General features: G+C 44.5%; 111 protein-coding genes, 4 pseudogenes and 13 riboswitches (1 of these 128 running past the window's edge). Of the genes and pseudogenes, 85 read left to right on the forward strand and 30 right to left on the reverse strand.

Translation table 11 applies throughout. The features are described 5' to 3' along the window. On the reverse strand, positions 1-837 hold the 5' portion of the coding sequence (nhaB, locus tag DESMER_RS02265) for a sodium/proton antiporter NhaB (protein ID WP_014901445.1). It extends 693 nt beyond the left edge of the window; the window shows 837 of its 1,530 coding nt (coding positions 1-837); it begins with the start codon at positions 835-837; its stop codon lies off the left edge, out of view. Between the two features lie 199 nt (positions 838-1,036). Next, a riboswitch (cyclic di-GMP riboswitch) is annotated at positions 1,037-1,141 on the reverse strand. 39 nt (positions 1,142-1,180) lie between these two features. Next, entirely contained in the window at positions 1,181-2,710 is a 1,530-nt protein-coding gene (gene nhaB, locus DESMER_RS02270; protein WP_014901446.1) for a sodium/proton antiporter NhaB, read from the reverse strand. Positions 2,711-3,107: 397 nt separating this feature from the next. Then, positions 3,108-3,218, reverse strand: a riboswitch (cyclic di-GMP riboswitch). A gap of 1,201 nt (positions 3,219-4,419) precedes the next feature. Here nhaB (DESMER_RS02270) and DESMER_RS02280 point away from each other — a divergent pair. The 3 genes from DESMER_RS02280 to DESMER_RS02285 all read left to right on the forward strand — a co-directional run bounded on the left by DESMER_RS02280 (position 4,420) and on the right by DESMER_RS02285 (position 5,946). Continuing rightward, the gene (locus DESMER_RS02280) at positions 4,420-4,644 is read left to right on the forward strand and encodes a helix-turn-helix transcriptional regulator (RefSeq protein WP_242831033.1); all 225 of its coding nucleotides are present in this window, start codon (positions 4,420-4,422) and stop codon (positions 4,642-4,644) included. A 2-nt stretch (positions 4,645-4,646) separates the two neighbouring features. After that, entirely contained in the window at positions 4,647-4,724 is a 78-nt protein-coding gene (locus DESMER_RS24885; RefSeq protein WP_427854278.1) for a helix-turn-helix domain-containing protein, read from the forward strand. 418 nt (positions 4,725-5,142) lie between these two features. Beyond that, positions 5,143-5,946 carry a manganese catalase family protein gene (locus DESMER_RS02285; protein WP_014901450.1) on the forward strand — a complete coding sequence of 268 codons (804 nt, stop codon included), beginning with the start codon at positions 5,143-5,145 and terminating at the stop codon, positions 5,944-5,946. 233 nt (positions 5,947-6,179) lie between these two features. Here DESMER_RS02285 and tsaA read toward each other — a convergent pair whose 3' ends face one another. The 3 genes from tsaA to DESMER_RS02300 all read right to left on the reverse strand — a co-directional run bounded on the left by tsaA (position 6,180) and on the right by DESMER_RS02300 (position 7,600). Next, positions 6,180-6,743 (reverse strand): tRNA (N6-threonylcarbamoyladenosine(37)-N6)-methyltransferase TrmO, encoded by a 564-nt coding sequence (tsaA, locus tag DESMER_RS02290; protein WP_014901451.1) that lies wholly within the window; start codon positions 6,741-6,743, stop codon positions 6,180-6,182. 15 nt (positions 6,744-6,758) lie between these two features. After that, complete coding sequence (locus DESMER_RS02295) at positions 6,759-6,959, reverse strand: CooT family nickel-binding protein (RefSeq protein WP_014901452.1); 201 nt, start codon at positions 6,957-6,959, stop codon at positions 6,759-6,761. 179 nt (positions 6,960-7,138) lie between these two features. Beyond that, positions 7,139-7,600, reverse strand: a complete 462-nt coding sequence (locus tag DESMER_RS02300) for a Fur family transcriptional regulator (protein WP_085931651.1) — start codon at positions 7,598-7,600, stop codon at positions 7,139-7,141. A gap of 243 nt (positions 7,601-7,843) precedes the next feature. Between DESMER_RS02300 and DESMER_RS02305 the strand changes: the two genes are divergently transcribed. The 8 genes from DESMER_RS02305 to DESMER_RS02335 all read left to right on the forward strand — a co-directional run bounded on the left by DESMER_RS02305 (position 7,844) and on the right by DESMER_RS02335 (position 17,019). Then, complete coding sequence (locus DESMER_RS02305) at positions 7,844-8,773, forward strand: metal ABC transporter substrate-binding protein (RefSeq protein ID WP_174278159.1); 930 nt, start codon at positions 7,844-7,846, stop codon at positions 8,771-8,773. Beyond that, on the forward strand, positions 8,770-9,585 hold the full coding sequence (locus DESMER_RS02310) for a metal ABC transporter ATP-binding protein (protein WP_014901455.1): 816 nt from the start codon (positions 8,770-8,772) through the stop codon (positions 9,583-9,585). Before DESMER_RS02305 ends, DESMER_RS02310 begins: the two co-directional genes overlap by 4 nt. Then, the gene (locus tag DESMER_RS02315; RefSeq protein WP_014901456.1) at positions 9,569-10,426 is read left to right on the forward strand and encodes a metal ABC transporter permease; all 858 of its coding nucleotides are present in this window, start codon (positions 9,569-9,571) and stop codon (positions 10,424-10,426) included. Before DESMER_RS02310 ends, DESMER_RS02315 begins: the two co-directional genes overlap by 17 nt. 115 nt (positions 10,427-10,541) lie before the next feature. Continuing rightward, positions 10,542-10,727: riboswitch (cobalamin riboswitch) on the forward strand. Positions 10,728-10,842: 115 nt separating this feature from the next. Beyond that, complete coding sequence (gene nrdD / locus DESMER_RS23855) at positions 10,843-11,001, forward strand: anaerobic ribonucleoside-triphosphate reductase (RefSeq protein WP_162471111.1); 159 nt, start codon at positions 10,843-10,845, stop codon at positions 10,999-11,001. A 37-nt stretch (positions 11,002-11,038) separates the two neighbouring features. After that, a complete protein-coding gene (locus tag DESMER_RS02320; protein WP_014901457.1) occupies positions 11,039-11,722 on the forward strand; it encodes an anaerobic ribonucleoside-triphosphate reductase activating protein in 684 nt (227 codons plus the stop codon). 496 nt (positions 11,723-12,218) lie between these two features. Next, positions 12,219-12,399: riboswitch (cobalamin riboswitch) on the reverse strand. 141 nt (positions 12,400-12,540) lie between these two features. Then, a riboswitch (cobalamin riboswitch) is annotated at positions 12,541-12,722 on the forward strand. Positions 12,723-12,904: 182 nt separating this feature from the next. Next, complete coding sequence (locus DESMER_RS02325) at positions 12,905-13,648, forward strand: class I SAM-dependent methyltransferase (RefSeq protein WP_014901458.1); 744 nt, start codon at positions 12,905-12,907, stop codon at positions 13,646-13,648. 243 nt (positions 13,649-13,891) lie between these two features. Further along, positions 13,892-14,075: riboswitch (cobalamin riboswitch) on the forward strand. A gap of 368 nt (positions 14,076-14,443) precedes the next feature. Then, a complete protein-coding gene (locus DESMER_RS02330) occupies positions 14,444-15,322 on the forward strand; it encodes an energy-coupling factor transporter transmembrane component T (protein WP_014901459.1) in 879 nt (292 codons plus the stop codon). Next, positions 15,304-17,019, forward strand: a complete 1,716-nt coding sequence (locus DESMER_RS02335) for an ABC transporter ATP-binding protein (protein WP_014901460.1) — start codon at positions 15,304-15,306, stop codon at positions 17,017-17,019. Before DESMER_RS02330 ends, DESMER_RS02335 begins: the two co-directional genes overlap by 19 nt. Before the next feature lie 27 nt (positions 17,020-17,046). Here the strand turns inward: DESMER_RS02335 and DESMER_RS02340 are convergent, their stop codons facing one another. Next, positions 17,047-17,838, reverse strand: a complete 792-nt coding sequence (locus DESMER_RS02340; protein ID WP_014901461.1) for a lipid II flippase Amj family protein — start codon at positions 17,836-17,838, stop codon at positions 17,047-17,049. 328 nt (positions 17,839-18,166) lie between these two features. Here DESMER_RS02340 and DESMER_RS02345 point away from each other — a divergent pair, with 328 nt between their 5' ends. Further along, positions 18,167-18,352, forward strand: a complete 186-nt coding sequence (locus DESMER_RS02345) for a hypothetical protein (protein WP_014901462.1) — start codon at positions 18,167-18,169, stop codon at positions 18,350-18,352. On the opposite strand, the gene DESMER_RS02350 is transcribed toward DESMER_RS02345, so the two are convergent. Next, positions 18,349-18,540: a CooT family nickel-binding protein gene (locus DESMER_RS02350; protein ID WP_014901463.1), complete on the reverse strand. Its 192-nt coding sequence runs from the start codon at positions 18,538-18,540 to the stop codon at positions 18,349-18,351. The two genes, DESMER_RS02345 and DESMER_RS02350, sit on opposite strands and share 4 nt — an antisense overlap. A 432-nt stretch (positions 18,541-18,972) precedes the next feature. On the opposite strand from DESMER_RS02350, the gene DESMER_RS02355 reads away from it, so the two are divergent. From DESMER_RS02355 to DESMER_RS02370, 4 genes are all read left to right on the forward strand, one after another. Further along, positions 18,973-20,133: an iron ABC transporter substrate-binding protein gene (locus DESMER_RS02355; protein WP_014901464.1), complete on the forward strand. Its 1,161-nt coding sequence runs from the start codon at positions 18,973-18,975 to the stop codon at positions 20,131-20,133. A 94-nt stretch (positions 20,134-20,227) separates the two neighbouring features. Beyond that, a complete protein-coding gene (locus DESMER_RS02360; protein WP_014901465.1) occupies positions 20,228-20,824 on the forward strand; it encodes a class I SAM-dependent methyltransferase in 597 nt (198 codons plus the stop codon). A gap of 260 nt (positions 20,825-21,084) precedes the next feature. Next, the gene (locus tag DESMER_RS02365; RefSeq protein WP_052314826.1) at positions 21,085-21,714 is read left to right on the forward strand and encodes an alkaline phosphatase; all 630 of its coding nucleotides are present in this window, start codon (positions 21,085-21,087) and stop codon (positions 21,712-21,714) included. A 166-nt stretch (positions 21,715-21,880) separates the two neighbouring features. Continuing rightward, positions 21,881-22,059: riboswitch (cobalamin riboswitch) on the forward strand. Positions 22,060-22,282: 223 nt separating this feature from the next. Continuing rightward, positions 22,283-23,329: a DMT family transporter gene (locus DESMER_RS02370; protein ID WP_014901466.1), complete on the forward strand. Its 1,047-nt coding sequence runs from the start codon at positions 22,283-22,285 to the stop codon at positions 23,327-23,329. 457 nt (positions 23,330-23,786) lie between these two features. Here the strand turns inward: DESMER_RS02370 and DESMER_RS02380 are convergent, their stop codons facing one another. Both DESMER_RS02380 and DESMER_RS02385 read right to left on the reverse strand, forming a co-directional pair. Next, the gene (locus DESMER_RS02380; RefSeq protein WP_014901467.1) at positions 23,787-24,746 is read right to left on the reverse strand and encodes a biotin synthase BioB; all 960 of its coding nucleotides are present in this window, start codon (positions 24,744-24,746) and stop codon (positions 23,787-23,789) included. A 77-nt stretch (positions 24,747-24,823) separates the two neighbouring features. Continuing rightward, positions 24,824-25,213 (reverse strand): PadR family transcriptional regulator, encoded by a 390-nt coding sequence (locus tag DESMER_RS02385; protein ID WP_014901468.1) that lies wholly within the window; start codon positions 25,211-25,213, stop codon positions 24,824-24,826. A 487-nt stretch (positions 25,214-25,700) separates the two neighbouring features. On the opposite strand from DESMER_RS02385, the gene DESMER_RS02390 reads away from it, so the two are divergent. The 9 genes from DESMER_RS02390 (at position 25,701) to nrdG (ending at position 35,672) form a co-directional block, all read left to right on the forward strand. Then, the gene (locus DESMER_RS02390; protein ID WP_014901469.1) at positions 25,701-26,969 is read left to right on the forward strand and encodes a multiheme c-type cytochrome; all 1,269 of its coding nucleotides are present in this window, start codon (positions 25,701-25,703) and stop codon (positions 26,967-26,969) included. 12 nt (positions 26,970-26,981) lie between these two features. Next, entirely contained in the window at positions 26,982-27,800 is an 819-nt protein-coding gene (locus DESMER_RS02395) for a hypothetical protein (RefSeq protein ID WP_014901470.1), read from the forward strand. A 205-nt stretch (positions 27,801-28,005) separates the two neighbouring features. Then, a riboswitch (cobalamin riboswitch) is annotated at positions 28,006-28,197 on the forward strand. A gap of 207 nt (positions 28,198-28,404) precedes the next feature. Next, entirely contained in the window at positions 28,405-29,271 is an 867-nt protein-coding gene (cbiQ, locus tag DESMER_RS02400; protein WP_014901471.1) for a cobalt ECF transporter T component CbiQ, read from the forward strand. A gap of 12 nt (positions 29,272-29,283) precedes the next feature. Then, positions 29,284-30,114 carry an energy-coupling factor ABC transporter ATP-binding protein gene (locus DESMER_RS02405; protein WP_014901472.1) on the forward strand — a complete coding sequence of 277 codons (831 nt, stop codon included), beginning with the start codon at positions 29,284-29,286 and terminating at the stop codon, positions 30,112-30,114. A 143-nt stretch (positions 30,115-30,257) separates the two neighbouring features. Continuing rightward, the gene (locus tag DESMER_RS02410) at positions 30,258-31,010 is read left to right on the forward strand and encodes an energy-coupling factor ABC transporter permease (RefSeq protein WP_014901473.1); all 753 of its coding nucleotides are present in this window, start codon (positions 30,258-30,260) and stop codon (positions 31,008-31,010) included. Further along, on the forward strand, positions 31,010-31,324 hold the full coding sequence (locus tag DESMER_RS02415) for an energy-coupling factor ABC transporter substrate-binding protein (protein ID WP_014901474.1): 315 nt from the start codon (positions 31,010-31,012) through the stop codon (positions 31,322-31,324). The genes DESMER_RS02410 and DESMER_RS02415 overlap by 1 nt, the downstream gene beginning before the upstream one ends. Positions 31,325-31,407: 83 nt before the next feature. Next, on the forward strand, positions 31,408-32,136 hold the full coding sequence (locus tag DESMER_RS02420; RefSeq protein ID WP_014901475.1) for a precorrin-6A/cobalt-precorrin-6A reductase: 729 nt from the start codon (positions 31,408-31,410) through the stop codon (positions 32,134-32,136). A gap of 284 nt (positions 32,137-32,420) precedes the next feature. Continuing rightward, positions 32,421-32,617: riboswitch (cobalamin riboswitch) on the forward strand. A 141-nt stretch (positions 32,618-32,758) separates the two neighbouring features. Then, on the forward strand, positions 32,759-35,113 hold the full coding sequence (locus tag DESMER_RS02425) for an anaerobic ribonucleoside triphosphate reductase (protein WP_014901476.1): 2,355 nt from the start codon (positions 32,759-32,761) through the stop codon (positions 35,111-35,113). Between the two features lie 49 nt (positions 35,114-35,162). Next, entirely contained in the window at positions 35,163-35,672 is a 510-nt protein-coding gene (gene nrdG, locus DESMER_RS02430) for an anaerobic ribonucleoside-triphosphate reductase activating protein (protein ID WP_014901477.1), read from the forward strand. A gap of 119 nt (positions 35,673-35,791) precedes the next feature. Here the strand turns inward: nrdG and DESMER_RS02435 are convergent, their stop codons facing one another. Next, positions 35,792-36,340: an epoxyqueuosine reductase QueH gene (locus tag DESMER_RS02435; protein WP_014901478.1), complete on the reverse strand. Its 549-nt coding sequence runs from the start codon at positions 36,338-36,340 to the stop codon at positions 35,792-35,794. Between the two features lie 36 nt (positions 36,341-36,376). After that, the gene (locus DESMER_RS02440; protein ID WP_014901479.1) at positions 36,377-37,807 is read right to left on the reverse strand and encodes a DUF512 domain-containing protein; all 1,431 of its coding nucleotides are present in this window, start codon (positions 37,805-37,807) and stop codon (positions 36,377-36,379) included. A gap of 178 nt (positions 37,808-37,985) precedes the next feature. Between DESMER_RS02440 and DESMER_RS02445 the strand changes: the two genes are divergently transcribed. The 10 genes from DESMER_RS02445 to DESMER_RS02485 all read left to right on the forward strand — a co-directional run bounded on the left by DESMER_RS02445 (position 37,986) and on the right by DESMER_RS02485 (position 50,216). Next, the gene (locus tag DESMER_RS02445) at positions 37,986-38,753 is read left to right on the forward strand and encodes an aromatic amino acid ammonia-lyase (protein ID WP_282433075.1); all 768 of its coding nucleotides are present in this window, start codon (positions 37,986-37,988) and stop codon (positions 38,751-38,753) included. After that, positions 38,710-38,982, forward strand: coding sequence for an aromatic amino acid lyase (locus tag DESMER_RS24615; protein WP_282433049.1), 273 nt, complete (start codon positions 38,710-38,712; stop codon positions 38,980-38,982). The genes DESMER_RS02445 and DESMER_RS24615 overlap by 44 nt, the downstream gene beginning before the upstream one ends. A 79-nt stretch (positions 38,983-39,061) precedes the next feature. Then, positions 39,062-42,703 (forward strand): methionine synthase, encoded by a 3,642-nt coding sequence (gene metH / locus DESMER_RS02450; protein ID WP_014901480.1) that lies wholly within the window; start codon positions 39,062-39,064, stop codon positions 42,701-42,703. 243 nt (positions 42,704-42,946) lie between these two features. Then, positions 42,947-43,141: riboswitch (cobalamin riboswitch) on the forward strand. A 234-nt stretch (positions 43,142-43,375) separates the two neighbouring features. Further along, positions 43,376-44,971 (forward strand): ABC transporter substrate-binding protein, encoded by a 1,596-nt coding sequence (locus DESMER_RS02455; RefSeq protein WP_014901481.1) that lies wholly within the window; start codon positions 43,376-43,378, stop codon positions 44,969-44,971. Positions 44,972-45,039: 68 nt separating this feature from the next. Continuing rightward, positions 45,040-46,041, forward strand: coding sequence for an ABC transporter permease (locus DESMER_RS02460; RefSeq protein ID WP_014901482.1), 1,002 nt, complete (start codon positions 45,040-45,042; stop codon positions 46,039-46,041). Then, entirely contained in the window at positions 46,034-46,903 is an 870-nt protein-coding gene (locus DESMER_RS02465; protein WP_014901483.1) for an ABC transporter permease, read from the forward strand. Before DESMER_RS02460 ends, DESMER_RS02465 begins: the two co-directional genes overlap by 8 nt. An 11-nt stretch (positions 46,904-46,914) precedes the next feature. Then, positions 46,915-47,847 carry an ATP-binding cassette domain-containing protein gene (locus tag DESMER_RS02470; RefSeq protein WP_014901484.1) on the forward strand — a complete coding sequence of 311 codons (933 nt, stop codon included), beginning with the start codon at positions 46,915-46,917 and terminating at the stop codon, positions 47,845-47,847. Between the two features lie 14 nt (positions 47,848-47,861). Next, a complete protein-coding gene (locus DESMER_RS02475) occupies positions 47,862-48,512 on the forward strand; it encodes an ABC transporter ATP-binding protein (protein ID WP_014901485.1) in 651 nt (216 codons plus the stop codon). 480 nt (positions 48,513-48,992) lie between these two features. Continuing rightward, entirely contained in the window at positions 48,993-49,184 is a 192-nt protein-coding gene (locus DESMER_RS02480) for a hypothetical protein (RefSeq protein ID WP_014901486.1), read from the forward strand. A gap of 216 nt (positions 49,185-49,400) precedes the next feature. After that, a complete protein-coding gene (locus DESMER_RS02485; protein ID WP_014901487.1) occupies positions 49,401-50,216 on the forward strand; it encodes a CsxC family protein in 816 nt (271 codons plus the stop codon). A gap of 370 nt (positions 50,217-50,586) precedes the next feature. On the opposite strand, the gene DESMER_RS24890 is transcribed toward DESMER_RS02485, so the two are convergent. Continuing rightward, the gene (locus tag DESMER_RS24890; RefSeq protein ID WP_158405955.1) at positions 50,587-50,847 is read right to left on the reverse strand and encodes a helix-turn-helix domain-containing protein; all 261 of its coding nucleotides are present in this window, start codon (positions 50,845-50,847) and stop codon (positions 50,587-50,589) included. Positions 50,848-50,895: 48 nt separating this feature from the next. Between DESMER_RS24890 and DESMER_RS23860 the strand changes: the two genes are divergently transcribed. The 5 genes and pseudogenes from DESMER_RS23860 to DESMER_RS02510 all read left to right on the forward strand — a co-directional run bounded on the left by DESMER_RS23860 (position 50,896) and on the right by DESMER_RS02510 (position 54,849). After that, positions 50,896-51,078 carry a hypothetical protein gene (locus DESMER_RS23860; RefSeq protein WP_042333298.1) on the forward strand — a complete coding sequence of 61 codons (183 nt, stop codon included), beginning with the start codon at positions 50,896-50,898 and terminating at the stop codon, positions 51,076-51,078. Beyond that, a pseudogene (locus tag DESMER_RS23455) lies at positions 51,047-51,200 on the forward strand (FAD-dependent oxidoreductase); the annotation flags it as partial. The gene DESMER_RS23860 and the pseudogene DESMER_RS23455, both read left to right, overlap by 32 nt. Before the next feature lie 191 nt (positions 51,201-51,391). Further along, positions 51,392-52,393, forward strand: a complete 1,002-nt coding sequence (locus tag DESMER_RS02500) for a CobW family GTP-binding protein (protein WP_014901488.1) — start codon at positions 51,392-51,394, stop codon at positions 52,391-52,393. Between the two features lie 4 nt (positions 52,394-52,397). Next, complete coding sequence (locus DESMER_RS02505; protein ID WP_014901489.1) at positions 52,398-53,972, forward strand: permease; 1,575 nt, start codon at positions 52,398-52,400, stop codon at positions 53,970-53,972. 1 nt (position 53,973) lies between these two features. After that, the gene (locus tag DESMER_RS02510) at positions 53,974-54,849 is read left to right on the forward strand and encodes a TIGR03943 family putative permease subunit (protein ID WP_014901490.1); all 876 of its coding nucleotides are present in this window, start codon (positions 53,974-53,976) and stop codon (positions 54,847-54,849) included. A 97-nt stretch (positions 54,850-54,946) separates the two neighbouring features. On the opposite strand, the gene DESMER_RS02515 is transcribed toward DESMER_RS02510, so the two are convergent. The 4 genes from DESMER_RS02515 to DESMER_RS02530 are packed head-to-tail and all read right to left on the reverse strand — an operon-like array spanning position 54,947 to position 58,712. Beyond that, positions 54,947-56,062: a metal ABC transporter permease gene (locus DESMER_RS02515; RefSeq protein ID WP_014901491.1), complete on the reverse strand. Its 1,116-nt coding sequence runs from the start codon at positions 56,060-56,062 to the stop codon at positions 54,947-54,949. A 6-nt stretch (positions 56,063-56,068) separates the two neighbouring features. Continuing rightward, positions 56,069-56,971, reverse strand: coding sequence for a metal ABC transporter permease (locus DESMER_RS02520; protein ID WP_014901492.1), 903 nt, complete (start codon positions 56,969-56,971; stop codon positions 56,069-56,071). A gap of 3 nt (positions 56,972-56,974) precedes the next feature. After that, a complete protein-coding gene (locus DESMER_RS02525) occupies positions 56,975-57,736 on the reverse strand; it encodes a metal ABC transporter ATP-binding protein (RefSeq protein WP_014901493.1) in 762 nt (253 codons plus the stop codon). Positions 57,737-57,749: 13 nt separating this feature from the next. Next, positions 57,750-58,712 (reverse strand): metal ABC transporter solute-binding protein, Zn/Mn family, encoded by a 963-nt coding sequence (locus DESMER_RS02530; RefSeq protein ID WP_014901494.1) that lies wholly within the window; start codon positions 58,710-58,712, stop codon positions 57,750-57,752. Positions 58,713-59,088: 376 nt separating this feature from the next. On the opposite strand from DESMER_RS02530, the gene DESMER_RS02535 reads away from it, so the two are divergent. Next, positions 59,089-59,562, forward strand: a complete 474-nt coding sequence (locus DESMER_RS02535) for a metal-dependent transcriptional regulator (RefSeq protein ID WP_014901495.1) — start codon at positions 59,089-59,091, stop codon at positions 59,560-59,562. A gap of 181 nt (positions 59,563-59,743) precedes the next feature. On the opposite strand, the gene DESMER_RS02540 is transcribed toward DESMER_RS02535, so the two are convergent. Beyond that, positions 59,744-59,983 (reverse strand): DUF2922 domain-containing protein, encoded by a 240-nt coding sequence (locus tag DESMER_RS02540; RefSeq protein ID WP_042334205.1) that lies wholly within the window; start codon positions 59,981-59,983, stop codon positions 59,744-59,746. Between the two features lie 36 nt (positions 59,984-60,019). Next, positions 60,020-60,244: a DUF1659 domain-containing protein gene (locus DESMER_RS02545; protein WP_014901497.1), complete on the reverse strand. Its 225-nt coding sequence runs from the start codon at positions 60,242-60,244 to the stop codon at positions 60,020-60,022. A 265-nt stretch (positions 60,245-60,509) separates the two neighbouring features. Between DESMER_RS02545 and DESMER_RS02550 the strand changes: the two genes are divergently transcribed. The 5 genes and pseudogenes from DESMER_RS02550 to DESMER_RS24815 all read left to right on the forward strand — a co-directional run. After that, positions 60,510-61,301 carry a DUF3102 domain-containing protein gene (locus tag DESMER_RS02550; RefSeq protein ID WP_014901498.1) on the forward strand — a complete coding sequence of 264 codons (792 nt, stop codon included), beginning with the start codon at positions 60,510-60,512 and terminating at the stop codon, positions 61,299-61,301. 405 nt (positions 61,302-61,706) lie between these two features. Beyond that, positions 61,707-62,153, forward strand: coding sequence for a hypothetical protein (locus tag DESMER_RS02555; protein WP_014901499.1), 447 nt, complete (start codon positions 61,707-61,709; stop codon positions 62,151-62,153). Between the two features lie 349 nt (positions 62,154-62,502). Beyond that, a complete protein-coding gene (locus tag DESMER_RS02560) occupies positions 62,503-62,832 on the forward strand; it encodes a DnaJ family domain-containing protein (protein WP_014901500.1) in 330 nt (109 codons plus the stop codon). Positions 62,833-62,948: 116 nt separating this feature from the next. Beyond that, a complete protein-coding gene (locus DESMER_RS02565; RefSeq protein ID WP_014901501.1) occupies positions 62,949-64,097 on the forward strand; it encodes an MFS transporter in 1,149 nt (382 codons plus the stop codon). A gap of 112 nt (positions 64,098-64,209) precedes the next feature. Then, a pseudogene (locus DESMER_RS24815) lies at positions 64,210-64,320 on the forward strand (dihydrofolate reductase family protein); the annotation flags it as partial. Between the two features lie 66 nt (positions 64,321-64,386). Here the strand turns inward: DESMER_RS24815 and DESMER_RS02570 are convergent. After that, the gene (locus tag DESMER_RS02570) at positions 64,387-65,214 is read right to left on the reverse strand and encodes a TrmH family RNA methyltransferase (protein WP_014901502.1); all 828 of its coding nucleotides are present in this window, start codon (positions 65,212-65,214) and stop codon (positions 64,387-64,389) included. Between the two features lie 508 nt (positions 65,215-65,722). On the opposite strand from DESMER_RS02570, the pseudogene DESMER_RS22805 reads away from it, so the two are divergent. From DESMER_RS22805 to DESMER_RS02610, 8 genes and pseudogenes are all read left to right on the forward strand, one after another. Then, positions 65,723-66,386 (forward strand): annotated as a pseudogene (locus DESMER_RS22805) (metallophosphoesterase); the annotation flags it as partial. A gap of 526 nt (positions 66,387-66,912) precedes the next feature. Next, positions 66,913-67,659: a class I SAM-dependent methyltransferase gene (locus DESMER_RS02580; RefSeq protein ID WP_014901503.1), complete on the forward strand. Its 747-nt coding sequence runs from the start codon at positions 66,913-66,915 to the stop codon at positions 67,657-67,659. A 7-nt stretch (positions 67,660-67,666) separates the two neighbouring features. Beyond that, positions 67,667-68,602, forward strand: coding sequence for an ABC transporter permease (locus DESMER_RS02585; protein WP_014901504.1), 936 nt, complete (start codon positions 67,667-67,669; stop codon positions 68,600-68,602). Between the two features lie 69 nt (positions 68,603-68,671). Further along, entirely contained in the window at positions 68,672-69,517 is an 846-nt protein-coding gene (locus DESMER_RS02590) for an ABC transporter permease (protein WP_242831034.1), read from the forward strand. Between the two features lies 1 nt (position 69,518). Further along, positions 69,519-70,304 (forward strand): ABC transporter ATP-binding protein, encoded by a 786-nt coding sequence (locus DESMER_RS02595; protein WP_014901506.1) that lies wholly within the window; start codon positions 69,519-69,521, stop codon positions 70,302-70,304. 18 nt (positions 70,305-70,322) lie between these two features. Further along, positions 70,323-71,267, forward strand: coding sequence for an oligopeptide/dipeptide ABC transporter ATP-binding protein (locus tag DESMER_RS02600; RefSeq protein WP_014901507.1), 945 nt, complete (start codon positions 70,323-70,325; stop codon positions 71,265-71,267). A gap of 17 nt (positions 71,268-71,284) precedes the next feature. Next, the gene (locus DESMER_RS02605) at positions 71,285-72,904 is read left to right on the forward strand and encodes an ABC transporter substrate-binding protein (RefSeq protein WP_014901508.1); all 1,620 of its coding nucleotides are present in this window, start codon (positions 71,285-71,287) and stop codon (positions 72,902-72,904) included. A 140-nt stretch (positions 72,905-73,044) separates the two neighbouring features. Next, a complete protein-coding gene (locus DESMER_RS02610) occupies positions 73,045-73,788 on the forward strand; it encodes a class I SAM-dependent methyltransferase (RefSeq protein ID WP_014901509.1) in 744 nt (247 codons plus the stop codon). Positions 73,789-73,940: 152 nt separating this feature from the next. On the opposite strand, the gene DESMER_RS02615 is transcribed toward DESMER_RS02610, so the two are convergent. From DESMER_RS02615 to DESMER_RS02645, 7 genes are all read right to left on the reverse strand, one after another. Continuing rightward, complete coding sequence (locus DESMER_RS02615; RefSeq protein ID WP_014901510.1) at positions 73,941-74,612, reverse strand: RloB family protein; 672 nt, start codon at positions 74,610-74,612, stop codon at positions 73,941-73,943. Then, the gene (locus tag DESMER_RS02620) at positions 74,609-75,871 is read right to left on the reverse strand and encodes an AAA family ATPase (RefSeq protein ID WP_014901511.1); all 1,263 of its coding nucleotides are present in this window, start codon (positions 75,869-75,871) and stop codon (positions 74,609-74,611) included. Before DESMER_RS02620 ends, DESMER_RS02615 begins: the two co-directional genes overlap by 4 nt. A gap of 285 nt (positions 75,872-76,156) precedes the next feature. After that, positions 76,157-76,786 carry an ABC transporter ATP-binding protein gene (locus DESMER_RS02625; protein ID WP_014901512.1) on the reverse strand — a complete coding sequence of 210 codons (630 nt, stop codon included), beginning with the start codon at positions 76,784-76,786 and terminating at the stop codon, positions 76,157-76,159. Next, positions 76,776-77,729: an ABC transporter ATP-binding protein gene (locus DESMER_RS02630; RefSeq protein ID WP_014901513.1), complete on the reverse strand. Its 954-nt coding sequence runs from the start codon at positions 77,727-77,729 to the stop codon at positions 76,776-76,778. The genes DESMER_RS02625 and DESMER_RS02630 overlap by 11 nt, the downstream gene beginning before the upstream one ends. Positions 77,730-77,745: 16 nt before the next feature. Next, positions 77,746-78,618, reverse strand: coding sequence for an ABC transporter permease (locus DESMER_RS02635; RefSeq protein ID WP_014901514.1), 873 nt, complete (start codon positions 78,616-78,618; stop codon positions 77,746-77,748). After that, on the reverse strand, positions 78,615-79,610 hold the full coding sequence (locus DESMER_RS02640) for an ABC transporter permease (protein WP_014901515.1): 996 nt from the start codon (positions 79,608-79,610) through the stop codon (positions 78,615-78,617). The genes DESMER_RS02635 and DESMER_RS02640 overlap by 4 nt, the downstream gene beginning before the upstream one ends. A 21-nt stretch (positions 79,611-79,631) precedes the next feature. Continuing rightward, entirely contained in the window at positions 79,632-81,233 is a 1,602-nt protein-coding gene (locus tag DESMER_RS02645) for an ABC transporter substrate-binding protein (RefSeq protein WP_014901516.1), read from the reverse strand. Between the two features lie 603 nt (positions 81,234-81,836). Between DESMER_RS02645 and DESMER_RS02650 the strand changes: the two genes are divergently transcribed. The 17 genes from DESMER_RS02650 to DESMER_RS02735 all read left to right on the forward strand — a co-directional run bounded on the left by DESMER_RS02650 (position 81,837) and on the right by DESMER_RS02735 (position 99,595). Then, positions 81,837-82,922 carry a FecCD family ABC transporter permease gene (locus DESMER_RS02650; RefSeq protein WP_014901517.1) on the forward strand — a complete coding sequence of 362 codons (1,086 nt, stop codon included), beginning with the start codon at positions 81,837-81,839 and terminating at the stop codon, positions 82,920-82,922. Between the two features lie 9 nt (positions 82,923-82,931). Beyond that, a complete protein-coding gene (locus tag DESMER_RS02655; RefSeq protein WP_014901518.1) occupies positions 82,932-83,738 on the forward strand; it encodes an ABC transporter ATP-binding protein in 807 nt (268 codons plus the stop codon). After that, the gene (locus DESMER_RS02660; RefSeq protein WP_014901519.1) at positions 83,735-84,712 is read left to right on the forward strand and encodes an ABC transporter substrate-binding protein; all 978 of its coding nucleotides are present in this window, start codon (positions 83,735-83,737) and stop codon (positions 84,710-84,712) included. Before DESMER_RS02655 ends, DESMER_RS02660 begins: the two co-directional genes overlap by 4 nt. A 230-nt stretch (positions 84,713-84,942) precedes the next feature. Next, positions 84,943-85,698 carry a class I SAM-dependent methyltransferase gene (locus DESMER_RS02665; protein ID WP_014901520.1) on the forward strand — a complete coding sequence of 252 codons (756 nt, stop codon included), beginning with the start codon at positions 84,943-84,945 and terminating at the stop codon, positions 85,696-85,698. 70 nt (positions 85,699-85,768) lie between these two features. Further along, a complete protein-coding gene (locus tag DESMER_RS02670) occupies positions 85,769-86,563 on the forward strand; it encodes a class I SAM-dependent methyltransferase (RefSeq protein WP_014901521.1) in 795 nt (264 codons plus the stop codon). A gap of 53 nt (positions 86,564-86,616) precedes the next feature. Continuing rightward, a complete protein-coding gene (nikA, locus tag DESMER_RS02675; protein ID WP_042334209.1) occupies positions 86,617-88,224 on the forward strand; it encodes a nickel ABC transporter substrate-binding protein in 1,608 nt (535 codons plus the stop codon). 24 nt (positions 88,225-88,248) lie between these two features. After that, positions 88,249-89,196: a nickel ABC transporter permease gene (gene nikB / locus DESMER_RS02680; protein WP_014901523.1), complete on the forward strand. Its 948-nt coding sequence runs from the start codon at positions 88,249-88,251 to the stop codon at positions 89,194-89,196. After that, a complete protein-coding gene (gene nikC / locus DESMER_RS02685; RefSeq protein ID WP_014901524.1) occupies positions 89,193-90,041 on the forward strand; it encodes a nickel transporter permease in 849 nt (282 codons plus the stop codon). Before nikB ends, nikC begins: the two co-directional genes overlap by 4 nt. Continuing rightward, the gene (locus DESMER_RS02690; protein ID WP_014901525.1) at positions 90,038-91,075 is read left to right on the forward strand and encodes an ABC transporter ATP-binding protein; all 1,038 of its coding nucleotides are present in this window, start codon (positions 90,038-90,040) and stop codon (positions 91,073-91,075) included. Before nikC ends, DESMER_RS02690 begins: the two co-directional genes overlap by 4 nt. Beyond that, positions 91,072-92,049, forward strand: coding sequence for an ABC transporter ATP-binding protein (locus DESMER_RS02695; RefSeq protein WP_014901526.1), 978 nt, complete (start codon positions 91,072-91,074; stop codon positions 92,047-92,049). The genes DESMER_RS02690 and DESMER_RS02695 overlap by 4 nt, the downstream gene beginning before the upstream one ends. A 149-nt stretch (positions 92,050-92,198) precedes the next feature. Continuing rightward, positions 92,199-93,941, forward strand: a complete 1,743-nt coding sequence (locus tag DESMER_RS02700; protein ID WP_014901527.1) for an ABC transporter ATP-binding protein — start codon at positions 92,199-92,201, stop codon at positions 93,939-93,941. Further along, positions 93,934-95,691, forward strand: a complete 1,758-nt coding sequence (locus tag DESMER_RS02705; protein WP_014901528.1) for an ABC transporter ATP-binding protein — start codon at positions 93,934-93,936, stop codon at positions 95,689-95,691. Before DESMER_RS02700 ends, DESMER_RS02705 begins: the two co-directional genes overlap by 8 nt. A gap of 433 nt (positions 95,692-96,124) precedes the next feature. Next, the gene (ymfI, locus tag DESMER_RS02715) at positions 96,125-96,862 is read left to right on the forward strand and encodes an elongation factor P 5-aminopentanone reductase (RefSeq protein WP_014901529.1); all 738 of its coding nucleotides are present in this window, start codon (positions 96,125-96,127) and stop codon (positions 96,860-96,862) included. 51 nt (positions 96,863-96,913) lie between these two features. Next, a complete protein-coding gene (locus DESMER_RS02720; protein ID WP_014901530.1) occupies positions 96,914-97,666 on the forward strand; it encodes an FRG domain-containing protein in 753 nt (250 codons plus the stop codon). Positions 97,667-97,771: 105 nt separating this feature from the next. Next, positions 97,772-98,161 carry a CGGC domain-containing protein gene (locus tag DESMER_RS02725; RefSeq protein ID WP_014901531.1) on the forward strand — a complete coding sequence of 130 codons (390 nt, stop codon included), beginning with the start codon at positions 97,772-97,774 and terminating at the stop codon, positions 98,159-98,161. Between the two features lie 377 nt (positions 98,162-98,538). After that, positions 98,539-98,841, forward strand: a complete 303-nt coding sequence (locus DESMER_RS23465; protein ID WP_052314830.1) for an ATP-binding cassette domain-containing protein — start codon at positions 98,539-98,541, stop codon at positions 98,839-98,841. 307 nt (positions 98,842-99,148) lie between these two features. After that, a complete protein-coding gene (locus tag DESMER_RS02735; RefSeq protein WP_242831035.1) occupies positions 99,149-99,595 on the forward strand; it encodes a hypothetical protein in 447 nt (148 codons plus the stop codon). Between the two features lie 667 nt (positions 99,596-100,262). Here DESMER_RS02735 and DESMER_RS23890 read toward each other — a convergent pair. Continuing rightward, entirely contained in the window at positions 100,263-100,433 is a 171-nt protein-coding gene (locus tag DESMER_RS23890) for a hypothetical protein (protein WP_169315532.1), read from the reverse strand. 104 nt (positions 100,434-100,537) lie between these two features. Between DESMER_RS23890 and DESMER_RS02740 the strand changes: the two genes are divergently transcribed. The 6 genes and pseudogenes from DESMER_RS02740 (at position 100,538) to DESMER_RS24235 (ending at position 103,641) form a co-directional block, all read left to right on the forward strand. Then, positions 100,538-100,771, forward strand: a complete 234-nt coding sequence (locus tag DESMER_RS02740; RefSeq protein WP_042333305.1) for a helix-turn-helix domain-containing protein — start codon at positions 100,538-100,540, stop codon at positions 100,769-100,771. Between the two features lie 208 nt (positions 100,772-100,979). Further along, positions 100,980-101,447, forward strand: a pseudogene (locus DESMER_RS02745) (sce7725 family protein); the annotation flags it as partial. Between the two features lies 1 nt (position 101,448). Further along, on the forward strand, positions 101,449-101,811 hold the full coding sequence (locus DESMER_RS02750; RefSeq protein ID WP_014901536.1) for a hypothetical protein: 363 nt from the start codon (positions 101,449-101,451) through the stop codon (positions 101,809-101,811). 147 nt (positions 101,812-101,958) lie between these two features. Further along, entirely contained in the window at positions 101,959-102,198 is a 240-nt protein-coding gene (locus DESMER_RS24225; RefSeq protein ID WP_242831036.1) for a hypothetical protein, read from the forward strand. Beyond that, positions 102,155-102,868, forward strand: a complete 714-nt coding sequence (locus DESMER_RS24230; RefSeq protein WP_242831037.1) for an ABC transporter transmembrane domain-containing protein — start codon at positions 102,155-102,157, stop codon at positions 102,866-102,868. Before DESMER_RS24225 ends, DESMER_RS24230 begins: the two co-directional genes overlap by 44 nt. Then, positions 102,862-103,641: an ABC transporter ATP-binding protein gene (locus tag DESMER_RS24235; RefSeq protein WP_242831038.1), complete on the forward strand. Its 780-nt coding sequence runs from the start codon at positions 102,862-102,864 to the stop codon at positions 103,639-103,641. The genes DESMER_RS24230 and DESMER_RS24235 overlap by 7 nt, the downstream gene beginning before the upstream one ends. Before the next feature lie 190 nt (positions 103,642-103,831). Here DESMER_RS24235 and DESMER_RS02760 read toward each other — a convergent pair whose 3' ends face one another. Continuing rightward, entirely contained in the window at positions 103,832-104,428 is a 597-nt protein-coding gene (locus DESMER_RS02760) for a Uma2 family endonuclease (protein ID WP_014901537.1), read from the reverse strand. Positions 104,429-104,881: 453 nt separating this feature from the next. Between DESMER_RS02760 and DESMER_RS02765 the strand changes: the two genes are divergently transcribed. Beyond that, positions 104,882-105,088, forward strand: coding sequence for a response regulator (locus DESMER_RS02765; protein WP_014901538.1), 207 nt, complete (start codon positions 104,882-104,884; stop codon positions 105,086-105,088). An 83-nt stretch (positions 105,089-105,171) separates the two neighbouring features. Here the strand turns inward: DESMER_RS02765 and DESMER_RS02770 are convergent, their stop codons facing one another. Continuing rightward, positions 105,172-105,993: a class I SAM-dependent methyltransferase gene (locus DESMER_RS02770; RefSeq protein ID WP_014901539.1), complete on the reverse strand. Its 822-nt coding sequence runs from the start codon at positions 105,991-105,993 to the stop codon at positions 105,172-105,174. Between the two features lie 4 nt (positions 105,994-105,997). Next, positions 105,998-106,528, reverse strand: a complete 531-nt coding sequence (locus DESMER_RS02775; protein WP_014901540.1) for an FmdE family protein — start codon at positions 106,526-106,528, stop codon at positions 105,998-106,000. Between the two features lie 472 nt (positions 106,529-107,000). Here DESMER_RS02775 and DESMER_RS02780 point away from each other — a divergent pair, with 472 nt between their 5' ends. From DESMER_RS02780 to DESMER_RS02810, 7 genes are all read left to right on the forward strand, one after another. Beyond that, positions 107,001-107,414: a DUF3842 family protein gene (locus DESMER_RS02780; protein ID WP_014901541.1), complete on the forward strand. Its 414-nt coding sequence runs from the start codon at positions 107,001-107,003 to the stop codon at positions 107,412-107,414. A 57-nt stretch (positions 107,415-107,471) separates the two neighbouring features. Beyond that, positions 107,472-107,660: riboswitch (cobalamin riboswitch) on the forward strand. 219 nt (positions 107,661-107,879) lie between these two features. Beyond that, positions 107,880-108,626 (forward strand): class I SAM-dependent methyltransferase, encoded by a 747-nt coding sequence (locus DESMER_RS02785; RefSeq protein WP_014901542.1) that lies wholly within the window; start codon positions 107,880-107,882, stop codon positions 108,624-108,626. A gap of 309 nt (positions 108,627-108,935) precedes the next feature. Continuing rightward, positions 108,936-109,814, forward strand: coding sequence for an AraC family transcriptional regulator (locus DESMER_RS02790; RefSeq protein WP_014901543.1), 879 nt, complete (start codon positions 108,936-108,938; stop codon positions 109,812-109,814). Positions 109,815-110,147: 333 nt separating this feature from the next. Next, a complete protein-coding gene (locus tag DESMER_RS02795; RefSeq protein ID WP_014901544.1) occupies positions 110,148-111,071 on the forward strand; it encodes a LysR family transcriptional regulator in 924 nt (307 codons plus the stop codon). A gap of 105 nt (positions 111,072-111,176) precedes the next feature. After that, on the forward strand, positions 111,177-112,316 hold the full coding sequence (locus tag DESMER_RS02800; protein ID WP_014901545.1) for a 5-methyltetrahydropteroyltriglutamate--homocysteine S-methyltransferase: 1,140 nt from the start codon (positions 111,177-111,179) through the stop codon (positions 112,314-112,316). 580 nt (positions 112,317-112,896) lie between these two features. After that, positions 112,897-113,076: riboswitch (cobalamin riboswitch) on the forward strand. Between the two features lie 193 nt (positions 113,077-113,269). Next, positions 113,270-113,448: riboswitch (cobalamin riboswitch) on the forward strand. A 192-nt stretch (positions 113,449-113,640) separates the two neighbouring features. Beyond that, positions 113,641-114,447, forward strand: a complete 807-nt coding sequence (locus tag DESMER_RS02805) for a DUF4430 domain-containing protein (RefSeq protein ID WP_014901546.1) — start codon at positions 113,641-113,643, stop codon at positions 114,445-114,447. Between the two features lie 59 nt (positions 114,448-114,506). Continuing rightward, positions 114,507-115,310 carry a hypothetical protein gene (locus DESMER_RS02810; protein ID WP_014901547.1) on the forward strand — a complete coding sequence of 268 codons (804 nt, stop codon included), beginning with the start codon at positions 114,507-114,509 and terminating at the stop codon, positions 115,308-115,310. The last annotated feature ends 33 nt before the right edge of the window (positions 115,311-115,343 follow it).

Consider the following 115,343-nt stretch of genomic DNA (forward strand, 5'->3'; position numbering starts at 1 on the left):
CCCCCAAAACTTGGTGACTTCAAGGGTGATGGCGGTCAGAACACCAACGATCAGTACCGGGATAGACACAGGTGCGCTGTTTAAAAAGAAATCAGCGAAGTCCCATTTCATAATGGAGGCGATGAGCAGATTTTGCGGTTCCCCAACCAGTGTTGTTGCTCCGCCCAGGGCAGTACCCACAGCACCATGCATCATTAAATTGCGCAGAAAACCACGGAATTGGTTCAAATCCTCCTGATATTTCTCATCAACAATATGATCGTGATTGATATCATAGGTGTCGAATACTTTTTCGCTGGAAGCAAACTTGTGAAAGATGTTGTAGAATCCATAGGCTACGGCGATAATCACCGCCGTTACGGTTAGGGCATCCAGGAAAGCGGAAAGAATTGCACCCAGTATAGAGAACAGGAAGGCCAGGGCGACTTTAGAGCGTACTTTGGTAAGGATCTTGGTAAACAGGTACACAAGACCTTCTTTCATAAAATAGATCCCGGCAACCATGAACATCAGAAGCAGAATGACCGGCAGGTTCAGTTCAACCTCGTGATAGATGGAATGGGGGTTAGTCAGCCCAATCACAACGGCTTCGATGGCCAGAAGTCCGCCCGCAGGGAGTGGATAACATTTTAGTGCCATTGCCAGAGTAAAAATAAATTCGACAATCAAGACCCACCCGGTAATGTACTTACCGGCGGTAAACATCAAAATAGGGTTTAACACCAGAAAAGCAAGAATTATTGTTTTGTACCAGCTCGGAGCGTGACCGAGAAAATTAGCTCTGAAGGCTTCTCCGATACCCATCTGTTTCACCTGTCTGTTACCCGTTTGTTTCATAAGCCCCTCCTCAAAAAATGTAAATTCTATATACGTTACGATGATAAAATAATTTCACAGGTCAGAAAAAACTATATTAATTAAGTCGATGTGCATTTACCTCACAATAAGCATTTAACGCCCTCCATCCGATTTTTTTAACATTCCCAAAATAAAAAGAGAGTAGTCCTAAGATGACTACTCTCCCTGAGAAGTTCCTGCTTGTAATCTGGCGATCCTAGCCTAATTTCCATGTGTGAAATTAGCAGCCTTAGACCCATGATTTTAGCGTCCTTCGCTTTCGCGAAGTTTACCCCAACCGTTTTCACAAAGTATTTAGTTGTACAATACTATACCTTTAAGTTTACAACAGATACATAGTTGCCAGTACACCTGTAACTGACATGACGACGGTGTAAGGCAGTGCTAGTTTCACCATTTCCATATAAGACAGGCGAATTAGCGGAGCAAGGGCAGAAGTCAACAGGAACAGGAACGCCGCCTGACCGTTTGGTGTAGCAACGGAAGGGATGTTTGTCCCCATGTTGATGGAAACTGCCATCTTGTTGTAATGATCCAAGGCAATGCCGCCGGCTTCAAAGGCTTTCTGTGCTTCAGTCATATAGACAGTAGCCACAAATACATTGTCACTGATTGCCGAAAGGACACCGTTGGCCGCAAAGAAAGCGACAAGCTGATCCTGTCCTTCCAGGTGCAGTACCCACTGAATGATCGGTGTAAACAGATGCTGGTCATGAATAACGGCAACGATGGAGAAAAATACGATCAGCAGCGCAGTAAAGGGCATTGCTTCTTCAAAGGCATGACCGATGCGCCCTTCTTCAATAACCCCGTTGAAAGCGGTAAGCAAAATGATAATCATCAGACCAATAATACCGACTTCTGCCAGGTGCAAGGCTAAGGAGAAGATCAGTAAGATGCCGCATACAGCCATAGCAATCAAACGGATACGTCCGCGAGTATCCATGGCAGCATCTTTGGCTTTGGCATCATCTTCCATAACCTTTCGAACAGACGCAGGAAGCTGATAACCGTATCCCCAAAACTTGGTGACTTCAAGGGTAATGGCGGTCAGGAGACCAGCGATCAGTACCGGGATAGAGACAGGTGCGCTGTTTAAAAAGAAATCAACGAAGTCCCATTTCATAATGGAGCCGATGAGTAAATTTTGTGGTTCACCAACCAGTGTTGTTGCTCCGCCCAGGGCAGTACCCACAGCGCCATGCATCATCAGATTGCGCAGAAAACCCCGGAACTGGTTTAGGTCTTCTTGGTATATGTCATCAATGATATGGTCGTGATTGATATCATAGGTGTCGAATACTTTTTCGCTGGAAGCAAACTTGTGGAAGATGTTGTAGAATCCATAGGCTACGGCTATAATTACTGCCGTTACGGTTAGGGCATCGAGAAAAGCGGAAAGAACTGCACCCATTATAGAGAACAGGAAGGCCAGGGCTACTTTAGAGCGTACTTTAGTAAGGATCTTGGTGAATAGATACACAAGACCTTCTTTCATAAAATAGATCCCGGCAACCATGAACATCAGAAGCAGAATGACCGGCAGGTTCAGTTCTACTTCGTGATAGATGGAATGGGGGTTGGTCAGCCCAATCACAACGGCTTCGATGGCCAGAAGTCCGCCCGCAGGGAGGGGATAACATTTTAGCGCCATTGCCAAGGTAAAAATAAATTCGACAATCAAGACCCACCCAGTAATGTACTTACCGGCGGTAAACATTAAAATAGGGTTTAATACCAGAAAAGCAAGAATTGTTGTTTTGTACCAGCTCGGAGCATGACCGAGAAAATTTGCGCTAAATGCCCGTCCGATACCCATCTGTTTTACCTGTCCGTTACCCGTTTGTTTCATATGCCCCTCCTCAAAAATGAAAAATTCTATATCAGCTAATAACATTATGAATGTGAATATTTACGGGTTAGTGACTTTTGTAGCATTCTATCGAATTACCACTTTTTGCATTAATAACACTGCTGAACTTGCGTATCGCTCCACAGTTCGCAAGACTAAATACTACACGATGTAAGAATTAGTCCATAGGTCAGAATAAAAATTCTACTACAATTAAGTCAATGTTCAATTACCTCCTTAACAAACACTAAATAACTACTTCGATTATTACTATTAGGCCTCGGTATAAGAATAATGCTCAATAGTAAATCAATCTACAATGCAGCAGTAGGGATGATTCTTCCTAAAACAAGAAGAGAGCAATCTAAAAAGACCGCTCTCCCCAGAGAAGTTCTGTGCTTGTAGTCTGGCGATCATAGCCCTCAAAGGTATTAGCAGCCCTTTGAATTTAGCCTTAGACCCATGACTTTAGCGTCCTTCGCTTTCGCGAAGTTTACCCCAACCGAACTTGGACTATTCAACTTTTACGGATTACAAAATCATCCGTAGTATACCAAATGTTTCTTTTAATCGTCAAGTATAATAATTGGTATTTGCTTAAGTTATTACCAAAGCAAAAGGATCATAATTACAAATTCTTATATACTACGGATAAAAGTTAAATGTAAATCAGATACTATCTTTTATTTTTGGTTTATTGATTTGATTTTCAGAGAGAACGAGAATTGAGCCGGTTCTTTTTTTATGCCCCGTTTGCAGGAAGAATTATTTTTCTTTTGTTGAAAGGGTTATGTTGTCCGGAATGTCGAATGAATGTTAATAACCAGGACGAAGTTGGCCAATGGGTCCAAAGCCTAATCGATGCGGACAACCTTCATGCTTTGGAGGCTTTTTTGTGTTAGTTGGAAAATGTAAATAGGAGAGAGCTGCCCAAAACTCTCCCCTTTTAAATAGATGTCTTATTATTGCCCCTAAAATATACTATGCTAGATCGTCCTATAAGGTTACAAGCTTGGTCTGGTTGCCTCAAGAAACTGATAATACTTGGACATAAGAGATAGGAAGACAAAGCTTCCTATAAACCAGATCCACGGGCCACCATTAATAAACACCAATAGTCCAATTTGTTTCAAAATGACCGCGACAGAACAGATAAATGAACTCCAAATTATTACATAAACCCAATAAATATATCTTTCCCTTCGTTGGGGTAGAAAGTAAATAAACAGCATTACTGCCGGTGCCCACGCTAAAATCGTCCATAGAGGGAGAATGCCGACATTAAAGGGTTCCGCATGCTGGTACCTAGTTAAATTAACAAAATGGTAGAGATGTTCAACAATAAAGTCTAAACCCGATCCCCACAATATTCCAAACCAAAATAGTTTCCTAAGTTCTTGCTTTGGAATGAAAACTAGAATTAAAAACAATAATCCAAATGCAAACGTTAAATAATAATATAGATAGGGGAGATTAAGTTTCATTATATGTAGAAGCCTCCCAAAACATGATTAGCATCTGTTGGCATTATGGTTAACAAAGGTGGGCAGGAATATACACCTCGACAGAAATCCCTTCTCTATACTTGGTCTTCACCGGGAACGGTGGGGGCTTTTTTTAAAAGATAGGACCTTTTTCCTATTTTTGATCTGTATAGAGGATAAAGACTAAGCATTGCAGAAAAAGCCAATATAAGAGCGTGTGAGAAGGTGAATTATTATTTGATCATAATTAATGAAACCGTCTGTAGGCGGATAGTCCACTACAGAAATAAATGTAATTTAACCAGAGAAGATTTAGCCTCTAATGTTGGGGTCAACTTGAAACACCTTATCAGCATAGAGGCTGGATCAAGGATTCCTCGTATAAGTGAGCTTGTACAATTGGCTGCAGGACTAGGTGTCTCAATTAATGACCTAGTTAATAACGAATAGATATCCTAGATAAACTCTGTACCTACCTTAATGTGGGAGTAGAGGAGCTGTTGGAGCATAAAAAAGACGCCGGTAATTAGTAATTAGCCGGCGCTTTGTATAGTAAATTTATCGATACCATCTAAAAGGATAAAATGTATAGAAATACGTGGAAGGGTAATAACGTGGTCGATCTCTCGAAGCAATAATTGATGGATCATAGGAAAGTAAGTCAAGTAGCATATGAACAGCTCCCCTTTTATGATATAACATAATATGGAATTTTTAGAATGTTGTGCAGGAACCCTTTTAAGATATACGAAAGGAGAGCTCATTTGCTCTCCTTTTTGGTTATCTGTATATTTAGTTCAATGACAGACCTCTCGATTAATATTTTTCAAACAAGTATATTATCGTTGAATATGTTACATCCTAACAATGGGTTAAAAGTCTTGGAATGCGCACCACAAGCCACTTTGCGCAACTATTGATAAACATATTACAAAGGAGGTTTTATAGGTGTTTAAACATGTCAAAGATATGGAATATACCGTACATGTGGATAAACCGGATCCTCGGTTTGCCGTATTATTACTTGAACAATTTGGTGGCGGCAATGGTGAACTAAAAGCAGCCATGCAGTATTTTTCCCAGAGTTTAGGGTGTAATGATCCAAAGATACGAGATTTGCTCCAAGACATTGCTGCAGAAGAATTAAGCCATCTAGAGATGGTGGGTGAGTGCCTGGCGATGCTGATTGGCCCCGTCGACAATATTCCTAAAGACTTTTCGGCAAATCATATGGCCTTACTTGGAGGCGGCCCCCTTCTGGTAAACTCTGCCGGAGTACCTTGGACGGCAAACTTTGTAAATTCCACCGGGGATCTCTATACAGATCTTTCTTCCAATGCCGGAGCGGAACTCAGAGCTAAGTTAGTTTATGAGCGTCTTCTTCAGCAAACCGATGATGCCGGTGTGAAAGATATGATTCGATTCCTATTAAGTCGTGAGGAATCCCATAATTTTTCCTTCATGCAAGCCCTGGAGACCATAAAAGGAACTGGAGTAAATAAAGACTTCCGGGATTCCGATTTCTCAAAGAAATACATGAATATGTCAACAGGTCAAGGGGACAGCAGAGGGCCTTGGAACCAAGGTAATGAGTTTTCTTATGAAGAAAACCCTAATGAGAAATATGGTGGACCTGCTCAGTATGGTAAAGACCCTCAACAAGCGGGAGCTAGGGAAGTTCAGCCTGGGTATAATGACAATACGCGGAATAACCCACAATACTCTCAACCACAGCCTAATCCAAAACATTAAATATGTCCCCAAATAGACTTTTGATAGTCAAAGAGGCTAAATGTGCAATAAAATGCCATTTAGCCTCTCGCTTTTCTGCTGGTTCGCTTCCTATTAATTTAATCTGGACTAAGGTTATGCTTTAATAAACTCGTTTTACTAACAGTCAACATGGAATGTTGAGATAAAAAAATTCAATGCCCCTAGACTGAGGATTAGTTTAATAAGTGCGACATTTAATAAGTTTGATGAACCTAGTCGTTATGACTATGGGGGTTTTTTGTATGACTAAGGGGTTCCTGTTCATGATGATGGTCATGATTGTGGCTATGGCTATGGGCAAGGCCCAGAGCATGAGCCATAGTATGTTTTCTATCAGGAAGAGCATCAAGCCAACCATTATTAGCATCCTCTTTGCTGTCTAAGAAGCCGATATAAGGCTTGATATCAAGCACGGGAGTTCCGTCATAGGCATCAATTCCGGAAATTATTAGCTCGTTGCCGTGTATTTCTTTTAGCTTAACAATACTTAAACCCAAAGGGTTGGGCCTTTTCGCAGAACGGCTGGCAAAAAGTCCAATTTCAATTTCTGGGGCCCAAGGGGGTCGGGTAAGCATTTCGATGGGTGGAGTTACTTCATTAAAGTGATAGAGCACATAGATATAGTTAAAGGTTTGTAAGGTCTCAAGAGCGCGAGTATAGTCTGGATTTAATGTAATCCAGAAATCACCGGGAGCATTGGGTATAGGCTGTTGAGGAGCATTTAGTGCGAAATATGGTGTGTGAATTGTACCAATGGATTGGAATGTAACGGTCATATTCGACTCTCCTCTCTATAGTGGATTATCGATTTTCTCTAAAACAATCCGGTGGTTAAGCAGGGTCATATCTTTTATTTTGGCTTGAATAAATTTTTGCATTCCAAAGATGTCGATAAGCTTTAAGCCGTTTTCGTAAGGTTCAATGACATCGACTGACTCCATGAACATCACTTCAGTTTCGCCTTCTTTAAGATAGGCATTAGCTTCACACATTATCGTTACTCCTTTATTTTTAAAGTATTAAATAAACAATCAAGGGTTTAGCTTACTCTAAATTAATTAGTTTGTCTCTGAAACTTAAGCTAATCTATCTATTCGACACCCAAAAATTATATCCTGCAAAAAACTGCCCAATGGCTCAATCTAAAAACAATTCAATTTATTATACGGCCTCATGTGTCAGAAGAGAGGGTGTGGTTATATTTTTTACAATCATGACAATAGCCGTAAATCTCTAGTTTATGTCCGGTAATATCAAAATCTATCTTATTCTTCAAGGTTTTCATTAGTTCTCCTATGGGACAGTCATCAATAGAAATTAATTTGTGGCAGCCCACGCATAAAAGATGATGTTTATGCTCATTGTGATTGAGTTCATAGAGAGCTTTACCATCATCTGCTCGGTTGGATTTAATAATTAAGTTCTTTGAGGCAAAGGTATCAAGGGTCCTGTAGACTGTTGATAGATCAATGGAGGCTGTCTTATCCCGTAAAGTTATAAATAGTTGTTCTGCAGTCAAAGGAAATTCGGATTCTTCCAGGAGTTCAAGGATAGCATTTCTATGGCGTGTGCTTTTAATACCCTCCCGATTAAGTAATTCCTTATATTTTGAGTTTTCGTCCAACAAGATCATTCCTTATTCTTCAATTGCTTTATTATGTTCATTTTAATCCTTTTTAATATTTTAGCAATATTTACTCGATTAATTGTTTGGCGGGGGTTCATATTGAGATATTCGCCGATAAATTGGTTTATTACTGCCATTCACCGCGATTAAGAAGTAAAATAATGGTTTACAATTATAGATAATAGAGTATAATTTATTTTAAGAAATGCAAATGCAAGGCAGTTGCAAGTAGTGGAAGGGGTATTTTTTATGTGTGTGAAGAAGCCGATGTTTCTATGGATGGTCTTGTTAAGTATGCTGGTTTTAGTGTTAAGTGGGTGTGGGTCAAATAACGAAGCTAAGCCTACTGTCAGTCAAACCACAGATACTAAGAACGAAAAAGCTATAACCATAGCTGCGTCATTCTACCCAATGTATGTATTTACGTTAAATGTGGCTAAGGATATCCCTAATGTAAATGTAGTAAGTTTAACAAAACCTACCACGGGATGCTTGCATGATTATGCCATAACCCCTGACGATATGAGAAATTTAGAAGGTGCCCAAATCTTAGTCATCAATGGAGCAGGAATGGAGTCCTTTATGGATAAAATAACAAGTCAACTTCCGGATCTGAAAATCATTGAAGCTAGCGAGGGGATTTCCTTAATCGAAGGTGAAGGGGATGAAGGGGCGAATCCCCATGTTTGGCTAAGTGTTACGGATGCCATAACCCAGGTTCAAACTATCGGGAATCAATTAGCCGCCCTGGATTCTAGTAATGCTGCAAAATATCAGGAAAATACTAAAGCTTATGTCGGGAAGCTTGAAGCATTAAGAACTAAAATGCATCAAGCACTGGATGGAGTAAAGCAACGAAATATTGTTACCTTTCACGAGGCCTTCCCTTATTTTGCCAAAGAGTTCAACTTGAAGACTGTTGGAGTAATTGAACGAGAGCCGGGTTCGGCGCCGAGTGCCAAAGAATTGAGTGAAACCATTGAGCAAATTAAGGGTTTAGAAATAAAGGCCTTATTTGCTGAACCGCAATATGATCCTAAAGCCGCCGAAGCTATTGCCAATGAGACCGGTGCTAAAGTTTATACTCTTGATCCCATCGTAACCGGGCCAATGGAAGCCGATGCTTATATTAATCTTATGGAAACAAATCTTATTACATTACAAGAGGCGCTGAAATGAAACATCCAATCTGTGTGAATTCCGATTGCAAAATTTGCGAATCAAGTTTATGCTGTACAAAAATAAATAATTTCGGGGTTAAGCGCAGCGGAATAGAAATACTGAAGAACGTAAATCTCCACATTCATTGTGGAGATTTAACCGCTGTCATAGGTCCTAATGGTGCAGGGAAAAGTACTCTCTTGAAAGCTATCTTAGGAGAAATTTCTCATACGGGAGAACTTCAATTTCTTGATGCCAACAACGGAACCACAAAGCCCTCTATGGGCTATGTTCCCCAAAAGCTGGATTTAGATTCTACGTCCCCCACCAGCGTGCTTGATTTGTTTGCCGCTGCCCATACGAATCTCCCTATCTGGTTTACTTATCCTAAAAAGATTCGTGAACGTGTCAGAGAAAGCTTAGCTCTAACTCATGGAGAGCACCTTATCAACAAACGTCTGGGAGAGCTATCAGGCGGCGAGCTGCAAAGAGTCTTATTAGCCCTGGCCCTTGATCCTGTTCCTCATCTCTTGCTGCTGGATGAACCAGTGTCTGGGATTGATCAAAAGGGCTTAGAATTATTCTATCAAACTGTTTCGACACTAAGAAAGAATTATGATTTATCCATCATTCTAGTGTCCCATGATCTGAATTTGGTAGCCGAATATGCGAATCGTGTGGCCTTCGTCAATAATAGGACCATAGAATGCTGTGGGACTCCCCAGGAAGTCTTTACTAATGAAAAAGTAATTCAAACCTTTGGTTTAGATTGGTCAAATCGTTTCCAAAGGGTGGAGAAGGATTGGGTGGCTAATGCACTTCTGGTATAGCTTAGTAGATTTATTACTTCCTTTTGACTGGATGCAGTATGGATTCATGAAGAATGCCCTGCTGGGTGTTTTATTGGTAACTCCCATCTTTGGCTTATTGGGAACTATGATCGTTAACAATAAGATGGCCTTTTTCTCAGATTCCTTGGGGCATTCTGCCTTAACAGGGATTGCCATTGGGGTGATCCTGGGCAATGCCTTTCCTCTCTTGAATATAAAACCTATTTGGTCAATGATGGTCTTTTCAGTGCTGATAACTGTTGCTATCCTTGTGGTTAAAGAAGCCAATACAGCTTCTACCGACACCATTATCGGAGTTTTTTCATCTTCGGCTGTTGCCCTGGGCCTAGTGATCCTTACTCGTAATGGGGGGTTCAATAAATATTCAGGCTATCTGATCGGGGATTTCTTGAGTATCAGCCCCGCGGATTTATTGCTGCTTGGAATCGTTTTTGTACTGGTTATCTTATTGTGGGTTCTTATATTTAATAAGCTTCTCCTAGCGAGTATGAATCCATCCTTAGCCCGCAGCAGGGGAATTAAGGTTAAACAGTACGAGTACTTATTTGCTGTTATGATGGCGGTTATCGTAACTATTTCTATCCAGTGGGTAGGAATTCTGATTATAAGCTCCCTCCTAGTTATTCCGGCGGCCTCATCCAGAAATATTGCTAAAAATATTAGACAGTATCATATCTATTCCGTGCTGATTGCCCTTGTTTCCGGACTCTCTGGGTTAATCCTATCTTACTTCTGGGGAACAGCTACGGGAGCGACCATCGTTCTGATTACATCAGGATTTTTTGCTCTTACCTTTGGTTTGAAATTAAGGCTGGGTTAGACCTCTGCCATTGTCGAAGGCACCAATAGATAATGAAAATGATCACTTGGCTCAGGCAGGCTTCTCCAAATTATTATTGACACATTGGGCTGATGTACTATAACATAATAGTAATTGAATAATGGAAGATAAAGGTGCTAGTACTGTAAGTACAGCTTAAAAGGGAAGCAGGTTAAAATCCTGCACGGTCCCGCCACTGTAATGGGAAGATGTTTCACACGAGGCCACTGGGTTTATTTCGGGAAGGCGTGAAGCATTGATGATCCAAAGTCAGAAGACCTGCCTTTGTTGACGAACCAATAACTCTACGAGCGATAGGGGGGTTCCAGTAGTAAATGTGTATTTGGGAATATACGCAGCCTCTTGCCGCTCAGCGGCAAGAGGCTTTTTAGATTTACTGGGGGAGGGTTAAAAAGATGATTGAGCAAATTATTAAAAGAGATGGCAGACACGGTTACATCAGCAGGGATCATTTTAATTGTCCTGAATGTGGGGCTAAAGCTGAAGTTTGGTCGATAGTGACAGGATATCTTAGCGGCAAAAAACTACAATTTGGGCAAGAAGGAAGAATATAACCTGAGGAAAAAATTCGTAAATTGCGGAGGCGGTTTGATGAAGATTGCAGGATTTATGAAGACATCATTTGTTGACTTTCCCGGCAAGATAGCATCTGTAGTTTTTACCCAGGGTTGTAATCTAAGCTGTAGTTATTGCCACAATGCCGATCTTATAGAAGCTAAGGAGGATTTCAGGGGTATCTTTCCTGAAGAGATTTTTCAGTGGCTTTCCAGAAGAAAAGGGCTGATTGATGGAGTGGTTATTAGCGGAGGCGAGCCGACTCTGCAAAGTAATCTTAAGGTTTTTATCGAAGAATTAAAGGCCATGAAGCTCCTTGTAAAGCTAGATACCAACGGAACAAATCCGGATATTTTGAGAACTTTGATTAGCGAGGAGTTGCTGGACTTTATTGCCATGGACTTGAAGGCTCCTCTTAACAAATATGAAGCAATTACAGGGGTGAGTGGGTTGGAGCTATGGCCAATTCGAGAAAGTGTGGAAATTATTAAAAATAGCGGGCTTGCGCATGAGTTTAGAACCACATTTTGCCCTAATCTTGATGCTGATGATATACCCTGTATTATCTTGGATTTTGAGATCACTTCAAATTATATAGTTCAGAACTGTAAGGACACTGGTTTTCAAAAAGCAACTAAGAAAAAACAAGATTTAAGAAATTTGATTATGTACAATAACAAGAGCTTTGCCTTAGCCCTGCGAGGTTTTGGAGTTAGCTGAAAGTTGAAGGACTGTTCAAAGCTATACCGTATGTTTCATCTGCGTCGATAATCCCCTTGCTATGAAAGAAGGTTAGCTTAAAGGATTTTCCTGTTTATCCCTGCCTATCCTTTGAACATGGAGAATATAGTTCTTTCCATTTTTTCGAGTGTTCAATTTAATGAAGGAAATAGAAATGGCCTGTATAGTCTTATGCTATAACAGGCCATAGTTTTGAGTTGCCTTATCTCCTTTTCTGCAGGCTATGGAAAAGAATATCAGCCCCAACAAAATTGTGACGGTCAGATCACAAAATCATTGAGGCTGAAGTAGATATATATTCCAGAAGGATCTAACTTTCCTTGGCGAGTATGAGTTATCATTGTCGCACGTAAGATGCAGGAAGGTTTTGAAAGCTTCGTGGAAAGCTCGCAAAAGAATAAAATAACCTCCGAACAGCCAAAGGCAGGAGGTTATAAATATATTACAATATCTAACCTGCCCATCCTTCGTGGGGGTTAAAGGTTCGAAACAAGCAGGTTCCTGGCTTTAGGAGTATCCTAGGCGGCTGTGTTGCGCACAGTGCAAGGCATTTTCCTACTACAGTGGCGGGACCGCGTCAGAATCAAACTGACTTCCCTATTAAACACTTTCTCTAGGCATATTTCGAGAAGTGTACTTGTTGAACATAATATTAAGCTATATAAAAGGGTAGCACAGGTTAATTTTGCTGTCAATGAATCTTACAAAGACTAAATATTTTTAGAATTATAATAAGCAGGACGAATTTTTGGTATTAAAGATTGACAAATCTAACATCTAGTGCTAGGCTGAAAAAAACTTCATACCAATAAACGAGTATACTTTTTTAAGTGAAAGTATTAATAGGGAAGTCAGTCAATCTGACGCGGTCCCGCCACTGTGATAGTGAGCGGCCTTACATGATGTCACTGGGATACTGGGAAGACGTAAGGCAGCGATGAACTTAAGCCAGGAGACCTGCTCGTTTAGATTAATCAGAACCTACGGAAGATAGGGGAGGTGTTCTTTATGTCGGGTTGTCAGCAACTTAATCCGATTAATAGAGTCAGTCATAACCCTTTACAGGTATCTGTAAAGGGTTTTTTTAGCTCTCTGAGGTGCTATCTTGTTCTTGTCTGAAGAAGTCGAACTATTAAATTACAGGGATGGGGAGAGAAACGTATGTTAGAACATGGCATTGAAGGCTATTGGGATAGGCAGGAAACCGGCAAGAGCAAATCCGTTCAAGATGATCGAGCCTGCCCTAAAAAAGAAGCTTGGAAGTCATTGTTGATTAAATATGTCGGGCGCGGAGAAAACCAGCAGGTGTTAGATGTAGGAACCGGAGATGGCTTTTTGGCAATATTATTAGCCGGGCTGGATTATTCAGTTACAGCAATATATGGGCATTCAGATAGATTGGAACAAGCTCAGAAAAACGCTCAGGCCTCAGGAAAGAACATACGCTTTTTGAAAGCCGAGGCTCATGCTATTGACCTGCCCAATGAAAGTGTTGATTTGATTGTTGCAAGAAATGCCCTGGGACTTTCCCTTCACCCGCAGGAAGTGTATCAGGAATGGTTTAGACTTTTAAAACCGTACGGTAAGGTATTGGTGTTTGACGCTAATTGGTATTTACGCCTTAACAATCCGGACTTGCAACGACAATGTAATAAGTATCGGCACCTGGCTATCAAGAAAGGTTATCAAGACAACAGCATCTTCGAGCAGCAAGTAAGCGAGGCAATTGCTCGGGGAATGCCCTTATCCTATGAAAGACGGCCACTTTGGGATCATGGTGCATTTCGGCGCTGCGGCTTTCAACAAATTGAAGTTGAGGAAAATATTAGCCCCTGGGTTTTTAGTGAACTCGAACAGATCTTGTACTATCCAACTCCAATGTTCGCTATTTGTGCGACAAAATAATGTCCGGAAGCTAATTTAAGTAAAAGTCCCAAATCTGAAGATTTGCATCAGAATTGGGGCTTTTCATTTTTGGAAGAGCTAAGCCATAACGGCACAATCTGCTTAAATTCTCTTTGTTCCTGTCTTAGTAAATAATAACTAATTGTAAGAGAAAGAAAACAGCAGGGATTCCACAATTTTTGTTGAATAAAAACTTGTAGAATGAAAAGCTAGAATATTATAAAATTGCTGAAATCCGGGAAAACTTAATAATGAGCAATGAGTATACTTTCTTGAGAGAAAGTATTGAAAAGGAAAGTCAGTTAATCTGACGCGGTCCCGCCACTGTGATAGTGAGCGGTCTTACAAAGATGTCACTGGGCCACCGGGAAGACGTAAGGCAGCGATGAACTTAAGCCAGGAGACCTGCTCATTGCAACCACGCAGAACCTACGGAAGATAGGGGAGGTGTTAAAAATGCTGACCGCACAGTGTCAATATTTATTAGTGTTTTTTGCTTCTCAACAACGTTGAGGAGCTTTTTTAGTGATCAGATTTAAGCAAACGGATTTAGGTGAAGTAAAGAGATGTGGATTAGACAAACTGGGATGTAAGTGAAAGTAGTCTATAGGTGAATACTTTAGGAATGCTAGCCAAGGGTGAAAATTTCGCAAAGAATTTAACAGGACAGGACGATTTGGGGGTTCCGGGGGTGCTTCTTCAGGTGATCAAGTTTGAGGAATGGCAGTTCAGGACACTATAAAAGCGAACCACAAACAGGAAGATAAAGTGACTTTGGGGAAGGGGGAGAGATGATTGAACAGAGCATTCACTACATTTCATCCAGCAGTAAGCTTTATATTTTTTGCAGTCATGCTAATTTTCACCATGCTTTTTTTGCATCCGGTTTTTCTGGGGTTAACCTTAATTCCCGCCCTGATTTTATCAATAATTCTTAATGGGCGTAAGGGTGTCAAGTTTAGTCTTTTATTTTACCTGCCAATGTTTTTGTTCATCAGTATCGCTAACCCCTTATTAAATCATCGCGGAAGAACCGTATTATTTTACTTGATGGACAATCCTATTACTTTAGAAGCGGTGCTTTATGGGATATGTTCAGCGGTATCCTTGATTGCAATTTTGGCCTGGTTCTCTTGTTACAATAAAGTAATTACAGCGGATAAATTTTTATATCTATTTGCTAAGATTTCTCCGGCAGTTGCCCTGCTGATTACTATGAGTATGAGAATGACTTCTAAACTAAAATATCAACTCAAGACTATTAGTAATGCTCAACATACCATAGGCTTGGATCAGAGTACTGGAAATGTTAGGGAGAGAGTCAAGAAAGGTATGAGAGTCATTTCCATACTGTTGAGCTGGTCCATGGAGGATGCCATTGAAACCGCTGATTCTATGAAGGCCAGAGGGTATGGGTTAAAAAACAGAACGACCTTTTCACTTTTTAAGTTTGATAAGCGGGATGGTTTGGTTTTGGCTGTGATCAGTGTCTTAGGGGCAATATGCTTGGCAGGGTATTTTTTAGGGTACGGTACCTTGCAGTTTTATCCCTCAATTAAGCCTGTAAATCTATCAATTCAGGCTATTGTGCTGTATTTTGTCTTTGCCGCATTGGCATTATTGCCGATTATTATTGAGGTAAAGGAGAGTTACAAATGGCGTTCTTACAAATAAAAGACTTGAGTTTTTCCTATCCCAAGACCCTGGAAAAGGCCCTCTCCAATGTGAACTTAAGTATTAACCAAGGAGAGTTTATTCTGGTCTGCGGTGTGTCCGGCTGCGGAAAGAGTACACTTTTAAGGCAGATAAAACGTGAAATCGCTCCCCATGGCACGCGGACAGGGAAGGTGTATTATCAGGGCAAAGATGTTGAGCAATTAGATCAGAAAATCTCAGCTGCTGAAATTGGCTTTGTCATGCAAAACCCTGAGACTCAACTAGTAACCGATACTGTATGGCATGAGTTGGCCTTTGGCTTGGAAAATCTGGGACTGAGTACACCTGAAATTCGCCGCAAGGTTGCAGAAATGGCCAGCTTTTTCGGCATCAATGGCTGGTTTAGAAAATCCGTGGATGAATTGTCGGGCGGCCAAAAGCAACTCCTGAATTTAGCATCAGTGATGGTCATGCAGCCTAAGATACTGATCCTGGATGAACCAACGGCTCAGTTAGATCCCATTGCAGCCCAAGATTTTCTGGCAACCATTGCTAAGATCAATCGAGAGTTAGAAGTGACCGTAATCATAACAGAACATAGACTCGAGGAAGTATTCCTGATGGCGGATAGGATTGCAGTTATGAACAAAGGAGAAGTTATCTGCTTGGAGACACCGGAGCAAACAGCTAAACTCTTAGCGAAGAGGGAGGATATATCTGGGATTTTTAAGGGGCTGCCTTCCGCGATTCGAATTTATAGGGAGTTAAGGGTGGGTGAATATTGCCCTTTGAGTGTGAGAGATGGGAGGAAATGGTTGGCAAGCTTCATGCTTCCGGAAAAGGGAGGATTAGCGAACCTTACCTTGCACCTCTTGGCAGAGGAAGTTCAGTTCCGTAAACCTGTGATTAAAGCGGAAGAAATCTGGTTTAAGTATACCAGAGAGGGTGACGATATTTTGCGTGGGTTTTCCCTTAGGGCCTACTCCGGAGAAATCCTCAGTGTGTTGGGGGGCAACGGAAGCGGTAAAACGACAATGCTGAGAGTGATTTCCGGATTACTAAAGCCCAATCGCGGGAAGATCATCATTAATGATCAGAAAATAGAGACCTATAAAACAAAAGAGCTTTATCAAAACAATCTGGTGCTTCTGCCGCAAAACCCCAAAGCCTTATTTGTTTGTGATACGGTTTTAGAGGATCTTCAAGAGGCGGGTGCTGTTCTGAGGTTGGATGTGGCTGCCCTCAGGAGTGAAATTGAGAAAATTGGCCAAGAGTTGAGGATCACAGCTTTATTTGAGCGTCATCCCTATGATCTAAGTGGTGGAGAGCAACAGAAGGTGGCTCTGGCCAAACTTTTATTATTGAATCCCAAAATAGTGTTATTAGATGAGCCGACTAAAGGCCTTGATCCCGAATCCAAGGAAGAATTAGGGGGAATCTTACAAAGGCTTTGTCATAACGATGTTGCCATAGTTTTAGTGACTCATGACATCGAATTTGCGGCTGAGTATGCTGACAAATGCGCTATGATGTTCGACGGGGATATTGTATCTGAAGGATACCCCAAGGAATTTTTTGCAGGAAACAATTTTTATACGACAGCGGCAAACCGAATGGCCAGAGGAATTTGCCCAACGGCGGTGACCTGTGAGGATGTGGTTGAATTATGCAGGGCATACTCAGCCTTCAGCCCGGATGCAGGAGTTCAGGCCTAGAAGCGAGTCTCAGCTCAACTCCGGTTCTTACATGTATAGGCCGGCAATGGCCTTAGCCACAGGGATTAGGAGCAATTGTCCCATAAGAGTCCCCAGTAGTTTTGAGCTCATTAAAATAACGACGAGGGCCTTGACATCCGCATAGGGACGATTTCCCTTCAAAGCCTGATCGGTAATAATTGCTGATTTAGGGTCAATAAAAAGCATGAAAATAATATTTGCGGCTGTGTTAAGTACTCCTGCTGAGGCTGAAGCAGCCAGGCGGTGCTGAGGGTCGACAAGTAATGTGGCATAATAAGCCGACATTACTCCAATAGTATAAATCCCTGTTACCAGGATATTGAGGACTATCAAGTTAATCGGTATTTTACGATAAGGCAGATGATTGACCATTGCTCTGGAAGGCAGGGTAATACTGTTAATAAATCTCCGCATACTGCCCCATCTTAAAGCATCGATAACTATTGATGGCACAGAGGCTAAGTGTTCAAGCTTGGCTACAGCTTGAGAGAAGTTTTTCAGAAAAGTAGGAGTAAGAATTATACCGAAAAGGGTGCCGGCAGTTGCTAGAAAAATGACCCTGCGGATAATTGGAAGAGGATCGATACTGTGACTTATTGAGCTATCCATCAAAGCTCCGATTAAAGGAACTTGCAGGGTATGAGCAACGAGAGATATTAAATAAAATAAGTTAAAGAGTGAGGTAGAGAGGGAGAATTGTCCGCTTTTGATAAAATTAAGCCGCACAGAGTAAGCAAATGTATCGATGATGTGAATTATTAAGGTTAAGAAATACAATTGATATAGGTTGCCCTGCACTTGCCCACCCCCACCTTAATATGACTATGTGAGATAGAGGCTGGAAATACTCTTGGCAGCGCATAGGGCGGGCAACAACCGAATCATTCTGATGCGTAAATGTAGCTTTGCATACAATATTTTAAAAATTATAATAAAAATTAAAAAATTTTGTAAAATCAGAAAGGTATTTTAAAGTTTTTGTAGAATATAGAATTATAGATTATAGAATATAGAAATAGAGTATTAAGAAAGTAATGAAAATATTGGGACCATGGAGGTCTGGCACTGGGATATAGTCAGCTCCATGGTTCTTTTAACCTAAAATTATATGAAAAGAGGTTAGGCTATGGGACAAAGAACACGAACACAGGAGACAGAAGATCGCAAACAATCGTTGTACGCTAAAAAATCAGAGATTTTAGGGAAATATATGTCGGATAGAGAAAGACGCTCTCGCTGGCTAGTCCAGCTTATGGATATTGAAGATGAGCTGGAGGAATTATCCCCATCGTCAAGAAAAAGAGACTTTTAAGATATTTTTTCAATGATAATTCGGTGGTTGAGCAAAGTCATAGCTTTGATTCTGGCAGGAACAAACATCTGTCTGCCAAGGATGTCCATTAGATTCACGCCGTTCTCACAGGGTTGAATGCTATCTACCGACTCCATGATCAGGACTTCCTTTTCCCCATCTTGGAGATAAACGTTAGATTCACACATTACAATCATCCTCCTTCAAGCTATAAAAAGACCATGGAGGTCTTGACTCGACTTAATGTCAAGTCAAGACCTCCATGGTTCTTTTTTATTGTATATTTGTGATTATTCTATTCCACAAAAAGTGGATAATTCCTTCTCGCAATTGTTGGATTTTTGAAGAAGTGTTATTTGGCTATTCAAGTATCTTTTAAGGAAAATTTTCCAAAACAAGCAGGGGTTTCAAAGCTAATGACGAATACTACTAAGGAAATTATAAGGAAATTAACTAGTGTATTTAAGACCATGGAGGTCATTAGGCGGCATAAGGCGCCTATGATTTCTATGGTCTTTTTAGGTATTTAAGAAATAGAGGTGATGCCGATATCTTAGCAGAGGAGACATAAAGGCATGTGCAGAATGTAGGTGCTGGCAAATCAGGAAGGGGATTATAAAATGAGTAAAAAAATCATAAAAGATTGCGCTCGGTTGCTATGTTTACTGTTGGTCGGGATGGCTTTGTTGGGTTGCTCAGCAGGGCCGGGCAGCAATAAGGCGGAGACAGATCAGCCCGCAGTAAGCGCACAGGGAACAGTCAATTCGGAAATGCAAACTGTGACAGATCTAGTGGGGCGTGAGGTCCATGTAAAAATTCCGGCTCAAAGGATTGTGGCAGTTGGGCCGGGGTCCTTAAGGCTGGTTGCTTATGCGGAGGGAACCAAGGGGGTGGTTGGGATCGAGGATATGGAAAAGAAAGTCCCCACGGGCAGGCCTTATATGTTTGCTTATCCGGAACTAAAGTCCTTGCCTACCATTGGGCAGGGCGGGATAGATACGGTGCCGGATGAAGAAGCGTTGCTGAGCGTTAAGCCGGATGTCATATTTATCGCCTATCTGGTGGACAAAGCTAAGGCAGATAATCTGCAGAAAAAGACTGGGATTCCTGTCGTGGTTTTGAGTTATGGGCCCTTGGCAACCTTCAATGAGAAAGAAATCTACCAGTCCTTGGATCTGGTCGGCCAGATTATCGGAACACAACAACGGACTGCAGAAGTCATTAATTATGTTAAGAAGAGTCAGCTGGATCTGGCAGAGCGCACTAAGGGTATAGCAGACGCTGATAAACCCAAGGTCTATGTAGGTGGGTTAGGAGTGAAAGGAACCCAGGGCATTGAAAGTACTCAAGCCAAGTATCCTCCGTTTATGAACATTGGAGCTCGGAGCGTCGTCGATGAAACGGGAAAAAGCGGCAGTTTGATGATTGAACGGGAAAAGCTGGTGAGCTGGGATCCTGACATTCTCTTTATTGATGAAGGCGGGTACAGTAAAGTGCTTGCCGACGCTCAGAAAAACCCGACATTTTATCAATCTCTAAGGGCTGTCAAGAACGGGCAGGTCTACGGTCAGATCCCCTATAATTTTTATACTACTAATATTGATACAGCCCTGGCAGATGCCTATTATGCCGGGAAGGTGATTTTTCCGGAGAAGTTTCAGGACATTGACCCGGTTAAAAAGAGTGAGGAAATCTACACCTTTCTCTTAGGTAAACCTGTTTATGAAGAGATGGCCAAAGATTATGGCGGCTTTAAGAAACTCGATTTAACTCAACCCTAAGAGAAGTTAAATCTGCTCAGGTCAAAAAATGATGTTAGACAAGAGATTGAGTTTTAACTATTAGTGGACTAAAAGGACAAAAGGAGAGAGCAGGATGAGTCATAAAAAAGCCTATTTTGATGAGAAGGCAGCCAAGTGGGATACTCTAATTGAAGATGAGGTAATACTCAGGTTAAAAAATATGGTAGAAGAGCTGGCCTTGCCCCCGGGCTGTAAGGTGCTGGATCTGGGGACAGGCACGGGAGTACTGGTTCCTCTGCTGATCGAAGCCGTGGGTTCAGCCGGAAATGTGGTGGGGCTAGATTTTGCTCCCCAGATGCTGGCAGAAGCTAGAAAAAAATATCAGTACCCTAACTTAGAGTTCATAGAGGGAGCTGCGGAGGAGATTCCCTTGACAGATCAGGCAGTCGACGAAGTGGTGTGCAACTCAGCTTTTCCCCACTTTGATGATCTGAGGCGCTCTGCTCAGGAAATGGCTCGCGTTCTGAGACCCGGAGGGCGAGTTACTGTCATGCATCCCCACAGCAGAGAGTATATTAATAATCTCCATGTGTCGCTGGGTGGTGCAGTCCAAAACTGTCTGCTGCCGGAGGAGAAGGAGATGAAGTCCATCTTTGCTGAGGCGGGGTTTGCAGAGATCACCTTGGAGGATGCTCCTCAGGGTTATTGCTTATCGGGAAGGAAAGCATGAGCTGGTTAAGGGAAAAGACTGGGACAAAATCAATGAAAGGGTTTGCGAAGGTTTAGGGACGGCAAACAAGGGATTTACTTCCGGAGGGAATTGAATGTAGATGGGATTAATGCGTTGGTGAGAGAATGGAGATTCTCTTGACTGGCGCATTTTCTCTTTGGCAAAAATAGAAAAAAATAACAGCAAGCTTACAAAAACGTAATCAGCGCTTAATACTAGTGTTATACAATTAAGAAAAATTTTCGGAGGTGTAAATAGGAATGTTCAAAAGAAGCCATTCCAAAGGTCTCGCGTTTATCGTTGTTATCGGCACATTACTTATATCCCTTTTAGCTGCTCAGCCGAATCTGGGGATAGCCAAGTCAGCCAAGGAGGAGGTCTATCAAGGAAAAACCCCAAAATATGTTTTTATGTTTATCGGAGATGGCATGAGCTATGCCCAAGTCAGCAGCGCGGAAATGTATCTGGGGGAAAAATCTCTGCCCGGAAAGCTTTCTCCTGAGCAATTGAGCTTTACTAAGTATCCTGTTCACGGGGCCCTTATGACTCAGGATTCTTCTTCCTTTATTCCCGATTCTGCTTCAACGGCTACTTCTCTCGCTTCAGGTCAGAAAACTTTGTCCGGCGTCATAAATATGGATGAGAGTAAAACCAAGACTTACACACCCATCACGGAAGATTTAAAGGCTAAAGGCTATAAGATTGGGATTGTAACCAGTGTTCCCATCACCCACGCTACTCCCGCGGCTTACTATGCTAAGGTCAGCAATCGAAATGATGCCTATGAAATTGGCAAACAACTGGCAGCCAGTGGCTTTGATTATTTTGGCGGCGGCGATTTTGATCAAAAAAAGGTCCTAAGGGCACCGATCAATCTATCTATGAAATAGTCGAGAAAGCCGGCTATACCATAGCCAATACTAACGAAGAAATCTTGGCTTTAAATAACCGTTCAGGCAAAGTTGTGGCTATTGATCCAGATGATTATGGCTTAGTCTCCATTGAGGGCTCTTTGTTGACCCTTGACCAAATATTGGGTATGTGATACATTTGATTTGATAATTCAATATGGGCTTGAGATCTCTCTTAGGGGAGAATCATCACAGGGAAGTCGGTGCAAATCCGGCGCGGTCCCGCCACTGTAAGGGGGAGTTTGCGTCATCCACTGAGGAAACTTGGTCGGGAGGCAGTAACATGAACCTAAGTCAGGAACCTGATGCCTAATAAGCTTTACTCACGACGGATGGGTGAAGGGACTTTGTCTATTCAGCCCTTCATTAGTTTGAAAGGCTTTTATTATTGAGTGTACATAAAGGTTTCCAGAGGGAGGCCATGACTCTGCATTAGAAAAGGAGAATTGATGGCGTTGACTAAGGAAGATCTAGTAATTCGGACGATTACTTCGGAAGACATTGATGCTGTGCAAAGATTTTTGTGTTGGCAATTGAAAGAACTATTATGAAAAATAAAACAGCAATATCTATAGCAATATTGGCGGCGGCACTTTTTGGGATAAGCTCACCAGTATCTAAGCTATTGCTTGAGGAAATACCTCCTACGTTAATGGCTGCACTCCTTTATCTCGGGGCGGGCTTCGGAATGTTAACCATTAATATAGTAAAAGCACTTAGCAAAAGCGAACAAATTGAAGCTAAGATGACAAAAAAAGAAATGCCGTATATTTTGGGTATGATTATCCTTGATGTGGCTGCACCTGTTTGCTTGATGATTGGACTTACGATGACAACATCTGCAAACGTCTCCCTACTCAGCAACTTTGAAATTGTGGCGACATCACTTATTGCTTTATTGATATTTAAAGAGGCAATTGGCAAGAGAATGTGGATCGCTATTTCACTGATAACCTTAGCAAGCATTATTTTATCCGTTGAGGATTTAACGGGCTTTTCCTTCTCAAACGGCTCAATATTTGTTATCCTCGCTTGCATTTGCTGGGGTTTGGAAAATAACTGTACTCGTATATTGTCCCTGAAAGACCCTCTGCAAATTGTTGTTGTCAAGGGTTTCGGCTCTGGAGTAGGGTCACTCATAATCGCACTTGCCCTAAAGCAGTACAGCACCAAGGTGTTATACCTATTAGTGGCCTTAGTGCTAGGATTTGTGTCCTATGGTCTTAGTATCTACTTTTATATTATCGCGCAAAGAGAACTCGGCGCAGCAAGAACAAGCGCTTATTACGCAGTCGCTCCTTTTACTGGGGTGTTATTCTCGATAGTACTTTTCGGTCAGCACATTACCCTATCCTTTATTGTCGCCTTAATTATTATGATAATCGGTGCTTATTTTGGAGGAGTGGAACACCATAAACATCCCCATACTCATGAAGAAGGCACTCACGAACATAGGCATAATCACGAGGATTATCACCATACTCACCTCCATGACTGCATAGGTGAAGGCGAACACAGCCATGTTCATACCCATGAAAAAATAGTGCATGTACACGCGCACACACCAGATATGCATCATGTTCATTCCCATTAGAGTTAAGGAGGAACATGCTTTGCTTTTATTGTGCTGAATATATTTGAACGGTTTGAGGAAGGCCACAGGTCAGAAATGCTGAGCAGACTTGATCCGGCGGTGATCAAGTCTATCTCAATCTTTTATTCTTATGAAGATGGGCGAGAGAACTTAAGAAATTTGAGGCATGACAATCATCATGTAGGCTGGTCTCGTGATAGTGGAAAAGAGCCGTAAAAAGGCTCTTTTTTAGTTTGTCACAGATGAGGGTTTGAACACATATGCTTTGAGTAAGGTTGTTCAACTACATCTGCATTTTTGACTGAGGCTGCATAAGAAAATAGAGGGGTTCGAACCGTCCCCTTGTGTAGGTCTTGTGTAGGCTTCGCTGACGGCCCGGGGGAAGGCAGGTCAAATTCGCCGACGTCGGCGAATTTGCTGCTTGAGGTTAGGGGCATGGAGAATAGTGGGATGAAAATTACTTATAACCGGCTTCCCACAACATGTTCCGAGCTTGCGTAACCGAGAAACCTCTATTCTTTTCAGTTTGAGATTCAGTATCTCTTGGATTGGCTCCATATTCTGCATAAAGCTGATTAACGCCAGCTAACAGTGACATTTGAGTAACCTCATGAGCATTCATAGCTCTCTTCGGACGAGTAACTAATCGGGCGACTGCGGCAATTTTGGTCAGCTCTATGGCAGAAATTTGCCCTTTTTCATATAAAGGGGTTCCTTTGACTGGGGTTCGGCGCATAACTGCCATAACTTTAACATCATAATCCCTTGCTCTAATCATTTCAGCGGCTAATTCATCATAGGAGTGCTCAGGTCCGATAGGCTCGACACAATAGTACAATTCTAAACCGGCATCGCGAACTGCATTAAGAGTATTTATCCTAGTCTCAGGTTTTAAGGTAGTATCAATACCTTCTCTTAAGCGGTTGATGTGATAAACTCCTGTGAAACCAATATCTTTAAGCCTTTTTGCTGTTTCATGAACAAAATCTCCGATATTGGCAACAAATCTAATATTGTCAGGCAAGTTTTTTCTTGCGATTTTCGCAATATCCATAAAATCGTTGATTGGATAATCAGCCGTTGTCATTAAGAAAAAATCATCTATACCACTGGTAAGCAATAAATCCAGCTCTGATAATATTTCCGCTATGTTTTTCCTTTGTGTAACTGGTAGGGAATAGTGGTTTTGTCCCATTGAACAAAATTTACAGTTTACTGAACAAGGCTCTGCATTTATGCCTATTTGAGCAAAAATCAAACCTTTATTATCGTATTCAGTACGAGACAAGTAATTTGCAGTAGATAGCAGCTTGTAAAAATCTTCAGAATGGTAATCAACATTCAATAGTGTAATAGCATCTTTTTGGTCTAAAAGCTTTCCCTCTTGAGCAGATAATAATAGATTGGAAATGGACACATTAATCCCTCCTATTTTTTACTTTAGAATTACCTTTCTACATCATTGATGTTTTAATAGGTAATCTTTTGTTAAATTTACGTTGTTTTTGCTGCCTTAATTTTAGCGCATACATTGTGTACTTCCTCTAACATCATGCCAATGATTTGACGGTATTCTTCCAAGGTATTAATCCAGTGAGAAAGGCACTCTTCTCCCTCCTTCGTAATATGGTAAAAAATTTTTGCTGGTCCTGTATCCGTCAAAGACCAGGATGAGATTACTAAACCCCGCTGCTCCATGGCTTTAAGTGTGCGATAAACACCTGTTCCATCTGGTTTATGCCCTTTAAACATTGGGGATTCCGCAATTCGTTGGACAATTTTATAGCCGTAAAGGTCTTCCTGAGCAAGAATCGTTAAAATCGTTGGCTGAACTAATTTGTCAAGGTTACTACCCGAACAGGGGCATTTGTTAAAATCAAGCATAAGACATTCTCCTATAGTAGATATAGTCTACTATAGAATATAATATTGGTAATGTTTGTCAAGATGTTTTGTGGTAAAAACAATTACGAGATCATTGCCTCTGCCAAGCAAATCCGGAATGAGCTGAATCGAAAGTGTTAAATAATAGCATTTATGAGTGAAAGTCTTAGGTATCAGTGCAAGTGCGCAAGAGAGGGCTAAGCTGGTAGAAAAAATGCAGCTACCTTCCTAAAGGAAAGTAGTCTGCATTTATTGTTAAATATTTTAGATATACGGAATCAATAGTGATTTCAATCACAGTAAAGTTTTTCAAGTAATACTAAACTAGAAATGATAAGCTAAAAAAATTTTAAGGAAGGTATTCGATTGGTTAAGGCAGTAAAAAATTTTGAGTTTTCTAAAGACTTACTTACATAATTGGACGACATCGGGAAACTTATGGGTTACTGCCCAGAAATCAAAAACAAGGAGGAGATTAAATCAAAAGATGAAGTCAACAACAAAAATGATTGCTCTTTTGGGAATGGGTGCGGTCCTGGCAGGTGTCCTATTATTTATGACTTATCAATATGTTGTTGGACCACAAGGACTAAGTATGAGTATGCCGGCTTTGAGCGTAGTATCCGCCGGCGAGAACAAAGCCTGTGTTGAGTGCCATCAAAAAGACAATCCCGGAATTATCCAGCAATATCATGATAGCGAACACTCCGGCCGGGGAGTTCAATGTCTGGACTGCCATAAAGCGGTGAAAGGTCAAGAATCTTTGACAGAGGAGCATTACGATGTAGCCCTTATCGTCAAACCAACGCCTAATAATTGTGCTCAATGTCATGAGACAGAGGTCAAGGAGTTTGAGGACAGTAATCATTCGGCAAAATCATGGTATGCTGTTCAAGGGTCAGAAAATTTCACTCCAGAGGAACTGGCTAACTATCATTTGCTGGATGCCAATGGCAACCCCCTCAATGGGGGCAAAACTAACCCGGTATTCAATCTGATTGGACAGGATGCTAGTGCACAGTCCTGTGAGGTTTGCCATGGTATTGGTGAAAAGAACAGTGATGGCAGTTTTGGAGATTGCACAAAATGTCACTTAAGACATACTTTTGATGAAGCACAAGCGCGTAAGCCGGAAACCTGTGGTCAATGTCACTTGGGTCCGGATCATCCTCAGATTGAAATCTATAATGAGTCGGCTCATGGAACTTACTACCAAACAAACCAGTCCAAATACAACATGGATGCTCCGTCAGGAACCTTAACTGTCGCTGATTTTCCAGCCCCGACCTGTGCCACCTGTCATATGTCGGCTTTCGGGAGTGTTGAAGGAACCCACGATGTAGGCAAACGTCTCAAATGGTCCCTGGCACCTGAGATTGCTTCCGTTCGTAAAGACGGAGAGGTTCAACAGCAGACCATGAATGGGATCTGTCTGAATTGCCATGCTCAGCCGTTTATTGATGACGTAACCAGTAAAGCAGAAAAAACGATTGCTCTAACCAATCAAAATGTCAAGAAAGGAAAGTCCATTGTCCAAGATCTGCGGGATGCCGGTTTGCTGGGTACAAAATCCTTTGCTGATCCCATGGATTTTGTATATTTTGAGTTATGGCATCACGAAGGCCGTAGAGCGCGGTTTGGAGCAGTTATGGGCGGAGCAGACTACGTAAACTGGCACGGTATTTATGAACAGGAAAAAGCCCTCGTAGAACTCCAATCTGCTGCCGATGACTTAAAAGCGAAAGCAAAGCCCTAGGAGGATTTGAATATGTTTGATCGGTTGATCCGAATAGCTTCTCTTAATAAAACTCCTCTTTTGCTTGGGATGATGGGGATTAACTTTCTGCTGACGGGTGTGGATGTCTTGATTGCCCACTCACAGAACAATTTTTTTCGTTGGGAACTCATTCCCTTAATTTACACCCCACTGGCAGTTCTGGCTATTTTGGTTCTGCTTATTTTTAAATCCAATATCCGGGTTAAGCGAGTCTTTCAACTTGTCATGTGGTTGGGTGTCTTTGTCGGCGTGATAGGGACCGTCTTTCACCTATTTGGAAATGCCACCTTTAGTCGGGAAACTCTGCATCGTCTTTTGGTTGAAGGCTCACCTGTGGCTGCTCCAATTGCCTTTGCCGGAATTTCCTGTTATGCGTTGGTGAGCGAGGGATATCGAGGAACCTCTCGACGTTCAAAACTACTGATTTTGGTGGGCCTTGGCTTTTGGGGTTCCGTAGCAGCAGCATTTTTAGACCATGCTCGTTTAGCTTTTATACCTGGTTACACCTTGATTCCATTAGTAACGGGTTCCCTGGCTGCCATTGCTTGTTTCTATTTAGCCTATTACCAGGCTAACACTACAGAAATATATATATTTTTCTGGATTATGCTTCTTAATCTGTTCGTAGGGATATTGGGCTTGGGATTTCACCTTTTAGGTGATTTGGCGGGAACTCAGGGTATTGTCTGGGCAAGAATGATGTATCGCAACCCTTTACTGGGACCGCTTCTTTTCTCTAATCTTGCCTTCTTAGGCGGCCTTAGCTTGCTGCCGGAACAGACCGTTGCCCATGAAGACAATAGCCTTTAAAGGAAAAGTACTGCTTCTGGTCAACACTGCCAGCAAGTGCGGTTTTACTCTCCAGGTATGAGGGCTTGGAGAGGGTCAAACCGGCTTGGCTGGCAGTTTGATTGTTATTGGGGTTGCGCCAGAGTGGAAAGCCAGAGGACGGAGGCCTTGAAGACTTACCCAATGGTACTATACAAACCTAGTGGTTCGTGTTAGAATATGCACAATTAAATATGTAGGAATGAGTGATTCTTTCCTGAGGGGAAAGAATTGAAAAGGGAAGTCAGTTATGCTGACGCGGCGCCCGCCACTGTGAAAGGGAGTCTACTTACAAATTGTCACTGGGTATTTAATCCTGGGAAGACGTGAGTTGATGAGGATCTTAAGTCAGGAGACCTGCTTGTTCTGAAGTAAAAACTACCTACGGGAGTGTTAGGGGTTGAATTTGCGTTCGTAATTAATACGGGCTGAACCTTTTACCCTTTTATGTGGTAAAGGGCTTTTGTTTTTGTAAGGACATTTTTTCTCTTAGTTTGGTGCCGCTTGTTATTGAATACTAATTTGTTTTGCCACTCATGACAGTTTTGTTAAGACCACTGGTAATAAAAAACGAAGGGGGATATGGATGAACACAATCGTTCTCAAAAGTGAACATTGTAATGGACATACCCATGAGGATGAAATAAAGCATCGTCACCATAAAATCAGGCATAAGCACGGCGAAGGATCTTCCATCGATTTTTATGCTCATGCATCCAAAATCAGACATTGGAATGCTGCTTTTAAAGTATCTCTTTCCTTGCTGACCCTGGTTCTTGCTATTGTATTGAACAATCCCTATGTTTCTCTTGCGGTTATTTTGGCAATGTCCTATTTGACCATCATAGAAGGGGGGCTTTCGCTACAGGCCTATTTGTCTATCTTGATGATTCCAATCTCCTTTATTCTGCTTGGCACTATTACCATTGGCCTTGACTTTTCGACACAACCGCTTGGACAGTATAATCTGTATCTTGGTTTCTTCTATGTCTTTACTTCCCAGGCGAGTCTTAAGATCATGCTGTTTTTGATGCTGAAGGTTTTTGCGGCGATTAGTGCTATGGAAATGATGACCTTATCGACTCCATCCTCCGAGATTATCAGTGTCCTGCAAAGGGCACGTGCGCCGAAGCTTATTGTAGAACTGATGAGTCTTATTTACCGTTACATTTTCATTCTCATCGATGTCAATATCAAAATGAGAAATTCTGCGCATTCTCGTCTTGGCTTCTGTGATATTAAAACTTCCTGGTATACCTTTGGCAAAATTGCCAGTAATATGCTGATTGTTTCATTTAAAAAGGCTGATGCTTATTATGACGCCATGGAAGCCAGATGCTATGATGGAGATCTTATATTTTTGGAAGAGGTTAAAAAAGTAAAAGTATCACAAATGGCCAAGGCAGCAGTATTCATCATTTTTCTAATTCTGCTCTGGAACTTTACACGATAGGAAGGAAAGATAATGGGAGAACCAATCTTAAAAATCAAGGACCTGCATTATACATACGGAAATGGGACTCCCGCATTGAATCGTATTAATGCGGATATCTATGAAGGTGAGAAAATCGCAGTCATTGGCTCCAATGGTGCCGGTAAATCCACATTTTTTCTTAATGCCAACGGAGTCCTTACTCCGGATCGGGGAGAAATTAGCTACCGAGGGGTTATCATTAATAAAAAAAACTTGAAAGAGCTCCGTAAAAATATTGGCATCGTATTTCAGGATGCCGACAATCAGATCATCGCCTCCACAGTGATGGCAGAAGTGGGATTTGGACCGATGAACTTAAAGCTTCCCAAAGAGGAAGTCCTGAGGCGGGTTGAGGAAGCACTGACCTATATGAACATTCAGGATTTTAGGGATCGCCCGCCTCACTATTTGAGCGGCGGAGAAAAGAAGCGTGTCAGCATAGCCGATATCATCGCCATGAAATCAGAGATTATTATTTTTGATGAACCTACGGCGGGACTGGATCCCTTAAATACTCAAATATTGGAAGCGGTTTTGGACAAGATTGGTTCAGAGGGCAAGACAATACTTGTTTCCACCCATGATGTAGATTTTGTCTACAGATGGGCTGAAAGAGCCATTGTCTTCTCTCAAGGGAAAATTATCGCAGACGGGCCACCCTTGAAAATTTTCCAAAACGAAGAGATTTTAAAACAGGCAAATCTTAAACGGCCGACGCTAATGGAAGTCTATGAGCTGCTTGTTGAAAAACATCTGCTTGAAGATACAAAAGCCTATCCCGTAAGTACTCAGGCATTCAAGGAAATGCTTAGAAACATGTAATACCTAAGCATATACAGTTGCCAACGAAGGTGGGATGCTGTCAGCAAGAGCATTTCCTATTACAATTACAAAGGAGGCGAATTAACTCTTTTATTGTAATCAAATTATTTAAAAAAAACACGAAGAAAAACGGAGGAAGCAAAATGAACATCAAAGAAAAGGGATTTTTTATTGGTTTAATAGCTATTTCTTTACTTTTCGGAACACTTCCCACAGCAAACGCTATGCACATCATGGAAGGTTATCTTCCGGTGGGATTTAGTATTGCGTGGGGCGCAATCTGCATCCCATTTTTGGTGATAGGTTATCTGTCAATCAAGAAAACAATCGCTGAGGATCGCAGATCGATTACTTTGCTGGCCATGGCAGGTGCGTTCATTTTCGTACTTTCATCTTTAAAGATTCCGTCAGTAACAGGAAGTTGTTCACATATGACCGGTACCGGCCTTGGGGCAATTTTATTCGGTCCTGCCGCAGTCAGCATCCTAGGTATCATTGTACTACTTTTTCAGGCGATTATGCTGGCGCATGGCGGACTGACCACTCTGGGTGCTAATACGTTTTCTATGGGGATTGCCGGTCCCTTCGTTACTTATGGAATCTACAAATTATGTCAGGCGCTGAAAATCAACAAATATGTTGGCATTTTTCTGGCGGCATCAATCGGCGACTTATTTACCTATTGCGTAACCAGTGCTCAGCTTGCACTTGCCTATCCCTCGGCGACGGGTGGTGTCCTGGCATCCGCACTCAAATTCCTTGCAGTGTTTGCCCCGACACAACTGCCACTGGCCATTATCGAGGGTATTTTAAGTGTTGTTATTATTATGGGTCTTGAAACCTATGCAAAACCGGAATTAAGAAAGATTGGGTTTTTAATCGGAGGTAGTAAGTGATGGAAAAGACTAAAAATAAAGTTGTCATTTTATTAGTTTTAGCTGTATTGATTGCCCTTGTGCCATTTTTTGCCTTAAAGGGTGCCGAATTCGGTGGCTCCGACGATGCAGGAAGTCAGGTGGTTTCCGAAATAACTGGTACCGATTATCAGCCTTGGTTTACACCTGTTATGGAAACCTGGATTGGTGGAGAAATACCGGGAGAAATTGAGAGTTTACTCTTCTGTGTTCAGACCGGTATTGGAGTCGGTGTTCTTTTCTTTTTCTTGGGAAGATTCGTAGAGAGGACTAAGCTGGAGAATCAAAAAAAGTAAAAGAAAGATCATTGACTATTGGAAAGGTCAAGAAGCTTTAAACAAAATAATTTTTCGTCACGGTCAGGGAGGTACTCGCAAAAATGATCATACTTTTGGGAGAAACGGCTGAGGCAGGTGAAATTGCTGTATATCTTAAAACCAGGGGGCTTGAGTTTGAACGCATACGAAGCTGGACGGAAAAGGGATGCCCTCAGACGCCTTCCGTCATTCTTGACGCCAGCCATCCATCAAGCAGCAAGTTCGCGACCTTATGCCAATGGTGTGAACAGAGGGGAATTTCCTATCTTAGGCTTGAAAGACCTGAAACGAAGATCCCTGCCAGCCCTTTAATATTTCCGGTCTATGGTTGGGAAAAAGCATTGCTCCAACTAAAACAATGTGTCGAAAATTTGTCTGAAAAAAAAGGAAGAAAGGTAACAATTTTTGTTACAACCGGCAGCCATCAGTTGGAAAGTGTCGTGTTCAGTACTTTTGCCAATCTAACTCGTGTGGTTATAAGAATTCTTCCCCAAGGGCATTTAGTACAAAAATGTCGGGATATGGGAATTAGTCCCAGGGATATTGTCGCGATACAAGGTCCTTTTTCCAAAGATATCAATAAAACATTATTTAAGTTCTATCGAGCAGATATTCTTTTGACTTTGGACAGTGGTCTCGCCGGGGGAACGGATACGAAAATATCAGCGGCCTTAGAACTTGGTATGGAAATTGTGCTTGTTAAAAAGAAAAAAATTAGCACCGACTTGACCGTAAGTACCGTTGTCGAATTACAGAATTGGGTAGATAATAATATTCCTGACATTAGGTAATAAACACTTTCCCTTTCCCTTGTATTTTTCTGTCCCGCCAAATTGATGCACTTACCAATGTTCATATTTCTGGGCGTGTAAGGAGGAAGGAATGTCTCTAACCCTTGATATGACTGCTGTAGTAAAATAACAGAAGACGGCGACTGGCAGATGCCAGAAGCCGTCTATGTCGTTATATGAATGGCAGCTACTCAAGTCGCAAGCGGGAGTAAGCCTGTCTGTCAATCGACACAATTTGTTCGATTGACACGCTATCGGGGATGCGCTATCATTTTAGTATAATTGCATATTTATTCTGCTCAGGTGACTGCAGTTTGTGCTCAAATGCAGTTTAAAAGGGAAGCAGGTGTAAATCCTGCACGGTCCCGCCGCTGTATGGGAAGATATGTTTCCTTAATTTTTGCCACTGGTTTGTTTCGGGAAGGCAGGGAAATATGAATGAAGCCCAAGTCAGAAGACCTGCCTGGGTCAGATGTGCTGACTCTACGAGTGATAGAGGTATGCCGGATGCTGAATAAAAAATGAGTGTTTAGTTTAGCTTCTTGATATTTCTGTCAAGAAGTTTTTTGTTTCTTTAGCTTGAGAGATGTTTAAAAACTCAGAGGAAGGGGAATCACTGACGATGATTACAAAGATCAAAAAAAGAGATGGCAGAGAAGCTCCATTTAACATCGAAAAGATCGCCAATGCTATTTTCAAAGCAGCCAGTGCCACAGGAGGCAAAGATTATGATTCGGCCATGCTGCTTGCAGAAAAGGTAGTGGAATATATAGAGCAAAGCCTCAGGAAAAAAGTTCCTGAGGTGGAAGAAATTCAGGACGCCGTGGAAAAAGTCCTGATCGAGACCGGCCATGCCCGTACTTCCAAGGAATTCATCCTCTACCGGGCGGAACGGACCCGGATCAGGGAAATGAATACCCGCCTGATGAAAGTTTATGAAGATCTGACCTTCCAGGAAGCCAAAGATAATGATATGAAGCGGGAAAATGCCAATATCGATGGGGACACCGCTATGGGCAACATGCTTCGTTACGGTTCGGAAGGGGCCAAGCAGTTCAATGAGATGTTTGTCTTGAAGCCTGAGCATTCCAAAGCTCATCGGGACGGAGATATCCATATTCACGACATGGATTTTCTCATGCTGACCACCACTTGCTGCCAGATCGATATCGAAAAGCTGTTCAAGGACGGATTTAGCACCGGCCACGGTTTCCTTCGGGAACCAAACGATATTAACAGTTACAGCGCATTGGCCTGCATTGCCATTCAATCCAACCAGAATGATCAGCACGGCGGCCAGAGTATCCCTAACTTTGATTATGGCATGGCGCCCGGAGTCGCCAAGACCTACACCCGCCTCTACCGGCAAAATTTCCTGAAAGCAATGGAGCTGCTGGGTGGAAACGGAATTGCCGGTTCAGACACAGACCTGGAAACCCGGCTGAATGTGGTCTTTCAAATGCTCGAGAAGGAACGGGGTATCGTGCCGGTTCTGAACTCGGACAATGAATATCTTGAGCTGGAAGCCCATTTTCTTTGGGATTATTATCGGATGGACTCTGTCACAATCCTCAAGGCTCAGGAATTTGCCGTCAAAAAAGCCGTTGCCGAAACCGACCGCCGCACCTATCAGGCCATGGAAGCCCTGGTTCATAATCTGAATACCATGCATAGCCGGGCCGGAGCGCAAATCCCCTTTAGCTCGATTAACTACGGTATGGATACTACCCCCGAAGGCCGCATGGTGGTCAAAAACCTCTTGCTGGCCACAGAAGCCGGCTTGGGCAATGGGGAAACCCCCATCTTCCCAATCCATATTTTCAAAGTCAAGGAAGGCGTTAACTATAATCCCGGAGAGCCCAACTATGATCTCTTCCAGCTGGCCTGCCGGGTCAGTGCCAAGCGCCTTTTTCCCAATTTCTCGTTTATAGATGCCCCCTTCAATCTCCAATACTATGTTCCGGGCCGTCCGGAAACCGAGATTGCTTACATGGGCTGCCGCACCCGGGTGGTGGGCAATGTACACGACCCTTCTCGTGAAACCCTTTTCGGGCGCGGCAATCTCAGTTTTACCACGATCAACCTGCCCCGGCTTGCCCTGAAAAACAACCGCGATATCCCCGCTTTCTTCGCTGAGCTGAACGAGAAAATCGACATGGTCATCAATCAGCTCCTGGAGCGCTTTGAGATTCAAGCCCGCAAAAAGGTGAAGAATTTCCCTTTCCTGATGGGCCAGGGGATTTGGATGGATTCCGACCAACTGGGCTGGGATGACGAAATCCGTGAGGTACTCAAGCATGGGACTCTGTCCATGGGCTTTATCGGCCTGGCGGAATCCCTGAAAGTCCTGACCGGACAGCATCACGGGGAATCCGAGGAATCCCGTCAATTGGGACTGAAGATCGTCACCCAGATGAGAAAGCGCATGGATGAAGCGAGCGAAAAGTACAAACTGAACTTCTCCCTGCTGGCGACGCCAGCGGAAGGACTTTCTGGCCGTTTCATCAAACTGGACAAGAAAATATTTGGCACTATTGATGAGATCACCAATAAGGAATACTATACGAACAGCTTTCATATCCCGGTCAGTTTCCCGATCAGTGCTTATGAAAAAGTACGCATCGAAGCTCCTTACCATGCGCTGACCAACGCCGGCCATATTACTTATGTGGAGCTGGACGGGGACCCGACTCAGAATCTCCAGGCCTTTGAAAAAGTGGTTCGCTGCATGAAAGAGGCCGGCATCGGCTTCGGGGCAGTCAACCATCCTGTGGACCGGGATCCCCTTTGCGGCTATACTGGCATCATTGGCAACGAATGCCCGAGATGCGGACGCTATGAGGACAAAGTGAAGTTCGAGCGAATCCGCCGTATCACCGGCTATTTGGTGGGTACCCTGGACCGCTTCAATGATGCCAAGAAGGCGGAAGTGCGGGACCGGGTTAAGCATTTAAAAACGGATATCCCTGCTGAGTAGGCATTGAAGCAGAGTTTGTCCTTAAATCAGAATCTACGGAGGCATAACTATGAGTCCTGATCTGAGGATTGCCGGAATTATAGAAGAATCGATTGTTGATGGTCCGGGTATCCGCTTTGTGGTTTTTGCCCAGGGGTGCAATCACCATTGTCCGGGTTGCCATAATCCTGAAACTCAGCCCTTTGACCGTGGAACTGTGGTTCAGATTGAAACTCTGCTCAGGCAGATGTCGAAGAACCCGCTGCTGGACGGGGTAAGCATAAGCGGTGGAGAACCTTTTGAACAAGCGGAGGTTTTGGCGGAGCTGGCGGCTCAGGTGCAGAAAAAAGGGCTGAATGTGGTAACCTATACCGGTTATATTTATGAAGAGATTCTCGCTAATGCCTCTGAGCAGCCAGGTTGGTCCCGCCTGCTTAAGCATACCGACATTCTGGTAGACGGGCGTTTCGAGCTGGCACAGCGCAATCTGCTCTTAAAGTTCAGAGGATCAGAGAATCAGCGGCTCATCGATGTGAAGAAAAGTCTGGAGTCCGGAGAAATCCAAGAGGCCATTCTCTAAATGCCAAAAGAGCATTGCCATTATATACTGAAGCCCCCTAGCTTAGGAAACCGACTACGCTAGGGGGCTTCAGTATATAATGGATGAATATTGCGGCAGGGGGGTAGGGCCCGTCACGATCAACCCCGGTCTGCCGCTTTACGTTTCTGATAGCGTTCCTCTTCGCTGAAAACGCAGCCGCAGTATTTCTGCATATACAGCGAAAGTTCACGGGCCCTTTGCTGGCCTTCGCGGAAAAAGGGCCGGAAATCCCGGTATAAAAATTCTATCCCATAGGTTTGGGCTGCTTTCTCAGCGGCCTGGCTAATCAACTCATGATTCTGATAGGGGCTGATAAGCAGGGATGTGGTAAAGCTGTCGAATCCATTTTCGGCAGCGTATTTTGCCGTGGCGTTCAGCCGGATGTCATAGCAAAAGGCGCAGCGGTAATCAAAATCCGGCCTAATACCCTTGATAAATTCCCGAAGACCGTATTCATCCTTCATCACAAGCTGCAGGTCGACAGCCTTGGCATATTGGAGTAAAGCATCTCTCCGGCTTCTGTATTCGGTAAACGGGTGAATATTGGGATTGTTCCAATATCCGACAGGCTCTATGCCTTCGGCCCTGAGCTGATCCACGCATTTTAGGGAACAAGGAGCGCAGCAGGTATGCAGCAAGATTTTCATTGAGGTTCCTCCAGAGCATAAAATTTTAATGGCTTTTTAGCTTTTACCTGTTCGCTGATATGCTTGGATGTAGCTGAAATTCTCATTGTTCCGCTCCATCAGATAATCATCGGCTAGGACAGCATCGAGAAATTCTTTGCCCCCGGATTCTACGACAACCACGTTCATGCCCAGCTTTTGCTCTACATCACTTACGGTAATATCATCCAAAAACAGCTGTTCTCTCGACCTCAGTATATTAGAGGGTATCTGCAGAACATCTCCCAGGTATTCACCCTGATCTTTTCTTTCCTGCAGCTGCTTGATGAGATCCTGGCCGGTAATCAGCCCGGAGACGGTTATGGTCTCTCCGAAGAAATCATTGCGGATGCAGCAGACATTAATTTTGATCAGCGGAAACACGTCCATAATTTGCGCTGCAAAACCTTTGATGGTTGGATAGGTTAGCTTCCCGGTTACCATGGTGAGTGTCCTTGACAGATTATGATTAAATTTCCTGCGTTTGATTTTTTTCTTAACCTGCACCAGAGCCTCATTAAACTCGTCTATCAGCAGTCTCATCATACCGACGCCATTTTCCAGCTGGATATAACCATCGTAGCGTTCTTCTTCCGGAAACTCTCTTTCGGCAGTGATATACCATTCATCACTGGCATGGATAAAGTGAAGCCCGTACTTTTCATAAAATTCACTCTGCCTGCTCTCGATCAAATCAATAACGGCTTCGCAGTCCTGTTTATTAAATACGTCAAGGGGATACAAACCTTTTCGGTACTTGGTGATTCCCGCCGGAACCACTGAAACGCTCCGCATAAAAGGAAGATATTTGGACAGATCTGCGATGGATCGCTCCAGCTCACGGCCATCATTTACATCTTTGCAAAGGACGATCTGCCCATTCATTTCAATGCGGCCTGCATACAGCAGATCCAGATATTTAAGCTTATCCCCGGCAAAGCGGTTATGGAGCATTTTACAACGAAGTTCCGGATTGGTCGTCTGCACCGATACGTTGATCGGAGCAAGATGCAGCCGGATGATTCTGTCTATATCCTTTTGCTGCATATTAGTCAACGTGATGTAGTTTCCTTGCAAAAAAGACAGTCTGGAATCGTCATCCTTGAAGTAAAGGGTTTCCCTCATGCCGGGGGGCATCTGGTCAATAAAGCAAAATATACATTTATTGCAGCAGGAACGATAATTGCTCATCAAGCTGTTATCGAACTCGATGCCTAAGTCGTCATCATAATCCTTTTCAATCTCCAGCAGCCATTCTTCGCCGTTTTGCTTTCTTATGACCACTTCAATAAATTCATCCTTGATTAAATACCTGTAATCAAATACGTCTTCTATTTCTTCATTGTTAATCGTCAGCAGAATATCACCTGCTTCAATTTTCATTTCTTCGCCAATAGAATCCGGATACACCTCTTTAATCAGATGACCTTGATTCCTTTTATTCTTCAAAGGTGACTTTCCTCTCAACGAATATTTTTAAGGTGGCTTTGTTTCATTGCAACTGCCGCAAACTGCCACGGGGCTCAGTTAGGTGCTGCGCATATACTCCAGTTCATTGTAAACCAAAGCCTACGTCCGTTCAACAGCTTACGAATATAATCGTAACTTTACAAATGAAAACAGAATTATTTATGGTGTCACAACCGGATTGGGAGAAAATTGGAATAAAGCAGTATGTCCTGCAGATTCAGCGCTTTTACAAAGAAACACGCTCCTGTCCCATGCCGCCTCGGTAGGAGAACCTTTGGACAAAGAAGTAGTGCGGGGAATACTTTTGATGATGCTTTTAAACCTGGGACAAGCTTATGCCGGAGTTCGGATGGAAACTCTGGAGCAAATAGCAGGACTTCTCAATCATGGCATTATCCCATTTGCTCCAAAAGATGGTTCCGTAGGCTATCTGGGGCCGGAAGCTCACGTTGGCCTCGTTCTAATTGGGCTAGGTAAGGCTTGGTTTAACGATAATTTACTGCCCGGAGATAAGGCTCTTGCAAAGGCGGATATGAAACCAATCGTTTTAGCAAGCAAAGAGGGCTTATCCCTCGTTTCCGGAACGACATCAATTACAGCACTAACTGCTTTAACGTTATATGATGCAATTAATTATTCCAAAACAGCAGACATCTCTGCAGCCATGTCTTTAGAAGTATTAAAAGGAACCCTGGAAGCTTATGACCCAAGGATTCAAGCTGTAAGACCACATGAAGACCAAATAAATACTGCTGAAAACATTAGAAATATCTTAAAAGATAGTGAGATAATTGCCCAATACAAATCCTACAGAGTACAGGATGCTACGTCATTAAGAAATGTTCCTCAAGTACACGGGGCAGTTAAGAAGACAATCAAAGATGCCTATAACGGTTCTTACGGAAATGAACTCCTGTTGCGATAATCCGTTAATATTTTCTGACGAGGATGACGGACAGGTATTGATGGGCTGTAATGCTGATGGCTCATTTGTGGGAATTGAAGCTGATTCTTTATGCATGGCAATGACCATGATGGCAAAAATGTCAGAAAGAAGGACCCATAGACTGGTTAACCTATTTAACATTTATAAATGGATGTCCAAGTATTGTGATGATGCACCAACTATGGTTGGTTATAGCTTGATACTATAACTAACCATAGTTTTTTTTGACTTATCCTATATCAAGTTTATCATGCTATAGTCAAGATATTAGTTTAGGGGGTTAGCTCATGAGATACAATATTGAAGCTTATTTAAAGGAACGAATTCTTGTTTTAGATGGTGCAATGGGAACCTGTATTCAGGGCTATGACTTAAATGAACAAGAGTTCATAGGAAGTTGTCATTGTCATAAAGGTCAAAAGGGGAATAATGACCTTTTGAATATTTCTCATCCAGAGATTATTGAAGCAATCCATAAACGTTATCTGGAAGCTGGAGCGGATATTATTGAGACTAATACCTTTAATGCCACTAGAATCTCTCAAAAGGATTATGGTATGGAGGATAAGGTCTACGAACTTAATCTCCAGGGGGCAAAGCTCGCAAGAGAAGCGGCAGATCTTTTTACGAAGGCCGAGCCCAGTAAACCGCGTTTTGTAGCCGGTTCAGTGGGGCCTACCAATCGAACGGCCTCGCTTTCACCGGATGTCGAAAATCCAGGTATCAGAAATATTAGTTTTGACGAACTCGTACTTGCCTATGGTGAACAGATTCAGGGGCTGGTCGAGGGAGGAGTCGATCTGATAATGATTGAAACCATCTTTGATTCCTTAAATGCTAGGGCAGCGATATTTGCAGCGGAAGATGTCTTTAAGGAAAAAGGCTTGACCCTGCCCATCATTATCTCCGGGACTGTAGCGGATAAGAGTGGTCGAATCTTATCCGGGCAAACCCTTGAAGCGTTTGTCTATACTATGAAGGGAGAAGAAATCCTTGGGATCGGATTAAACTGTTCCTTTGGAGCCCGGGATTTAATTCCCTTCATTAAATATCTTTCCAAAACACAAGATCGTTATGTAACCTTTCACCCCAATGCGGGTCTGCCAAACTCCCTAGGGGAGTATGAGGAACGACCGGAAGAAACGGCAGCGCTGGTCAAGGAATTAGCAGAGCAAGGACATTTAAATATTGTCGGAGCCTGCTGTGGTTCAACACCAGCCCACATTAAAGCGATTGCTGAAGCCGTCGAGGGTATTAAACCAAGAAAAATTCCTCAACTGGAGAAAGAGACGGTTTACTGTGGTCTCGAAGCCATTGTTATTAAGAACGAAAATAACTTTGTCAATATTGGGGAACGAACGAATGTTTCCGGATCGGCTAAGTTTGCCAGACTGATTCGAGAGAAAAACTATGAAGCAGCCTTATTTGTGGCCAAAGAACAGGTGGAAAATGGAGCGCAAATTATTGATATAAACTTTGACGATGGTCTGCTTGATGCCGTAAATGAAATGGACATATTTCTGAAACTTCTTGCTGGCGAGCCAGATATTGCCAGAGTTCCGGTGATGATTGATTCGTCAAAATTTGAGGTTTTAGAAGTAGGGTTAAAGGCCATCCAAGGAAAAGCCGTCGTCAATTCTATCAGCCTAAAAGTTGGGGAAGCGGAATTCCTTCGGCAAGCAACGTTAATTAAACGCTATGGTGCAGGCGTTGTGGTGATGGCTTTTGATGAGCAAGGTCAGGCCGATACGTTTGAGAGGAGAATCGCAGTTTGCCAAAGAGCGTATGAGTTATTAGTCACTAAGGTGAAGTTTCCCCCAACGGATATCATTTTCGACCCTAATATTTTGGCGATTGCCACAGGGATTGAAGAGCATAATAATTACGCGGTGGATTTTATCAACACGGTAAAATGGATCAAGGCAAATCTCCCTTATGCCAAGGTTAGTGGTGGAGTAAGCAATTTATCTTTCTCCTTTAGAGGGAACAATGCCATCAGGGAAGCGATGCACTCTGTGTTTTTGTATCACGCTATTGCAGCAGGGATGGATATGGCCATAGTCAACCCCAGTATGATTCAGATTTATGATGAGATCGATAAGGACCTCCTGGAAAAGGTCGAAGCTGTCGTGCTGAATAAGACGTCGGATTCTGCCGAAAAACTCTTAGAGTTTGCAGAAAACTACCAAGCGTCGGGTGGAGATCAAGTTGAGAATAAACTGGCTTGGAGAGAAAAAGGGCCCAAGGAGCGGTTAATTCAGGCGTTAGTCAAAGGGATCGCTGAATTTATCGAAGAAGACGTTGAAGAGGTCAGAGGGCAATATGCCAGGGCAGAAATGGTGATCGAGGGCCCGCTAATGGATGGAATGAAGGTGGTGGGAGAATTATTCGGAGATGGCAAGATGTTTCTCCCTCAAGTTGTAAAAAGCGCCAGAGTTATGAAAAAGGCGGTAAGCTTATTATTACCGTACATTGAAGCAGAGAAGAAGGGAAGTGAAAGCAGCAGTGCAGGAAAAGTGGTCGCCGCAACTGTAAAGGGGGATGTCCATGATATCGGCAAAAACATTGTTTCAGTCATTCTGTCTTGCAATAATTTCGAAGTGATTGATCTAGGAGTCATGGCCTCTTGCGAAGTAATACTTCAGGCAGCTAAAAGAGAAAAGGCTGATATCATAGCTCTGAGTGGGCTGATTACGCCGTCACTAGATGAGATGTCGAATGTGGCAGAGGAAATGGAGCGGCAAGGGTTTAATATTCCCCTGATGATTGGCGGAGCAACAACTTCTAAGACTCACACAGCCTTAAAGATTGCACCCAAGTATTCAAAGGGAGTCGTGTATAGCGTCGACGCTTCAAAGGCTGTAGAAGTTGCCAAAAAGCTGGTGGATAGGAATCAGCGAGATGGCTATTTGACCCAATTAGGGGAAGAATACCAAGCTATACGAGAAAACTATGGGAAAATTGAACGCAAGATGGTACCCCTGGAAGAAGCTCGAGCAAAGAAATTTAAACTGGATTGGACTAAGGAGCATATAACGATTCCTAACTTGATTGGAATCAAACATTTAGAGAATTTCCCGATCAGGGAGCTAAGAAACTATATTGATTGGTCGTATTTCTTTGTTGCCTGGAATATGGGAATGGCGTATCCGAAAATTATGAAGGATCCTAAATACGGCGAGGAAGCTAAAAAACTTTTTGAGGATGCTAATCAAATGTTAGATTTAGTAGAGCAGGAAGGCATACTGACAGCCAATGCCGTTTTGGGTATTTTTCCAGCAAACTCTCTAGGTGATGACCTTGAACTTTACCATAATGGCAGGGTCACAACCTTCAATATGTTAAGGCAACAAGCGGTTTCCAAGGAGAATGTCTATCGATCCCTTGCCGATTATATAGCTCCTAAGGAGAGCGGGATAACGGATTATTTAGGTGGATTTATTGTGACGACAGGAATAGGCGCTAAGCAGTATGCAGAGAAACTCAAAGAACAAGGGGACGACTACGGAGCCATCATGGTCAAACTTCTGGCCGATCGGTTAGCAGAAGCTTTCGCAGAGTTATTACATCTTCAAGTGCGAAAGGATTATTGGGGATACTCTCCTGATGAAAGTACAAAATCTATAGCAGCGTTAACAGAATCATTTAGGGGGATCAGGCCGGCCTTTGGATATCCTTGTCTCAGGGATCATGCTGAGAAAACAAAGCTTTTCCAACTTTTAGAGGGAGAACGGCATACGGGTGTCACGTTAACAGAACATTATATGATGGACCCGGTTGCTAGTGTGTGTGGGTTGTATTTCGCTTCTGAGGAGGCCGACTATTTTGATATCAACAGGGTCGATAAGGAGCAATTGGATGATTATGCAAGGCGTAATCAGAAAGGTCTTAAAGAGATCGAGAAGATGTTAGGTACTATTTTGAGATAAAATAAAGAATAAGGAAGAGAAGGTCTGTATCAAAATTTAGTTTATAGTTTGATACAGACCTTTACGCTACAGGTAATCATCTTCGATATAAAAAAGTGTGCTCCTCTATCATATGCTTGTTTGGTGTGCATTGATCAAAAAAGAAAATAATGCTAAAATTCCGAAAAGGCTATTGAAAAAGAAAAAAGGTTATGCTAACCTGTAAAAAACGCAAGTACAAGTAATTTTCTATATATCAAAGTAATTGAATAATTAGGAATAAGTGATTTTTTCTCTGAGGGGAAGAAATTGAAAAGGGAAGTCAGTGGAAGCTGACGCGGTGCCCGCCACTGTAAGAGGGAGTCAACTTACATAATGTCACTGGGGAACTATCTCTTGGGAAGACGTAAGCTGATGATGAACTTAAGCCAGGAAACCTGCTTATTTCCAGGTCAGAACTGCCTACGGGAATGTTAGGGGGTGTTTGAGTGTATTTGGGAGTACTTTTATTGTCAGATACCAGCTAAACCTTTTACCTTAGATGGGGTAAAGGGTTTTTGTTTTTTATCATTAGCCAAGATAGCTCTAGTTGCACTTTGCTGGTCGCAGTTTTAAGGATATCACATAGATGGATCTACTATACGAGGGGAGTAGCCATCTTGTGCATTCAAATAAAAATTTGGGGGTAAATGAATGAAAAGAAAAATATTTCGATTTTTCATTACCGTGGTCACCATGACCACAATGTTAGTCGGTTGTGCAGCCAGCCCAACCGCAACGGTTCCAGCAAATAAACCAAGCAGCGTCATCATCGCAATTCAGCAAGATGCCGAACCTGCAGCAGGTTTTGACCCGATCACAGGTTGGGGATCAAGTCAGAACGATCCATTAATTCAAAGTATCCTGGTAAATGTCCAAGATGACGTTTCTATTGCGTGCGACCTTGCTACAGAATATTCCGTCTCTGATGATGGATTGGTCTGGACATTTAAGATACGTCCCGATGTGAAATTCACTGACGGCGTCGCACTCACAGCAAAGGACGTTGCCTTTACTTTTAATACCGCTAAGAAAACCGTATCCTCGCGAGACCTTTCTATGTTTGAAAAGGCTGAGGCTATTGATGACACTACGGTGAAATTAACCCTAAATAAACCCTATTCACCATTCATATATATTGTGGCGTGTCTGGGTATTGTGCCTGAACACGCATACAATTCTGCCTACGGAACAAATCCTATCGGCTCCGGACCTTTTATGCTCAAACAGTGGGATAAAGGCGAGCAGGTAATTTTTGAAGCTAACCCTGACTATTATGGCAAAGTATCAAAAATGAAGCAGTTGACAGTTGTGTTTATGACCGAGGAAGCGGCGTACGCAGCAGCTAAGGCTGGACAGGTAGACATTGCTTATTCCAGTGCTTCTTTCACGAAAACTCCGATTCCGGGATATGAAATCGTAGATTTCACAACCACTGATCACAGAGAGTTGAATTTGCCGGTGATACCTGCGGGAAATATGGTTAAAACAATAAACGGTGACAAAGAAGTTAAAGGGGGTAACGATGTTACCAGCAATCTGGCGGTGCGCCAAGCTATGTCCTATGCCATAGACAGACAAAAAATAGCAGATATTGTTTTTAATGGCTACGCAACTCCGGCGTACAGCGCCAGCCCGGGCCTGCCCTGGGAGAATGAGGCTGTTAAAGTAGAGTATAATCCTGAAAAGGCAAAATCTATCATGGAGGCCGATGGCTGGGTCAAGAATAAGGACGGCATATATGAAAAGAATGGTCTTGTTGCCGAAGTCACAGTAACCTGCATGGCTGAAGCCACTCGCCAAAGTATTCTAATGGCTGTTAAAGAAATGTTGGATAAGTTTGGAATCAGAATTAATATTAAAGGTGGCATGCCATGGGAAGAAATCGATCCATTGACCTATTCCGCCCCTAATTTGATTGGCGGAGGAGCATATTCACCTATAAGCGACATCGGCAGATTTTATACCGGCAAGAACCGTGCTGTCTATTCAAACAAAGCTGTAGATAAGCACATGAACGACGGTCTGGCGGCTAAAACCGTTGAAGAAACTTATAAGAATTTTAAGCTTGCAGCCTGGGATGGCACCACTGGCTATGCTACTATCGGCGATTGCCCCTTCGTCTTTATAGTTACAGTAGATGCAATCTATTTTGCTAAAGAAGGATTAAATGTCGTAAAAGAACAAATTATCCCTCATGATACCGGCTGGTTTATTTGCGACAACGTTAACAGATGGTCCTGGGATTAATTTAACGGAACAATATGAGCAAGCCCGCCCGATAGGTCGGGCTTGTATCATGAAAAAGAGGTGATTTTATGAGCGGTACATTGGGCAATCCCATTGTCAGGAGTCTCAATACTCTCTGGAAACTGGTGCTGGTGCTTTTAGCCGTAAGCTTCATTTCCTTTGCCTTAATTGATGCATCCCCGATTGATCCCGTGGCAGCTTATGTGGGACATCAAGGCAAAGACAATCTGGATCTGGTCGAATTGCAACGCCTTCAGGATTATTTTGGCATGAACGAACCATTCTTCCCACGTTATTTAAATTGGGTGGGAGGATTATTGCACGGCGATTTGGGTGTATCCTTAATATACCATCAACCAGTTGAACAAGTTATTGGTGCTAAGATAGCCAGTTCTCTTATGCTGATGTTGACAGCATGGGCTTTATCCGGCGTACTGGGTTTTTTTCTCGGAGTCTTAGCAGGCGTGTTTCGAGACAGGGTTTTGGACAAATTGATCAAAGGATATTCGCTTTTGCTTGCCAGTGCGCCAACCTTTTGGCTGGCCATGCTGATGTTGATCATTTTTTCAGTTTGGTTAAAGATATTTCCCATTGGACTGAGTGTTCCTATCGGGGTATTAGCTGAGAATGTTACCTTTGCTGATTCAATCCGACACTTGATTTTACCTGCAGTAACCCTGAGCGTCATTGGCATAGCGAACATTACTTTGCATACAAGAGAAAAAATGATTGAAATAATGGGACAGGACTATATTTTATATGCAAGATCCCGCGGAGAGAATCTTCCAGCGATTGTAAAGAACCACGGCTTGCGTAATGTCCTTCTGCCCGCGATTACACTGCAATTTGCTTCTTTCAGTGAGATTATCGGCGGTTCGGTGCTTGTAGAACAAGTGTTTTCATATCCGGGCCTGGGACAGTCGGCAGTATCAGCCGGACTGCGCGGCGACGCCCCACTGTTGTTAGGTATAGTAATGGTTACGGCGATTATGGTGTTTGCCGGAAACATGACAGCCAACGTATTATACGGAATTGTGGATCCGAGAATCAGGAGGGGTGTGCATGGATAACCCAATAATGGTTAAGCCGGTTTTGTCTAGCGCTAAGAAAAGTCGTATCAACCAACGACAGAAGACTATTATCTTGTTGGTATTATCCATAGGGATTTTTGTTGCTATCCTCGTAGCCGGTTATCTATGCACTGATAAAGCAGTAAATGGCTCTTTTATGGAGAGTAATATTACGCCGTGCATCGAACACCCTTTCGGTACGGATTGGCTAGGCAGAGATATGCTTGCCAGAACATTGAAAGGGCTGTCTATTAGTATCATAATAGGCTTGGTGGCTTCCACGCTGAGTGCAATTATTGCACTGATGCTGGGTTTTATGACGGCTACATTTGGTAAACGTATGGATTCGTTAATAAATTTTCTGGTAAATACATCCATGGGGCTGCCGCATATTCTATTGCTCATACTGATCTGTGTTGCTGTGGGGAAAGGTGCGGCCGGAGTAATGTTTGCCGTAATAGTAACACACTGGCCATCCCTCACACGAGTAATCAGAGGGGAAGTAATGCAGCTAAAAGAAGAAAACTATATTAAAATCAGCGAAAAGCTAGGGCATAGCAAAGTAAAAGTGGCGGTGAAGGAAATGCTGCCGCACATCCTTCCTCAGGTTCTGGTGGGGCTGGTCTTGCTGTTTCCACATGCTATCCTGCATGAGGCAAGCGTTACTTTTCTGGGCTTTGGTCTGACGCCGGAGCAGCCTGGCATCGGAGTCATATTATCGGAAAGCATGAAATATGTCACGATGGGTATGTGGTGGCTGGCTGTGTTTCCCGGTATTGCACTCCTGTTTACGGTCATTCTTTTTGATCTGATGGGTGATTGTGTTAAGAAAATGATAGATCCACACAGTGCACAAGAATAGGGGTAGTGATTATGCAAAAAAATGTTCAGCCCATTTTAGATATCAAGGATTTAACAATTTCTTTCATGCAGTATGAAAAGGCTTTTCAAAGAAGCGAGCTTGAAGTTATACATAACCTTAACGTTAGGATAGATCCCGGAGAAGTGGTGGCAGTTGTCGGATCAAGCGGGTCAGGCAAAAGCCTGCTTGCTCATGCTGTTTTGGGACTGCTGCCGTCTAACTGCAACGCATTCGGGTTTATATATTTTAAAGGGGAGCTTATGGATGGGAAGCGCCTAGAAGAGGTAAGAGGGAAAGATATCGTGCTTGTGCCGCAAAGTGTAACCTATTTGGATCCTTTGGAAAAGGTAGGAAGACAGGTGCGCAGAGAGCGTGAGGAAAAGAGCGTTTTCAGTCGGCAGAAAGAACTATTTAAATATTATGGTTTAGAGGAAAAGACAGAACAACTATATCCTTTTGAACTTTCCGGCGGCATGGCTAGGCGTGTATTATTAGCGGCATCGCTGATAGATAGCCCGACGCTGATAATAGCAGATGAGCCTACTCCGGGCCTGCATTTGGACGCTGCCAAGAAAGCGATGCAGCATTTTCGTAATTTTGCCAACGAAGGACATGGCGTATTACTGATAACCCATGATATAGAGCTATCCTTGGAGGTAGCTGACAGGATTGCCGTATTCTATGCGGGGACAACCCTGGAGGAGGCGCTGGTAAGCGACTTTACAAGTATGGAAAAGCTGCGTCATCCATATACGCAGGCCTTGTGGCGCGCCCTTCCTCAGAACGGTTTCAAGCCATCACCTGGTACGCAGCCTTATGCAAAAGAAAGGATCAAGGGCTGTCCTTATAGCCCTAGATGCGGTGAATTTTCCAAGGAGTGCGACAGCGACATGCCAATGAAGATGGTAAGAAATGGCAGGGTGCGTTGCATTAAGGCAACATAAAGGAGATAATTGATATGGCTTTAGAAATAAAAAATATAAGTTTTGGCTATAAACAGGATGTAACAATAATCAACAATTTGAACATGAAGATTGGCATTGATGAACGAGTGGGGATTACTGCGCCCAGTGGTTTTGGTAAAACTACATTATGCAAGATCATTGCTGGATATATCAAGCCCCATAGCGGTAAAGTGCTGTTGGACGGCAAGGATGTCCACCAAATAAAGGGTTACAACCCTATACAAATGATTTGGCAGCATCCGGAGAAATCAGTTAACCCACGATTGCGTATGAAGAGCGTTATTGAAGCCGGGGACAAGGTAGAAGACAGAGTGCTTGACGGTTTGGGTATAGAACGGGATTGGTACAACCGCTATCCTGCGGAGTTGTCGGGCGGTGAGATGCAGCGTTTTTGCATCGCCAGAGCGTTGGGGAAGAAGACCGAGTTTATTGTTGCAGATGAAATTAGCACTATGCTCGATCTTATTACACAAAGTCAAATCTGGACTTTTTTGTTGGAGGAGGTTCAGCAAAGGGGTATTGGTCTGATAGTGGTCACTCATAGCAATGCCTTGATGGATCGTATTGCAACTCGGTGCCTTGACATAGAAAATATGAGAGATGGCGAAATGGCTAACAGTGCTATCCAGTCCGGTGGCGCTTAACATAAAATCATTATGGCCGGCCATTTTATCAGATAATAGAAAACGAACCAGTTGATCCGCGACTATAGATGGTACTCGTAGCACTAACATTTCGAAAAGGAGCGAACGCTGGAATAAGAAAAGACCCCCCAAATCGAAGGTCTTAACGAAGGATAAAGGGAGCCCACTCGTGACTCCCATTTTTGAATAAAGTACTTCGGGTAACTTCTAGAGATTCGTGAGGTTTCTAGATAGAGAAAAAGCCACAAACCATTGGGAAAGACACGGAGAACCGTCCCTCGTGTCTTTGTTAAATAATATTTGTTTAAAGGCGAGCTATATTGGTTTTTATAAATTGGAAGGTATATACAGACTGGATGTGGAATTTTGATATGGACGCTGAAGTATTAAACCCACAAAGGGATATTGATGAGGAAAAGTTCTTGGAATGAGGCTGGGACACATTCGCAGATAAAAAGCAGGGTAGAGGAGGAGAGATTTGTGGCGGAAGAGGATGTCATAAAGAGGGCAGAGGCTGCTGTACAAGTCCGGCAAATGGGAAAAATGATGGCTTCGTTATTTTGCCATATGACGAAAGAGGTCCTTCGTGAACTGGGTGAGGTGCGGGGCACGGAACTGGTCGGGAGAGCGATAAAAGCTTATGGCAGCGAGCGAGGAGGTTGCCTCCATTGAAAATAGAATTTTGTCACAATCTTATATGAAATATATAAAAAAGAGCCTCATCAGGCTCTTTTTTATGGTTTATATTTTAAATGACCTTTGCTTCAAACCTACTTCCTAATTTATGTAGTTCCAAATTTGTATGTCCTCACCAAAATTGCTAGTTGTACATAGAATGTTATGTGATCACATGGAAAATATATGCAAATATGAAAGGAAGATGTAAAATTGAGTAATGTTTATCAATGTTCACAGTGCTGTCCAACATCAACATTTGTCCCCGGTTGGGCGATTCAAACTCCAACTCCGGTATGTCCTCAACCACCCGTGCCGGTTACCCCCAATCCGGTTATCCCAAGCACTTCAAGCCTTCCGACGTGCACCCCTCTGCAAGTGGTTCAACCAACGCCTACTACGGTCTTAGTAACTGCATCAATCGCTTCCGAAGCAATTATTACCTTACCGGTAAGAGCACTAGAAATAAAAAATATTAAAAAGCGCCTTAAAATAACTCAAAGCCGTTTCTTCAATTCTCCACCTCCAGTAGCTGGTGTGCCACGAGATACTCCCAAATTGTTTTTAGCCGGCTTTGTGCGCAAAGACATTCAATTTTGCCAAGCAACCGCTCAAACTGCAACAACGGTTCAAGGTACCATTAATGATTTTGTCGTTGATGTGCCCTGGTCGTGTGTTCTTAACCTCGGTCCTACAATTATAGTACCGCCGACTCATTTTGGGCAACAGCTAGAATATGAGTTTTTAAGCACCACAACGCTTCCTACAGGGTTTGCCCCCAAAGATAAGCTAATCTGTGGTGATTTAACTGAGTTTAACCAAATCAGCACTGAGTTCCTGAACACATTACCGACAGTTTCACTTTTATTCAGTCAAATCAATGAAATGGATGAAGCACTCGACCGGGTGGCATTACAGGGAGGACCCTTTGAAGAAGGGCAATTCACAAAAATTCAAGAAAAAATGACTATTTTGGTTCAAGTGCTGTTAACCTTCCCAGCAGCAATTCCTACACCGATATGCGATTAGCTAATCACAGCAGGTTTTAAAACTCTAATAATGGGGCTGTTGCAAAACGAACAGAGTTCGTAAGCATCAGCCCCTATTTATTTAAAAAACCGCGGGTCCACAAGAACCCGCAGTCCGGTGTCAACGACGCGCCTGCGCTTAAAATTGCCAATGTAGGCGTGGCAATGTGCGGTATGGGAAGCGAACAAATTCAACATCGTCCTGTCCATGGCAATCAACTTTGTAGCGATCTTACTGTCGGTATCGTTGGTGGCGCAACAATGTCTGAGTATAATTATAGGGCTAGAGCAAACCACCCGTTGAGCGGGTGGGAGTGATTTTCGAGAAAGGAGCTGGAAGAGTATCTCAGGCAATAACATGCAATTTCTTGTCAATTATTATCCAGCAAATTTTTGATATAACCTGTAGGCGTTAAACCCGAAAGGTTCATAAATTCTTTGATAAAATGGGACTGATTATAATATCCGGCGTCCAAGGCTGTATCCGTGCAATTAATGATGTGGATGGAATTAATCAGATTGCTGACTGATTTCTGGCGGATTAAGCAAATAAGGTTTTTTGGGTTCATCCCAAATCCTTCGTGGGTTTTCTGATTCAGGTATCTCTCCGAATATCCGGTGAAAGCACTCAAATCCGCTAATTTCAGGTTGCCGCCTGAGGTTAAGCCGCATTAAGCAGAATGAAGCCAACCAGCGCACCGAAGCTTATCAGTGTGGAAATGAATCCCAGAGAGCAGAAGAGGGCAATGGGGGCAGAAACCGCCAATCCCATGCTGGCAACCCTGGTTTATTATCGCAAAGCCAGGGAATTGGGTGTCAGGTTCATATCCGGTGCCCGGGCTTATTTTGGCCTGTACTTTTAGTGGGCATGGCTTTGGGATCGCTCCCTACCGTCGGGACTCTGCTGGCTCAGATGGCTGTGGGAGAAGCGCCCGTTCTGGATGTCAGTGACTTTCGCTATGATCGATTTAAAGCTAAACTATAAGGGGCCAGAATTGCACTGCCCTGTTCTTATCCTAAAGATTCCGGATAAGAGGAATTTACCTCAGGTTTTAATGTATATACTTTTCTAGGCACTTTATATGAAAAAAATGGCGCTCCCCTATCATATGCTTGTTGGGTGTGCATAAACATACTTAGTGTACAAACCTATTTGCTTATTAAAGGGGGATGCCAATGGCTGCAGAAATATACGTCATCTCAGGTTTCTTAGGAGCGGGAAAAACCACCCTGATCCAGAAACTGCTCAAAGAGGCTTTCCGAAATGAGAAGGTCGTCCTCATCGAAAATGATTTCGGTGAGATCAGTGTTGATGCCGCACTGCTCAAATCCAGTGGGGTTGAAGTAAAAGAAATCAATGCCGGGTGCATTTGCTGCAGCCTTTCAGGGGATTTTGTAAAAGCCCTTAAAGAGCTTTTGGATCGCTTCCGCCCTGACAAAATCATGATTGAACCATCCGGCGTCGGTAAACTGTCGGACATTATAAAGGCATGCTCGGATCCCCGCATAAAGCCCTTGGCAACGGTTAAGGGCAAAATTACAGTGGCCGATGTGAAGCGCTGCCAAATGTATCTGGATAACTTCGGTGAGTTTTTTGAAGATCAAATCAAACATGCGGATGTAGTGCTGTTAAGTCGAACCGAGAGGTTTCCTGACAAGGTGGATTCCGCCTCTAAGCTGGTGAGAGAGCTGAATCCACACGCGGCTATCATTGCCAAAGCCTGGAGTCGTATCCCTGCCGCTGAGATCTTGCATCCGGAGCAGGAGCATCATGGGCAGGGGGAGCACTCCCGCTACGGGCAGGGGTGCAGCTGCAGGCATCACGGCGCACAGGTTCACGAGGAGCATTGCCCTTCCGGTCATCACCACCACGAGGGCCATTGTGATGGTAAGCATAATCATGGGGCGGAAGATATCTTTGACACGGTTACCATACGAACCAAGGGGATCTTCAGTATAGAGGATCTGCAGGCCCGGATTGCGAAGATGGAGCAGGGGGCAAAAGGGACCATCCTTCGTGCTAAAGGCATCCTGCGCAGTACAAGGGGATGTGTGAATCTGCAATATCTCCCCGGAGAGTTAAAGATCACAAAATCTGCCGCTAGTGGTGATATGCTGTGCTTTATTGGCCGGAATTTAAACCAACAAGAGTTGGTCAGTCTCTTTGGCGGAGAGTAAGGTTATGGCGATACCCGTTTATGTTGTGACCGGCTTTCTGGACTCCGGTAAAACGACGTTTCTAAATCATCTGCTGAACAGGCGGGACTGGCGGGATGTCAGGATAATAGTCATTCAGTTTGAAACCGGCGAAGAGGATTTTCAAAGCCGGTATGGCAACTGCCCCAGCGTCTCCTTTCCGAAAAAAATGCTGGAACAGCAACCGGCGCAAATCGTGGAGCAAATTCGCGGCCTGTTGCAAAGCCGCGAGCTTGACGAACTATGGATCGAATGGAACGGGGTCGTTCCATTTTCCCAGTTGCAGGCTTTGCTTTTGCACGCCTCACTGCGCAACCTGTGCAAGATTCAAAAAGTCATACACGTAGCAGACGGGGGGGAGATCGAAAATTTGCTGGGCAGGACGGGAGGAGCCCTGCCCGAGCAGATTTCAACTTGTGATTTCGCCGTTGTACGTAATGTGCGTTCAGCACAGCTGTTTAAGGGAATTCGACGCCTGTTGAAGGGAATAAATCCCGGTGTTAAGGTCATCGAAATGAAGTCCTATAATGATTTATACAAACAGCTCTTCGTGAAAAAAGGGCGCCTTGTCGATATAGCCTTCCAGATGTTCCTCTTGATTGTCGCCCTGCACTTTGCCCTCAAGCCCTTGCTGGAGACGGCGCAAATTCCGGTCAATACAATCATCAACGTGTTTTTGGGGATAATGTTGCAGGCTGTTCCCTTCTTGTTGATCGGAGTACTGCTATCCTCCGGGATTCAAGTTTTTGTCCCTCAGAACGCCATTGAACGCAGGTTTCCTAAATCTATCGGCCTGGGCATGGTGGCTGCGATCTTGGGCGGCTTCTGCCTCCCGGTTTGCGACTGTGCTTCCATCCCCATTTTTCGAAGTTTGGTTCGCAAGGGTATTCCCCTTCCCGTGGCCGTTACCTTTATGACAGCGACGCCGGTGATCAATCCGGTGGTCATTTTATCGACCTATTATGCTTTCAGTGGGGATATAACGATTGTGATCAGTCGTGTGTGCCTGGGGATTGCAGCCGCTGTGAGCATTGGACTTATCGTTGGCGGCTGGGCAGCCAAAGGCCGTGTCTTATCCGGGGGGGCTCTTGACCAGCTAATGTGCAGCTGCGGCTGCTACGAGGACGCCGAATCCATCACTACGATTAAAGGCAAGGTCGGTCTGTTTATACGACATTCCCAAGCTGAATTTTTCAGCGTCGGCAAATATTTGGTGATTGGAATCTTTATCTCCTCGTTATTTCAAACCCTGGGAACAGGGATATTCACCACTGCCCAGAGTGGCGCAGGCTTGGCAATTTCCATGGTAATTATGATGGCTATAGCCTTTGTCCTCTCCCTATGTTCGTCCTCCGACGCAATTGTGGCGCGTAGCTTTGCCAACCAATTCCCCATGGGTGGGATCATGGGCTTCCTGGTGTTCGGGCCGATGATGGACATTAAAAATGTGATGATGCTTTCCTCCGGGTTTACCAAGGGTTTTATCATCAAATTATTATTGACGGCGTTTAGCGTATGTTTTGCCATAGTTTTTTTATTCTCCAGCTTGGGAGGGATGTAATATGCCGGCCAGGGCCTTCAATCCGCAAATTTTCTTAGAGTTCCTCTGCTATTCCGCTTTTGGGGGATTGATGTTCTTTTTGGTGCGCAGCGGGAAATACCTTTCTTACGTCACGCCCAGAATGGAGCCCTATCTCTATTTCACGGCAATTGTCATGGGAATCTGGGCATGTGCTGGGCTGGGTAGGCTTTTCCGCCCGCAGTACAAAGTACGTTTTGCTCATTGCCTGGTCTTGGTAATTCCTATTTTATTGCTATTGCTCCCCCATACCCCTCTCAGCGCTGCCGATCTGTCCGGCAAATATACCGGTGGAAATGCTTTTTCCGGCTTTAAGGCCGCAACCGGTCTTCTAACCGCGGATCCCCCGAGGAACAGCCCTGCCCTCGCCGTGGATAAATCGATTGTCGCCGATGATTTCCCGCCAGTCGTTACGCCGCTGCCGGATAACCCATCGGATTCTAGAGAGGAATATTCAACGGACCTGCCCGGCCTGGATGTCAAGAAGAAGAAAATCACCATAGCCAATGAGGATTTTGGCGTGTGGATTTCCGAACTATATGGAAATATGGAACGATATAAAGGGTACACGGTTCTAATCACGGGGTTTGTTTTCAAAGGCTCTGAAATGCTCCAAGCAGATGAATTCGTGTCCGCCCGTCTAATGATGACCTGCTGCACTGCAGATTTAGCGCCTGTCGGACTGCTCTGCAGCTATGATAAGGCTGCCGAGCTGAAAACGGATTCATGGGTTACGGTTGAAGGTACCCTATTTATTGGAAAGCACATTTACAACAATGTGGCATACGACGACCCGCAGATTTCTGTGACGAAAATTACACCCGCAGCAGAAGTGAAAGGGTATGTCACTCCCTATTGAATTTTACTATTGGCAATCTTTGTTGATGCAGATACTTATGGTTCATCCTCGTTGAGTAATGCCTAATGAAGGAGCTTTTGCTAGAATAGCAAAAATGTCATTGAAATAGTTCCTCATAATTGCAGATACTGGTCTGTCGGCCTTCCTCAGTTAATTCTAGGGAGTGTCCGTCAAAGTGAAGACAGCCGTTTTTTTCCAGGCTTTTGACAATCTGTTGCGTAAAACCCTGGCTCCAGTTCAGATGAAGCTGTTCCGGCCGGATACCATTTTCCGGCGAGCCGTGGTCTCCGGATTCCCGATTGTAAAGATGAAAGAGCAGGGTTTTTTGGGCAAATTGAGTCTTCTGCAGCTTGCGCCGGCGCAGAGCACTGACCAGCCCCCGGCGTGGAGCAAAGATAAAGACCAGACAGAATATCATTCCCGTTACTACCGCCATGCTGCCGGCGATAGAGACATCAAAGAAAGCAGCTGCCTGGTATCCTAAGATGCCGTTGATGGCTCCAATGGCTCCGCTTAAGATCAGCATGCTCTTTAAATCATCTGTCAAGAGATAAGCTGTAACCGGCGGGCCGATCATAAAAGCAACTACCAAGACTGAGCCAACGGCTTCAAAAGCACTGACAGCTGTCAGGGAAACCAGGGTCATCAGGCTGTAATGTACCAGGACAGGGGAGAAGCCCAGGGCTGCGGCCAGCATGGGATCAAAGGTAACCAACTTCAATTCCTTGAAGAAAATAAGGATTACCAGCAGGTTGAGCAAGAGGATGATACCGCTGATGTAAATGGATTTGGCTCCCAGATCCAGACCTGAGATAACCAGGCGTTCAAAGGGAGCGAAGGCCAGCTCCCCTAAAAGGACGGCATCGGTATCCAGATGGACGGATCCGGCGTAACGGGTAATCAGGATGATAGCAATGCTGAATAAGAGGGGGAAGACAATCCCAATGGCGGAATCCTCGGAGAGAAGTCGGGTACGGTTTAAGGTTTCCGTCAGCCAGACCGTGACGACTCCTATAAGGGTAGCCCCCAGGATTAAGAAAGGGGAAGAGAGGTCATGGGTCAGGAAGAAAGCCAGGACGATCCCCAGCAATATGGTATGGGTAATGGAATCCGACATCATAGACATTTTGCGCAGGACCAAGAAGACTCCGGGCAGGGCACAGGACACGGCCACAATCACAGCAATCAATTGAATTTCAAATTGGGGAGACATCAGTGGTTACCTCCTTTCGACTTGCAGGGCCAGTTTGGTTTGCCGGTGCCTGTAGATGCGGCTGATTATCCCCCGCTCAGGAGCAAACAAAAGGCTAAACAGAACAATTAAGCTGATAAAGAGCACAATACAGGGGCCTGTAGGCAACTTGGGAATCAGAGAGCTGACCGTTGTGCCGGCAATACCGGATAGCGCGCCGAAAACCGCTGCCAGCATCACCATCACAAATAGTTTATTAGTCCACTGGCGAGCGGCTACTGCCGGAGCAATGAGCATAGCACTCATTAGAATAACTCCGACGGTCTGCAGACCAACAATAATTGCCAGAACAATCATAAAGGAAAGGAGTAAATTGAGTTTGCGGGGGGAGAAGCCGATACTTTGGGCGAAATCACTGTCAAAGGTAAAAAGTTTGAACTCTTTCCAAAAAACCACCAGCAAAGCGAGAAGAAAGGTACCACAGACCAGCATCAGAACCACATCCCGCTGCAAAAGGGTTGCCGCCTGCCCGAAGATGAAACGTTTCAGCCCGGCTTGATTGGAATTGGGGATTTTTTGCACATAGGTCAGGAGTACCATACCCAGCCCGAAAAAGACGGACAAGATTAAGGCCAGAGCACTGTCAAATTTTATCCGGGTGTGTTTAACGATTTGGACAATAAACAGAGTGGCCAGAAGCCCGGACAAGAGAGCTCCCAGCAAAAGAAATTCGGTGTTTTTGCTGCCGGTGAGCAGAAAGGCCATAACAACTCCAGGCAGCGCGGCGTGGGAAACCCCGTCGCCCAAAAGGCTTTGCTTTCTGAGGACGGCGAAACTCCCCAAAAAACCGCTGATGATTCCTAAAATAGCTGACCCCAAAGCGACGGTTTGAAACGTATAGTCGTTTAACAACATCACCAATGCTTCCATTGTCTACACCCTGCTTTTCAACAATGCCCCGCTGCTGCGGTACACGGTCTTTAAATTTTCTTCGTGGAAGACTTCCTTAACCGGTCCGCAGGCAACTACCCGCAGATTGATCAGGGTAACCCAGTCAAAATAATCAGCTACGGTCTGCAGGTCATGATGAACTACGACGACGGTTTTACCTTGAGCTTTCAATTCTTTAAGCAGCTGAACAATGGCCTTTTCCGTTTGGGCATCCACCCCTTTAAAGGGTTCATCCATGAAATAGATTTCCGCTTCCTGGACAAGGGCTCGGGCCAGAAAAACCCGTTGCTGCTGGCCGCCGGAGAGCTGGCTGATCTGGCGGGAGGAGAACTTTTCCATGCCGACTTTCTCCAGGGTTTGTTTAGCGATGGCCACATCGTTTTTGCCGGGACGTTTCACCCAGCCCAGCAGACCATAACGGCCCATAAGAACTACATCCAGCACAGTAGCGGGAAAATCCCAGTCGACACTGCCGCTTTGCGGAACATAACCGATTCTGATTTTATTTTTGGGTGAGTCACCCGTTTCCCCCGGCAGGAAACGGATGACGCCGGATACTGAAGTAAGCAGGTTAAGCATAGCTTTAAGTAAAGTGGTTTTCCCTGCTCCGTTAGGACCAACGATGGCCATCAGCCGGCCCCTGGGGATTTTTAAGTCAACATCCCACAAAACGGGTTTGGCGTCGTAGGCAACGGTCAAATCTTCTACTTCAACCACATAGTCCAGGGTTGTTTTGTTCTCCATTTTAGTTCGCTCCTTACTTTAAGGCATCAACGATGGTATCAATATTGGCTTTGCAGGTGAGGATATAGGTCTCTGCTCCTGAATTTTCTCCGCCCAATGAGTCGGAATATAATTCGCCGCCGATAGCTACATTAAAGCCTTTGGCTTTTACTGCCGCTTGTAGGGCTTCAATGGTTTTGGGGGGGACAGAAGATTCCACAAAAATAGCTTTGATTTGTCGTTGACTGATATATTCGGCCAGACTGCTGACATCGGCAGTTCCGGCCTCGGAATCCGTGCTGATGCCTTGCAGACCCCGAACTTGGAAACCGTAGGCTTTGCCAAAGTAATTAAAAGCATCGTGAGCGGTGATCAGCACCCTCTGTCCCTCTGGCACTTCTGCTGCTCTCTGTTTAATGTAGGTATCTAATTCGTTTAACTGAATTAAGTATTCTTCCAGGTTGGACCGGTAGTGGGCTGCATGGACTGGATCGATTTCTGTTAAGCCTTTAGTCAGAGCTTTCGCGGCATCCTGCCAGAGTTTTACATCAAACCAGACATGAGGATCGTGAACTTGGGGATTATCTTCCGGGTGCAGCAGGCTGCTTTCCGGGAGGCCGTCTTCAATGCAGATGATCTGGCTGCCCTGTGTGCTGAGAGATTCAAAGATCTCCCCCATTTTCCCTTCTAAGTGTAATCCGTTATAGACTACAACGTCAGCATTTTGCATTAAACCGACATCTCCGGCACTGGCCTGATAGAGGTGAGGATCGATTCCCGGTCCCATTAAACCGTTGACGGTGACCTGTTCACCGCCGATGACTTTGGTCAGATCGGCCAGCATGGTTGTGGTAGTGACGATGTTCAGTCTTGAGTCGGCTGCTTCAGGAGCAGGGTTATTCTCTGTCCCTGTCTGCTTCTTAGTCTGAGTACACCCGGTGAATAGAAAGACAGCCATAATTAAGAAACCAATGATTGATTTATTCTTGGCAAACATTTAGAATCTCTCCTCGCATATTTGGATTTAAACATTCATTGTCAGCCATCCCTTGGTTAGACGGCAGAAAGGTTGGATTTTTTAACTGTCTCTTGCAAACAGCGAAAGGACTATTTCAAGAGTTGGATTGAGTCTTTAAAAAGTGATTACCTCGGACATTATGTACTCTTATTCTCAAGAGTGCGTAAACATAAGCCGTTTTTATAATTAGAGATGCTACATACCTCCTTTTTACTCCGAAAAAAGTTGTTTGACACTCGGGATAGTTCCTTTTGATAGGGGCGGGAAAATCGCTTTCCCATGCCTAATATATGGAGCCTAAATTAAAAGTGTGACGAATATACTGTAATAATTCCAATCAAAAGGAGCTGGTGGTATGAGCAACAAAACCGACTTAGAATTTCGCACGGTAAGGGGATATCAACTCATTAACCAACAGGAAGGCCATCTTACTCCTGCAATGGAAGATTATTTGGAAATGGCCTACAGGCTTTGCCTTCAGCATGGTTATACTCGGGTGGGCACTATCTCTGAAGAACTGCATGTCAAGCCTTCTTCCGCTTCTAAAATGGTTTCCCGTTTGGTCGACCTGGGGTATTTGGAATACGATCGCTATGAAAGCATTTTATTGACAAAAAAAGGCCGGGAAAGGGGGGCTTATCTATTAGATAGACATAATACGGTTGCTAAGTTTCTGCAATTAATTGGATGTCAAGAACCCTTGGAAGAGACAGAGCTGATCGAGCATTCTGTAAGTCCGTCAACCCTTTCCCTGTTGAATGCTTTGCTGGCTTTTTTTCAAAGTAATAGCTGCATTCTGCAAAGCTATGAAGATTACAAAAAGACATAGGCACTATCATATTCTGACAGGCGCTTCTCCTTCTGGAAGTTCCGGAAGATGAGTACTCGGCGGAACATTTTTTAGGTCGGCATTTTTGTCGTTCCGCGAAGGGTCAAAGATCCTCCGCGAAACGACATGTTTCGCCTATTACTTACTGGGGTTGCGCCAGAATGGGAATCAAGGCTGGTGTTTAAGCCTGAGGCGGGTCAAATAAATCATCGGTAACAGTACCGATGACCTTGATGTCCCGTATGCCTGTAAGGGCACCGCTGGTCGTCAGGAAAACATTGCTTGAGACAATCGTATTCATGACGGCCAGGACCTCAGCTTGATTCAGGTCTTCCCGGGGAGTGGGAATCGTGATTGAAAACGTCTTTCCCCCCTCGGTGGCAAAACTTAACCTGACCACTTTGGTATTAGTAGTAGCCATAGACTCACCTCCTTTTCTTTGGATTTTCATAAAGGTTTACTCCTCTATCAGCCTGAAATTTCTTTTTAATTGCACGTCCTGCAATGGGTGCTGTGACAGACTGAATAAGGCCTGAGCCACATCGTAAAGGGCTTCTTCGGAGGCATCCGCCCGCACATAGCTCAGGCTTTTTTGCCTGGTCACCGGGCTTCCGGCAGGAGTAGATCCGCTTTGGTAAATGGCTATCAGTGCAGAATTTAAAGCTTCAGCGATGATTGACATTTGTTTGCTCCTTTCTAAGGTTTTTGACAAACCGGCTGTCCGGCATGTCCCTATATACTATGAACTTGTATCACTGGAGGTTACCCCTGAAATATAAAGAATGTTCCAACCAGCTGACGTTGCCTGCTTCGGGCATGATCTTAGCAGGAGTTGTCACCAGATTTCCAACTTTGGAAGGTGATTTGCCGGGTCATAGCCAAGCTTTCACCATTTGAAACCCGCCTGCGTATGCTGTCCTAAAAGCTATTAAAAGGCGGGAATCAAAATGGATGAACTCAGCACTGAACGTACTCCTCTGGCCATCGCGACTGAGATTAATAGGATCAAACAAGAGACTGGCAAAACCATGCTTACCAATGCCCTGGAGATCGGCAAGCGCCTAAAGGAGGCCAAGGATCTGCTCCCCTATGGAGAATGGGGAAAATGGCTGGTGGAATCGGTGAGCTATTCTCAGCGTACAGCCAACAAGCTGATGCAGCTTTATAAAGAATACGGAGATAAACTATTCGCGGACGGCGCGGGGGAAGGCAGGTCAAATTCGCCGACGTGGGCGAATTTGACCTACAACCAGGCTCTTCTCCTGCTGGGAATTCCGGAAGATGAGCGGGAGGGATTTATCCTGGAGCAGGATGTTAATCATCTAACTATCCGTGAGCTGAATCGGGCTCTTAAAGAACAGAAGCAAGCTACCCCGGAGAAAGAGCCGGCTCAAGTCACCCCTCTGCCCAATAATCCCGGGGAAATCAAGATAGAATATCAAACCGTCAAAAAAACCGCCAAACCAATAAGCAGGCCAAAAACTGCGGCCTCCCAAGCCTTTACCACGAAGTATGAAGAAAAATGCACCGCTTGCCGCCAAACTATCGCCGATGCATTCCAGGAGTTGCTGGAAACCCTTTGCCAATTGGCCAGACTTGATCCTGCGGTGCAGGAGAAATGCAGCGCAGACGCGAGGGAGCTTGCTGAAAATATGGTGAAAAGGCTTAAAGAGTGGCCGCCTGTTCCCAGGACGAATATGACGACGGTTGAGACCTACGCTACCCATGAAAGGTGGTAAATTATCTAGGTTGCTATTGGCTAAAGGGTTCCATCCGGATTTATATAAATAAGCCGGACATTTTGAAGGGGACACTTCTCTGCCGGAGGCCCTCGGCTAACTGGGCAGACTTGATCCGGCGATGATGATGTCTATCTTCATCTCTTATTCTTCTGAAGATGGGCCAGAGAACTTAAGAAATCTGAGGCATGACAATCATCATGTAGGCTGGTCTCGTGATAGTGGAAAAGAGCCGTAAAGAGGCTCTTTTTTGGTTTGTCACAGATGAGGGTTTGAACACATATGCTTTGAGTAAGGTTGTTCAACTAGATCTGCATTTTTGACTAAGGCTGCATGGGAAGATAGGGAGAGGATGTGAGTCAGCGAGGGTAGGGGCAATAATAGATAGGATATGGGGGGGGTTATATGAGTATTCCACTAAAAGAAAAGGTCGTAAAAGAATTAGAAGGGTATCTGAAAACTGACCTTTACCAAGTTCCAAGGAGACTGATACTGTTTAACGGCATATTAAACGATGGAAGTACTGTGACTGTTTGTACGCCACAGAGTAAGTTAATTCCCAGAGGGTGTGGGCGTATTGAACTAACGACGTTTCAAGTGTCAATATTGAACAATGCTGACCATTCGATTCTTGCCTTTCGCCTAGAAGATAATCGAGTTTATTACTTGGACTTCTGTAACTTGAAGCCCTATCTTACAGAGGAAGCAGCTTACTACAGCGAAAAACGAGGAATAACCCTTTGGCAACTTTATATTTGGTCTCACTGTATTCAAATATTACGGAGCAAGAATCGCCTGGCCATATCCCCCAATCGCTTAACAGAGTTGGGAGATCATTACTTGGCACTCTGATCATAGGGAAAAACAGGCTCTCCGATTCCCTTAAGGGGGCAATTGAAAATTTATATAGAAAATGAACGTGAGCCTAGTGGTGCCGGTGTAGCCCTAGATATGTTGTGCAGAGAATTTGTCTAGTTTGTTGAAGGACTGCAGGATATAATAAATAGTATCTAACTCCGCTTTATCGGCCTTCGATTAACTCCAGCCTGGCTGAGGCGTAGTCTTACTGTTTAAACGTAAAAAGGCAAGTAGATAGAATCGTTTTAACAAATTTCCTATTTATGATCTTTCTAAGCTTGCCTATTTTATGTGGTAATCCGATTAATCCTGTAGGTATATGGAGATTTGGAGGTGTTTTTTTATGATTTCCTCAAGAGTAATTGAATGGATAATTCAACAAGCTGTTGACAGAGGAGAGTTCGAAAATTTACCTGGAGAGGGAAAACCTTTAAAGCTTGACCCCATTAACTCCTATTTATCTAAAGAACAAGTAATAATGAATAAGATGCTTAAAGACTCTGGGCTATTACCAATTGAAATATTAATACGAAAAGAAATCGATGATATTGAACAGAAACTTGAGGATTCCAAAAACGTGAGTGAGCAAAATGTCTTAAAAGCAAAACTAAAAGAATTAGAGATTAAGTATGATATACAGGTGGAGGCACGTCGAAATTTCTTTGATAACTAGGTGATTTCATCTTTCAGACCTTATGGTTTATTTATAAAATGTCTAAGAGATTCATGAAGTAAGCGAATCCAAATATTGTTCATAAACAAACTAATGTGCTGATATATTGTTTATGGGTGATTGATATTCGTATTAACTTAAATGAAGCCATCTATCTTCTTACAGGGTGGGTTACCTTATTTATTATAGGTACTGATTTGTTTGTCATATCTCCTTTGTTACCGTTTATTGCTATAGAATATGAAATTACCCCTGCTGTTGCAGGGTGGCTAGTTAGTGTTTTTTCACTAATGTATGCGATTAGTGCCCCACTTTTTGGATGGTTTTCAGATCGCAAAGGTCGCCGATTTTTTATTGTTTTCGGTTTATTATTATTTTCATTAGCCAATTTTTTGACAGCCATATCTTCTTCATTTGCAATGTTAATAGCCAGTCGTATTTTTGCTGGTTTATCTGTTGCGTCAATAACCCCTTTAGTCTATGCAATTATTGGCGATACAGCATTGCCTGAACGCAGGGGAGTATGGCTTTCTACTGTAGTATCAGGACATCTTATGGCTTTATGGGCAGGAGCACCTATCGGAATTCTATTAGAACAATTTCTAGGATGGCGTTCTGTTTTTATTAGTTTAGCTACATTTGCTGCTTTACTGTCAATCTTAAACTTTAGAGTATGGGCGTCAATAAATAGAGTACCTTCAGCTGAGGCACAGAGAAAAGGAAATGCTTTAAAAATTATTTCTGCAGTGAGTGTAACAACTTTTTGGGCAATTGCCATGTATGCTCTTTATGTATTTCTTGGAACAGGATTGGTTTTATATAACCATTTTTCTTCAAGTGAATTAGCAACCTCCATTACTGCCTACGGTATAGGAGCCGTAACTGGTAGTTTATCCAGTGGAAGAGTTACAGATAAAATTGGTGCAAGAATGGTATCAATATTCAGTACAGCCATGCTTATTGGTATACTTAACTTATTAGGTTTTTGCTTTTCATCGGGAATTTGGGTTTATCTTTTGTTATTTTTGTGGGCATTTATTGGATATACCTCTTTTTCTTCATATCAGGCCCGTTTAGCAGAGGAATTCTCAGAAACTCGTGGTATAGCACTTGCACTAAACAACACAGCACTATATATTGGGATTACGCTTGGCTCCGTGCTGGGAGGTTTTATTATTACAAAATGGGGATTTTTTATTTTGCCATTTATCTGTAGTGGGGTAGCCTTAATAAGCAGCGTAATAAGCATCAAAAGGAAAGTATAAACTTCTAAAGTACGTAACATTAATACTTTAGTACTGAAATCGTAGGATGGTTCTAAGGAAACAAATTACTTCGGATATGTCAGATATGAAGACCATAATGAAATTATTATGGCACGGGGTACATCGGCGTTTGGCGCTCGTCCGGCACCGCGCCTATCCCAGTGGGATGCTTCTCCTCGAATATGAGGTGCAACAGGCTGCGGAAGGCACGAATGAATTTTAAAATAATGCCTGATTTTTATTAGCAGGATTATTCTTATCTTACGACGTATTATGTGAATATAAAAGCCTACCGAACCCTGAGTTGCCAAAAGGCCACGGCGCTGGCTGCAGCAACGTTCAGAGAGTCCACGTTATGGGACATGGGGATGCACGCGGTGTAATCGCAGTCAGCAATCGTGCAGGGTGCCAGTCCATTACCTTCTGAGCCCAATACGATAGCAAGCTTTTCCTCTGCCATGAGCTGCGGATCGTCTATGCTGACAGCGTTATCATTTAAAGCCATGGCAACGGTCTTAAAGCCCAGCTTGCGCAGACTCTTCATGCCCTGCTGCGGCCACTGCGAGGGCTCGCTGCCAATACGGGCCCATGGTACTTGGAAGATGGTACCCATGCTCACCCTCACCGCACGCCGGCACAGTGGGTCACAGCATGAGGGGGTAAGCAACACGGTATCGATGCCTAGCGCCGCGGCCGAGCGAAAAATGGCACCGACGTTGGTAGAGTCCGCAATACCTTCCAGCACAGCCACTCGACTTGCACCGGCACACGCCTCCTCAACGCTAGGTAGATGAGGACGCCGCATGGCACACAGCACACCGCGGGTCAGCTGAAAGCCAGTCAGCCCTGCTAGCAGGTTGCTATCGGCAGTATAGACGGGGACATCTCCGCAGCGGGTGATTATACCGTGCGCCTGCCCTGCAATGTATTTGCGCTCCATCAAAAGTGAAATAGGCTCGCACCCAGCGTCGAGGGCAAGTCCAATTACCTTGGTACTCTCCGCGATAAAGATGCCCATCTCCGGTTCCAACCGGTTGCGCAGCTGTGTTTCCGTCAGGCGAGCAAAGACATCCAAATTGGATGATGAAAAATCGCGTATCTCAATGATATTTGACATCTTATCTCCTTATATTTGAGGTTAGTGGTAACATACAAATAAAGATTAAGCTCATTATTATTACTTTCTTTTTTCGCTTAATAATCTTTCCTTATTAGGTCTGGTGTCATCCATTAAGAAGTCAGCCCAATCAAATCCAAGTTTATCTCTATTTTCTTGCCAGTACAATAGGCGGTCAGAATAATAGATTATCTTTTCGCTGACTGGTTTTGGAAAGTTATCTTCCCCCGACTAATTTTCGGGGGAACTTTTTTGTACTAAATCAGTAGGAAGATGATGTCTGCAAGAAGAGTAATCCGTCGAAACAGCGTCATGAAATAGGGCTAATGCGTGCGAAGACAGTGCCTTCGTATGGGTGCCAGCTAGGTTTTCTAATTGGAATGATTGTCCTAAAAAAGGGGATGAGTCGCGGGGAAGGGCTAAGGGCACGGGCCTGGGGCTGGCCATTGCCTAGTAGCAACGCCGGACTCAACATTTGATACGAAACAAATTGACTCCATTCCATCCGATAAAACGATATACCCTTGCGATTTCTAGTTTGCCAGTTGAGTTTCAGGGATTCACTATTCTCCATTTGACTGATTTACATAGCAAGGAATACGGAGATGGTCAAAGGAATTTAATTGAGTTGATTAACCGACAACAATTTGATGCAGTTGCAATTACAGGTGATTTAGTTGATAAGAGTAACCCTAATATGGAACCAGCAATATCTTTAGTGAAAGGCTTGCATTCTAAACCTGTTTTTTTGTTCCTGGAAATCATGAGTGGTGGACAGATTACCAAATCAAGTCTCCATTGGAAGCCCAAGGGGTACATATACTGGACAACGGACATTTCAAATATAACATAGGCAATTCTTATATCTGGATAATGGGTGTCGACGATCCCTGTCTAGGAAGAGATCAATTAGATATAGCACTGGCAGGCGTCTCGGATTCTGTACCTAAGGTTTTATTAGCACATGCTCCTAACATATTTTCTAAGGCTATCAAAGACAATATTGATTTAGTTTTAGTAGGACATACGCATGGTGGACAAGTCAGATTACCATTGGTTGGTGCAGTGATAGCACCGGGGCAAGGATTTTTCCTGAGTTTGATTACGGGCAATTTACTTCCGGTTCTACGAAAATGATTATCAATGGTGGTTTAGGCGAAAGCGTTTTACCGCAGCCGCTTTCGCCCACTAAACCCAGACAAGATCCGGGTTTTATAGACATAGAGACGTTTATAAGGACCTGGGTGATCTTTTTTATGCCAAAAAGGATTGCGGCAGGTGTACTCCTTAGAGATGTTCTTTACTTCAAGAACAGACATCTGCGGCGACCTCCTCCCCTTTAGCATAGATCAGGCATTTCACAGTACGGCCAACTAAGCCGTAATCCTTCATCTCGAATGTTTGGAGGTAAGTACAGCGTCTATGAAAGGACAACCAGCTTTAATTTTTAAAATATTAGTATTGAGCAGGAATTTACCGCGAGTGTGTAGAAATCAAAAGTTAATATAGACAGAATATGAAATCACAAGCAAAACCACGAAGGTATTGCAAAGACCATGGAGGTTTGGCCCGGTAGGGGTCAGCTTCATGGTCTTTTTTATTGTTGCTTTCGGGTCTGGTGATTTTTCAGAGGCTAACCCCATGCCGCTGCCGCGGCACCAGAAGATGACTAAATGATTGAAGAATGGAGTGAAAGAGATGGAAATGTATACTAGGATTAAAAATTACTGGGAGGGGGAAGCCTCTCGCTACAGTGAAGGAATTTGGAAAGAGATGAACAGCTTCAAGAAACAAGCCTGGGCAGAATTAATTGAGCATTACAGGCCGAGGGGTAATCCGTTAAAGGTTCTGGATATCGGCACTGGACCAGGCTTTTTTGCTATGCTGGCTGCTGAAATGGGACATATTGTGACAGCCACGGATTGCACCCAAAATATGCTCCTAGAAGCGCAAAACAACATCCGTCAAATAGGTTTGCAAGCGGAGTTTTTGCTGATGGATTCTCATGAGCTTTCTTTTGCCGATAATTCCTTTGATCTGATTCTTTGCCGAAATCTGACTTGGACTCTGTACAACCCACTGGCAGCCTATAAGGAATGGCAGCGGGTTCTAAAGCGGAGAGGACGATTGTTGATTTTTGATGCTAACTGGAACTTGCGTTTGAACGACCCTGAAAGACAGGCCCAATACTTGGCGGACATGGCTGAAGCCGAAAGAAGAGGGATTCATCGTCGGGGGCATGTCGATCCGGAGGAAGGAGACCGCATAGCCAAAGATCTGTTTTTGAGTACCCGCCTGCGCCCCCATTGGGATGCCGGTGCCTTGATCGATCTTGGGTTTAAGGAAGTATTTATCAATACCGATATTACAAACCGTACCTGGGATGAAGAAGATAAGATTCTTTACAAGTCGACTCCTATGTTCCTGGTAGGGGGAGAAAAGTGAGCAGACTATGAAAAAATTTGAACTCATCATTAAACGGGTGCTTCAAGTCATTCCCATGCTGCTGATCGTCAGCATATTGGCCTTTGCCTTAAGTAATCTCTCCTCTGGTGATGTTGCGGAAATAACCATACGCAGCGAAGGCTTAGAGGTTACGGAACAAAACCTTGCCGCAGTAAGGGAAGAACTGGGGCTGAATGCAGCGCTGCCGGTTCAATATCTTAACTGGCTGACTAAAGCCGCTAGATTTGATTTTGGGGTATCCTTTCAAACCAAAAAATCTGTTTCAGAGGAAATAATCTCTAGATTTCCCGCAACTCTGAAGCTGGCTATCACAGCAATGTCTATTTCCGTTCTCTTGGCTATACCAATCGCCCTTATTTCAGCCAGATACAAGGACTCCATTATCGATCATTTTTTTAGAATCCTATCTACTGTAGGGGTTACAATGCCGGATTTCTGGCTGGGTCTGATGCTTTTATATATTTTCGCAGTTCAGTTGAAGATGGTTCCGGTTATTTCCGGAAGTAAATGGCAGAATATTTTCCTGCCGGCGTTTACCCTTAGTGTCAGTCATATAGCTGTCTATACCAGGATTTTAAGAAATAATCTCCTGGAAATTAATAACCTTGATTATATGAGAGCGGCAAGAGCCAGAGGGCTCAGCCAAAACGCTGCCTTGCTGAGGCATGGCTTAAAAAACGCGGTGCTTCCCTGCATAACCCTGATAGGAGTGGATTTCGGACATCTATTAGCAGGTCAGTTTGCCTGTGAGACCATCTTTTCCTGGAATGGAATCGGGAAATTTGCCATCGACAGTATTAAACTCAAAGACTTGCCGGTTATCCAAGGCTATATCATGATCGTTGCTGTTACCTTCATTGTCGTAAATCTCTTCCTGGATATTTTATACCTTTATATAGATCCTAAGATACAACTTAAGTAAGAGGAAGTACCAGGAATATACCTTTTCGTTGCCTGAGAGAGGGATGGTTTTATTTTAATCAGAAATAGTTTGCTTAAATTCAAAAAACAAAAACTAGGAATGTTGGGCTTAGCTATTATAGGTATCTTTATTTTAGCCGGTATTTTCGCCCCGCTGGTCTCCCCTCATGATCCCTATGAGGTAGATGTAACTGAAAAATTACTCAAACCTTGTCTGGAATTCCCCCTAGGAACAGATCAGCTGGGCAGATGTATCTTGTCCAGATTGATTTATGGCATCAGGACAAGTCTCACTACAGCAATTTTCGCCACTGCTTTGATGCTGGCCATCGGAGTTCCTCTCGGTATCCTGGCAGGTTATGTGGGAGGGTGGCTGGATAATATTGTAATGCGTCTGGCGGATATTGCCTCAACCTTTCCCTCCAGCCTTTTAGCTTTAGCGATTGTAGGAGTCTTGGGCCCCAGCATTGCTAATATTATGATTGTTTTTGTTTTGCTGTGGTGGGCACCCTTCGCCAGAATTGTGCGCAGTATAGTGATAAAGCTTAAAGAAAAGGAGTTTGTCATGGCGGCTATTGCTGCCGGCAGCAGCAGGACAACTATCATTCTCAAACATATCACCCTAAATGCCATTTCTCCCATCATCGTCTTGGCTACCCTTAGAATTGCAGCAGTTATCATGCATGTCGCCGGTTTTTCCTTTATCGGCTTAGGCTCCCAGCCGCCCACGGCGGATTGGGGCGTGATGCTCAGCGACAGCAGACAGTATTTGACCTCTTACCCTTTAATGCTGCTTTGGCCCGGGCTGGCAATTATGCTGGCCGTCTTTGCCTTCAATAGTCTTGGGGAGGGACTGAACGACATTCTCCTCCCTTCTTCGGGGAACATGGCAGTCACAAAGGAGGATAAGGACTGAAATGGCTGAACAACCGATTCTATCCATCGTTAACCTTAAAACTCACTATTATTTAGAAGAAGGAGTCGTCAAAGCTGTGGATGGGGTCAGCCTGGATGTGTACCAGGGCAGAATAACCGCCATCGTAGGGGGTTCAGGCAGCGGAAAGTCGGTAATGTCTTTATCGATTTTTAACTTAATCGACAAGCCGGGCAAAATTATCGAGGGGGAAATATGGCTTGAGGGGGTCAACCTGAGAGATTTGTCGGAAAAACAACTTCTACAAATAAGAGGGAAAGAAATAGCCATGATTTTTCAAGAGCCGACGAGTTCCTTGAACCCTGTAGAAAAGATCAAGACCCATCTTTTCGAGGTAACCCACACCCACAATCGAGGGATTAGCAAAAAAGAGGCTCTAAGTATGTTTAGAGAGGTGCTTTCCCGTGTGGGCTTACAAAATGCAGATCAAATTCTGGATAGTTATCCTTTTGAATTAAGCGGCGGAATGTGCCAAAGAGTCATGGTAGCCATGGGCTTACTGGCTCGTGCTAAAGTACTGATTGCCGATGAACCCACCTCATCCCTGGATTTAACAACCCAGGCAGCCATCCTTGAAGAGCTGGTTCGTTTAAAAGATGAAGGTATGGCTGTCGTGTTAATTACCCATGATTTAGGGGTTGTGGCCCAAATGGCCGATGATGTTTATGTGATGAAAGACGGAAAAATAGTCGACAGCGGGACTGTGTATGAGGTCTTTGACCGGCCCAGGCATGACTATACCAAATCTCTCCTGGAGTCGATTTTCTAAGCTGAAAAGGGTGGAAATGTGAATCTATATGAAATCAAAGGAGTTTATAAATCTTACAACAATAAAGCAAAGTCTCGTGTATACGCCGTGTATAACATTGACTTGACCATAAAAAAGGGAGAGGTTTTGGGTATAGTTGGGGAGTCGGGCTGCGGCAAAAGCACCTTGGGTAAAATGCTTTTAAAGCTGGAGCAGCCAACCCAGGGCAGGATTATTTTTAATCAGCAGGATATAACAGATTATTCCTTTAAGCAAATGCGAAAAATCAGAAGCGGCATGCAGATGATCTTTCAAGGAACCGCTAATGCCTTTAACCCCTATTTTACGGTTGAGCAAATCATCAGTGAACCCCTTAACAATTACAGCAGGGAAGCTAAAGAGCTGAAAGAGAAAAAAATTGTGGAGATGCTGGAAAGAGTGGGGCTTAACAAAACCTATCTGACCCGCTATGGCCAGGAGATGTCCGGAGGGCAAAGGCAGCGGGTTGGCATTGCTAGGGCCTTAATTCTGAATCCTGAATTTGTGGTCTGCGACGAAGCCGTGTCCAGCATTGACTATGCTTTAAAGAACCAGATTTTACAGCTTTTGACGGACTTAAAGCAGCAGTTCGGATTTACCTATTTATTTATTTCTCACGATCTGGCCTCGGTCAATAAGATCTGCGACAGGGTGGTTGTCATGTATCTGGGAAATATCGTGGAAATAATCCCCCACATTAATTACCAGGTACAGCATCCCTACACGAAAGCACTGCTGGCTGCGACTCTTATTCCAGACCCTCATCAAAGGGAAAGGAAGAGGGTGTTGTTTAGAGAAGGGGAAGATTTAAAGATACCCAAAAGCGGCTGTGTTTTCCAAAATCGTTGTCTCTATACCCAAAGTATTTGCCAGACTGAACAGCCAGCCTTGATGTCTAAGAGTGGCGAACATTATATTGCTTGTCATCTTTGCCATAATTATTAATGTGTGGAGGAAAGAAAATGAGAAGGAAATTTTTTGCATTGGTTATGACCTTTTGCCTTTGTTTGCCCCTAATCCTTTCCGGCTGCAGCAAAAACGCTGCAACAAATGATCAGGAGGGCACGAAAGCAAAGGATGTTGTCGTGGCCATTTATCGTGACGGTGCCATGGAGGATCTGGATGCCGCAACCTATAACGGACCCCACTTTTTATACAAAATGATTTACGAAGGTTTTGTTGAAGATGGCGGTGAAGGCCAAATTCTCCCCCAACTGGCAACCGGCTGGGACATTTCCCCAGATGGAAAAACCTATACCTTTAAACTCCGGGAGGGGGTAAAGTTTTCTGACGGCACGGATTTTAATGCGGAGGCTGTTATTTTCAACCTGAAACGCTGGGTCAACAACAAACGTCATTCCACCTTGAGATCCTTTAATGTCGAGAGTATGGAAGCCGTTGATCCTAAGACGGTAAAGATTGTGTTTAAGGACGGGGCTTATCCTATTTTGACTGAGTTAACCTATCCCCGGCCGGTACGTTTCTTAAGTCCGTCTTCCATCACGGAAGTTCCCGGAGAGGTAATGGGCAAATTCAACAAGCCTGTGGGCACGGGCCCCTGGATGCTGGAATCCTATGCTAAAGATCAGGAGTTCACCTTGGTTCCCAACCCCTATTACTGGGGTGAAAAACCTAAGGTGAATAAAATCACCTTTAAGGTAATTACCGACGGGCAAGCCAGAGTTTTGGCTTTGCAAAGCGGCGAGGTGGACATTCTCGGCGGGGACCTGATTGGCAAGATTCCCATGGAGAGCCTCTTAGAACTTAAAAACTCCGGAAAATTTGCCACCTACACCCAAGGGACTATGTGCTCTCACTTCATAGCCTTCAATCAGAAGATAGAGGCACTTCAGGATAAAAATGTGCGCTTGGCTATGAACTACGCCATCAACAAGCAAAGTATTGCCGCTGATCTTTTTGACGGGATTGGTTTGGAAGCAAAGGGATTATATCAAGAAGGGGTGCCATATACCACGGGTGAAAATAATTACGGGTTTTCCAACGATAAGGAAAAAGCCAAGGAACTCCTTGACGCTGCCGGCTATAAAGATACCAATGGCGATGGAATTCGAGACAAAGACGGGAAAAATCTGGAGTTCAACTTTGTCTTGTCAACGGCAGAATTCCCTGAATGGAAACCCCTGGCCGAGTTTGTTCAATCTGAATTCACAGCCGTGGGGATCAAAGTAAATCTCAACACTTTGGACAAAAACGGCTATGAAGATGCCACCATGAACACCAAGGCCTTTGACCTGGCTCTCATGAGAACAGCCTCAGATTCTTGGATGCCTCATGGTTCTCTGCTTGAGCTTTTCTCCATTCTTCCCACCAGTAACGCCGCCAAGGCTTGGTATGACCAAGGGTTTTACAATAATATTATTAAAACACTTAATACTTTGGATGAAACAGAAAGACAGAAGAACTACGATGGAGTCTTTAAATTCATCAGCGAGGAAGCCCTGACGATTCCCATCTACTATCCGATTACTTCTTTCGCAGTGAATCCAGAGAGAATTGATGGTTTTGAGATTGGCGTAAATAACTATGCGCCCATTGAATGGCAGAAACTCGACGTAAAGTGAACTTGTTCAGTCCAAGCGGAATGCTGGGCTTCCCTATTTTAGAAACGAGGCTCATGTAAGCTTGGTAAGACCAATATAAAAGCAGATACGCCGGTTTTTAAGGGGCATATCTGCCAATAAATAGTCAGAGGTGAGCAGAGATGAACAGTGAAGAAAAACTGATTAAGAATTGGACCGACAGTTCCAACAATTACAGCAATATCGTGAAAGCAGAGCTAAACAGCTTTAAAAAGCAGGTCTGGAGGGATATCATCCTGAAAAAGGCCGGAAAGACCTCGGCCATGGATATTCTCGATGTGGGTACTGGACCGGGCTTTTTTGCCATCATCATGTCCCAGGCCGGGAACCGAGTGACGGCCATTGATTGTACTGAGGCAATGATTCAGGAAGCCAAAGCCAATGCGGAAAATGAGGGGGTTAGAGCGGACTTCAGAGTGTCCGACGGCCAGAATCTGGAGTTTGAAGACGAAAGCTTTGACCTGATTATCAGCCGCAATGTAACCTGGACTTTATTAGATGCCCAAAAGGCTTATAGGGAATGGAAACGGGTTTTAAGGCCCCAGGGCAAAATTCTTATTTTTGATGCCAACTGGAATATCCGGTTTTTCAATGAAGACTACCTGAGGAAATTTGAGGAGGATCAAGAGGACTATCGCAGAGTATTTGGCGAGGAGCCGCCTCCATACACTGACGAGATGATTGATTACCGAAAAAGTATGCCCATGTGCCAGAGAATCAGGCCCCAGTGGGACTTCAATGCTCTGGTGGAACTGGGGTTTAAAAAGATTTACTATGAAATGGATATCGGCAGGCGGGTCTATGATGAGCGCCAGAAGATTATTCACCGCTCAACCCCTATGTTTATGCTGGTTGTGGAAAAGTAATTATTAGTATCGTGAAGATCACCTGTAAAACAAAACCTCCCGCTGAGATTTCAGGTTGACAGCGTTAACGTGTCTAAGAGCACCTCTCGCTAGGAGAGGTGCTCTTAGTGAACTTCATGCTTGCACCCATTGTAGCACTTCCCAAATCCCCATTAAAGGTAGCCATGTAAAAAGCCTACCAACTCATGCACTCTCGTTGCAGGCGTTCTTTGTGAAGGCGGTGTGCCTTCTTCATAGCTAGCATACAAGGCTATTGCACGTGCAATGGCAGTGGGGGTTTTGTCCTTGAGAAGATCATAGATATTTTCCAAGGTTTTTTCGTATGGAAAATATCCTCTCAATATAACGTGGTACTGCTCTCTCCCCACATGAGCAAACAATGATTGGAAATGCAGCAAAAACCAAAGCTCTATACACTCATTCGACCAGGCCACATGGTATTTCTGCCGGCAGGTTCTACCCTCGGCGCTGAATTGCGTGTTGTCAAAATCGTCATAGGGGAAATCGTCCTGATCATACATTAGCCAGACATCCTCGCACTCGGGAAATTTGGACTCTACAGTTTCTCTTGCATACTTTAGCAGGCTTAGGGTATTGCGTCCTGTTCCGATAACTGTGATGCGGTCACCCGATGTAAACGGAGAATATTTTTGATTGACTTGCCTGGTCAGTCCCTGAATATAAAACGGTTCAGTCTTAATACCCTCACTGAAAATAACAGTATACGGGGGTAATTTATGAAGCTTTTCTATTTTCTTTCGTTTCTTCTGCATGGCAGCTTTTAATTTCTTTTGGGTGCTTGCCTTTAGCGGTTTTAAGCTCATTGAATCGCCCCCCAATCAAGAATATTCTTGAGATAAGGGTCCGCTCCATACCTTCCTTCAATATATTGCTTGTCATAGGTTTCATCAGGGCGCACCTTTGCGCCGTTGTCTTTTCTGAACTCCACTAACGAATATAATTTTGATGTGTTTTGCTTATTAAGCGCGGAGAACCAGATTTCATCTCTTCTAAATACAGTGGGCTTCATGGTACTCATATCATGAGAGGTAAAAATAAGCTGAGCGCCCTTGGTGTTAATTGATGGATTTGTGAACAGTCCGATGATATACCGGAGCAGTTTAGGATGCAGTTTGGCATCCATTTCGTCAGCGATAACCAGACTGCCCTTATGCAAGCACCCTAACAGAAACGGCAGCAAGCCAAAAAGCTTGCGTGTTCCACTTGATTCTTCCTCAAAGGGCAATTCCTCACACGAACCATCTTCCAGACAGTGTATTGTGTAAATAGCATTTATTTTTCCGTTGGTATCTTCTTCTGTCCTTATGCTGGTTATATTGATATCCATCTCAGCGAGCATTTTCAAAAAAATGTCTTCCTTGTTCTTGTCCTTCAGAAAAACAATTCTTTTATCCTGGTAGGGATTATCATAATCCAATACCCTGCATTCCAGAAACCATTTAATGATATCGTCAATGGTTTTGATATCGTAGTTAATGGACAAATGGGACAGCAGTGGAATAGAGGACTTAATGTTCCCTACCTTGACGTCCTCCAAAACATCGCCGATATAAAAATCCGAGGTATCCCGCTCAAATACGATTTCCAAGTCGTTTGTTTGAAGGTTTCTCGCATATAAGTTTTCCTCTACGATATCAGAGTGCAGAATATTTAATTGATACCGATACTCGGTTTCCTGGATGCGAAAGAGAACATCAAATTTAATGGGCGATTCTCTACAGTTCTTGTCAAACAAATAATATTTTTCTTTTTTATCGATAGGAAAACTCTCAAATTCTTTCATTTTCCCATCCTCAAGGTTTTCATCCTTTGAAGACGCTACAGCCTTTAACGCAATGATCGGCAAAAGCACCTTATGGGAAAGGTACAAAAACGCCTCTAGAACACTGGACTTTCCTCCGCCATTTGGTCCGTAGATCGAAATAACCGGCAAAAACTTCTCGCTATCGTAGGGATCAACAATGAGACTGTCGTCATGCTCGTTGATTTTTTCAGCCCATAAGTCCAGAGTAGCTTCACTCTTAAATGATTTAAAGTTTTCAAATGAAAACTGACACATCATAGTTATCGCTCCAATCTAGAGAAAATTTCTCATAATTATAATGATACTATGGCCATTATAGCAATATTTCATTCGAAAACCAATAATATAGGAGAAAAAAACTCGCAAATCCCAAATTCCCTCGTGGTTATTACGTGTTATATAGAGGCCGAGTCCCACACTGTGCTGCCATATGATCCTGCTATACTCGGACAGCAGGCGAAACTCCGCCACATCCTTAATAGGTATGGGATGTGGCGGAGGCAAACATAAAGGGAGCAATGGTTCACCATAATTCGTGTTTTTTTATGAAACAGAGGAATTCCTTTCAAAGTGCACCGAATCAAGCTCTATCACCCGGTCGCAAACACGATTTACAAGCTCAGCTTCATGGCTCACCACCAATATTCCTAAGTTCCTTTCTTTGGCAAGAGCCAGCATTACCTGCCAGATTTGAGCTTGAGTAATGGCATCTAACATGGCCGTCATCTCATCAGCAATCAGGAATTTTGTTTCCGGACTTAAAGCCCGGACGACACAAAACCTTTGCAACTCCCCGCCGGATAATTCATTAGGCCAGCGGGATAACCATTCCGGCTGGATACCAAACCTGGCCAGAACTTCTTCATCCGGCCGCCAGCCTTCCTGAAGAATATCGCGCATATGCCAGCGGGGATTAACTGACTTTTCAGGATGCTGAAAGACCAACTGCACTCCGCTGTACCTGCCCTTAGGCAGTGGTGCACCGCCTAACTCAATGCTGCCTTCCAAGGCTTTTTCATACCCGGCCAGAACTCTGGCCAAGGTTGTTTTTCCGCAGCCGCTTTGACCTTTCAGGCCGAGAATTTCGCCGGAATTTAGGGTGAGGTTGAAATTTCGGAATAACCACGGCTTCTTCCGGTAACGAAAACCAATGTTTTTGGCCTCAAGTTGCATGATAACACCTGACCCTTCCGTTCCTCAAATCCCGCATTACGGGCAATGACCCGGTGCACTTAGGCGTCATCTTTCCACAGCGCGGCGCAAAGGAACAACCCTCTGACAAGTTGGCAGGCAAAGGTTGGAAACCGGGAAGAGGTCTGAAATCATTTTGGGGCAGGGATTGCCATAAGGCCTTGGTATAGGGATGCCTTAAGGTCTGGCCCTGACCATGAAAATCCGCTGCAAAAGCTGTTTCGACGGTTGTCCCGGCATAAAAAACTGCGATTTTGTCAGCGACTTGCAAAGCCGTGCTGATATCGTGGGTTATCAACATAACTCCGCACCCTTCATCGGCTAACTCGCGCAAGTGTTTAAGAGTTTCCGCTACAATTTCCGGATGCAACCCAGGTGTTGGCTCATCGGCAATGATTAGTTTGGAGCCATTAACTACTGCTGCAGAAATCAACACCCTTCTGGCCATGCCGCCGGAAAGTTGAAAGGGAAATAGATTTCCATCCCCTTCGCTAAGATCATAGCGAGAAAATATTTTCTTTTGGGCTTCTTCAGCATTTCCCTGACGTACAGCAGTCCGTACTTGAGCAGAAACCCGCATTAAGGGATCAAGAAAATTTACCGATTGGGGCACCAGCGTAATTTCACTGCCCCGTATTTTCTTTTGCCGTTCCGGGGTTAACAATTCATCCTTGTATAAAATCTTACCGCTGCAGAAGGCGTTATTGGGCAGTATGCCGAGAATAGCATGGGCCAGCAAACTCTTTCCGGAACCACTTGAGCCGACAACAGCTAAGATTTCGCCGGAGCCAAGGGAAATGTCAAGGTTGCTGATCACCTTGAGGACGCTTTGTCTTAAGCCCTTTTGATACTGAACAAAGGAGACGGATAAATCAATCACTTTTAATAATGATTCAAATCCCAGGCTAGCTTTAGTACTTTTCATCTCTGCACCTCAATCATCATTCGTGGCCACTATGCGGGTCAAACAACAAACGTAAATTATCGCCAACCATGTCAAAAACTCTGACAACAACCAGCAAGGAAAGACCGGGGAAAAAAGCCAGCCACCACATTCCCACGGAAAGATACTTCATTGATTCGGAGAGAATTACCCCAATGGCCGGTTGATGGGGGGATAAGCCAAAGCCTAAGAAAGTAATCGAGGCTTCATGGAGGATCGCATGGGGAAATAAAAGCACCAAACCGACAAAAAACTGAGGTAATAAGTGAGGCAGCATGTGTTTAACTGCGATCCATACCCTTTTCCTACCCATATGACGGGAAACCTGCACAAACTGAGATGTTCGGAGTTGCAGGACTTCGGCCCGAATTATCCTGGTCAGGTTAGGCCAATGGGAGCAGGCTACACCGATAATAACCCCCTTAGCGCCCCCCCCTAAAGCGAAAGCAATTAAAATCAAGGCCACTAAATGGGGCAAGCCCATAAAAACATCAACCAACCAGGCTATCAGGGTATCGACTGTTTTGCCTAAGGTAGCCGCGGCCATCCCCAGAATTAAGGCCACCAGAACGCTTACCGTAGAGGCCAACAAGCCGATCCCAATACTTAAAGCAAGCCCCTTGACAGTTCTGGTAAACATATCCCGTCCTAACCAGTCCGTGCCAAAAGGGTGCTGCCAGGAAGGAGACAAGTTGCGTGCCTCAAAGTGAGTTTTGATAGCTTCATTGCTCATCAGGAAACTGGCAGCGATTACGGCGGCCAATAAGGTCAAACCGCCGAGAATAGTGATCAGCGTGCGCTGGCGACGGTTTAAGCGAAGGATTCTGCCCGGTCGTCCTTCCATTGAAAGTGCCTGATTAAGCGGATTCATACCGGTTCACCTGCTTCCTTGATCTGGGGATCGACCAGCCGATAGATTATGTCGGCTGCCAGATTGCCGAAATAGACAAATATTGCGCTGAACAGCACTATCCCCAGGAGGAGGGGCAGGTCGCCCCGCAGACCTGCCTGCACAGTGGCTTGACCCAGACCAGGGTAAGAAAATACCTGTTCAGCCAGAACCGCCCCGCCAAATAGTTCACTGAAAGAAGCAAATTGCAGAGTAATGGCAGGCAAAGCCACGTTCCTCAGACCATGCCGGAATAAGAGCTGGAGGCCGCTTTCTCCCCGCGCTCTGGCAAACAGAATGTAATCGCTTTCCATGACATCAATCATCTTCTGTCTGGTGTGCAGAGCGATATTGGCCACGCCGACAATGCTTAGAGTCAAGGCCGGTAAGATCAGATGGATGATCCGATCTCCAAGGGTTACCTCGGTGCTCAGCACACCGGCTGGGACGCCCAGTCCAACGGGCAGCCATTTGAGCCAAACTGAAAACACGATTAAGAGAACTAATCCCAGCCAGAAGGTTGGAGTAGAGGCCAGGGTTAAACAATACCATTTTAGCAAGCGATCCAGCCACTTCCCGCGTTGCATCCCCGAAACAATGCCCATGATAAAGCCCAGAAGACCGGATATGACCCAGGCCAATCCCATCAGGACAAGGGATGCCCAAAATTTTTCGCCGATCACTTGAATCACCGGGCGGCGAAAAATCATGGAATTCCCCAGATCACCATGGAGCACATTGCTCCCCCAACGTTCGAAGCGTTCAATGGGTGGCTGGTTGAGCCCCCAATAGGCTTCGATTTTTTCCCGTTGGGCATGACTTACCTTCATCATATCTGCCCCGATATAAGCCTGAACCGGGTCGATGGGGGAATGACTGACCAGGATAAAGGTTAAGGTACACAAGGTGACGAGGAGGAGGATCATCCGTAGAAATTTATTAATAATGAACTTGAAAACACTTTTTGCAGCCATAGTTATAAGTATTCCCTTCCATTATTTAGTAAAGTGCCACTGAGCAATCGTATCTGTAATGGGCCAGCCATGACCGTGGGCGTGAACTTTCTGGGCTCCGAGATCCAGGTTGTCGCTTACATAATACAAATGATCAAGATTAACCAGCCAGGCCCAGGGGGCATCACCCAGAGCACTAAATCCGGTTGTCCCGTCCCACTGGGCCTTTTTCCAGTAGGTGTCGGCTGCGGTGGGATTATTGGATAACATTGCTTTATTCATGTATTCGTCGACTTGTGGATTGGAGTAATAACCGGCATTAAAATAATCGACGCCCATGTATTTACTGTTAAATAAATTATACATTTCCAAAGGATCATGAGCCCCCCAGCCAAAAAGTATGGCATCGCTGTGCATCAATTTTTCAATGTCATCCCAGCTTTTGCCGGAAACTTCAATATTGATTCCCAGAGGTTTGATTTCGTCGGACACAGCGATGGCCAGGGATTGACGCACTGAATCCCCGGATGGATAAACCAAGGTGAATTTAGCTTTGAGCCCGTTCTTTTCCAGAATGCCGTCGTTATCAGAATCCTTCCAGCCGCCCTCCGCTAAGATCTTCTTAGCCCCATCTTTATCCGCGTCTTTAAGAACCGTTTCAGAATTCCACCAAGGTAAGTTGTCACATACGGAATAGGCAGGAGCCCCGTGGCCATTTAATACCCCATCCACTAAAGCCTTCCTGTCGAGGGCTAGGTTAATTGCCTTACGGATGGCTAAATCCGAAGTAACATCATTGCCGATAGGATCCCCTTTGGTAGTTTTATTGCCTGCCTTTACATAAGGAAACATGATCCCGCGGTTGTCCACGCTTTTGTAGGCGACCAATTTTTTGCCCGGTATATCCTGTAGGGCTAAGGATGGCACAACAGCAGCAACATCAACCTGTCCGGCTTTCGCGGCAGCATAAGCAGCTTCTTCAGTTAAATAAAGGAAGGTAATTTTCTTGAAACTTGGTTTGGGCCCATAGTAATCCGGGTTAGCTTCTACGATAAGCTGTTGGCCTTTATCCCATTGCACAAATTTATAAGGCCCGGAGCCGATGGGTTTTTGCGAGTAATCCTTACTGTAAGCATGCTCGGGAACAATTCCCAGTTTGGCCAGGGTGCTGGTAAAGGTGGATTGCGCTTCTTTTAACGTGAATTCGACACTGTAGTCGCCTGTAGCCGTGACCCTTTGTAAATTAGTTAAATCAAAAACAGAGCTGTTCGTGGTCGCTGTTTGATAAGTGAAGACAACGTCCTTGGCGGTTAAGGCCTGCCCATCGGTAAACTTAACGTCTTTGCGCAGATTTACCTGATAAGTTAAGCCGTTTTCACTGACGGTATAATCCGTGGCTAAGTCATTAATAACCTTTAAATCTTTGTCCCATTGCAAAATAGTACTTTGAAAAACCGGTGAGCCATAATTTCCCCAGCCGGTGGTGGGATCGAAGCCGCCATCCGGTTCTCCTCCTATGGCCACAGTGAGTTCATCCGTTGGCTTTGTTGAGGTAGAGTCGGCTTTACTTGAACACCCTGAAGTAACAGCAAGCGCAAGAATAATCAGGACAGCTAAGAAAGTATGAGATAATCGCTTAAACATTTGTAACTTCCCCCTAATAATTGATAAGTTCTTGAGTTGAAGAGTACCTTGGTGACTGTTTTACCTCCTTTCACACAAAAAAGACCACAGAGATAGACCCTGTTACGGGTCAGACCTCCATGGCCTTGGTTGCAGTATTTACTCAAGTAAGTTTTTGACGTGCCTCGTCAATTGTCTGGGAAATACTATTCTCTGATGCCCTGCCATTTTCCTTCTTTAAATAACTAAATATTTTGTTAAATAAAAAAATATTAAAAGATTAAGCAGGATTTATAACTTGTTTGTAGAAATTGGATATAAAATCTAAACTTCAGCAAAACCATGAAGGTGTTGCCAAGACCATGGAGGTTTGACTCATTAGAGTCAGCTTCATGGTCTTTTTTATAAGAATTTAAGGAAGGGTGAGGATATGCATATTTAAGAACTGATTAAAAACTACCGGTAAAATTGTAGAAATACGTGGAGGCAGGCACTCTCCTGGAGGAGGCCCGGCATCTTATACTCAGACTTTGTTCTCGGCGGCTTCTCTGCCTGATCCTGCCAAAGAAATGTCGAATAGACAATCCCAAAAAGATGATTAATCAAATGAAACAAGAGGGTAAGATGAAGAACAATACAGCAAATACGCAGAAATTCAGGAAAATATTCAACCGGGACGATCCTAATATGCCGGTCATTATTATTTTGTTGGCCATTGCAGCACTCATATCGGTTATTTTTGCCATCGGGCTGGGTCCGGTCAGCGTAGCCCCCGGCAACGTTGCCAGAATTTTAGGCAGCAAAATCCCTTTTTTGGAAAGTCATATCCCCCACACCTGGACTCAGGTTGAGGAAAACATTGTTTGGGGGCTGCGTTTCCCCCGGGTTTTACTGGGTCTGATTGTCGGCTCATCTTTGTCTATGACTGGAGTGGCAATGCAAGCTCTGGTAAGGAACCACTTGGCGGATCCCTTTATTCTAGGGGTATCCTCCGGGGCTGCAGCAACCGCAACTTTAGGCATGCTTTTTGGCGCCTTTGCCTTTTTGGGCACTTACTCTTTATCCATAAGCGCGTTTCTCGGCGCTGCGATTACCATTATCCTGGTCTACACCATTTCCAGAGTCAGGGGAAGGATTAATATCACTCAGCTGCTGTTATCCGGAGTGGCGCTTTCTATGATCATGGATGCGGTTACACGGATCATCACCTTGAGTGCCCCCAATGCCTTAGGGCTCCATAATGTTACCTTCTGGCTGTCGGGGAGTTTGGCGGGGGCAAAGTGGGGCTACTTAACCCTGCCCCTGGCCACGATTATTATTTGCCTGATTATTTTATTAATTAATTACAGAGCCTTAAACGCCCTCTTGATGGGTGATGAGACTGCCGGTACTTTGGGCTTCAACGTGGCGCGTCTTCAAAAAATTCTTGTACTGGTGGCTTCTCTGATGGCAGGTACAACCCTTGCTGTCAGCGGCACCATCGGGTTTGTTGGACTAATGGTACCCCATATGACAAGACTTCTCGTTGGAGCGGATCACAAACGGGTGCTTCCGGTTTGTGCCCTGCTTGGCGGCATCCTGGTGGTCTGGGTGGATGTGGCAGCCAGAATGCTCATCGCCCCGGAAGAATTGCCTTTAGGTATCTTAACAGCAGTCTTTGGCGGACCTTTCTTTATTTGGCTGCTGAAACATAATACCGGGAAAGCTTGAGGTGAAAAAATGACATTACAGGTAGAAAGCTTATCCTTCTCTTATGACCACAAAGCGATTATTGAAGACATCTGTCTCAATGTCAAAAAAGGCGAGTTTGTCGGACTTATCGGGCCTAATGGCAGCGGCAAATCAACGATTCTAAAAAACCTCTACCGGGCACTGCAGCCGGATAGGGGAGAAGTTAAGCTGGATGGGGAAAACTTATTTAAACTAACTCACAAACAAGCTGCGACCAAAATTGGTGTTGTCGGCCAGGAGAATGCTCTGCCCTTTGATTTCAAAGTGGAAGAAATTGTAGCCATGGGCCGGAGTCCTCATAAAAAACTCTTTGCCGGGGACTCTCCGGAAGACAAAGAAATTGTCCGGCAGGCTTTGGCTTACTTGAGGATGGAAGATATGGCCAAAAAGAATTACCTTAAGTTATCCGGCGGGGAAAAACAAAGGGTGCTTATTGCCAGGGCTATCGCCCAAAAAACGGACTTTCTGATTTTGGATGAACCGACCAATCACCTGGATATCGGCTACCAGCTTCAAATACTTGATTTTGTTAAACGGTTACAGGCAACTGTTTTGACGGCCATCCATGATCTGAATATTGCGGCCTTGTATTGTGACAGGATCTATGTTTTAAAAGAAGGAAAAATCTATACTAGGGGTACCGCGGAGGAAGTCCTGACTCCGGAAATCATTTTTGAGGTTTACGGCATAAAAGCCGATGTAATAATCCATCCTTTTACCCAAAAAATCAGCATTACCTTTTTGCCGCAAAGCCTAAACAACTCTAAAAGAGCATTGAAGGAGAGAGAAATGTGAAGAAGAAAAAACTGTTGAGGTGCTTCCTAGGTTTGATTATTGTTCTGATGACAGTGTTAAACGGATGCAGCAGCAAGGTGGCGGAGAATAATGCCGACGCCAAAAGCCTGGCCACCTATGAAAAACTGACCTTCAACAACTACGACAGAGAAGTTGTGATCGAGGCTATGCCTCAGAAGGTACTGGTCTTTGGGCCCAATAACAGCGAACTGTTTGTGGCCTTGGGATTAAGCGACAAAATCATCGGTAACAGCTACGATAATCATAGCAGGGGGCCTCTGCCGGAATTTGTTGAAGATTATGCCAAAATTCCCGAATTAACCTACGCTGACCCGACCCGGGAGGCTGTCATTTCCAGTGGTGCAGACTTTATTTATGGCAATGATTGGCCATTCGGCAAAGAAGGACTTGACCTTGCAGAACTTAAAGAAAATGGGATCAACGTCTACATGGAAAAAGCCGCGACATTTGAGGAAATCTACCAGGAAATATCCGATCTAGGGAAGATCTTTCACGTGGAGGACAAAGCTGCAGCCTTTATCGCCGACCAGAAAGCAAGAATCGCAGCGGTGGAAAAAAAGCTTGCCGGTCAGGAACCACTCAAAGTATTGGTATATGACTTCGGGGGTGAGGGGGTGTTTACCTGCAGCGGCACAAATTTTGAAACATTGCTGATCGAAAAAGCCGGGGGGAAAAACATCTTCGACGATCAAACAGAGAAGCAATGGTTCACGGCAAGTTACGAAGAGATTATCAAAAGGAATCCCGACGTGATCGTGATCCATGATTATGATGTGCCTTCGTTGGAGGAAAAAATCAAGTCCATTAAAGCTGATCCGGGACTTTCCAAACTGGACTGTGTAAAGAATGAGAGATTTATACCAATTGCCTTGGAAAGTGTTTTCCCCGGGGACAGAATGGCCTATTCCGTTGAGCTGTTGGCCAAAGGGTTCCATCCGACTTTGTTGAAATAAGCGGGGCACTTCATAGAAATTCCCACATTTATGATTGCGACGATTAAGAAGTGAAACAGGATAAATATAAGCTGGAATAAAATATTGTAAAGCAAACTCATGAAGGGGTTGCGGAGACCATGGAGGTTTGACTCATTAGAGTCAACTTCGTGGTCTTTTAATTTATAGAGGACAGCATATTTCAGATTTGTCTGGAAATGAGACAACAATAATAATAAAAGGGTGAATTTATGGATATTCAGAAACGCATTGAAAACCACTGGCAAGGTGCGGATCATCGGTACAATGACTATATTCATGGAGAATTAAACAGCTTTAAAAAAGATGCTTGGATCCGGCTGATTGAGGAAAACCGTCCTCCGGGCCAAAGGCTTGTAGTATTGGATGTCGGCACCGGTCCCGGTTTTTTCCCTATTCTCCTGTCGGAAATGGGACATCAGGTAACGGCCATCGACTGCACCGAAAGCATGCTGGATAAGGCACGGGAAAATGCTCAAATAGGTGGATTTGAGGTGTCATTTCATCTGCAGGATTCCCACCAACTGGATTTTGACGACAATAAGTTTGATATGATTCTCTGCCGGAATGCCAGTTGGCTGTTGTATGATCCGCCTGCAGCCTACCGTGGTTGGCATAGGGTTTTAAAGCCCGGTGGCCGACTGTTAATCTTTGATGCCAACTGGTATCTGTGGTTGAATGACAAGAAGCTGCGAGAAGAATATGAACGGGACCAGGAGGAAGCGGTTCAGGCAGGATATCGTTCTTCTTATAACCAGGATGTGAAAGATGAGGGAGTTAATATCGGGAAAGAGCTGTTCTTCAGCAGTCGCCGCCGACCTCAGTGGGATGTTCCGACCTTGCTTGATCTGGGCTTTGGCAAAATATTTATTAATGATGATATCACGGAGAGTGCTTTCGATGAGATTGAAAAAATTCGCTATCGCACATCTCCTATGTTCATGATTCGGGCGGAAAAAACAAAGTGAGTTGAATGAGGATAACCTTTTCCGGGTGCTGTTAAGATGCTTGAGAACAATGCGAGGAAGGGTGAGAATAATGCATATCCAAAAACAGATTGAAAACTACTGGCAGACAGCTAATGAGCGGTACAACGAGACCATTCAAAAGGAATTAAAGGGTGTTAAAAAGGAAGTTTGGGTTCAACTTCTGAATGAGAATCGACCTCCGGGAGAAAAACTGGAGGTCCTGGATATCGGCACGGGCCCAGGTTTCTTTCCCTTGCTCCTTTCCGAGCTGGGGCATCGGGTTACGGCCATCGACTGCACAGAGAGCATGCTGGCTACAGCCCGGGAGAATGTTAAGGCGGCAGGCTTTGAGGTTTCTTTTCATTTAATGGATGCCCATAAGCTGGCCTTCGAGGACAACTCCTTCGATTTCATTCTCACCCGCAATGTCACTTGGCTGATGTATGACCCCTCTGCCGCTTACCGGGAATGGCACAGAGTCTTAAAGCCCGGTGGCCGACTGCTGATCTTTGACGCCAATTATTATTTATGGCAGCAGGACAGTCAGTGGCAGGAAGAGTTTGAACGGGACCATGACGAGGCGGTTAAGCTGGGCTTCAAAAAGTTTGATAAAACCAGCGTGGAAGAGAGCAACAAGATTGCAGAGGATCTGTTTTTTAGCAAGATCCGCCGGCCCCAGTGGGATATCCCGGTTTTGCTCAGTCTGGGCTTCGGTAAAATCTACGTGGAGGGGGATCTCAGTGAGAAGATCAGCGACGAAATCAGCAAGGTACGCTACCGTACTATTCCTCCATTTATGATCAGGGCTGAAAAAACTGATGTCAGATACCTTTATGGCCTGGATAGACAGGATTCCCGGTCTTAAAGATAAGTCTTCCAGAGGGTTCTAATTGAGAAGGAGGGACTTAGAAAGTGAAAATGAAAACAAAAACGATTAAAAGCAGAGTGATTCTCTATCTGTTGCTGATCAGCAGTGTCTTCACCCTTAGCGGCTGTATGGGAGGCAAAACGGAACAAACCGGAGCGCAGAAGAACATTCCTCAGGAACTAACTATTGCCAGAGTAGGGGATGTGGGAACCATGAACCCTCATCTCTATGACAGTGATATGGGAGCCCAGACCCTGGTTTATGACCCTTTGGTGAACCTGGATAAGGCAGGAAATATTATTCCCTGCTTGGCAGCTTCCTGGGAGTTTAAGGACGAGGGACTGAGTCTGGCCTTTCACCTGCGGGAAGATGTGAAATTTTCCGATGGCCAGGAATTTAATGCTCAAGCGGTTAAACAAAATTTTGAGGCCGTCCTGGCCAATGCCAAACGGCATAGCTGGCTGCCTATGATCGATAATCTGAAATCCGTCGAAGTCACGGCTCCCTATACCGTGGTTATGCACTTTAAGAATCCTTATCCCTTTACCCTGCTGGAACTGACCATGGTGCGTCCAGCTCGCTTTCTAAGCCCGGGAGGGTTCGGAGCGGATGGTGTTGCTTTTGAAAAGCCTGTAGGGACAGGCCCTTATATCTTAACAGAGTATGTGAAGGATCAAAGAGCGGTTTTTGTCCGCAATGAAAATTACTGGGGGGAAAAGCCTAAGTTAGAAAAGATAACTATCCGACCGGTTCCGGACTCCAATGTGCGTTTAAATGCCCTCATGGCCGGAGAGGTGGACTTAATCGTGGGCAGCGGTCTGAAAGCCGTCTCTTATCTGGATCTAAAAAACCTGAAGGGTAATGCCAATCTGCAAACTAAAGTTGAAGTGGGAGATATCGCTCAGTTTCTACTGCTGAATCCCAGTGCTGAGTTTCTCACCGACAAAGCAGTCAGAGAAGCTATATGTCTGGCTATTGACAAACAAGAAATTAATCAAATTGTTTATGAGAATATGGAAAGTGTGTCCGACACCATGTTTTCTACCAAGGTTCCGGAGATTCTGGGGAAAGTCAAGGGACCGGGAAGGGATCTGGAAAAGGCCAAGCAACTTTTGGCCTCTGCCGGTTGGATCGATTCGAATGGAGACAAATTTCTGGACAAAAACGGTAAGACCTTAGAGATCATGTGCAACATACCCTCCGACGCACTGCCCACCAAAACCTTAGCAGAAGTGGTCCAGGCCCAACTCTCACAAATTGGAATTAAAGTCAAGATCAGCTCTGTGGAGTCTGCGGTCTATTATGAGCGCAAAGAATCCGGCGAGTTTGGCATTATGCCGGATTTTTCCTGGGGTGTTCAATATGATCCCCAGAGTATCTATAAGTCCTTTCGAGATGTCAGGCCCTTTTTAGGAGAAATATTCCAGGGCGAAGCTGGTTCCTTATTCAAACAGGCTCTCACGACCATGGAACCGGCTGAGCGGAGAATTAAGTTCGACCGCATCGCCGATATTTTCATGAACGAGGAATACATTGTCATACCTACCACAGTTACCCCCAATGTGGCGGTATACAATAAGAAAGTTCAGGGCTTCGACTTCTCGGCCAATGCCTGGGAGTTAAGTATTGGCTTGTCTAAGGTGGAAATTGTCGAATAGATGAGGTATTGAGGTAAGATAAGCGTGTTTAAATATGTTTGTAAGAGAGTAGTCTTTCTGTTCTTTGTGATGTTCGGGGTGTCGTTGCTAACCTTCGGGATGGTGCATCTCACCCCGGGAGATCCGGCGGAAATCCTTTTGCGAATGGAAGGAATTAATGCCACACCGGAGGCAGTGGAAGCCTTACGGGAGAAATTGGGTTTAAACAATCCGCTGCCCGTTCAATACGGCCACTGGATCAGCAAGGTTCTGGGGGGGGATCTGGGAGTTTCTTTTGAAACCGGCCGACCGGTCCTGGAGGAATTGGGGCAGCGGTTACCTGCCACAGTGGAACTGACTGTCGCCGGGACTATGGTGGTACTCCTGGTTTCCTTACCTCTTGGCTTATTGTCGGCGGTTTATAAAAACACCTTGGTAGATCACATAGGCCGCTTTTTTGCTTTGGTGGGCGCCTCAGTGCCTTCCTTCTGGCTAGGGCTGATTTTAATTTATTTTTTGGCAGTGAAATATCAACTGTTGCCGGTCATGGGGAGAGGCAGCCCAGCCCATCTGGTTTTGCCGGCCTTGACTCTGGGGCTGGGAATGTCCGCTACGTATGCGCGTTTGCTGCGGGCCAGCATGCTGGAAATTTTAGGGCTGGACTTTATTCAGGCAGCCCGGGCTCGCGGGCTCACAGAAAACGCGGTTTTGTTGGGACACGCCTTTAAAAATGCCCTCCTGCCGCTGGTTACCGCTTTTGGAATGAGTTTGGGTCATTTGCTGGGCGGAACAGTCATCGTCGAGACAATTTTTGCCTGGCCGGGGATGGGTCACTTTCTGGTGGATTCTATTTTTGGCCGAGATTATGCTGTTGTGCAGAGCTATGTTCTCTTGATGGCCTTTATTTTCGTCATCCTAAATCTCCTGGTGGATATTTCTTATGCCTTTATTGATCCCCGGATGCGTGTGGCGAAGAAGGGGGAGGATCAATGAAACTGAAAAACTTACTGCGTGATCCCCTCGCCTTGCTGGGATTAATCTTAATTGTAGTTATTCTGGCAGTAGCCATAATGGCCCCTTGGCTGGCTCCTCACGATCCTCTGCAGTTTAATACAGCCCACAGGCTGGAAGGGCCTTCAGCCAGTTATCCTTTGGGAACGGATCATCTAGGCAGGTGTATTCTGTCACGGATCTTGTTTGGGGCGGGGAGCTCACTAAGCATAGCCTTTCTGGTCTTAGGCCTGACTTTATCCGTAGGAACGTTGGTTGGTACTCTGGCAGGGTATGTAGGAGGCAAACTGGATGATCTGATTATCAGTATTATTGATGTTCTGTTGGCCTTCCCGGGTTTGATTCTGGCCTTAGTCATTGCCGGGATGCTGGGCCCCAGCATCACCAATGTCATGATTGCCCTAGCTGCTGTCCAGTGGGTTGGTTATGCTCGGATTATCCGGGCCCTGGTAGCTTCAATGAAAGAAAAAGAGTACGTTCAGGCTGCCCGCGCGGGAGGAGGCACCCATTTATCCCTGGTTCTGCGGCATATTTTGCCGAATGTATTGTCTCCGGTTATCGTCTTGGCAACCTTGGATATGGGCTCAACCATTCTGGCTATTTCCGGCATGTCTTATTTAGGGCTGGGTGCTCAGCCGCCTGACCCGGAATGGGGAGCTATGCTTAATGACGGTCGTCCCTATATGTATACGGCCCCCGCGACCATGATTTTCCCCGGTCTGGCTATTTTAATCACCGTCTTGGCCTTTAACTTATTGGGAGACGGATTGAGAGATCTTTTTGATCCGCGAGAAGTACAAAAGCAGGAGAAGCAGGTGACTGGATGAAGAGGACAGAGACTATTCTTAAAATAAGTGACCTCCAGGTGGCCTTTGAAAGGGGAAAGAGGAGTCTGCCTGTAATTGAAGGGCTGAATCTGGAGTTGTTGCGGGGCAAAGTTTTAGGGCTGGTGGGAGAGAGCGGCTGCGGCAAGAGCATGACCGCCCTTTCCGTTCTGCGCCTGTTACCCTCGGGAGGGAGAATTACAGGCGGGGAAATCTTGTTAGATAATGAGAATCTCTTGGAACTTTCTAAGGGAGAGATGCGCCGAATTCGGGGGAAAAGAATTGGGATGATTTTTCAAGATCCCAATTCGGCCCTTAACCCGGTGCGAAGGGTTGGCAGCCAGTTTATAGAGACCTTGCAAACCCACTTGAGCCTGGAGCGGCCAAAGGCCAAAATGATGGCGGAAAGTATGTTAAGCACTTTAGGACTGTCAGGTCCGGAGCGGTTAATGAGATGCTATCCCTTTCAATTAAGCGGAGGGATGCGGCAGCGGGTGATGATCGCTTTAGCTCTGTCTTTACAACCGGATGTTTTGCTGGCTGACGAGCCCACCACAGCCCTGGATGTCACCGTACAGGCTCAAATTCTGGCCGAAATGAAAAAACTGCAGGATCAGTTCAAAACGGCAATTCTGCTCGTATCCCATAATCTGGGGGTAATTGCTCAGCTTTGCGATGAGGTAGCCGTCATGTACGGAGGGACTATTGTAGAGACCGGCACAGTGGAAGCGCTTTTTACCCAGACAGCTCACCCATATACCCAGGGCCTGCTCTACGCAATTCCCCATTTATATAAAAGCAGGGGTCAAACCCTCAGTATCATTAAAGGCCAGCCTCCTGAAGCCGGCCGGATTCCCCAGGGCTGTCCCTTTGCTCCCCGCTGCGGCGCAGCCCTGGAGATTTGTCGCCGGAGCCGCCCAACCTTGCAGCAGACAGGTGATGATCCGGGGCATCAAAGGGCCTGCCATTTCCCCTTGACCTGGACAGCCAAGCAACATACAGCCCAAAGCCTAAGCAGGAAGGTGGTGTCTTCGTGAAGCAAGCCCTGCCTTTGCTGGAGGTCTTAAATTTAGCTAAATATTATGAGGAAGAAGGCGGCGGGTTTAAGCAGAGGCGGAAAAAACTCCGAGCCCTGGACGGGGTTTCCTTTGACCTGAAGCAGGGGGAAACTCTGGGCTTGGTGGGGGAAAGCGGCTGTGGAAAAAGTACCTTGGGCCGTCTGCTGGTGCGCTTGGAAAAATCTGATCAGGGGCAGATCCTTTATGAGGGGACAGACGTCACAGCCTGGCAGGGAGAGAAGCTGCGCCAATGGCGGCGGAATGTGCAGATGATTTTCCAAGATGCCTTCGCCTCTCTTAATCCCCGTTTATCCGTAGAGGAGATTATCCGGGATCCCCTGAGAAATTATGAGGGGCTGGGAGCCAGAGAGATGGTTGGCAGGGTAGAGGAATTACTGGAAATGGTGGGACTGGAGCCGAGTGCTCGCTTTCGCTATCCCCTTGAATTCAGCGGGGGGCAGCGCCAGAGGATCGCCATTGCCAGAGCCTTGGCCCTAGGGCCCCGGCTTTTAGTATGTGACGAGTGTGTGGCCAGTCTGGATGTTTCTATTCAGGCCCAGATTCTGCAGCTTATCCAGTCCTTGAAAGAAAAGTTAGGGCTTTCCCTGCTGTTTATATCCCACGATCTGGCGGTTATTAACTATATCAGTGATAGGGTAGCGGTAATGTATTTGGGCAAAATTGTGGAGATCCTGGAGTCAGGTACTCTGGTCGAAGAGGCCAGACACCCTTATACTCAGGCTCTGTTTGCTGCTGTTCCTCTCCCCGATCCTGCCCAAAAGAGTGTTGTGCCGCTCCTACTTCAAGGAGAGCCACCTAATCTGATAAATCCGCCCTCCGGCTGCTCCTTTCACCCCCGTTGCCCCCAGGCTATGGATAAGTGCCGGCAAGAGGAACCGGCGGTCAGGGAGATATCTCCCAAACACTGGGTTGCTTGTCATGGGGTTTCCTAACACTTGTGGCTGAGTACAGGCAGTAAGAAAAGGAATTACCTTGATGAGAACATTAAGGGGCAGAAAGTTAAATGGAACTGTACCGTCATCAGTAAGGAGAGCCGCCTAAAGGTAAATACCCATAATGGTGAGAAGAAAGGTAGGAATGTATGGGAGCCTATGGACGATTGCTGCGTTATGTGGCAGCTATTAGAAGTGAAGTCGCGTTAAAAGTTCTGATCGGTGTGGCAATCAGCGCAACCTATATCGGACAAGCCCTGGTCATGGCCAAAGCTGTTTCTGTGGTATTCGTCGGAGGAAGTGTCGCCGACATCTCCAGGTATCTGGTCATTGCCCTGATGGCCGTTTTTTTGAGGGGATACTTGACCAGGGTGATGGAGAGCTACAGTAAAGTTATGGCGGCCAAGGTAAAAAACAAAATTCGCCTGACGATTTTTGACAAGATCCTGCGCCTGGGACCCAGCTATCTTAACAATAAGAGAAGCGGACGGGTTCAGTCCCTGGTTTTAGACGGTATTGAATCTCTGGAGCCTTTTCTGGTCTATTATGTTCCTCAGATTATCACCATTTCCATAACCGGTCTAGCTATCGGAATTTATCTGACGCTGCTGGATTGGGTGACGGGAGCCATCATAATCGTTGCTATGCTGCTGTGTGTGATTGTCCCCTACTTGACCGTACCTCTGGTTAGCCGAAGCATTGTTACTTATTGGAGTTCTTACGCTATGCTCAACGCCCAGTATGTGGATGCCATGCAGGGGATGACCACCTTGCAAGCCTTCAAAGCCAGCCGAGTCAAAGGGGTGGAGCTGGCAGACAATGCCTTGGCCTTTTACCGGCAGGCCATTCGCAATACGACCTTTTCCCTCATCGATTCCGGTCTGATGATGATTCTGACTTCTATAGCAGCTAGTATCACCGTAGCCATTGCCGCTTTCCGAACGGATATAGGAATTATTCCAATCATAGCGGTCTCCGCTTTCTTGTTTCTTGCCGTGGAATGCGCCCGGCCCATGGCGGATCTGAATAATTATTGGCATAACAGTTTTTTGGGCTTATCCGTGGCCAAGGAACTTTTTGAGATTGTCGATAAAAACTTGGAGATTATTGAAAAGGAAGAACCCGATCGAACTTCTTTGGATCTAGGGCTTCCTTCTGTACACTTCAGCGAGGTGATCTTTGCCTATCATGGGGGAGGAAAACCTGCCATCAACAATGTGACCCTGGACATCAAAGCCGGTGAGACCGTAGCACTCGTCGGAAGATCCGGTTCGGGCAAATCGACCATCGTCAACCTTTTGCTCCGCTTTTATGACCCCTCCCAAGGGAAAATTCTGATCAACGGTGTGGATATTAAAGACTACTCCATCGAGTATTTGCAAAGCAAAATTGCCGTGGTCTTTCAGGATACCTATCTTTTTCAGGGTACTATTGCTGAAAATTTACGCATGGCCCGGCCCGACGCCGATGACAACACAGTGATGGCTGCCGCAAAATCTGCCGGGGCCCATGACTTTATCATGGCTCTGTCCGATGGGTATCAGACTATCATCGGAGAGCGGGGTGCAACTCTCTCCGGAGGGGAGAAGCAGCGTCTGGCCATTGCCCGTGCTATTCTGAAAGATGCCCCGCTGCTGATTCTGGATGAAGCTACTTCTAACGTGGATGCCAAAAGCGAAGCCTTGATCCAAAAAACCCTGGAATCCCTCACTCGGAACCGTACGACCATCATCATTGCCCACCGGCTCTCCACCATTCAACATGCCGATAAGATTTATGTTCTGGATGAAAGCAATCTGGCAGAAACAGGAACCCACCACGAATTACTGCAATTGAAGGGTGTCTATGCTGATTTGGTAGATGCGCAGAGAAGAGGGGATGGCCATGAATAATTCAATACAGAGTCAAGGGGACCGTGTAAAAAACACCTTTTTGCTTATAGTCTCTATGAAGCCTTACTCCTTAGAGATGGTCCTCACCATCCTCACCGCCTTTCTTAAACATATTTCCACCATTGGTGCCGCAGCCCTTGCCTCCTACATGGTGGGCGTGGCCATGATGGGGCAGTTGAAAGCAGAGTTCGGAACACTTTTTGCATATTTATGCCTGTGCATCCTTTTGCGGGCCCTGATGTTTTACGGAGAAATGTGGTTTGGCCATGATGTGGCCTACCGTGTCTTAAAGGATTTCCGAATTAAACTCTACGCAAAAATCGATAAAATATCACCCTCTTTTCAATTAAATAAACACTCCGGCCAAATTGGCTCAACCCTAATGAGTGATGTGGAGTTACTGGAGTGGTTCCTGGCCCATACCTTTGGCACCTTCCTAGTGGCCTCGGGTGTCACAGTGCTGATCCTCTTTTTTCTGGCCCAGATCCACATCATCTTAGCTGTATTGATGCTCCTATTCGCTGTCTTGACCAGCTGGACCCCGTTTATACTGCAAAAACGCGCGGATAATCAGGGCTCGGAGGTGCGGGAAAGGTTGGCGGAAGCTAATGCGGTGACGATTGAAGGGGTTCAGGGTTTGAGAGAACTTTTGTCTCTGAATTATTTGGAACGCTACAAATTAAAAAACAAAGCCTATATGCAAAGGCTCTATGATGCTCAATTACAGTATGGCAAGCGCCTAGGTACAGAAAGCATGTTGATGCAGATCTTTATCGGCGTGTTTACCGTCATAGTCATGGGAGTGACCGCCAGCTTTGTGGCCCAGGGGACTATAGAATTTACGATTTATCCCATGGTGCTCATCTTGTCTGCCTTGCTGTTCAGCCCCATTATCGAAGTGTGCGGTGCGGCCCGTAATCTAGGTTTGGTGTTTGCCGCCGCTAATCGTATCCAAAGGGTGCTGAATACTGAACCCGGCGTCCAAGACCATGGTCAAGCCATTGATATTGATAAGCTTCCCTATAATGTCAGCTTTGAAAACGTCTCCTTCCGTTATCGTGAGGATTTAGAGGAAGTACTGCACAGCGTAAGCTTTGAAGTAGAGCAAGGCGAAACCGTTGTCTTGGTGGGTCCCTCGGGAGCGGGAAAAACCACCTGTGTCAATTTGTTGCTGCGCTATTGGGATGTGCTTGATGGAGCAATAAAAATCGGCGGTCGAGATATCCGGGAAATGTCCTTGGATAATCTCCGTGATCTTACTTCCGCAGTTTTGCAGGACGTCTATTTGTTCAATGTCTCGATCCGGGAGAATATCCGGCTGGGGATGCCGGGCGCCAGTGATGATCAAGTGAAAGAAGCGGCCAAAGCAGCTTATGCCCATGACTTTATCATGGGGCTGCCACAGGGCTATGATACGGTAACCGGCGAGCGGGGCTTTCAGCTTTCCGGCGGACAGCGGCAGCGCATAGCCATCTCTCGGGCAATTCTGAAGAACTCACCCATCTTGATTCTGGACGAAGCTGTTTCCAGCTTGGATACGGAAAACGAACAGTATATTCAAAAAGCCCTGAAGGAACAGTCGAAAAACCGGACGACGTTGGTGGTGGCCCACCGCTTGTCCACCATTATGGCAGCGGACAAACTCGTGGTTATTAATAAAGGCCGGGTAATGCAGGTGGGAACTCATGCGGCTTTAATCAAAGAAGAGGGCTTCTATAAAAATCTTGTGGCTGCTCAATTTGGGAAATGAAGATAATATCCAAAAGCCTATTGACTAAGATTGAAACTATATGATATACCTACTTGTAAGGAAAGCCCTGAAACAAAGGGCAGGTTTCCTAGCTATAGATTAATTTTGGGATGGACCCAAAAAAGCAGCTGTTTCAAGCGCTTTTTTGGGTTTTTTGTTTTCTTTCCGAGAGATTTCAGAGCCGTTTTCAGCAGATTTCGTATGTTGAATTTCCTAGGCAGAGTTCGGCATACTTTTTGGCACTTCTCCTTCTACTTTTTGCTACCAATATCGCTATGGGTGTTGGTGGCACCTTTTTGAAAGCAAGATTCGAAAGGTTAAGGATGGTGAAGTGAATTCTGTGCTGAAAATCCTCAGGCAATTCTTTGTAAAAAGAAATGGGTAGCGGGCTGTGATTCGATGGTATGTCCGAAGAAGTGAGGTTGGAAACAAGATGAAAGCAAATACGGTTCTGATCACGGGTGCTTCCAGAGGAATTGGCAAGGCTACTGCGGAAGCGTTCGCCCAACAAGGATATCAGGTGCTGATCAACTTCAACAAGTCAGAGCAGGAGGCGGTTGCTTTATATGACAGCTTCAAGAAAAAAGAATGCTCTGTTAAGCTATTTAAGGCAGATGTCTCAAAAAGAAATGAAGTTGAAGCAATGATAAACTTTTGTGTCAATGAATTCGGAAGGATAGATGTCCTTGTCAATAATGCCGGTATAAGTCAGGAAAAATTATTCGTTGATATAACAGATGAAGACTGGGATCAAATGATAACGATTGATTTGAAAAGTGTTTTTCTCTGTTCGCAAGAAGTTTTAAGATATATGATCTCTCAAAAGAAAGGGAAAATTATTAATATCTCTTCCATATGGGGAATGGTTGGAGCTTCTTGTGAAGTCCATTATTCTACAGCCAAAGCAGGTGTCATTGGGTTAACAAAGGCATTGGCTAAAGAACTGGGGCCTTCGAATATTCAGGTCAATTGTATTGCTCCGGGTATCATTCAAACAGATATGCTTTCTTCATATAACCAGGAACAGATAAATATGTTTAGCGAAAATACTCCCTTAATGAGATTAGGAAGTCCCTGGGATATCGCTATGTGTACTATTTTCTTAGCATCTCATCAAGCGGATTTTATTACCGGTCAAATCATTAGTCCAAACGGTGGTTTTGTTATTTAGATTGAGCCTGTTTTTAAATATGAAGGGTCCTAAATCCGAGGAGGAAAAACAGTGATATTAACACGTGATTACATAACCGGTAATCTCAGTGAAGGGGTTATTACAGCTGATCTTTCCTCTTGGGAAGAGTATGCTGATTTGGTAACAGGGAGACTATTGAACACAGCTAACTATATCTGGCGGGGCCAGAGATCTCCTGAATGGTTGCTGGAATCAACTTTGGATAGATTGCTGAAAAAGTACGATAAAATGGATAGCTTAAGGCAGCTTAAAAGCTTCAGGTATGGGATCAAGGGCAGGCGGGAATTGAATGCGGAAAAAACCCAAGCGGATGATGACTGGTGGGCCTCAGGTCTGCATTACAGCCTTGTCACACCTCTTTTAGAATGGACAACCTCGCCCTTTATCGCTGCCTATTTTGCTTTTCGTGAGAAGGGTGATGGACAAGATCGAAGGGCTATCTATTCCTTTGCTCAAAGAGCAGTCATTATTAAAAACAAAGAGTTAAAGATGAAGAATCCTAACGCCAATGAAGATGATTTATGCGTTAAATACCTAAAACCTTTGAGGGAAAATAACTCCAGGTTGGCTAACCGGAGCAGTTTGTTTACAAAGTCTCCGATAGGGGTAGACCTTGAGCAGTGGGTAAGGGGAAATTTTGGCGGCAGCAAAGCCAAAATAGTTTTAGTAAAGTTGACGCTGCCTAACAATCAAAGAACCAGCATTTTAAAAGCTATTCACAAAATGAACCTGCATGAACTGAAATTTCATACAGATCTCCGAAAGCAAAAGAACACTGATTAACAAGGCAATGAAGTATTTGCGAAGACTATGGAGGTTTGACTTTTTTAGTCATGTTTTTCTAAGTCTTTTTACCTATAGGATAAAAGGGTAAGGAAGTGTAAATTAATGATTAGGGTTGCAATTTTTAGTTGCCCAAAAGTAACCAATAAAATGGGATGCTCCAGTTCTGATTGCCTAGATGAACTTAGAAATAGACAAGGATCATATACGACATACGATAGCTCGGAAAACCTTGAGTTGATAGGAATGATCAATTGTCCGGGATGTCCTGCCGAAATTGATTCTCAAAGGATAATTAATCAAATTCAATATCTTTCAAAGTTTAAAGTAAACAAGATTCATTTCACTAATTGCATGAGTTTATATTGCGCTTTCAGATACAACTATCAAGTTCTAATTGAAGGTAGGTTTCCAAATATTGAAATTGTACAGGGTAAGTATGAAACAGTAGCGCTTTCCTGTAGTTCTAAGCCATTAGCCTCTGGTATGATGTAGTAAAATTTGATATAGTATATCGCCTATGTTTATGATTCGGGCGGAAAAGCTAATGAACGATCGTAACTGGGAATTTGGCTGCAGATTAAAAAAGATAATATCTCCAAATCTATTGACTAAGTAAGAAACTATAGGATATACCTACTTGTAAGGAAAACCCCGAAACAAAGGGCAGGTTCCCAAGCTATAGATTAATTTTGGGATGGACCAAAAAAAGCAGCTGTTTACAGCACTTTTTTTGGTTTTTTTGTTTTTATTTCCCCAGGGATATTTCAAATCTGATTTCAGTAGATTCCGTATGTTGAATTTCCTAGTCAGAGTTCGGCATACTTTTCATTTCTTCTTCTACTTTTTGCTACCAATATCGCTATGGGTGTTTGCTCAAATGTATCAGCGGCATTTTTCAAGGGCAAGGGGATATTCTTCTGGATGGAAAAAATCTAAAAACCCTGAAAGCACAGGACATAGCTAATCAGATCAGCTACCTCTCCCAAGAAGGGTGCGGTAAGCCGGTGTTGAGTGTTTTTGAGGTGGTTCTACTGGGGAAAGTTCATTCTCTGTCCCTGAAGGTTAAGGATGCCGAAGTGAATTCTGTGCTGAAAATCCTTAGGCAATTAGGCATAGAAGACTTAGCTTCCAGAAATATTGGCGAGTTGGAATGGATATATCGCAAGCCCTAACCGTCTTGCCTTTAAACCTAAAGCTTATATTAATCCCTCAGCCTGCAAGAAGGGTTGTAATACCGCCCGGTTGCAGGCCACTCTTCTCTCGAGGGAGATATACTCAAGCAGGGGCAGCTTTGTCTTGCATTCTAATAACTTTTGGTTGCAGAGATCATAAAAGGGACATCAGACATCAAATACTCTTCAAAAAGACCAGGAAGCATGACCCGGCATAATGTCAGGCTAAGACTTCCATGGTCCTTATTTATGAAAAATTTTGTTATACTATAGCCAAAATGATGCACCTGATGTCTTGGGTGCTTAAATGCCTTTAGTATTCTACATGACCCCTGCGGTTGTTTCCGCAGACACATTTCTGAAGCTCAGAGAATCGAGTCGCGGCTGGGTGATCATGGTAAAACCCACGCGACGTTCGAACTCGGTTCTGGACGAACTCAATAAACTAAATGCTGAACAAGACACAAAAGCCCTTGATGAAACGATAGTTTACGCATTTGATTTGGTGTGGCACAGCGGAGGCTGCCCGAAGTTCGAATATGAGGAGCAGATCTGGCAAGAAGACCAACCCCTGGAAGAGGCAATCAAAGAATATACCCTCCGCATTTCTTCTACCCATGAGCTTTCGGACAGTGACAGGGAAAGAATCAGAAAGTATCTCGAAAGTATTGCCGTCGACGGGATCGTCCATGAGATCACCAAGACCACTATTGTGGCTATGTATTGGCAGGTGAACTGTAAAAACCCTGAATAAATAGGTAAGGAGCAGAATTATGAAAATAACGATCTTATTAAAAGAAGTTGATCTCATTGGACTTTCAGAGATCAAACCTGGCTCACCTATTTTCTCATCGAAGAAAGCTTTGTAATACTTTGGTTCAAGGCTATAATTCTTTTAGGACAGGATTCCAAAGTGAATAAGCATTTCTTTTAAACGTTTCTGCAATTCCTGAGAGTCATCGCCTAGACCTTGAGGTATTTCGGCACGAAAACGTTGATGCGCATGGTTGTCATATCATTTGCCTTGCGGTATTTATCGAAATCGATATCTTACCCATGTCACCAATTCGTTGGATTCGCTCCGGCTCAATCCTAGAGGGTTCCAAAGCCCAATATAGATAGCCTCTGCGATATCTGTTCCTTGAGTGTTAATATTTAAATCAGGGACAGATACGACATAACTTGTCTGTGTAGGGGTGAGAACAATAGGGCATGCCATAATCATTTTATTCACTCTTTTTTGGTTGGCGACGAGGTTTATATTAAACCCCGTCGCTTAATGATTTTCTTTGCCAGTATGTCATCAATCCTGGTTGTCTTGAGTTGTCTTGAGATCGGTTGATTATGTTTTGTTTTTCGCATAAGAGCTAAAAAGAGAATACGGGTTCGCAATAACATATCTCTTGACAAGAAGCCACCGTTTATCCGGTGGTTTTCGGCTTTTCATCAGTAGAAGTGGGTAAAATAGTTAAAGAAACATCCTGCATCTCAATATACTCACATTCTCCGTCACGTTGCGCATCCTGCAGGTCATTGATCGCAGTTGTGACTGCGTTAAAAAGTGCGTAATACATTTTTTTATAATCAGCCATAGTTACCACCTCTTGCTCCGTTATCGGAGCAATTATAGCATGATTGCCCCCTATAATCAAGGTAAATGTGCTCCGATATCAGAACTAAGAAAGGAAATAATGTTATGGGACAAAATATCAAAGCGAATAAAAGTATCGGCGATAACATTCGTAAATGGAGAGGCACCAGGGGCCTGACCCAAGCGGAGCTTTCGGCCAAATTGCAGATACATGGCTGCGATATTTCGCGGGGAACACTGGCGAAAATTGAGGCTGGTATCAGGCATATTTCTTCTAATGAGTTACAAGGGATAAAGGCAGTATTAGAGATAACTTACGACGATTTTTTTACGAGGTGAAACGAATACTATTTTCAATTTACGCTGTCACCTTATGACCGCACTATAGAGCAAAACCTGCGTGATAAGCTAACTAACTATTGAGGATACCTTTATGGAGTTTTTCCAACAAATCGGTAAAGAACGTGCCGTGTCTTGTGGCGTTATGACCCGATTGTGCTCAACGATAGTTCGACTATTCTTGTAGTAGCGCAGAGTAAAACGGAATAGGATTCTCTTCAATGATAAATTTGAGAAACAAAGCCGGAATGTCGATTATCTCAAAGAACCTGATGAATTCTTTTCTGATAGTCATTTGTATTTTAAAGATGATGGTAATCCAGGGTTTGCGGACTATTCGGTCATTGGAGACGAATATCTTGAAGGCGGCTTTGCCCCGTATGCAGTTGCTATCCATATCGTGTACTTTGCAAAAAATGGAGAACAGAGAGTAAGGCACTTTGTTTCTGATTCAAATGAGGATATAGCCAACCCCGCCAAAAAATTCTATGAAGCGGTTTCCAAATTGGCGACATGGTATAAGACAAAACCTAAGCCGGTTGAATTGACATTGGGGCTAAAAACATTGTTGGATCACTATGATAATCAAACATATCCAGGACCTGGAAGCGTGAAAAAGCTGTCCTTGATGCATCACTTAGAGTTAATGGGAAAATACTTGAGCGAGGTTGGTTAATATGTATTGCTGTACCAACTGCTTTAGGGACCCTGAAATCAAAGGGATTATTCAGGGTTACAATGTTAGCGGCAATTGCAGCTTTTGCGGACAAAGGAATGCCCCTACATATCAAATCGGCACAGATACCAATTTGTCCGATTTATTTGATGAATTGCTGGATGCCTATACTACAGAGGCAAATTTGCCGGAGACTTTCCCCAAAGATAGTACAGACTTGATGAAGAACATTCTCTATTTTAAGTGGAATATCTTTAATGTTGTGCCGGACTGCATTTATAGATTAATTACAAGCATCTGCCATGAAAGATATAGTGAACAACCCGAGTTGTTTGAGGCTCCCGTTGGACTCAAAGTTAAATAGATTTAGTTACGCCGCAGGGAATTCTGTCGGCGTTTTGAATTTTTAGCGAAAAGAAAGATGATAACTGTTGATATCAGGATTATAAAGAAGAAATGCATTTTCGGCCTGTGGAAATTATTTTCTTTCATTAAAAAGTATTGGGGGCGGATGGGCCTCGCTGTGGGGAGCGGGATTCTCAACCAAATTGCAGCCATAGCTGCTTCTGCCTTAGGAGCATATTTGACAGGTATGGCTGTCTTAGGTCGGGGTCAGGACAAAATACTAGTCTTGCTGGCGGTATTGGCCTCCCTAATCCTTGCCAGAGCAGTGATGTATTATTTTAGAGATGTGGTTTGCCCATTATGTGGCCTATGGCGTACTGGCGGATTTCCGGGTTCTGCTTTATAGAGCCTTGGAAAGAATCGCCCCGGGACACCTGATCAACAGGCGCTCCGGAGAAGTGGCTTCAGCTTTGATGGCTGATGTGGAAATTCTGGAATGGTTTTATGCCCATACCTTTGGGGCTTTCCTGGTGGCAGTGATTGTACCCCTCATTGTTCTTTTGGCCATGGGATTTGTCCATTGGGTCCTGCCCCTGATCCTTATACCCTGGATTCTGCTGGTCTGCACGGCACCTTTTTGGCTAAGAAAAAAAGCCGACCAACAGGGAAGCTTAGTCCGTACTTATTTGGCTGGAGTAAATGCTGAAATTGTAGATGGAATTCAGGGCCTGCGGGAAATTCTTTCTTTTGGTTTTGAAGGGGATTATTTAAAGAAGCTGGATCAGAGTACTAAAGTCTTAAGCAAAAGTCAGCTTGATTATGGCAAGAGACTGGGGACTGAAGGAGACATAGTGGATGCCTTTGTCTCCCTGGGAATGCTCTGCATGCTGGTGACTTCCGCCAGCCTGATCGGTTCGGAAAAACTGGAACCCGGGTGGTTTCCAGTGGTTGTTATTATGTCGATTTATGTCTTTGCTCCGGTGACGGGAATTGCAAAAATGGCCCGCAACTTTGGCTTGATTAAAGCAGCCAGCGCCAGAGTATTCAGTTTCCTGGAAATGAAGCCCACATGGTAGTAGACCATAGTGATTTTGTGCCTGATAAGCTTGAAGCCTGGATTAATTTTAAGAATGTGGATTTTCAGTATGGAGAAAATCTTCCCCAAGTATCGAAAAAGGTCTCCTTTAGGATTAATAAAGGAGAAACCGTTGCATTAGTCGGCCATTCAGGTGTCGGGAAGTCCACCTGTGCCAACCTGTTGTTGAGATTCTGGGATGCTTCAGGGGGGGTGGTGGAAATTGGCGGCTATAATATTCGGGATTTTACGCAGCAAACCCTCAGAGAGATGATCTCCTATGTTCCCCAGGATGTTTATTTATTTAACATGTCGGTGGCTGAAAACATCAAACTCGGTAAACCGGATGCTTCAGAGGAGGAAATAAAAAGAGCGGCTAAAGAAGCCTTGGCCCATGAATTTATTGAAAAACTTCCTGAGGGCTACGATACTAATCTCGGGGAGAGAGGTTCCCAACTATCGGGAGGACAGAGACAGAGAATTGCCATTGCCAGGGCGCTCTTGAAAAATGCTCCCATCTTATTGATGGATGAAGCGGTTTCCAATCTGGATACTCAAAATGAACGGGAATTACAGGAAATACTCTTGAAATTGCGTAAGGATAAAACAACCCTGATAATATCCCACCGTTTGTCGACAATTTTATCAGCAGACCGGATTATTGTTCTGGATAAGGGTGAGGTGGCCGAAGTAGGAAGACACGATGAACTTGCCAAAAAAGGAGGAACTTATTATAGGCTTCTCGGCTCTCAGAGAGACGGAATTGTGGCCTAGTTTACGTGGGGCAAAAGCTGCTGTTGCCCATGACTTCTGGGTTATGCAGGTAGGAACTCATAAGACGCTGATTCAAGAAGAATAGAGAAGTCATTGAATAAGTAGCAAAGCCGCGGGATTAAGATCCGCGGCTTTGCTGCCTGATTTGAAGCAGTGAACACTCAATCGGGAAGTTTCGGTTAAGTTACTGTTATTCTTGAAAGGGGAGGTGGCGCACAAATATCTCACTTAAATTAATTGTTAGAGCGTCAAAGATGCTAGACGTTATTCGATCCTCTGTGGAATAGACTTCTGGGCGTCCATACTTGTGGTCAACCAGTTTGTGTATCACAATAGTTTCGTTTTCTGGATAGACGATCCAGTATTCTAAGACACCTGCTTTTTCATATAAGTAGAATTTCTCCTTAAGGTCTCTTCTCAAAGTAGAAGGGGAGATGATTTCTATCACGAGGTCTGGGCTTCCATTGCATCCCTTTTCATCAAGTTTGGAAGGGTCGCAAACAACAATGATATCTGGTTGGACTACATTCGAAGTTTCTTCATCTCTTTCATTGGCAAGAGGTAACCTCACATCAAAAGGAGCAGCATATACTTCACAGGTCTTGCCCCGTAGGTGATTGTGAAAGATAGTTAGTAGTTCTACTAGAATCTTTTGGTGGATGCGTGAAGGAGCAGGAGTCATACTGAAGGCTACACCATCAATAATCTCCCACCGCTGATCTTCTGGCCAAGTTAGGTAGTGCTTGTATCTAAAAACTATACCAGTTTTGCTTATCGTTTTTGCCAAAAAAGATCACTTCCTTCCTATACCTAATCATATTATACCATTAATACCCAATAGGAAAAAGCTAAATAAGATATTGACAGCTAATTCCACAAATAAGACTTGAATCATTTTAGAGAAGTGAGAAAATCTCGGACAGAAAGGATTAATAGAACACTGCCGATTCTTTTATTTTTTCTTCCCCCGACTAATTTTCGGGGGAACTTTTTTGTACTAAATCAGTAGGAAGACCATGTCTGCATGAAGAGTAATCCCTGCGAAACAGTGTCTGCAGGAAGGGCTAATACGTGCGAAGACAGTGTCTGAAAGAAGGGTTGATACGTGCGAATACAATGTATTCGTGTGTGGGTGCCAGCTGGGTTTTCTAATTGGAATGATTGTCCTCACTCAAAAAAAGTTTAACAGGGATACAAGAAAGATAGATGGGTATGGTAACCTATTCTTAGAGGTGAGAACATGACGATTAAGTTGCTGTTAGTTGAAGATGATCAAGAGATACGGGAAATCATCACCGATTATTTTACAGAGAAAAGCAGCGGGACCTTCAGGCTGGATTCGGCCCGGAGCGGGGAAGAAGGCCGGCAGAAATGCCTTGTGCAGGAATATGATTTAGTGCTGCTGGATGTTAGCAGAAGATGGACAGCAAAAAGAGAAAAGGATTAAGGTTGGAGATTTAGTAGTGTTTAAATAAATCTATTTGGGTACTGTTCTACCGTCCCTCTGAGTTTGGAGGAGGCAGTCATAAATCAGACCTTCCAATAGATCCAAGCAGTTTTTGTCTGAACCCTCTCTCGCACAAACCCATCAGAAGACATATGTTCGAGATAATTCTTAATTAGCTTGTTTTGATCATCAGCGGGGTCATTTCTAAGTTCAAAAAGTGTGCCATAATACCTACTAGCTTCTTCGATTGAGCGGACATGCTCTCGATCAGTATCCACATAGGTAATGTGGGGATAATAGCCCATTAGCCAAAGAATATTAAAAATACAGTAGACTGTGTTAACATAAAACTTTGGATCTTTAAGTTGCAGGATTTCCGTGCGAATAACGTCCTGAACAGAGTCGGAACGACTTACAAAATTAGACAAAAAGCAGTATCCTTTGCTGGCGGCGATCATCTTCTCCAGAGTGACTTGATCATGAATTCCTGGGCTGTTGATGGCTGTAACCATGTCAAATCGCTTTTTCCAACCGTATTCCTCAAGGTTTACCTCATCCCAATTTAAGTTTTTAAAAGAGATATTGGTCAGGTTGGCGGCTGCAGCGTTTTTATGGGCATGATCCAGCATCTTAGAGGATATGTCCAGGCCGGTAACGACACGGGATGTCTTGGCAAATTCAACAGCAAATCCTCCCGGACCGCAACCGATATCCAGAACACTGCGGTCTTTAGCAAGAAGATTATGATCAGACATGAATTTAATGATTTTTCCAATTCGTTGATCGGGAGTTTTTGGAGAAACTAATTTATTGAACTCATCCGCCCGATTGTCCCAAAAGGCCGTAGCAGAGGCCCTGGCAACCTTTCCTTCGCTCCACAGATCGGTGTAATGCTGTATATCCATCTCTCTACCACCCTCTAGAATAGTCCTTGAAGCAGTCCAGGCACACTTTTTTGCTGTCATTCATGCGCAGCTTGTGCTCGGGAACCCCTTCTCCGCAATTCTCACAAATTACGGTAGTAAAGAGTCTGGCCTTTTCGGGTAACTCAAAGGACGGCTTGGAGAAGTTAAAAAGTTCTTCAGCAGGTGAGTTTAGAAGATATTCTTGACGTTGCTGGCGATCCATTTCTTCATTTAAAGGCTTTACTATCATTCTCAGGCTTTCGCCATTGGAGCGGTTAAAAAAGCTGAAGGCCATTTTGCCTGTGCCTTTGTACAAAAGATTCCCTTTACCAAAAGTACAGCCGGTGATCACCTGTACAGCATCAACTCCGCAAGCATCGTTTTCAGTGACGCAGACAATTTCTTCATCCGCAGAAAACCGAATCCCCAGCTTCTTAATGGCGGCTTCGCAAGCTTTGTAGCCGATTGCCAGCCCTGGGCACTCATGCCCGTGAAATTCTACTGCTCTTTCCCACTGTGTTTGGACTCTGCACATAAATTTAATCCCCCTTTTTCATATTAAATTTCATAATAAAAAAGACCAAGGGAAAACTGACCTATCCAAGTCAGACCTCCATGGTCTTCACCAACACCTTCATGAATGGGTGTACTTATGATAAAAATTAGTATTCTACAAGATCCTTTGAATTCCTGCCGGAAATTTTCAAAATAATTAAAACGATCAATAGAGGAAAGGCAGTATTACATAAAAATGTTTTTCTGAGAAGATATTTTGGGCTATACATTTTTTGCTATTTCATGGTAAGATGAAATTACTGGAAGCTGACGCGGAAAGGATTAATACCGTAATGCAAACTCATGAAGGGGATGCAAGACCATGGAGGTTTGGCTCAGTAGAGTCTGCTTGGTGGTCTTTTATTGTGTTAAAGGGCAGCAAAACCCTAAGGGCAGATGCCTGAAGGCGTACACCTCCCCAAAAATTTGGAGCAAAAAATGAGGAGAGTATGATGCGGATAGCAGTTATTGACGGACAGGGCGGAGGTATTGGCAAACATATTGTGGAGCAGCTGCGCAAGCGATTCCCTGAACTTAATATTCTGGCCCTGGGAACAAATGCTCTTGCTACGGGTGCAATGGTGCGGGCAGGAGCTACAGAAGGGGCTTCCGGGGAGTCGGCCATTTGCTACAATGCAGATCGGGTAGACATTATTGTTGGATCTATAGGAATCATGTTGGTCTACGGAATGTTGGGAGAAATAACCTCCGGCATAGCTGCGGCTCTTTCTGCCAGCCAAGCAGAAAAGTTACTGCTGCCCATCCAACGCGGAAGCATTCAGCTGGTGGGCATACCCCGCAGCCCTCTCCCTCACCAGATAGAAGCTTTGGTGAACGAGGTGGAGGAACGAATGAGTACCAAATAGTAAAGGAGTATAGAGGCTTCAGTCTATACAGAATCTTCTGTTTTGTGGTAATATAGACAAAATAATACTGGAATAAGTGATTCTTTCCTGAAGGAAGGAATTGAAAAGGGAAGTCAGTAGAAGCTGACGCGGTGCCCGCCACTGTATGAGGGAGTTTTCTCACCTGTGTCACCGGAAATGTTTCCGGGAAGACGTGAGCAGACGATGATCTTGAGCCAGGAGACCTGCTTAAGCCAGGGTTAAAACTACCTTACGGGGTGTTAGGGGGGTGGACTTTGTTTTCGGGTTACTGTAAGTACCTGATGCAGGTTAAGCTTTTTACCCTTTCAGGGAGGTAGAGAGCTTTTTTTATTGTTCTTCAAACTAAACTTCGCGACTTGTCATTTTTAATTTAATTGATGACTCTCCTCTGAGGCGGGGAGGATCTCAAGCAGACCTATGATTTGAAGAAACGGAGTGAAAGCAATGGACATGCAAAATAGGATTGAAAAATATTGGGAGGGGGAAGCCTCCCGCTACAGTGAAGGAATATGGCAAGAGGTGAACAGCTTTAAGAAACTAGCCTGGTCAGATTTGCTTGAGCACTATAGACCGGCGGGTAATCCCCTAAGAGTGCTGGATATCGGCACCGGACCAGGTTTTTTTACTCTCCTGACGGCGGAAATGGGGTTTAATGTAACGGCTGTAGACTGTTCCCAAAACATGCTGCTGGAAGCGCAGAAGAATCTGGAACAGTTGGGTTTGCATGCAGAATTCCTGGTCATGGATTCTCATACGCTTCCGTTTGCCGATAATACCTTTGATCTGATTCTTTGCCGAAATCTGACGTGGACTCTTTATGATCCTCAGACTGCCTACAGAGAATGGTATAGGGTTCTCAAGCGTAGAGGGAGGTTGCTGGTTTTCGATGCCAATTGGAGCTTGCGCTTGCACGACCCCGAACGACAGGCTAGCTACCTGGAAGACATGGCTGAGGCTGAACGGAGAGGGATTCATCGCCCAGGACATGTTGACCCGCAAGAAGGGGAGCGGATAGCCAAAGATCTCTTCCTAAGTTCCCGCCTGCGTCCTCACTGGGATGTAGGTGCTTTGCTTGAAGTGGGATTCAAAGAAATTTTTATTAACACAAACATTTCCGACAAGGTTTGGAATGAGGACGACAAGGTTGTGTATAGGTCTACCCCTCTGTTTTTAGTCGGTGGAGAAAAATAAACCCTCTTCGCAATAATCCTTGCAGCCTGCAAATCCAAAGAAATAGTTCCTGGAAAAGAAAAGACCCATGGTTTTTACTGTGGGTCTTTTTAAATACTGATCAGAAAGTATAACTTGCGTTGCATACTTTCAGCAGCATAACTGCAACTAAGGCTTCCGCCTGTGTCCGAGGACTGCAAGGAGGTTAATTCGTGCAAAGACAGTGTCTTTGGGCGCAAGCCAAGTTTTGTATATCAGCAAAACTCCGCAAGGATGGAAAAGTCAATCAAAGGTTGCTTTGCTATAATGTAGCTGTGAGGTGGTAAAAGCATGAACTACAAAACGGATATGGAACGATGCCTCAACTACATCGAGGCTCATATCTGTGAGGACATCTCGCCACGCCGGCTGGCTGAGTTGCTGGGGTATTCATTTTACCACTTTTGCCACGTTTTCCGAGTTTGCAATGATATGCCTGTAGGTGAATACTTACGCAAAAGGCGTTTGCAAAAAGCGCTGGAAGCGCTTGACAATGGGGAACAGATCACCAATATTGCTTTGGCCTTAGGCTTTGAGACGCCCTCCGGATTTTCCAAAGCCTTTCGCCGGGAATTTGGCATGAGCGCAAGCACATACCGCAGGTCCAAGGGCCAGAGGATAAAAGGTAACAAGAAAGGGGAAAAAGACATGCAGGTAACCATAGCCCAAAAAGACGGGTTTAAGGCAGTAGGCTATTCCATAGCACCGAGAGAAGGGAATAAGGCAGAGCTCATTAAATTGGGAGCTTATTGGTTAGGTTCCGATTTTTCCTCAGTAAGTTATGAGGATTACGACAAACTGGCTGGAGGTGGAGCCGATCAGATCGGCATGTGGTTTCATCCTGAAGAGAAAGACGGTGATCTTTCCTACTTCTTCGGGCCGGTGGTGGATAATTTTGATTTTGTCCCCCAGGGTATGGTGACTGTGGAAGTTCCGAGTGCGGAGTATGCCGTATTTACCACTGATCCTGCTGATTTGGCCAACGATAAGCAAGCTTTTGCCGAGGTAATCCAAAGGACATTGAGATATGTTTTCGAAGAGTGGTTTGAAAAAAGTGACTATAGTTTTGATCAAACAAAGTATGCCTTTGAGTTCTATACAAATAGAAACGGGGGCATGGATTCCAATCAGGCTGTAGCCGATATTTATATCCCCATCAAGAAAAAATAAATTAGTTGCTTCGAGGCACAGATTCGTGTTGGCAAAGGATTGGTTGCCAGCCAAGCCTTCACCATCCGAAACCCGCTGGCGTATGCTGTAAGTAAAGGAATTAAAAAGGTGGGAATCAAAATCTACGACTTCAGCATGGAACCTACCCCCCTTGACATCTTGGCTGAGACTAATAAAGTTAAATAAGAGACTTTCTGAATTCATGCATACCTCTGCCATGGAAATCGGCAGGCCCTTGAAGGAACTAGGTCAAATTCGCCGACGTCGGCGAATTTGACCTGCTACGTGAAGGAGAAATGCAGAAATTTTTCATAACAAAGGCAGGATACAAAAATGACTCTCCAGCAATTAAAGTATATGATTGAAGTTGTTAACTGCGGCTCTATTAACGAGGCGGCAAAAAGGCTGTATATTACCCAGCCGAGTTTGTCCAGTGCCGTCAAAGAACTGGAAGCAGAAATCGGTGTTGAGCTTTTTATCCGTACTTCCAAAGGAATTACTTTATCCGTGGATGGTGCCGAGTTTCTTGGCTATGCCCGGCAGGTGGTGGAGCAGGCGGGACTGCTGGAACAGCGTTACTTGAATAAAAAACCTTCCCGTCAGCTTTGCTCCATCTCTACCCAGCATTATGCCTTTGCCGTCAATGCCTTTGTCAATCTCATCAAGAACAGCGGTGCGGATGAATATGAATTTACTCTGCGGGAAACCCGAACCCATGAAATAATTGAGGATGTCAAAAATCTGCGCAGCGAAATTGGAATCTTATATCGAAACTCCTTTAACCGCAAGGTTCTTGACAAGCTGCTGCGGGAAAACCGCCTGGATTTTCATCCCCTTTTCACAGCCCAACCCCATATTTTTATCAGCACCCAAAATCCCCTTGCCGGGAGAAAAGCCGTAACCTTGGCTGATCTGGAAGACTACCCCTGCTTGTCTTTTGAACAAGGGGAATTTAACTCCTTTTATTATTCGGAAGAGATTTTAAGTACAGTCTTTCATAAAAAAAGTATTCATGTCAGCGACCGGGCAACCTTGTTCAATCTTTTAATTGGCCTGAATGGCTATACCATATCTACCGGAATTGTCAGCGCAGATTTAAATGGCGACAATATTACAGCGGTGCCGCTCCAGGTTGATGAATCTATTCAAGTGGGCTGGATTGCTAACCATCAGATCCGGCTCAGCAATCAGGCCAGTGCCTATTTGCAGGAGTTAAGGTCTGTGCTTGAGGAATACGGGCTTCAGTTGCAGGAATAACTATAGATTCAAACTATAGATCACTATAAGTTTTAAGTGTTACCCTATAGGTCTTTCTCCATGCTAAACTGAAAACAACTTTTAGAATAGTAAGGAGAATGAAACATGAGTAGTACCTTTGCAAACACCACTAAGAAGACAAGGGCGCCTTTCCGTTTTGATATGGTGGGAAGTTTTCTGCGCCCCCAGGCCATCAAAGAGGCGAGAGAACAATTAGCAGCTGGAGCCATTACCGCTGAGGAGCTCACCCGAGTGGAAGATGAGGAAATCCGCAAGCTTGTGGCTAAGCAAAAAGAAATAGGCTTAAAGGCTGTGACAGACGGAGAATTCCGCCGCAGCTATTGGCATCTGGATTTCTTTTGGGGCTTTGACGGTGTGGAGCATGTGATGATGCAGCATGGTTATTTCTTTCACGGAGAAGAAACCCGAGCAGATTCGGCACGGATATCCGGGAAGATTCGTTTTTCCAACCATCCTTTTTTGGCTCATTACAGCTTTTTAAAGCAGCTCGCCGGGGATGAAGTCATTGCCCGCCAAACCATCCCCGCTCCCGCCCAGTTTTTTGCGGAACTTGTGCGGGGAGAAAATGAACAGGAAATAGGGAAATGTTATCCGGACCGGAATGAACTCTATAAGGATATTTCCACCGCCTATCGCCAGGCCATTCTGGCCTTTTATGAACTGGGCTGCCGGAATATCCAACTGGATGACTGCACCTGGGGCATGCTCTGTGATAAAACCTTCTGGTCAACCATGGTGGGGGAAGGGTATGATGTTCAGGAACTTCAAAATCTTTACCTCCGGCTGAATAATGAGGCCCTTAGGGATCTGCCGGCGGATCTGACAGTAACCACCCATGTCTGCCGCGGCAACTACCATTCCACCTGGGCGACTTCCGGCGGCTATGATCCCGTAGCTCCAACCCTGCTTGGCCTGGAACAGGTCTCCGCTTATTATCTGGAATATGATACGGAGCGGGCCGGCGATTTTGCCCCGCTAAAAGAAGTTTCCGGTGATAAGCAGGTGGTTCTGGGGCTGGTCTCCTCAAAAACCGGACAACTGGAGGATAAGGAGCAGATCATTGCCCGCATTCAGGAAGCGGCCCGGTATATTCCCGCCGACCGTCTGTGCTTAAGTCCCCAGTGCGGCTTTGCCTCCACTGAGGAAGGTAATATTCTGAGCGAAGAGGAGCAATGGGCGAAACTTATCTTGGTTAAGGAAATTGCCGAGGAAGTTTGGAAGTAAGAGGGGTAGAGTATACAGACATCAGTTGCAGCAACAAGGGCTGAAGCTTCGTACTATGTAATCTAAAAAGCCGTCACTGGGTGTGGCGGCTTTTTTAAAACGGTCAGAGGTACTAATCGTATAATTACATAGTTTCCTTCTATATAATAATGAAGCTGTTTCTAGCTGACCTGCCGCTTGCAATCCAAACCAGCGTCACTTATGGCACTGGTTTTATTTTCTGGAAGACGTAAGCAGATGATGATCTTGAGCTAGGAGACCTACTTAAGCCAACGATCCGATAACCTAGGGATGATAGGAGGTGTTTTGACCTTTGTTTTTGGGATTACTGTAGTACCTAAAAATGGTTAAGCTTTTTACGCTTCAATGTGGTAAAAAGCTTTTTTATTTCGGTTTTACTATCAATGGCTTCGGATTCCTGGGCAAGTTTGTTTGCCGCGGGCAGAAGCGGGTGCAGCTGCGTCAGGAATCGACAGTTTTATAACGACGGGATTCTCTCTATTTAGTCAAAATATTCTGTTGACTCAAGCTGTTAATTGGTATAATGTAGGTGATAATCAAGAGTCGAAAATTTAACTCAACTTAATATGTTGAATATGGTTGCTTAAAGCATCAAAATGGGAACACTGGTGAAAATCCAGGACAGCCCCGCTACTGTATGAATGACGAATCCCTTATAAGAATCCACTGGGTAAGCCCGGGAAGGCAAGGGAGGAGGATGATTTCGAGTCAGGAGACCTGCCATGTTCAAAAGTCACAACTCTTTCGGGGGAAGGTAAGTGTGGTAAATTAGAGTAATAGATGCGGACATCTTACTTTAGCGTGTCATGTTTGCGAAGGGCCGAAAGAATCGGCTCTTTTTTTGTGCTCAGAAAGTACGGTTTGCAGTGTCTTCTGGCGCTATAAGATTGAGGTGAGGCGAATAACAAATTAAGCAAGGGACAAGCTCTAAAAACTGAATAGCTGATTAGGGTTGCTGAAAAGCATTAATAAGGAATCCGGTGCGAAGCCGGAACAGCCCCGCTACTGTATGAAGGACGAATCCCTTATAAGAATCCACTGGGTAAGCCCGGGAAGGCAAGGGAGGAGGATGACTTCGAGTCAGGAGACCTGCCCTGATCAGGATCATAAGTCTTTCGGGGGGAAGCAAGTGGATCAACTTAGCTGTGGATGACAAGAACTAGGAGCAGGCTTTAGGCTACCTATTTTTATCGTCATCTTTACAGTGTGGTCACATTATCCCAGAACCGAAAACATCGGTTCTTTTTTATTGAGGCGGAAATTTCAGAGGGAAGAAAACAAATTAATTCGAAGGGGGATAGCCATGTTAAAAATCAAACAAAAGTTTCTTGGTTTAGCAATGACTTTAACCTTGGGCCTGACCTTCTTTGTCGCTCCGGCACCGGCTGAGGCAGCTATGGATACTCTAACCTTTGCCGATTCCGAGCATTTTAACATCTTAGGTGAGATCGATGACGAAGTCACGAACATCCAGGTCGTCGGCTTAGACGGCACTACCGGGATGACGGAAGAAATCGCCGATCCGGAAAACATTCAGTGGACCACCTCAGACTCTTCCGTGGTTAAGTTCCTGGACGGGACAACGGAAGTCGCCACCATCGACGACACAGATACCGTCAAAATCAAATTGCTGGACGAAGGCCGGGCCTATATCACGGTTCACTACGACGCCATGGAAATCAGCGCCTACGTGGTAGTGGAGTCGGACAGTGCCGCGACGCCCAGCATATCCGGTATTTCCGTTCAAGTGGATGCCCCCGGCACGGCAAATGACCTTTCTGTCACCAACCAAACCGTGTACCTTACGGACCTGGCTTGGCTGGCCGATCAATACAATACCCTGCAGAAAAATTGCTCGGCCCTGCACGCTTTAGCCATGGCTGGAAACACTCATTATTCCGACCCCGACTGGGCGGAAAATAACCTCACCCTTTTTAACGGCGGCGGCTATGTCTACGGCATCGGCTCCGACTTCGATTCCGGTGTGGAAGGCTGGCAGTACTATGTGGTACACTCCAACAGTTCAATGGATGTTCCCGATTATCCGGCCTCCCGTTATGAGCTGCAATCCGGCGATACCGTAGTCTGGGAGTATAAATGGCTGCATTAATTCACTGAGGCGGAAATTTCAGAGGGCAGAAAACAAATTAATTTAAAGGGGGAAAAAGTGTGTTTAAAACCAAACAAAAAATTCTCGGTTTAGTAATGAGTATGGCCCTGGGGCTGACCTTCTTTGTCGCTCCGGCGCCGGCTGCGGCGGCTACGGATATGCTGACCTTGGCCAATTCCGATCACTTTACCATTTTAGGCGAAGTGGACGACGAAGTATCCAATATCCAGGTTGTCGGTTTAGACGGCACCACCTGGATGACGGAAGAAATCGCCGATCCGGAAAACATCGAGTGGACCACCTCAGACTCTTCCGTGGTTAAGTTCCTCGACGGGACAACGGAGGTCGCCACTATTGACGACACGGATACCGTTAAAATCAAACTGCTGGACGAAGGCCGGGCCTATGTCACGGCTCACTATGACAGCATGGAAATCAGCGCCTACGTGGTAGTGGAAACAGACGGTTCTGCGACGCCCAGCATATCCGGCATTTCTGTTGTCGTAGATGCCCCGGGTACGGCAAATGACTTTACGGCTACCAATCAAACCGTGTACCTTGCCGACCTGAGCTGGCTCACGGATGACAGCAAAACCCTGCAGAAGAATTCCTCTGCTCTCCACGCTTTAGCCATGGCTGGAAACACTAACTATTCCGACCCTGACTGGGCGGAAAATAACCTCACCGTCTTCAGCGGCGGCAGCTATGTCTACGGCATCGGCAGCGACTTTGCCTCCGGCACGGACGGCTGGCAGTACCATGTGGTACACTCCAACAGCACAACGGACGTTCCCGCCTATGCCGCCTCTGTTTATGAGCTGACATCCGGTGATACCGTAGTTTGGGAATACAAAGGCTGGTAAGTTAAGCTCTTTTGCCCTCTGAAATTTTAATAT

The organism is Desulfosporosinus meridiei DSM 13257, from assembly GCF_000231385.2.
GTDB classification, from domain to species: Bacteria; Bacillota; Desulfitobacteriia; order Desulfitobacteriales; family Desulfitobacteriaceae; genus Desulfosporosinus; species Desulfosporosinus meridiei.

What these genes read in the sequence shown, in the direction of transcription:
- DESMER_RS02650 (WP_014901517.1), top strand. Translation starts at nt 81,837, where the DNA reads ATGAAGAACAATACAGCAAATACGCAGAAATTCAGGAAAATATTCAAC.
- DESMER_RS02305 (WP_174278159.1), top strand. Translation starts at nt 7,844, where the DNA reads ATGTGTGTGAAGAAGCCGATGTTTCTATGGATGGTCTTGTTAAGTATG.
- DESMER_RS02700 (WP_014901527.1), top strand. Translation starts at nt 92,199, where the DNA reads ATGGGAGCCTATGGACGATTGCTGCGTTATGTGGCAGCTATTAGAAGT.
- DESMER_RS02325 (WP_014901458.1), top strand. Translation starts at nt 12,905, where the DNA reads ATGTTAGAACATGGCATTGAAGGCTATTGGGATAGGCAGGAAACCGGC.
- DESMER_RS24235 (WP_242831038.1), top strand. Translation starts at nt 102,862, where the DNA reads ATGGTAGTAGACCATAGTGATTTTGTGCCTGATAAGCTTGAAGCCTGG.
- DESMER_RS02550 (WP_014901498.1), top strand. Translation starts at nt 60,510, where the DNA reads ATGGATGAACTCAGCACTGAACGTACTCCTCTGGCCATCGCGACTGAG.
- DESMER_RS02365 (WP_052314826.1), top strand. Translation starts at nt 21,085, where the DNA reads ATGTTCAAAAGAAGCCATTCCAAAGGTCTCGCGTTTATCGTTGTTATC.
- DESMER_RS02690 (WP_014901525.1), top strand. Translation starts at nt 90,038, where the DNA reads ATGAAGAGGACAGAGACTATTCTTAAAATAAGTGACCTCCAGGTGGCC.
- DESMER_RS02360 (WP_014901465.1), top strand. Translation starts at nt 20,228, where the DNA reads ATGAGTCATAAAAAAGCCTATTTTGATGAGAAGGCAGCCAAGTGGGAT.
- DESMER_RS02520 (WP_014901492.1), bottom strand. Translation starts at nt 56,971, where the DNA reads ATGGAAGCATTGGTGATGTTGTTAAACGACTATACGTTTCAAACCGTC.
- DESMER_RS02535 (WP_014901495.1), top strand. Translation starts at nt 59,089, where the DNA reads ATGAGCAACAAAACCGACTTAGAATTTCGCACGGTAAGGGGATATCAA.
- DESMER_RS02515 (WP_014901491.1), bottom strand. Translation starts at nt 56,062, where the DNA reads ATGTCTCCCCAATTTGAAATTCAATTGATTGCTGTGATTGTGGCCGTG.
- DESMER_RS02510 (WP_014901490.1), top strand. Translation starts at nt 53,974, where the DNA reads ATGCCGGCCAGGGCCTTCAATCCGCAAATTTTCTTAGAGTTCCTCTGC.
- nrdD (WP_162471111.1), top strand. Translation starts at nt 10,843, where the DNA reads ATGATTGAGCAAATTATTAAAAGAGATGGCAGACACGGTTACATCAGC.
- DESMER_RS02735 (WP_242831035.1), top strand. Translation starts at nt 99,149, where the DNA reads ATGCCTTTAGTATTCTACATGACCCCTGCGGTTGTTTCCGCAGACACA.
- DESMER_RS23890 (WP_169315532.1), bottom strand. Translation starts at nt 100,433, where the DNA reads ATGGCTGATTATAAAAAAATGTATTACGCACTTTTTAACGCAGTCACA.
- DESMER_RS02775 (WP_014901540.1), bottom strand. Translation starts at nt 106,528, where the DNA reads ATGTGCAGAGTCCAAACACAGTGGGAAAGAGCAGTAGAATTTCACGGG.
- DESMER_RS02665 (WP_014901520.1), top strand. Translation starts at nt 84,943, where the DNA reads ATGGATATTCAGAAACGCATTGAAAACCACTGGCAAGGTGCGGATCAT.
- DESMER_RS24615 (WP_282433049.1), top strand. Translation starts at nt 38,710, where the DNA reads ATGCCTATAACGGTTCTTACGGAAATGAACTCCTGTTGCGATAATCCG.
- DESMER_RS02795 (WP_014901544.1), top strand. Translation starts at nt 110,148, where the DNA reads ATGACTCTCCAGCAATTAAAGTATATGATTGAAGTTGTTAACTGCGGC.
- DESMER_RS02540 (WP_042334205.1), bottom strand. Translation starts at nt 59,983, where the DNA reads ATGGCTACTACTAATACCAAAGTGGTCAGGTTAAGTTTTGCCACCGAG.
- DESMER_RS02580 (WP_014901503.1), top strand. Translation starts at nt 66,913, where the DNA reads ATGGAAATGTATACTAGGATTAAAAATTACTGGGAGGGGGAAGCCTCT.
- DESMER_RS02780 (WP_014901541.1), top strand. Translation starts at nt 107,001, where the DNA reads ATGCGGATAGCAGTTATTGACGGACAGGGCGGAGGTATTGGCAAACAT.
- DESMER_RS02800 (WP_014901545.1), top strand. Translation starts at nt 111,177, where the DNA reads ATGAGTAGTACCTTTGCAAACACCACTAAGAAGACAAGGGCGCCTTTC.
- DESMER_RS02295 (WP_014901452.1), bottom strand. Translation starts at nt 6,959, where the DNA reads ATGTGTGAAGCTAATGCCTATCTTAAAGAAGGCGAAACTGAAGTGATG.
- DESMER_RS02570 (WP_014901502.1), bottom strand. Translation starts at nt 65,214, where the DNA reads ATGTCAAATATCATTGAGATACGCGATTTTTCATCATCCAATTTGGAT.
- DESMER_RS02645 (WP_014901516.1), bottom strand. Translation starts at nt 81,233, where the DNA reads ATGTTTAAGCGATTATCTCATACTTTCTTAGCTGTCCTGATTATTCTT.
- DESMER_RS02805 (WP_014901546.1), top strand. Translation starts at nt 113,641, where the DNA reads ATGTTAAAAATCAAACAAAAGTTTCTTGGTTTAGCAATGACTTTAACC.
- DESMER_RS02655 (WP_014901518.1), top strand. Translation starts at nt 82,932, where the DNA reads ATGACATTACAGGTAGAAAGCTTATCCTTCTCTTATGACCACAAAGCG.
- DESMER_RS02500 (WP_014901488.1), top strand. Translation starts at nt 51,392, where the DNA reads ATGGCTGCAGAAATATACGTCATCTCAGGTTTCTTAGGAGCGGGAAAA.
- DESMER_RS02420 (WP_014901475.1), top strand. Translation starts at nt 31,408, where the DNA reads ATGATCATACTTTTGGGAGAAACGGCTGAGGCAGGTGAAATTGCTGTA.
- DESMER_RS02475 (WP_014901485.1), top strand. Translation starts at nt 47,862, where the DNA reads ATGGCTTTAGAAATAAAAAATATAAGTTTTGGCTATAAACAGGATGTA.
- DESMER_RS24225 (WP_242831036.1), top strand. Translation starts at nt 101,959, where the DNA reads ATGGGCCTCGCTGTGGGGAGCGGGATTCTCAACCAAATTGCAGCCATA.
- DESMER_RS02625 (WP_014901512.1), bottom strand. Translation starts at nt 76,786, where the DNA reads ATGCAACTTGAGGCCAAAAACATTGGTTTTCGTTACCGGAAGAAGCCG.
- DESMER_RS02370 (WP_014901466.1), top strand. Translation starts at nt 22,283, where the DNA reads ATGAAAAATAAAACAGCAATATCTATAGCAATATTGGCGGCGGCACTT.
- DESMER_RS02505 (WP_014901489.1), top strand. Translation starts at nt 52,398, where the DNA reads ATGGCGATACCCGTTTATGTTGTGACCGGCTTTCTGGACTCCGGTAAA.
- DESMER_RS02635 (WP_014901514.1), bottom strand. Translation starts at nt 78,618, where the DNA reads ATGAATCCGCTTAATCAGGCACTTTCAATGGAAGGACGACCGGGCAGA.
- DESMER_RS02640 (WP_014901515.1), bottom strand. Translation starts at nt 79,610, where the DNA reads ATGGCTGCAAAAAGTGTTTTCAAGTTCATTATTAATAAATTTCTACGG.
- DESMER_RS02405 (WP_014901472.1), top strand. Translation starts at nt 29,284, where the DNA reads ATGGGAGAACCAATCTTAAAAATCAAGGACCTGCATTATACATACGGA.
- DESMER_RS02350 (WP_014901463.1), bottom strand. Translation starts at nt 18,540, where the DNA reads ATGTGTGAATCTAACGTTTATCTCCAAGATGGGGAAAAGGAAGTCCTG.
- DESMER_RS02740 (WP_042333305.1), top strand. Translation starts at nt 100,538, where the DNA reads ATGGGACAAAATATCAAAGCGAATAAAAGTATCGGCGATAACATTCGT.
- DESMER_RS02425 (WP_014901476.1), top strand. Translation starts at nt 32,759, where the DNA reads ATGATTACAAAGATCAAAAAAAGAGATGGCAGAGAAGCTCCATTTAAC.
- cbiQ (WP_014901471.1), top strand. Translation starts at nt 28,405, where the DNA reads ATGAACACAATCGTTCTCAAAAGTGAACATTGTAATGGACATACCCAT.
- DESMER_RS02790 (WP_014901543.1), top strand. Translation starts at nt 108,936, where the DNA reads ATGAACTACAAAACGGATATGGAACGATGCCTCAACTACATCGAGGCT.
- nhaB (WP_014901446.1), bottom strand. Translation starts at nt 2,710, where the DNA reads ATGAAACAAACGGGTAACGGACAGGTAAAACAGATGGGTATCGGACGG.
- DESMER_RS02460 (WP_014901482.1), top strand. Translation starts at nt 45,040, where the DNA reads ATGAGCGGTACATTGGGCAATCCCATTGTCAGGAGTCTCAATACTCTC.
- DESMER_RS02750 (WP_014901536.1), top strand. Translation starts at nt 101,449, where the DNA reads ATGTATTGCTGTACCAACTGCTTTAGGGACCCTGAAATCAAAGGGATT.
- DESMER_RS02525 (WP_014901493.1), bottom strand. Translation starts at nt 57,736, where the DNA reads ATGGAGAACAAAACAACCCTGGACTATGTGGTTGAAGTAGAAGATTTG.
- DESMER_RS02395 (WP_014901470.1), top strand. Translation starts at nt 26,982, where the DNA reads ATGTTTGATCGGTTGATCCGAATAGCTTCTCTTAATAAAACTCCTCTT.
- DESMER_RS02560 (WP_014901500.1), top strand. Translation starts at nt 62,503, where the DNA reads ATGATTTCCTCAAGAGTAATTGAATGGATAATTCAACAAGCTGTTGAC.
- DESMER_RS02620 (WP_014901511.1), bottom strand. Translation starts at nt 75,871, where the DNA reads ATGATGTGTCAGTTTTCATTTGAAAACTTTAAATCATTTAAGAGTGAA.
- DESMER_RS02345 (WP_014901462.1), top strand. Translation starts at nt 18,167, where the DNA reads ATGGGACAAAGAACACGAACACAGGAGACAGAAGATCGCAAACAATCG.
- metH (WP_014901480.1), top strand. Translation starts at nt 39,062, where the DNA reads ATGAGATACAATATTGAAGCTTATTTAAAGGAACGAATTCTTGTTTTA.
- DESMER_RS02705 (WP_014901528.1), top strand. Translation starts at nt 93,934, where the DNA reads ATGAATAATTCAATACAGAGTCAAGGGGACCGTGTAAAAAACACCTTT.
- DESMER_RS02415 (WP_014901474.1), top strand. Translation starts at nt 31,010, where the DNA reads ATGGAAAAGACTAAAAATAAAGTTGTCATTTTATTAGTTTTAGCTGTA.
- DESMER_RS02410 (WP_014901473.1), top strand. Translation starts at nt 30,258, where the DNA reads ATGAACATCAAAGAAAAGGGATTTTTTATTGGTTTAATAGCTATTTCT.
- DESMER_RS02470 (WP_014901484.1), top strand. Translation starts at nt 46,915, where the DNA reads ATGCAAAAAAATGTTCAGCCCATTTTAGATATCAAGGATTTAACAATT.
- DESMER_RS02390 (WP_014901469.1), top strand. Translation starts at nt 25,701, where the DNA reads ATGAAGTCAACAACAAAAATGATTGCTCTTTTGGGAATGGGTGCGGTC.
- nikA (WP_042334209.1), top strand. Translation starts at nt 86,617, where the DNA reads ATGAAAACAAAAACGATTAAAAGCAGAGTGATTCTCTATCTGTTGCTG.
- nikC (WP_014901524.1), top strand. Translation starts at nt 89,193, where the DNA reads ATGAAACTGAAAAACTTACTGCGTGATCCCCTCGCCTTGCTGGGATTA.
- DESMER_RS02670 (WP_014901521.1), top strand. Translation starts at nt 85,769, where the DNA reads ATGCATATCCAAAAACAGATTGAAAACTACTGGCAGACAGCTAATGAG.
- DESMER_RS02785 (WP_014901542.1), top strand. Translation starts at nt 107,880, where the DNA reads ATGGACATGCAAAATAGGATTGAAAAATATTGGGAGGGGGAAGCCTCC.
- DESMER_RS02725 (WP_014901531.1), top strand. Translation starts at nt 97,772, where the DNA reads ATGATTAGGGTTGCAATTTTTAGTTGCCCAAAAGTAACCAATAAAATG.
- DESMER_RS02605 (WP_014901508.1), top strand. Translation starts at nt 71,285, where the DNA reads ATGAGAAGGAAATTTTTTGCATTGGTTATGACCTTTTGCCTTTGTTTG.
- DESMER_RS23860 (WP_042333298.1), top strand. Translation starts at nt 50,896, where the DNA reads ATGAAGCCAACCAGCGCACCGAAGCTTATCAGTGTGGAAATGAATCCC.
- DESMER_RS02770 (WP_014901539.1), bottom strand. Translation starts at nt 105,993, where the DNA reads ATGGATATACAGCATTACACCGATCTGTGGAGCGAAGGAAAGGTTGCC.
- DESMER_RS02320 (WP_014901457.1), top strand. Translation starts at nt 11,039, where the DNA reads ATGAAGATTGCAGGATTTATGAAGACATCATTTGTTGACTTTCCCGGC.
- DESMER_RS02765 (WP_014901538.1), top strand. Translation starts at nt 104,882, where the DNA reads ATGACGATTAAGTTGCTGTTAGTTGAAGATGATCAAGAGATACGGGAA.
- DESMER_RS02385 (WP_014901468.1), bottom strand. Translation starts at nt 25,213, where the DNA reads ATGCTTGATTTTAACAAATGCCCCTGTTCGGGTAGTAACCTTGACAAA.
- DESMER_RS02630 (WP_014901513.1), bottom strand. Translation starts at nt 77,729, where the DNA reads ATGAAAAGTACTAAAGCTAGCCTGGGATTTGAATCATTATTAAAAGTG.
- DESMER_RS02455 (WP_014901481.1), top strand. Translation starts at nt 43,376, where the DNA reads ATGAAAAGAAAAATATTTCGATTTTTCATTACCGTGGTCACCATGACC.
- DESMER_RS02585 (WP_014901504.1), top strand. Translation starts at nt 67,667, where the DNA reads ATGAAAAAATTTGAACTCATCATTAAACGGGTGCTTCAAGTCATTCCC.
- DESMER_RS02615 (WP_014901510.1), bottom strand. Translation starts at nt 74,612, where the DNA reads ATGAGCTTAAAACCGCTAAAGGCAAGCACCCAAAAGAAATTAAAAGCT.
- DESMER_RS02335 (WP_014901460.1), top strand. Translation starts at nt 15,304, where the DNA reads ATGGCGTTCTTACAAATAAAAGACTTGAGTTTTTCCTATCCCAAGACC.
- DESMER_RS02545 (WP_014901497.1), bottom strand. Translation starts at nt 60,244, where the DNA reads ATGTCAATCATCGCTGAAGCTTTAAATTCTGCACTGATAGCCATTTAC.
- ymfI (WP_014901529.1), top strand. Translation starts at nt 96,125, where the DNA reads ATGAAAGCAAATACGGTTCTGATCACGGGTGCTTCCAGAGGAATTGGC.
- DESMER_RS02435 (WP_014901478.1), bottom strand. Translation starts at nt 36,340, where the DNA reads ATGAAAATCTTGCTGCATACCTGCTGCGCTCCTTGTTCCCTAAAATGC.
- DESMER_RS02555 (WP_014901499.1), top strand. Translation starts at nt 61,707, where the DNA reads ATGAGTATTCCACTAAAAGAAAAGGTCGTAAAAGAATTAGAAGGGTAT.
- DESMER_RS02355 (WP_014901464.1), top strand. Translation starts at nt 18,973, where the DNA reads ATGAGTAAAAAAATCATAAAAGATTGCGCTCGGTTGCTATGTTTACTG.
- tsaA (WP_014901451.1), bottom strand. Translation starts at nt 6,743, where the DNA reads ATGACCGTTACATTCCAATCCATTGGTACAATTCACACACCATATTTC.
- nrdG (WP_014901477.1), top strand. Translation starts at nt 35,163, where the DNA reads ATGAGTCCTGATCTGAGGATTGCCGGAATTATAGAAGAATCGATTGTT.
- DESMER_RS02595 (WP_014901506.1), top strand. Translation starts at nt 69,519, where the DNA reads ATGGCTGAACAACCGATTCTATCCATCGTTAACCTTAAAACTCACTAT.
- DESMER_RS02530 (WP_014901494.1), bottom strand. Translation starts at nt 58,712, where the DNA reads ATGTTTGCCAAGAATAAATCAATCATTGGTTTCTTAATTATGGCTGTC.
- DESMER_RS02465 (WP_014901483.1), top strand. Translation starts at nt 46,034, where the DNA reads ATGGATAACCCAATAATGGTTAAGCCGGTTTTGTCTAGCGCTAAGAAA.
- DESMER_RS02610 (WP_014901509.1), top strand. Translation starts at nt 73,045, where the DNA reads ATGAACAGTGAAGAAAAACTGATTAAGAATTGGACCGACAGTTCCAAC.
- DESMER_RS02300 (WP_085931651.1), bottom strand. Translation starts at nt 7,600, where the DNA reads ATGATCTTGTTGGACGAAAACTCAAAATATAAGGAATTACTTAATCGG.
- DESMER_RS02310 (WP_014901455.1), top strand. Translation starts at nt 8,770, where the DNA reads ATGAAACATCCAATCTGTGTGAATTCCGATTGCAAAATTTGCGAATCA.
- DESMER_RS02315 (WP_014901456.1), top strand. Translation starts at nt 9,569, where the DNA reads ATGCACTTCTGGTATAGCTTAGTAGATTTATTACTTCCTTTTGACTGG.